This window comes from Bradyrhizobium sp. CB3481 (assembly GCF_029714305.1).
Classification (GTDB): Bacteria; Pseudomonadota; Alphaproteobacteria; order Rhizobiales; family Xanthobacteraceae; genus Bradyrhizobium.
Map to the genome: position 1 here is coordinate 7,940,213 of NZ_CP121647.1, position 95,415 is coordinate 8,035,627.

87 protein-coding genes, 1 tRNA gene and 2 pseudogenes (1 of these 90 running past the window's edge) are annotated in these 95,415 nt (G+C 63.5%); 34 read left to right on the top strand and 56 right to left on the bottom strand.

The window, feature by feature from the left end; genetic code table 11:
- The 11 genes from QA643_RS38215 to pcaF all read right to left on the bottom strand — a co-directional run.
- Nucleotides 1-329 carry the 5' end (the start) of an ABC transporter ATP-binding protein gene (locus QA643_RS38215; protein ID WP_283031036.1) on the bottom strand. The gene continues 415 nt to the left of window position 1, outside the view, so only the first 329 of its 744 coding nucleotides appear in the window; its start codon is at nucleotides 327-329; the stop codon falls past the left edge of the window.
- Nucleotides 326-1,324 carry a branched-chain amino acid ABC transporter permease gene (locus QA643_RS38220; RefSeq protein ID WP_283031038.1) on the bottom strand — a complete coding sequence of 333 codons (999 nt, stop codon included), beginning with the start codon at nucleotides 1,322-1,324 and terminating at the stop codon, nucleotides 326-328. Before QA643_RS38220 ends, QA643_RS38215 begins: the two co-directional genes overlap by 4 nt.
- Nucleotides 1,321-2,196, bottom strand: a complete 876-nt coding sequence (locus tag QA643_RS38225) for a branched-chain amino acid ABC transporter permease (RefSeq protein ID WP_283031039.1) — start codon at nucleotides 2,194-2,196, stop codon at nucleotides 1,321-1,323. Before QA643_RS38225 ends, QA643_RS38220 begins: the two co-directional genes overlap by 4 nt.
- A 101-nt stretch (nucleotides 2,197-2,297) precedes the next feature.
- Entirely contained in the window at nucleotides 2,298-3,434 is a 1,137-nt protein-coding gene (locus QA643_RS38230) for an ABC transporter substrate-binding protein (RefSeq protein WP_283031040.1), read from the bottom strand.
- A gap of 51 nt (nucleotides 3,435-3,485) precedes the next feature.
- The gene (locus tag QA643_RS38235) at nucleotides 3,486-4,376 is read right to left on the bottom strand and encodes a shikimate dehydrogenase (RefSeq protein ID WP_283031041.1); all 891 of its coding nucleotides are present in this window, start codon (nucleotides 4,374-4,376) and stop codon (nucleotides 3,486-3,488) included.
- Between the two features lie 128 nt (nucleotides 4,377-4,504).
- A complete protein-coding gene (locus QA643_RS38240; RefSeq protein ID WP_283031042.1) occupies nucleotides 4,505-5,467 on the bottom strand; it encodes a LysR family transcriptional regulator in 963 nt (320 codons plus the stop codon).
- Between the two features lie 21 nt (nucleotides 5,468-5,488).
- Nucleotides 5,489-6,307, bottom strand: coding sequence for a TIM barrel protein (locus QA643_RS38245; RefSeq protein ID WP_283031043.1), 819 nt, complete (start codon nucleotides 6,305-6,307; stop codon nucleotides 5,489-5,491).
- A gap of 24 nt (nucleotides 6,308-6,331) precedes the next feature.
- Nucleotides 6,332-7,225 carry a dioxygenase gene (locus QA643_RS38250; RefSeq protein ID WP_283031045.1) on the bottom strand — a complete coding sequence of 298 codons (894 nt, stop codon included), beginning with the start codon at nucleotides 7,223-7,225 and terminating at the stop codon, nucleotides 6,332-6,334.
- A gap of 22 nt (nucleotides 7,226-7,247) precedes the next feature.
- Nucleotides 7,248-7,847: a protocatechuate 3,4-dioxygenase subunit alpha gene (gene pcaG, locus QA643_RS38255; RefSeq protein WP_283031046.1), complete on the bottom strand. Its 600-nt coding sequence runs from the start codon at nucleotides 7,845-7,847 to the stop codon at nucleotides 7,248-7,250.
- The gene (gene pcaH / locus QA643_RS38260; protein WP_283031048.1) at nucleotides 7,848-8,549 is read right to left on the bottom strand and encodes a protocatechuate 3,4-dioxygenase subunit beta; all 702 of its coding nucleotides are present in this window, start codon (nucleotides 8,547-8,549) and stop codon (nucleotides 7,848-7,850) included.
- 135 nt (nucleotides 8,550-8,684) lie between these two features.
- Nucleotides 8,685-9,893, bottom strand: coding sequence for a 3-oxoadipyl-CoA thiolase (gene pcaF, locus QA643_RS38265; protein ID WP_283031055.1), 1,209 nt, complete (start codon nucleotides 9,891-9,893; stop codon nucleotides 8,685-8,687).
- Nucleotides 9,894-10,166: 273 nt separating this feature from the next.
- On the opposite strand from pcaF, the gene mutS reads away from it, so the two are divergent.
- Nucleotides 10,167-12,902, top strand: coding sequence for a DNA mismatch repair protein MutS (mutS, locus tag QA643_RS38270; RefSeq protein ID WP_283031057.1), 2,736 nt, complete (start codon nucleotides 10,167-10,169; stop codon nucleotides 12,900-12,902).
- 89 nt (nucleotides 12,903-12,991) lie between these two features.
- On the opposite strand, the gene QA643_RS38275 is transcribed toward mutS, so the two are convergent.
- Nucleotides 12,992-13,786 carry a hypothetical protein gene (locus QA643_RS38275; RefSeq protein ID WP_283031058.1) on the bottom strand — a complete coding sequence of 265 codons (795 nt, stop codon included), beginning with the start codon at nucleotides 13,784-13,786 and terminating at the stop codon, nucleotides 12,992-12,994.
- 197 nt (nucleotides 13,787-13,983) lie between these two features.
- Nucleotides 13,984-14,493 (bottom strand): OsmC family protein, encoded by a 510-nt coding sequence (locus QA643_RS38280; protein ID WP_283031059.1) that lies wholly within the window; start codon nucleotides 14,491-14,493, stop codon nucleotides 13,984-13,986.
- A 209-nt stretch (nucleotides 14,494-14,702) separates the two neighbouring features.
- Here QA643_RS38280 and QA643_RS38285 point away from each other — a divergent pair, with 209 nt between their 5' ends.
- A complete protein-coding gene (locus tag QA643_RS38285) occupies nucleotides 14,703-17,498 on the top strand; it encodes a [protein-PII] uridylyltransferase (protein ID WP_283031061.1) in 2,796 nt (931 codons plus the stop codon).
- Nucleotides 17,499-17,596: 98 nt separating this feature from the next.
- Here the strand turns inward: QA643_RS38285 and QA643_RS38290 are convergent, their stop codons facing one another.
- Nucleotides 17,597-17,911, bottom strand: a complete 315-nt coding sequence (locus QA643_RS38290; RefSeq protein WP_283031062.1) for a hypothetical protein — start codon at nucleotides 17,909-17,911, stop codon at nucleotides 17,597-17,599.
- Nucleotides 17,912-18,244: 333 nt separating this feature from the next.
- Nucleotides 18,245-18,601, bottom strand: coding sequence for a hypothetical protein (locus QA643_RS38295; RefSeq protein WP_283035112.1), 357 nt, complete (start codon nucleotides 18,599-18,601; stop codon nucleotides 18,245-18,247).
- Between QA643_RS38295 and QA643_RS38300 the strand changes: the two genes are divergently transcribed.
- The 4 genes from QA643_RS38300 (at nucleotide 18,564) to QA643_RS38315 (ending at nucleotide 21,670) form a co-directional block, all read left to right on the top strand.
- Entirely contained in the window at nucleotides 18,564-19,997 is a 1,434-nt protein-coding gene (locus tag QA643_RS38300; RefSeq protein ID WP_283035063.1) for a PAS domain S-box protein, read from the top strand. The two genes, QA643_RS38295 and QA643_RS38300, sit on opposite strands and share 38 nt — an antisense overlap.
- Nucleotides 19,994-20,662: a response regulator transcription factor gene (locus QA643_RS38305; protein ID WP_283031063.1), complete on the top strand. Its 669-nt coding sequence runs from the start codon at nucleotides 19,994-19,996 to the stop codon at nucleotides 20,660-20,662. The genes QA643_RS38300 and QA643_RS38305 overlap by 4 nt, the downstream gene beginning before the upstream one ends.
- Nucleotides 20,663-20,751: 89 nt before the next feature.
- Entirely contained in the window at nucleotides 20,752-21,132 is a 381-nt protein-coding gene (locus tag QA643_RS38310; protein WP_283031064.1) for a response regulator, read from the top strand.
- Nucleotides 21,133-21,472: 340 nt separating this feature from the next.
- A complete protein-coding gene (locus tag QA643_RS38315) occupies nucleotides 21,473-21,670 on the top strand; it encodes a hypothetical protein (RefSeq protein ID WP_283031066.1) in 198 nt (65 codons plus the stop codon).
- A 169-nt stretch (nucleotides 21,671-21,839) separates the two neighbouring features.
- Here QA643_RS38315 and QA643_RS38320 read toward each other — a convergent pair whose 3' ends face one another.
- Nucleotides 21,840-22,349, bottom strand: a complete 510-nt coding sequence (locus QA643_RS38320; protein WP_283031068.1) for a methylated-DNA--[protein]-cysteine S-methyltransferase — start codon at nucleotides 22,347-22,349, stop codon at nucleotides 21,840-21,842.
- Nucleotides 22,350-22,610: 261 nt separating this feature from the next.
- Between QA643_RS38320 and QA643_RS38325 the strand changes: the two genes are divergently transcribed.
- A complete protein-coding gene (locus QA643_RS38325; RefSeq protein ID WP_283031070.1) occupies nucleotides 22,611-23,834 on the top strand; it encodes an ABC transporter substrate-binding protein in 1,224 nt (407 codons plus the stop codon).
- A gap of 324 nt (nucleotides 23,835-24,158) precedes the next feature.
- A complete protein-coding gene (locus tag QA643_RS38330) occupies nucleotides 24,159-25,385 on the top strand; it encodes an ABC transporter substrate-binding protein (protein ID WP_283031072.1) in 1,227 nt (408 codons plus the stop codon).
- 175 nt (nucleotides 25,386-25,560) lie between these two features.
- Here the strand turns inward: QA643_RS38330 and QA643_RS38335 are convergent, their stop codons facing one another.
- Nucleotides 25,561-25,986 (bottom strand): DUF1330 domain-containing protein, encoded by a 426-nt coding sequence (locus QA643_RS38335; protein WP_283031074.1) that lies wholly within the window; start codon nucleotides 25,984-25,986, stop codon nucleotides 25,561-25,563.
- A gap of 147 nt (nucleotides 25,987-26,133) precedes the next feature.
- Between QA643_RS38335 and QA643_RS38340 the strand changes: the two genes are divergently transcribed.
- Nucleotides 26,134-28,350, top strand: a complete 2,217-nt coding sequence (locus QA643_RS38340) for a PBP1A family penicillin-binding protein (RefSeq protein WP_283031075.1) — start codon at nucleotides 26,134-26,136, stop codon at nucleotides 28,348-28,350.
- A 161-nt stretch (nucleotides 28,351-28,511) separates the two neighbouring features.
- Here QA643_RS38340 and QA643_RS38345 read toward each other — a convergent pair.
- The 4 genes and pseudogenes from QA643_RS38345 to QA643_RS38360 form a co-directional block, all read right to left on the bottom strand.
- Nucleotides 28,512-29,362, bottom strand: a pseudogene (locus tag QA643_RS38345) (SprT family zinc-dependent metalloprotease).
- 208 nt (nucleotides 29,363-29,570) lie between these two features.
- Nucleotides 29,571-30,920, bottom strand: coding sequence for a polyhydroxyalkanoate depolymerase (phaZ, locus tag QA643_RS38350; protein WP_283031077.1), 1,350 nt, complete (start codon nucleotides 30,918-30,920; stop codon nucleotides 29,571-29,573).
- Between the two features lie 124 nt (nucleotides 30,921-31,044).
- Nucleotides 31,045-31,860: an ABC transporter permease gene (locus QA643_RS38355; RefSeq protein WP_283031079.1), complete on the bottom strand. Its 816-nt coding sequence runs from the start codon at nucleotides 31,858-31,860 to the stop codon at nucleotides 31,045-31,047.
- Nucleotides 31,857-32,651, bottom strand: coding sequence for an ABC transporter ATP-binding protein (locus QA643_RS38360; RefSeq protein WP_283031081.1), 795 nt, complete (start codon nucleotides 32,649-32,651; stop codon nucleotides 31,857-31,859). The genes QA643_RS38355 and QA643_RS38360 overlap by 4 nt, the downstream gene beginning before the upstream one ends.
- 245 nt (nucleotides 32,652-32,896) lie before the next feature.
- Here QA643_RS38360 and QA643_RS38365 point away from each other — a divergent pair, with 245 nt between their 5' ends.
- Entirely contained in the window at nucleotides 32,897-34,231 is a 1,335-nt protein-coding gene (locus QA643_RS38365) for an ActS/PrrB/RegB family redox-sensitive histidine kinase (protein WP_283031083.1), read from the top strand.
- A 110-nt stretch (nucleotides 34,232-34,341) separates the two neighbouring features.
- Nucleotides 34,342-34,896: an ActR/PrrA/RegA family redox response regulator transcription factor gene (locus tag QA643_RS38370; RefSeq protein WP_283031085.1), complete on the top strand. Its 555-nt coding sequence runs from the start codon at nucleotides 34,342-34,344 to the stop codon at nucleotides 34,894-34,896.
- A gap of 108 nt (nucleotides 34,897-35,004) precedes the next feature.
- Here the strand turns inward: QA643_RS38370 and QA643_RS38375 are convergent, their stop codons facing one another.
- Nucleotides 35,005-35,487 carry an MmcB family DNA repair protein gene (locus QA643_RS38375; RefSeq protein WP_283031086.1) on the bottom strand — a complete coding sequence of 161 codons (483 nt, stop codon included), beginning with the start codon at nucleotides 35,485-35,487 and terminating at the stop codon, nucleotides 35,005-35,007.
- A gap of 154 nt (nucleotides 35,488-35,641) precedes the next feature.
- Between QA643_RS38375 and QA643_RS38380 the strand changes: the two genes are divergently transcribed.
- Nucleotides 35,642-36,763, top strand: a complete 1,122-nt coding sequence (locus tag QA643_RS38380; RefSeq protein ID WP_283031089.1) for a vWA domain-containing protein — start codon at nucleotides 35,642-35,644, stop codon at nucleotides 36,761-36,763.
- A 217-nt stretch (nucleotides 36,764-36,980) separates the two neighbouring features.
- Entirely contained in the window at nucleotides 36,981-38,681 is a 1,701-nt protein-coding gene (locus tag QA643_RS38385; protein ID WP_283031090.1) for an alpha-amylase family protein, read from the top strand.
- A 7-nt stretch (nucleotides 38,682-38,688) separates the two neighbouring features.
- Here the strand turns inward: QA643_RS38385 and QA643_RS38390 are convergent, their stop codons facing one another.
- On the bottom strand, nucleotides 38,689-39,504 hold the full coding sequence (locus QA643_RS38390) for an RMD1 family protein (protein WP_283031091.1): 816 nt from the start codon (nucleotides 39,502-39,504) through the stop codon (nucleotides 38,689-38,691).
- Between the two features lie 118 nt (nucleotides 39,505-39,622).
- On the opposite strand from QA643_RS38390, the gene QA643_RS38395 reads away from it, so the two are divergent.
- A complete protein-coding gene (locus tag QA643_RS38395; protein ID WP_283031092.1) occupies nucleotides 39,623-40,291 on the top strand; it encodes an MBL fold metallo-hydrolase in 669 nt (222 codons plus the stop codon).
- A gap of 177 nt (nucleotides 40,292-40,468) precedes the next feature.
- Here QA643_RS38395 and QA643_RS38400 read toward each other — a convergent pair whose 3' ends face one another.
- From QA643_RS38400 to QA643_RS38410, 3 genes are all read right to left on the bottom strand, one after another.
- Complete coding sequence (locus tag QA643_RS38400; RefSeq protein WP_283031094.1) at nucleotides 40,469-41,680, bottom strand: PHB depolymerase family esterase; 1,212 nt, start codon at nucleotides 41,678-41,680, stop codon at nucleotides 40,469-40,471.
- Nucleotides 41,681-41,808: 128 nt separating this feature from the next.
- Nucleotides 41,809-43,215, bottom strand: a complete 1,407-nt coding sequence (locus QA643_RS38405) for an MFS transporter (RefSeq protein WP_283031097.1) — start codon at nucleotides 43,213-43,215, stop codon at nucleotides 41,809-41,811.
- A gap of 39 nt (nucleotides 43,216-43,254) precedes the next feature.
- Nucleotides 43,255-43,413, bottom strand: a complete 159-nt coding sequence (locus tag QA643_RS38410; RefSeq protein WP_283031099.1) for a hypothetical protein — start codon at nucleotides 43,411-43,413, stop codon at nucleotides 43,255-43,257.
- 76 nt (nucleotides 43,414-43,489) lie between these two features.
- On the opposite strand from QA643_RS38410, the gene QA643_RS38415 reads away from it, so the two are divergent.
- Entirely contained in the window at nucleotides 43,490-44,731 is a 1,242-nt protein-coding gene (locus tag QA643_RS38415; RefSeq protein ID WP_283031101.1) for an LLM class flavin-dependent oxidoreductase, read from the top strand.
- 153 nt (nucleotides 44,732-44,884) lie between these two features.
- On the opposite strand, the gene QA643_RS38420 is transcribed toward QA643_RS38415, so the two are convergent.
- On the bottom strand, nucleotides 44,885-45,709 hold the full coding sequence (locus tag QA643_RS38420; protein WP_283031103.1) for a hypothetical protein: 825 nt from the start codon (nucleotides 45,707-45,709) through the stop codon (nucleotides 44,885-44,887).
- 230 nt (nucleotides 45,710-45,939) lie between these two features.
- Between QA643_RS38420 and QA643_RS38425 the strand changes: the two genes are divergently transcribed.
- On the top strand, nucleotides 45,940-47,316 hold the full coding sequence (locus QA643_RS38425) for a cytochrome P450 (RefSeq protein ID WP_283031105.1): 1,377 nt from the start codon (nucleotides 45,940-45,942) through the stop codon (nucleotides 47,314-47,316).
- A gap of 122 nt (nucleotides 47,317-47,438) precedes the next feature.
- Here QA643_RS38425 and QA643_RS38430 read toward each other — a convergent pair whose 3' ends face one another.
- Nucleotides 47,439-47,933 carry a cupin domain-containing protein gene (locus tag QA643_RS38430; RefSeq protein WP_283031107.1) on the bottom strand — a complete coding sequence of 165 codons (495 nt, stop codon included), beginning with the start codon at nucleotides 47,931-47,933 and terminating at the stop codon, nucleotides 47,439-47,441.
- A gap of 200 nt (nucleotides 47,934-48,133) precedes the next feature.
- Between QA643_RS38430 and QA643_RS38435 the strand changes: the two genes are divergently transcribed.
- The 3 genes from QA643_RS38435 to QA643_RS38445 all read left to right on the top strand — a co-directional run bounded on the left by QA643_RS38435 (nucleotide 48,134) and on the right by QA643_RS38445 (nucleotide 54,321).
- On the top strand, nucleotides 48,134-49,096 hold the full coding sequence (locus QA643_RS38435) for a sensor histidine kinase (protein WP_283031109.1): 963 nt from the start codon (nucleotides 48,134-48,136) through the stop codon (nucleotides 49,094-49,096).
- Between the two features lie 224 nt (nucleotides 49,097-49,320).
- Complete coding sequence (locus tag QA643_RS38440) at nucleotides 49,321-51,096, top strand: EAL domain-containing protein (protein WP_283031110.1); 1,776 nt, start codon at nucleotides 49,321-49,323, stop codon at nucleotides 51,094-51,096.
- 117 nt (nucleotides 51,097-51,213) lie between these two features.
- The gene (locus tag QA643_RS38445) at nucleotides 51,214-54,321 is read left to right on the top strand and encodes an EAL domain-containing protein (RefSeq protein WP_283031112.1); all 3,108 of its coding nucleotides are present in this window, start codon (nucleotides 51,214-51,216) and stop codon (nucleotides 54,319-54,321) included.
- On the opposite strand, the gene QA643_RS38450 is transcribed toward QA643_RS38445, so the two are convergent.
- Nucleotides 54,237-56,171, bottom strand: coding sequence for a patatin-like phospholipase family protein (locus QA643_RS38450; protein ID WP_283031114.1), 1,935 nt, complete (start codon nucleotides 56,169-56,171; stop codon nucleotides 54,237-54,239). The genes QA643_RS38445 and QA643_RS38450 overlap by 85 nt on opposite strands.
- 148 nt (nucleotides 56,172-56,319) lie before the next feature.
- A complete protein-coding gene (locus QA643_RS38455; RefSeq protein ID WP_283031116.1) occupies nucleotides 56,320-57,399 on the bottom strand; it encodes an LLM class flavin-dependent oxidoreductase in 1,080 nt (359 codons plus the stop codon).
- A 136-nt stretch (nucleotides 57,400-57,535) separates the two neighbouring features.
- On the opposite strand from QA643_RS38455, the gene QA643_RS38460 reads away from it, so the two are divergent.
- Entirely contained in the window at nucleotides 57,536-57,943 is a 408-nt protein-coding gene (locus tag QA643_RS38460; RefSeq protein WP_283031118.1) for a YccF domain-containing protein, read from the top strand.
- A 12-nt stretch (nucleotides 57,944-57,955) separates the two neighbouring features.
- Here the strand turns inward: QA643_RS38460 and QA643_RS38465 are convergent, their stop codons facing one another.
- Nucleotides 57,956-58,429: a universal stress protein gene (locus tag QA643_RS38465; protein ID WP_283031120.1), complete on the bottom strand. Its 474-nt coding sequence runs from the start codon at nucleotides 58,427-58,429 to the stop codon at nucleotides 57,956-57,958.
- Nucleotides 58,430-58,597: 168 nt separating this feature from the next.
- Here QA643_RS38465 and QA643_RS38470 point away from each other — a divergent pair.
- Nucleotides 58,598-58,674 (top strand) — tRNA-Arg (locus tag QA643_RS38470).
- A 466-nt stretch (nucleotides 58,675-59,140) separates the two neighbouring features.
- Here QA643_RS38470 and QA643_RS38475 read toward each other — a convergent pair.
- Complete coding sequence (locus QA643_RS38475; protein WP_283031122.1) at nucleotides 59,141-59,449, bottom strand: HigA family addiction module antitoxin; 309 nt, start codon at nucleotides 59,447-59,449, stop codon at nucleotides 59,141-59,143.
- A gap of 8 nt (nucleotides 59,450-59,457) precedes the next feature.
- Nucleotides 59,458-59,754: a type II toxin-antitoxin system RelE/ParE family toxin gene (locus QA643_RS38480; protein ID WP_283031124.1), complete on the bottom strand. Its 297-nt coding sequence runs from the start codon at nucleotides 59,752-59,754 to the stop codon at nucleotides 59,458-59,460.
- Nucleotides 59,755-59,893: 139 nt separating this feature from the next.
- On the opposite strand from QA643_RS38480, the gene fabA reads away from it, so the two are divergent.
- Nucleotides 59,894-60,424 (top strand): bifunctional 3-hydroxydecanoyl-ACP dehydratase/trans-2-decenoyl-ACP isomerase, encoded by a 531-nt coding sequence (gene fabA, locus QA643_RS38485; RefSeq protein ID WP_283031126.1) that lies wholly within the window; start codon nucleotides 59,894-59,896, stop codon nucleotides 60,422-60,424.
- Between the two features lie 140 nt (nucleotides 60,425-60,564).
- Here fabA and QA643_RS38490 read toward each other — a convergent pair whose 3' ends face one another.
- Nucleotides 60,565-60,771, bottom strand: coding sequence for a hypothetical protein (locus QA643_RS38490; RefSeq protein ID WP_283031128.1), 207 nt, complete (start codon nucleotides 60,769-60,771; stop codon nucleotides 60,565-60,567).
- Between the two features lie 518 nt (nucleotides 60,772-61,289).
- Nucleotides 61,290-61,790, bottom strand: a complete 501-nt coding sequence (locus QA643_RS38495; RefSeq protein WP_283031130.1) for a copper chaperone PCu(A)C — start codon at nucleotides 61,788-61,790, stop codon at nucleotides 61,290-61,292.
- A gap of 321 nt (nucleotides 61,791-62,111) precedes the next feature.
- Between QA643_RS38495 and QA643_RS38500 the strand changes: the two genes are divergently transcribed.
- Nucleotides 62,112-63,263, top strand: coding sequence for a transporter (locus tag QA643_RS38500; RefSeq protein ID WP_283031132.1), 1,152 nt, complete (start codon nucleotides 62,112-62,114; stop codon nucleotides 63,261-63,263).
- A gap of 136 nt (nucleotides 63,264-63,399) precedes the next feature.
- On the opposite strand, the gene QA643_RS38505 is transcribed toward QA643_RS38500, so the two are convergent.
- Nucleotides 63,400-65,097, bottom strand: coding sequence for a methyl-accepting chemotaxis protein (locus tag QA643_RS38505; protein ID WP_283031134.1), 1,698 nt, complete (start codon nucleotides 65,095-65,097; stop codon nucleotides 63,400-63,402).
- Between the two features lie 212 nt (nucleotides 65,098-65,309).
- Here QA643_RS38505 and QA643_RS38510 point away from each other — a divergent pair, with 212 nt between their 5' ends.
- Entirely contained in the window at nucleotides 65,310-65,630 is a 321-nt protein-coding gene (locus QA643_RS38510) for a hypothetical protein (protein ID WP_283031136.1), read from the top strand.
- 157 nt (nucleotides 65,631-65,787) lie between these two features.
- Here QA643_RS38510 and QA643_RS38515 read toward each other — a convergent pair whose 3' ends face one another.
- From QA643_RS38515 to QA643_RS38530, 4 genes are read right to left on the bottom strand one after another with little or no spacing between them, the layout of a single operon-like run.
- The gene (locus QA643_RS38515) at nucleotides 65,788-66,429 is read right to left on the bottom strand and encodes an arylsulfatase (RefSeq protein WP_283031138.1); all 642 of its coding nucleotides are present in this window, start codon (nucleotides 66,427-66,429) and stop codon (nucleotides 65,788-65,790) included.
- 57 nt (nucleotides 66,430-66,486) lie between these two features.
- Nucleotides 66,487-67,497: an amino acid ABC transporter substrate-binding protein gene (locus QA643_RS38520; RefSeq protein ID WP_283031140.1), complete on the bottom strand. Its 1,011-nt coding sequence runs from the start codon at nucleotides 67,495-67,497 to the stop codon at nucleotides 66,487-66,489.
- Nucleotides 67,498-67,509: 12 nt separating this feature from the next.
- On the bottom strand, nucleotides 67,510-68,859 hold the full coding sequence (locus tag QA643_RS38525) for an aspartate aminotransferase family protein (RefSeq protein WP_283031142.1): 1,350 nt from the start codon (nucleotides 68,857-68,859) through the stop codon (nucleotides 67,510-67,512).
- A 5-nt stretch (nucleotides 68,860-68,864) separates the two neighbouring features.
- Nucleotides 68,865-69,740, bottom strand: a complete 876-nt coding sequence (locus QA643_RS38530; RefSeq protein WP_283031144.1) for a MurR/RpiR family transcriptional regulator — start codon at nucleotides 69,738-69,740, stop codon at nucleotides 68,865-68,867.
- Nucleotides 69,741-69,838: 98 nt separating this feature from the next.
- On the opposite strand from QA643_RS38530, the gene QA643_RS38535 reads away from it, so the two are divergent.
- Entirely contained in the window at nucleotides 69,839-71,023 is a 1,185-nt protein-coding gene (locus tag QA643_RS38535) for an ABC transporter permease subunit (RefSeq protein WP_283031147.1), read from the top strand.
- Between the two features lie 4 nt (nucleotides 71,024-71,027).
- The gene (locus QA643_RS38540) at nucleotides 71,028-72,149 is read left to right on the top strand and encodes an amino acid ABC transporter permease (RefSeq protein WP_283031149.1); all 1,122 of its coding nucleotides are present in this window, start codon (nucleotides 71,028-71,030) and stop codon (nucleotides 72,147-72,149) included.
- Between the two features lie 47 nt (nucleotides 72,150-72,196).
- Here QA643_RS38540 and QA643_RS38545 read toward each other — a convergent pair whose 3' ends face one another.
- From QA643_RS38545 to QA643_RS38580, 8 genes are all read right to left on the bottom strand, one after another.
- Nucleotides 72,197-74,323 carry a methyl-accepting chemotaxis protein gene (locus QA643_RS38545; RefSeq protein ID WP_283031151.1) on the bottom strand — a complete coding sequence of 709 codons (2,127 nt, stop codon included), beginning with the start codon at nucleotides 74,321-74,323 and terminating at the stop codon, nucleotides 72,197-72,199.
- A 36-nt stretch (nucleotides 74,324-74,359) separates the two neighbouring features.
- Nucleotides 74,360-75,415, bottom strand: coding sequence for a TRAP transporter substrate-binding protein DctP (dctP, locus tag QA643_RS38550; RefSeq protein ID WP_283031153.1), 1,056 nt, complete (start codon nucleotides 75,413-75,415; stop codon nucleotides 74,360-74,362).
- 247 nt (nucleotides 75,416-75,662) lie between these two features.
- Nucleotides 75,663-76,025 (bottom strand): DUF1428 domain-containing protein, encoded by a 363-nt coding sequence (locus QA643_RS38555; RefSeq protein ID WP_283031155.1) that lies wholly within the window; start codon nucleotides 76,023-76,025, stop codon nucleotides 75,663-75,665.
- Nucleotides 76,026-76,174: 149 nt separating this feature from the next.
- The gene (locus tag QA643_RS38560) at nucleotides 76,175-76,909 is read right to left on the bottom strand and encodes a DUF899 domain-containing protein (RefSeq protein ID WP_283031157.1); all 735 of its coding nucleotides are present in this window, start codon (nucleotides 76,907-76,909) and stop codon (nucleotides 76,175-76,177) included.
- A 15-nt stretch (nucleotides 76,910-76,924) separates the two neighbouring features.
- Nucleotides 76,925-77,299 (bottom strand): SRPBCC domain-containing protein, encoded by a 375-nt coding sequence (locus QA643_RS38565; protein WP_283035064.1) that lies wholly within the window; start codon nucleotides 77,297-77,299, stop codon nucleotides 76,925-76,927.
- Complete coding sequence (locus QA643_RS38570) at nucleotides 77,266-77,736, bottom strand: metalloregulator ArsR/SmtB family transcription factor (RefSeq protein WP_283031159.1); 471 nt, start codon at nucleotides 77,734-77,736, stop codon at nucleotides 77,266-77,268. The genes QA643_RS38565 and QA643_RS38570 overlap by 34 nt, the downstream gene beginning before the upstream one ends.
- Before the next feature lie 123 nt (nucleotides 77,737-77,859).
- A complete protein-coding gene (locus QA643_RS38575) occupies nucleotides 77,860-78,102 on the bottom strand; it encodes a DUF3551 domain-containing protein (RefSeq protein WP_283035065.1) in 243 nt (80 codons plus the stop codon).
- Nucleotides 78,103-78,197: 95 nt separating this feature from the next.
- Complete coding sequence (locus QA643_RS38580) at nucleotides 78,198-79,175, bottom strand: tripartite tricarboxylate transporter substrate binding protein (protein WP_283031161.1); 978 nt, start codon at nucleotides 79,173-79,175, stop codon at nucleotides 78,198-78,200.
- A 152-nt stretch (nucleotides 79,176-79,327) separates the two neighbouring features.
- On the opposite strand from QA643_RS38580, the pseudogene QA643_RS38585 reads away from it, so the two are divergent.
- The 3 genes and pseudogenes from QA643_RS38585 (at nucleotide 79,328) to QA643_RS38595 (ending at nucleotide 83,334) form a co-directional block, all read left to right on the top strand.
- A pseudogene (locus QA643_RS38585) lies at nucleotides 79,328-79,746 on the top strand (VOC family protein).
- A gap of 201 nt (nucleotides 79,747-79,947) precedes the next feature.
- Nucleotides 79,948-81,528: an AMP-binding protein gene (locus QA643_RS38590; RefSeq protein WP_283031163.1), complete on the top strand. Its 1,581-nt coding sequence runs from the start codon at nucleotides 79,948-79,950 to the stop codon at nucleotides 81,526-81,528.
- A gap of 114 nt (nucleotides 81,529-81,642) precedes the next feature.
- Nucleotides 81,643-83,334: an amidohydrolase gene (locus QA643_RS38595; protein ID WP_283031165.1), complete on the top strand. Its 1,692-nt coding sequence runs from the start codon at nucleotides 81,643-81,645 to the stop codon at nucleotides 83,332-83,334.
- Between the two features lie 250 nt (nucleotides 83,335-83,584).
- Here the strand turns inward: QA643_RS38595 and QA643_RS38600 are convergent, their stop codons facing one another.
- The 4 genes from QA643_RS38600 to QA643_RS38615 form a co-directional block, all read right to left on the bottom strand.
- The gene (locus QA643_RS38600) at nucleotides 83,585-84,682 is read right to left on the bottom strand and encodes an HD domain-containing phosphohydrolase (RefSeq protein ID WP_283031167.1); all 1,098 of its coding nucleotides are present in this window, start codon (nucleotides 84,680-84,682) and stop codon (nucleotides 83,585-83,587) included.
- Between the two features lie 328 nt (nucleotides 84,683-85,010).
- Entirely contained in the window at nucleotides 85,011-87,293 is a 2,283-nt protein-coding gene (locus tag QA643_RS38605) for a molybdopterin cofactor-binding domain-containing protein (RefSeq protein ID WP_283031169.1), read from the bottom strand.
- Complete coding sequence (locus tag QA643_RS38610) at nucleotides 87,290-87,781, bottom strand: (2Fe-2S)-binding protein (RefSeq protein ID WP_283031171.1); 492 nt, start codon at nucleotides 87,779-87,781, stop codon at nucleotides 87,290-87,292. Before QA643_RS38610 ends, QA643_RS38605 begins: the two co-directional genes overlap by 4 nt.
- A 44-nt stretch (nucleotides 87,782-87,825) precedes the next feature.
- Entirely contained in the window at nucleotides 87,826-88,002 is a 177-nt protein-coding gene (locus tag QA643_RS38615) for a hypothetical protein (RefSeq protein WP_283031173.1), read from the bottom strand.
- Between the two features lie 105 nt (nucleotides 88,003-88,107).
- Between QA643_RS38615 and QA643_RS38620 the strand changes: the two genes are divergently transcribed.
- The 3 genes from QA643_RS38620 to QA643_RS38630 all read left to right on the top strand — a co-directional run bounded on the left by QA643_RS38620 (nucleotide 88,108) and on the right by QA643_RS38630 (nucleotide 89,976).
- Nucleotides 88,108-88,896: an alpha/beta fold hydrolase gene (locus tag QA643_RS38620; protein ID WP_283031174.1), complete on the top strand. Its 789-nt coding sequence runs from the start codon at nucleotides 88,108-88,110 to the stop codon at nucleotides 88,894-88,896.
- Nucleotides 88,893-89,237: a hypothetical protein gene (locus tag QA643_RS38625; protein WP_283031176.1), complete on the top strand. Its 345-nt coding sequence runs from the start codon at nucleotides 88,893-88,895 to the stop codon at nucleotides 89,235-89,237. Before QA643_RS38620 ends, QA643_RS38625 begins: the two co-directional genes overlap by 4 nt.
- A 64-nt stretch (nucleotides 89,238-89,301) precedes the next feature.
- A complete protein-coding gene (locus QA643_RS38630; protein ID WP_283031178.1) occupies nucleotides 89,302-89,976 on the top strand; it encodes a dienelactone hydrolase family protein in 675 nt (224 codons plus the stop codon).
- A gap of 117 nt (nucleotides 89,977-90,093) precedes the next feature.
- On the opposite strand, the gene QA643_RS38635 is transcribed toward QA643_RS38630, so the two are convergent.
- From QA643_RS38635 to QA643_RS38650, 4 genes are all read right to left on the bottom strand, one after another.
- Nucleotides 90,094-91,101: a tripartite tricarboxylate transporter substrate binding protein gene (locus QA643_RS38635; protein WP_283031180.1), complete on the bottom strand. Its 1,008-nt coding sequence runs from the start codon at nucleotides 91,099-91,101 to the stop codon at nucleotides 90,094-90,096.
- 334 nt (nucleotides 91,102-91,435) lie between these two features.
- A complete protein-coding gene (locus QA643_RS38640) occupies nucleotides 91,436-92,176 on the bottom strand; it encodes a polysaccharide biosynthesis/export family protein (protein ID WP_283035066.1) in 741 nt (246 codons plus the stop codon).
- Nucleotides 92,177-92,328: 152 nt separating this feature from the next.
- Nucleotides 92,329-92,985 carry a peptide-methionine (S)-S-oxide reductase MsrA gene (msrA, locus tag QA643_RS38645; protein WP_283031181.1) on the bottom strand — a complete coding sequence of 219 codons (657 nt, stop codon included), beginning with the start codon at nucleotides 92,983-92,985 and terminating at the stop codon, nucleotides 92,329-92,331.
- A gap of 124 nt (nucleotides 92,986-93,109) precedes the next feature.
- Nucleotides 93,110-93,427 carry a hypothetical protein gene (locus tag QA643_RS38650; RefSeq protein ID WP_283031182.1) on the bottom strand — a complete coding sequence of 106 codons (318 nt, stop codon included), beginning with the start codon at nucleotides 93,425-93,427 and terminating at the stop codon, nucleotides 93,110-93,112.
- A gap of 372 nt (nucleotides 93,428-93,799) precedes the next feature.
- Between QA643_RS38650 and rpsT the strand changes: the two genes are divergently transcribed.
- Together rpsT and QA643_RS38660 are read left to right on the top strand one after the other, a co-directional pair.
- Nucleotides 93,800-94,066: a 30S ribosomal protein S20 gene (rpsT, locus tag QA643_RS38655; RefSeq protein WP_283031183.1), complete on the top strand. Its 267-nt coding sequence runs from the start codon at nucleotides 93,800-93,802 to the stop codon at nucleotides 94,064-94,066.
- A 431-nt stretch (nucleotides 94,067-94,497) separates the two neighbouring features.
- Nucleotides 94,498-94,758 carry a hypothetical protein gene (locus QA643_RS38660; RefSeq protein WP_283031184.1) on the top strand — a complete coding sequence of 87 codons (261 nt, stop codon included), beginning with the start codon at nucleotides 94,498-94,500 and terminating at the stop codon, nucleotides 94,756-94,758.
- Nucleotides 94,759-95,415 lie beyond the last annotated feature (657 nt).

Here is a 95,415-nt window from a genome sequence, read left to right on the forward strand (position 1 = left end):
TTGCCCTGGTGCTCCTGCCCGGCGAGGATCAGGTTCTCCCGCACCGACAGTTTCGGAAACACCTGCAGGAGCTGGAAGGTGCGGCTGACGCCGAGCCGATTGAGCTCCGATGGCCGCAAGCCGGTGACGGGTTTGCCATCGACTTTTACCTCGCCGTCGGTCGGCGTGAGCTGGCCGAGGATGCAGTTGAACAGCGTGGACTTGCCGCAGCCGTTCGGACCGATCAGGCCGAGGATCTCGCCCTCCTGCACGTCGAAGCTGACGCCGTCGACAGCCTTGATGCCGCCAAAGCTCTTCTTGATGTTGCTGACTTCGAGAACCGCGGTCATGGCGCCGTCTCCAGGCGGGATTTTGCGACGGCCCGCAACGCGGACGCTGCCTTGGTGCGGCGCTCGGCCAGATAGCGGTCGAGGATTCCCAAAATGCCGGTCGGCGAATAGATCAGGAGCAGCATCACGGCGACCGCGTAGAGCATCAGGTAATAGCCCTGCGTGAAGCGCAGCCACTCCGGCAGCAGCACCGCGATGGCAGCCCCGAGGAACGGCCCGAAAAAGAATCCGGAGCCGCCGACGATCACCATCATCAGGAGATCGAGCGAGAGCGAGAGGTTGAAGGGGACGGGATCGATATACTGCGTCAGTGGGGCATAGAGCGTGCCGGCGACGCCGCCAAGCGCCGAGCCGATCGCAAACGCCATCAATGTATAGCGCCTTGTGTCGATGCCGAGCGACAGCGCCCGCACCGGGTTCTCACGCAGCGCCACGAAGGCGCGGCCCCAGGGCGAGCGGATCAGCCACCACATCGCCAGCGAGACGATAGCGAGCGAGCCGAGGCAGAAATAGTAGAACGGCAACGGCCGGTTGGTGGCGAAGCCCAGCACATTGGGCCGCGGAATGTTTGAGATGCCGTAGATGCCCTTGGTGAGCCAGTCCTCGTTGCGGAACACCAGGAAGGCCAGCGTCGAGAACGCCAGCGTCACGAAGGCGAGATAGTGATGCTGCACGCGCAGCGCCGGATAACCGAGGATCCAGCCGATCGCAAAGCACAGCACGACCGCAACACCAAGCGCTGCAATCAGCGGCATGCCCTGCGTGGTCATGATTGCTGCGGCATAGGCACCGATGCCGACGAAGGCGCCCTGCGCCAGCGAGACCTGGCCGGCATAGCCGAGCGTCAAATTGAGCCCCATCGCGGCGATCGTCATCACCGCCCACTGGCTCAGGATATAGAGGCCATAGCGGTTGAAGTTCATCGGCACGATGATCAGCGCCGCGATGACGGCGATGCCGAGCGCGATGCGCCAATATTTTGTTGCGCTGGTCATACCGTGCGCTCCTCGGGCCGGCCGAGCAGGCCCTGCGGACGGAACAGGATGATGACGATCAACAGCGCCAGCGGCACCGCGGCGCGATACTGCGTCGAGACATAGGCCGCAGCCAGATTGTCGACGACTCCGATCAGGAGCCCACCGGCGATCGCGCCGCGCACCTGGTTGAAGCCGCCGACGATCGCCGCAATGAACGCCGCCTGTCCCAGCACCTCGCCGGAGGAGAACTTTGCGAGATAGATCGGCGTGATCAGCAGCGAGGCCAGCGCCACCAGGAATGCGTTGATCAGGAAGGTCAGCAGGATCATGCGCTCGACCGGCACGCCGATGATGCGGGCGACGGTCGGGTTTTGCGCCGTCGCCTGCATCTGGTGGCCGATCGAAGTGCGGTTCAACAGCAGCGTCAGGCCGATCACGACCGCGATTGCGAGCGCGAGCACGCCGAGGCTCTGCAGCGAGATCACCCGGCCGAGCAGCGAGAGGTCACCGGCTGGCACGATGGAGGGGAACGGCGAGGCCTCGGCGCTGAAGAACTGCTTCACCGCTTCCTTCATGCCGATCGCCAGCGCCATGGTCGCGATCGCCAGCGGCAGCACACCGTGCCGCAACATCGGATCAACCAGCAGCAGCTTGAAGCCGAGCCCCAGCAGCAGCATCGACAGCAGGATGCCGAGGATGATCGCGAGCCAGAACGGTGCGCCCGCATGCATCGCCGCCAGCATCAGGAACGCCGGCAGCATGACGAATTCGCCCTGCGCGAAATTGATGGTTTGCGACGTCTGCCACAATAGCGTGAAGCCAACCGCGACGAGCGCGTAGATCGTCCCGGTCGCAAGGCCTGCCACGAGCAGATCGAGCAGATTGGACATGCTTCTCCCCTCACCCGTCAGATGCGGACGATATCGTTGCTGTTTCGAAATTCCCGATCGCGATGGTGACGCGCCCCCCCGCGCATCACCATCGCCGCAATTCAGTTCAGCTTCGGCAGCACCTGCTTGACGACCTGCTTGCCCTCGACGATCTCGACCAGAAAGCCCTGGCGGTCGATGTCGCCCTTCTCGTCGAAGGTCACATCCATCAGGATGCCGGGCTCGCTCGCGGCCTTGATGGTCAGGCCATGCAGATTGTCGGCGAACGCTTTGGAATCGACCTTGCCCATCTTCTCGGTGGTGGCCTTGATCATGTAGATCGCGAGATAGCCCTTCAGCCCGTTATGATCGGGAACGTAATTGTACTTCTTGACGAACTTTTCCCTGAAGGCCTTGACCAGATCGACCGGCGCATCGGTGGTCAGGCCGACATGGCCGCGCGCACCGTTAGCAGCGTCGCCGGCAAGCTCGACGACCTTCTGGCCGACCAGTGTCGTCTCGCCCATCAGCGGCACCGTGACCGCCTGGCGCTTCAGCTCCTTCAGGATGCGCGCGCTTTCTTCCTCGTTGAGATAGACGAAGACGGCATCGGGCGATGCGGCCTTGATCTTGGAGACGTCGGCGGCGAAGTCGGCCTGGCCGGCTTCCGTCGAAATATCGGCCGCGACCTTGATGTTGTACTTGGCGAATTCCTTGGTGATGACGTCGCGGCCACCCTTGCCGAAATCGTTGTTGACCCAGACGACCGCGACCGACTTCGCCTTCAATTCGTCGTTGATGTATTTCGCGACCTTCGGCATCGAGGATTGCTGGCCGAACGAGGTGCGGAACAGGAATTTGTTGCCGGCTTGAGTCAGTTCGGCCGCTTCGCCGCCCATGATCTGCGCGATGCCGGCTTCGGCGGCGAGCGGCGCGGTGACCTTCACCGATCCGGAATAGCCGGGCCCAAGCAGCACATAGGGCTCATTGTCGAGCGCCTTCTGCACCTGCGCGCGGGCTACGCCGGGGTTCGACTGCGAATCCGCATGGGTGACCTCCAGCTTGCGGCCAAGCAATCCGCCTTTGGCGTTGACCTCCTCAATCGCAAGGTCGATGCCGTTCTTCCAGTTGTTGCCGACGGTCGCACCGCCGCCGGACAGTTCGGCGACATCGGCAAGCTTGATCGGGCCGCCTTGCGCGAACGCCGCTCCCGCGGAAACGGTGGCAAGCAGTAGTCCAGCGAAAATTCGAGATCTCATTTCCATCCCCTCTCTTGAAATTGATGCGCGACCTTGTGACCGGCCGCGTTGTTAAGCGGCATTTACTTTAGCGTAGCGTTTGGCCATCACCGCGTCGAATGCATTTCCCATCTCGACCGCCGATGGCTTTAGCCCCGTAAACAGTTCGAAGGCGTCAGCCGCCTGATAGATCGCGAGCTCGCGCCCGGTCATGACCTCGGCGCCCTTGGCCTTGGCGGCATTGAGCAGCGGTGTCCAGAGCGGCGTGTAAACCGCGTCCGCTACCCACAGATCCCTATGCAGCAGCGCCTCCGGCACCGGCGTACCGCGGTTCGGCAACATGCCGACCGGCGAACCGTTGACGACGCCGGTAGCATCACGCACCGCTTCTTCGACACTGCCCACCGCCATGGCTTCGCCCTGGCGCGCAAGCTGCACGGCGAGCTGTTCGGCCTTAGCGCGATCGGTATCGAAAATCCTGATCTCGCGGACGCCGGTCGCCGCCAGCGCAAAGCCGATCGCCTTGCCGACGCCGCCGGCGCCGATCACCGCGACACGGTTCTGAGCGGGATCGCGCACCAGCTCGCCGATCGCCCGGGCGAACCCGGTCGTGTCGGTGTTGTGTCCGATCAGCCGGCCGTCCCTGACCACGACGGTGTTGACGGCCCCGATCGCCCGCGCCCCCGGCGACAATTCATCGAGCAGGGAAATCACCGCTTCCTTATACGGGAAGGTGACGTTGACGCCGGCAAAGCCGAGGCGGCGCACGCCGTCGAGCAGCAGGCGCAATTCGTCGCGGCTCGCGCCGGCGACCTCGATGAGCTGATAGTGGCAGTGCGCCCCGAGCGCCTCGGCGGCGCCTTCGTGCATCGCCGGTGACGCGGAATTCGCGATCGGCGCGCCGATCAGGCCGGTGAGAAAGCGGCGGTCGGCCGGAGCGGGAGGTCGGGCGGCAGGACTCATGATCTCGTCATCAGATGCAAATGCGTTATCGGCAGCAATTGGGGCGAAACAGACCCCGATCCGGCCCGACGATAGCGGTTTGCCGACCTAACACAATTACCCATTTATGCCGGATAGATAACATCATGTTATTTCTTGCGGGACTTCGAATCCGACTTGGAATCCGGCTTTGAATCGGGCTTGCGCGGCGCCGTCCTGCCCGGCCCCACCGCGCGCATTTCCGAGCGCAGGCATTCGATGAAATGCTCGATGTGAAGCGACAGCGGCGCACCCCGTTTCACTGCAATGTAGGTGTCGAACCGCGTCGGCTCGACGATCTTGAGCAGTTCGACGCCGGGGTAGCCGCCATGGGCGACGGTGAACTGGTCGATCACGGCAATGCCGAGGCCGGCCTTGACCAGCGCGCACACGGTGGTGCCGAAGCGCGCGCGGATAGTGATGTCGTAATCGAGTTTGTTGCGCGCAAAAATCTCCGCCATGATCCGCCCATAGGGATCGTTGGGATCGATCCCGATCAGGGGATAGCGGATGATTTCGGCGGCCGAGACCTGTTTGCATCCGGCAAGCTCGTGCCCGGCCGGCACGATGCAGAACAATTCGCCCGACGCCAGAGGCAAAAAGTCGAGCCCGGGATGCTCGAGCCGATAGCTCATCGCGACGCAATCGCCACGGCCGAGCAGGAGATAATCGACGGCCTCCTCGATCTTGAGGATGTTGATGTCGATCCGCAGCTCGGGATAGCGCCGCCGCACCCGCTCGATCGCGCGCGGCACCATCACCTGCGAGATGCTCGGCACCGAGCCGATGCGCAGCTCGGACAGATCGCCGCGGCCGATCTTGGAGATGATCTCGGAGAGATCATCCATCTTCTCGTAGACGCCGTTGATCTGCTCGAAGATGTTGCGGGCTTCGGCCGTCGGGAAATAGCGGCCGTTCTGACGCTGGAAGAAGCGGACACCGAGCGACTTTTCGGTATATTTCACCAGACGGCTGATGCCGGGCGCCGACACGTTGAGAAGCCGCGCCGCCCCGCCGATCGTGCCTGTCACCATCACGGCGCGGATCACCTCGACCTGGCGCAGCGTCATCATGTGAGATAGCTCCCGCGGTGGTCAGGCGCCATCGAGCGACCTCGCAATCACATTCCGCGCGGCATCGAGCGCGCGCTGCGCCCGCGCTTTCGCATCCATCGTCTTCGCAAGCTCGATGGTCGGGATTTCGAGACTGATCGTGATATCCGCCGGCATGGCGCGCGCCAGCGCGACGAGATCGATGCCACCCTCACCCGGAAACATCCGCTCGTGGCGGGCGGCATGGATCATGGCGTCCGTTGTGGCGGGCTGCTCGGCGGGGGCGTCGCACATCTGCCAATAATGCAGGCGGTGTGTGGGAACGTTCGCGAGTTCGTCGATCGAACTCCTCGATCGGTCGAAATGCAAGGCATCGACCAGCACGCCGGCATTTGGCTGGCCGACCTGCGCGACAACGCGGGCCGCGCTCGCAAGATCGGGCGCGTAGGTCCATGGCATGAATTCGAGATCGGCTGTGAGCCCATAGGGCGCCGCGGCCTCGCAGAACGATGCATAGCGATCCCTGAATCGGCTGAGGTCGGGATCGTAGTCGGCGACCAGAATATGCCTGGCGCCGAGCCGGGCGCCGGTCTCGAAAAAGGCAGAGAATGCAGCGATCTCGGTTTCCGGCCGCAGCGCGACGACTTCGAGGTCGGCGACTGTGATGCCGGTCGCGTCGAGCCGGGCGAGCGTCTCCCTCAGGCCGACTTCGTCTTCCATCAGCGGATGGGCGACGCCGCCCGGCATGGCCGGCAGCAAGCGCAGCCCGACCTGCTGATAGCCGCAGGCCGCGGCGACATCGATCATCGCCGGAGGCGCAAGTTCGAGAACGGTCAGCGCAGCGAGGGAAAATGAGGGCATCACTGTCTCGTCAGGCGCGACACCTTACTTGATCGGCGGCCGTGGCAATACGGCCTCGCCGGCTTCCATCCGGTAGACATGGTCGAGCGAATACCAGGGCTGGCTGATGTCTCCGACGGTCGGATGCGGCTCGTCATGACGCACGAAATTGCCGACCAGCGCCCTGGTCACGCCAAACTGCACGTCGCTGTCGATATGCGGATCGGCGGGATCGTAGACCTGCGAAATCAGGACCTTGAATCCCGGCTTGACGATCAACGCATGCAGATGGGCGGGCCGGTACGGATGCCGGCCCTGCGCCTGCAGCAGCTTGCCGACCACGCCGTCGGTCGGGATCGGATAGCCGACCATCATCACCGAGCGGAAGGCGAAGCGGCCATCGGCATCGGTCGTGAACTTGCCGCGCAGGTTCATGTCGGCCTGTTCGGGATCCTGGTTCTCGTAAAGGCCGACCGGCGAAGCGTGCCAGACATCGACCTCCGCCCCGGCAACCGGATTGCCGGCGGGGTCCACGACACGCCCGGTGACAAAGAGCGCTGCTCCCGGCGTTTCGGACCGGACGATCGAGCCGCCGTTTTCGGTGCGCGGAGAGTTCAGTCGCCAGAACGGCCCGAGCAAGGATTGCGCGGTTTCGGTGTTGCCCTGATCCCCGTTGTTCAGAAGGCAGACCAGCGCGGACACGCCGAGCGAGCCCGCCATCAGCACGACTTCATTGTGCGTGTCAGTCGATTGCCGGCCCATCTCGGCGAGAATGGCGGTGGCCTCGCGAAACTCCGCTTCGGTCAGCCTGACGTCGCGGACGAAACCGTGCAGGTGCTTGACCAGCGACACCATGATCTCGCGGAGCCGCGGATCGGACGTTCGCTCCATCACGGCCGTCGCTGCAACTGTAACATCCTGCTGACGACCAATGATCATTCCGCAACCCCGTCGGCCACGTCTACACGTCGAAGAACACGGTCTCTTTGTCGCCCTGCAGATGGATATCGAAGCGATAGGCGCCGTTCCCGGGCTGCCGTGTCGCGATCAGCGTGGTGCGGCGGTCGGCCGGCACCAGCGCCAGTACGGGATCGGTGGCGTTGGCGGCCTCGCCGTCGAAATAGATCCGGGAATAGAGGTGCAGCAGCATGCCGCGCGCAAAGACCGCGAGCACGATATGCGGCGCCTGCGGCTTGCCGTCGGGATCCGCGACCTGCCCCGGCTTGATGGTGTCGAAGGCGTAAGCGCCCTTCGCATCAGTGCCGATGCGGCCGAATCCCTTGAAGGTGGAATTCGGCGGCGCCCGCTTGTCCTGCGGATCGGAGAACCGTCCCTGCGCGTCCGCCTGCCAGATCTCCAGCATGCTATCGACAACGGGTACGCCGTCGCCGTCGAACACCGTTCCTTCGACGCGGATGCGTTCGCCCGACGTATCCGCCGTGACGAGATTATTGGTGAATGCGTCGTTCCACTCGTATCTGCCGCCCGGCGTCAGGCCGTAGGCGAAATAGGGACCGACGGTTTGCGACGGGGTGACTCCGTCCGGCTTGGCCTGCGACACTTACTTGTTCTCCATCGGCGTGGCGTTGCGCCCGCGCAGCACAATGTTGAAGCGATAGCACAGCGCCCAATCCGGCTTGGTGTTGTCAAGATCGAACGAGGAAATCATCCGGTTGCGCGCTTTCTCGTCGGTGACCGAATTGAAGATCGGATCGAACGGAAACAGCGGATCGCCAGGGAAATACATCTGCGTCACCAGACGCGAGACGAAGGAATGGCCGAACACCGAGAAGTGGATGTGAGCGGGACGCCAGGCGTTGTGGTGATTACCCCAGGGGTAAGCACCGGGCTTGATGGTGACGAAGCGATAATAGCCTTGCGCATCGGTCTGCGCGCGGCCGGCGCCGGTGAAGTTCGGATCGAGCGGCGCGGGATGCTGATCGACGACATGGACGTAGCGGCCGCAGGAATTGGCCTGCCACAGCTCGATCAGCGCGTTCGGCACGCCGCGGCCCTCTTCATCGAGCACATGGCCGTGCACGATGATGCGCTCGCCGATCGGCTCGCCTTTGCCGTGGATGGTGAGGTCGTGATCGCCTTCGCGCACCGTCTCGTGGCCGTAGACCGGCCCGGTCAATTCCGACAGCGTGTGCCGCATCGGGATCAAGGGCTTGGTCGGCGAACGCTTGACCGTGCTCTTGTAGGCGGGGGACAGCCGCGGCGGATGCGCCGCGAGGCTTTGCACTGGATAGACCAATGTCATGACGAACTCCTCCCTCGCACCACGCTATCAGCGCGAAATCGCTTTGCGGTTTCGTCGCTAAGCGGCGCCGCCAGATCATTATATGACATAACTAATTTGGGAAAGTGTTGTTTTTCACCCTCCCAAATAGCTGTTCTAATTGATCTTTTCGATCGCCACCGCAACGCCCTGGCCGACGCCGACGCACATGGTTGCCAAGGCAAGCTTCCCGCCCCGCTTCTCCATGCCGTGCACCGCCGTCAGCACCAGCCGCGCGCCGCTCATGCCGAGCGGATGGCCGAGCGCGATCGCGCCGCCATGCGGATTGACGAAGTCGGCATCGTCCTTGACACCCAATTGCCGCAGGCAGGCTATGCCCTGCGAGGCAAAGGCTTCATTGAGCTCGATCAAATCGAAGTCGGAGATCTTGATGCCGAGCCGCTCCATCAGCTTCTTGGTCGCCGGCACCGGGCCGATGCCCATGATGCGCGGCGGCACCGCCGCCGAGGCCAATCCAAGAATGCGCGCGCGCGGCGTCAGTCCGTGCTTCTTCACGGAGGCCTCCGAGGCGAGGATCATGGCCGCGGCGCCGTCGTTGACGCCGGATGCATTGCCGGCCGTCACCGTGCCGGGATTGCGCACGATCGGCTTCAGCTTGGCGAGGCCTTCCAGCGTGGTTTCGGGACGCGGATGCTCATCCTTGTCGACGGTGATCGGACCGGCCTTGCCGCCGGGCACCTGGATTGGCGTGATCTCCTCGGCGAAATAGCCCGCTGCGATCGCGGCGCCTGCGCGCTGCTGCGAGCGGATCGCCATCGCGTCCTGATCGGCGCGCGACACCTGAAATTCCTCGGCGACGTTCTCGCCGGTCTCCGGCATCGCATCGACGCCGTACTGCGCCTTCATCAGCGGGTTGATGAAGCGCCAGCCGATCGTGGTGTCGTAGATGTCGGCCGAGCGCGCGAAGGCTTCCGGAGCCTTGCCCATCACGAAGGGCGCGCGGGTCATCGATTCGACGCCGCCGGCAATCGCGAAATCGATCTCACCGGCGCGGATCGCCCGGCCCGCGGCGCCGACGGCGTCGAGGCCGGACGCGCAGAGGCGATTGAGGGTCTGGCCGGGAACCGATTCCGGCATGCCCGCGAGCAGCAGCGCCATGCGCGCAACGTTACGGTTGTCCTCGCCGGCCTGGTTCGCGCAGCCGAAAAACACCTCATCCACCTGCGACCAGTCGAGATTCGGATGCTTCGCCATCAGCGCCTTGATCGGGGTCGCAGCCAGATCGTCGGCGCGCACCTTGGCGAGCGAGCCGCCGAAACGGCCGATCGGGGTCCGGACGGCATCGCAAATGAATACATCACGCATAGAATCTCTCCCTGAATGCCGTGCTTTAGGCGTTGACCCGCTGGAACTGTTGGCGAGTTTTAGGAGCGTGCCCGCGGCAGGTCAATTGACACCCGTCGTCCCGGCCTTGAGCCGGGACCTATACGCCGCGTCCTCACGGCGGAACAACCGTTCAAACAATTGCTGCTCCAGAGTATGGATCCCGGCTCAAGGCCGGGACGACGGGGAAAACGTGGATTCCGGCTGCAAACCGATAGGACCCGGCCGGCGAAATTTTGTAGTTTGCCGCCCGCAATGACGATCCAGCAATCCATCCCTGCTCCCGCTCCGCCCGAGGCCACGCCGGCACCTGACGCGAACTTGCGCGTGACGCCGATGATGGAACAGTACCTCGAGATCAAGGCCGCCCATCCCGGCCTCCTGCTGTTCTACCGGATGGGCGATTTCTACGAGCTGTTCTTCGAGGACGCCGAGATTGCCTCGAAGGCGCTCGGCATCGTCTTGACCAAGCGTGGCAAGCATCAGGGAATGGACATCCCGATGTGCGGCGTGCCGGTGGAGCGCTCCGAGGATTATCTGCATCGCCTGATCAACGCCGGCCACCACGTCGCCGTCTGCGAGCAGACCGAGAATCCCGCCGCGGCACGCGCCCGCGGCAACAAGAGCGTGGTCGCCCGCGGCGTGGTGCGGCTGGTAACGCCGGGCACGCTGACCGAAGACACGCTGCTCGACGCCCGCACCAACAATTACCTGCTCGCGATCGCGCGCGCCCGCGCTTCTTCCGGCGGCGACCGTATCGGCCTCGCCTGGATCGATATCTCAACGTCCGAGTTCATGGTTACGGAATGCGCGACTGCGGAACTCGCGGCGACGCTCGCGCGGATCAATCCGAATGAGGCGATCGTCACCGATGCGCTCTATGGCGACGCCGATCTCGGACCGCTGCTGCGGGAGCTGCCCTCGGTGACGCCGCTGACGCGCGACGTCTTCGACAGCGCCACCGCCGAGCGGCGGCTGTGCGATTATTTCGCGGTTGCGACCATGGACGGCCTTTCCGCGATGTCGCGGCTGGAGGCGACCGCGGCAGCCGCGGCCGTCACCTATATCGACCGCACCCAGGTCGGCAAACGCCCACCGCTGTCGCCGCCATCGCGCGAAGCCGCCGGCACCACGATGGCGATCGACCCCGCCACCCGCGCCAACCTCGAACTGACCCGGACGCTCGCCGGGGAACGCCGCGGCTCGCTGCTCGATGCGATCGATTGCACAGTGACCGCTGCCGGCTCGCGGCTACTGGCGCAGCGTCTCGCCGCGCCGCTGACCGATAGTGCGGCCATCGCGCGAAGGCTGGATGCGATCGGTACATTTGTCGCCGACAGTGCTGCGCGCGACGATATCAGAACCACATTGCGCGCCGCCCCCGACATGTCGCGGGCGCTGGCGCGGCTATCCGTTGGACGCGGCGGCCCGCGCGATCTTGCAGCCTTGCGCGACGGCATTCTCGCCGCGGACCAGGCGCTAGCCCGGCTCGCGGCGTTGGAAGCGCCGCCGTCCGAGGTCATCGCCGTGATGGACGCGCTGCGGCGCCCCTCGCGCGATCTCGCCCGCGAATTCGAACGCGCGCTCGCCGAGCAACTGCCGCTGATCAAGCGCGACGGCGGCTTCATCCGCGAAGGCTATGAACCTGCGCTCGACGAGAGCCGCAACCTGCGCGACGCCTCCCGCCTCGTCGTCGCCGCGATGCAGGCGCGCTACGCCGAGGATACCGGCATCAAGGCGCTCAAGATCCGCCACAACAACGTGCTCGGCTATTTCGTCGAGGTCACGGCGCAGCATGGCGACAAGCTGATGGCGCCACCGCTGAATGCGACCTTCATCCACCGCCAGACCCTGGCGGGCCAGGTCCGCTTCACGACGGCCGAACTCGGCGAGACCGAAGCCAAGATCGCCAATGCCGGCGACCGCGCGCTCAATCTGGAGCTCGAAATCTTCGAGCGGCTCTGTTCGATGGCGCTGGCCGCCAGCGACGATCTGCGCACCGCGGCGCATGCCTTTGCGATGCTCGACGTCGCAACCGCGCTGGCGAAGCTTGCGGTCGACGACAATTATGTGCGGCCCGAAGTCGATAGTTCGCTCGGCTTCGCCGTCGAAGGCGGCCGCCATCCAGTGGTCGAACAGGCGCTCAAGCGCGACGGCCAGCCGTTCATCGCCAATGCCTGCGATCTCTCGCCGGGGCCAGCGCAGAAATCCGGCCAGATCTGGCTGATCACCGGCCCGAACATGGCCGGCAAATCGACCTTCCTGCGCCAGAATGCGCTGATCGCCCTGATGGCGCAGATCGGTTCCTACGTGCCGGCGTCGCGCGCGCGGATCGGCGTCGTCGACCGGCTGTTCTCACGCGTCGGCGCGGCGGATGATCTCGCGCGCGGACGATCGACCTTCATGGTCGAGATGGTGGAAACCGCCGTCATTTTGAATCAGGCCAGCGAGCGCTCGCTGGTGATCCTTGACGAGATCGGCCGCGGCACCGCGACCTTCGATGGCCTCTCGATCGCGTGGGCCGCAATCGAGCATCTGCACGAGGCCAACCGCTGCCGCGCGCTGTTTGCCACGCATTATCATGAGCTGACTGCGCTCTCCGCAAAACTGCCGCGGATGTTCAACGCCACCGTTCGGGTGAAGGAATGGCAAGGCGACGTCGTGTTCCTGCACGAGGTGCTGCCGGGCTCGGCCGACCGCTCTTACGGCATTCAGGTCGCCAAGCTCGCCGGCCTGCCGCCCGCCGTGATCGCGCGGGCCAAGTCGGTGCTGGCAAAACTCGAAGCGCAGGACCGCGGCCAGACGGCGCGGGCGCTCGCCGACGACCTTCCGCTGTTCGCCGTCCCCTCCCGGGCCGCTGCCGAGCCCAAGCCACCGAGCGAGGCGGAGCTGTTGATGGAGGCGGTGAAGGCTCTGCATCCCGACGAGATGTCGCCGCGCGAGGCGCTGGAGGCGCTGTATGCGCTGAAGGCGAAGCTGCCGAAGCAATAGGTCTGTCCACCGTCATTGCGAGCGGAGCGAAGCAATTCATTCCTCAACGCGGGGATAGATGGATTGCTTCGCTGCGCTCGCAATGACGGCTAGGGTACCGCCTTCCTCCTCCCCAGCCACCACAGGCTCAGATTCCACCCCACGCACGTCGCCAGCGCCAGGCTCAGCCCGATCGCCGAGCCGAACTGCAGCGCCGCGACGTGCAGTACCGCTATGGCGATGCCCAATCCGATCAGGCCCCAGGCGCTGTTGGCCAACACGGCCGCGGTCGGCTTGCCACCGATGCGGGGGTGCAGGATCAGCATCATCGAGGTGAACACGATCGGGAATAGCGCGATCATGCCACTGACCTTGGGGCCGACCCAGCTCGACGTCGTGACCACCGTCGCCACCAGTGTCGCGACCAGCGAGGCCCGCAGCGGGATGTCGTACCAGCGTCGCCGGATCGGCGGCATCTTGGCGTGGCGGTAGCGCGCCAGCAGCGGCACGCAGATCGCATAGGCGATGACATTGGCGATCAGCCCGCCGGCGAGCGACCATTGCACCGAACGGATGACCGTGGCGAGCCCGATCCATACGGCAACGGCGGCAAGGCAACTGAGCAGCGCGCCATGACGCTGCGCCAGCACGACGTAAGTGAGCCCAAGAAAGATCGTTGCAGCATTGATCGGCAGGCTCGCCAGCGCGCCTTCGGCGATGAAGGCAGCATCATGGTCGAGCGCGAGGAAGACGTAGGACGGCCCCGCCGAGATCGGCAGCGTCGCGATCAACGCGCCGATCACCGGGCCGGAGCGCTCGGTGACGATCGAAGCGGTCACCACGAACGCCGCGGTGATCGCCATGCGCAGGCCCAGCGTGAGGAGGAAGGTAAGTTCGGGGGACATCTTCTTCTCTTACCCTCCCCTGGAGGGGTCCGAGACGAGCAAAGCTCGCTCGTGGGTCGGCTCGCATGAGCGAAGCGATATGCGAGACGGGGTGGGGTGATCTCTCAACACCGGCACTGTCGGATGCGGAGGGACCTTCCCCCCGCCCCGCCGCGCGTTGCATGCGCGTCGACCCTTCCCCTCCAAGGGAGGGTGAATCACACCCGCTTCATCGACACTGTAACCTTCGGGCCGTTCTTGATGGTCTGAAAGACCACGCAATAGCGTTCGGTGAGTTTTAGCAGCAGGTCGAGCTTGTCCTGCGGTGCGTCGGTGCCGATCTCGAAGCGCAGGCGGATTTCCTCGAAGCCGACGGGGGCTTCCTTATCAACGCCGAGCGTGCCGCGGAAATCGAGGTCGCCCTCGGCGATGACGATACCGGTCTTGAGCGGGACCTCGACGGCGGTGGCGACTGATTTCAGCGTGACGCCGGCGCAGGCGACCAGCGCTTCGAGCAGCATGTCGCCGGAGCAGAGCTCAAGCCCGGAGCCGCCGGTAGCGGGATGAAGCCCCGCGACCGCCAGTGCACGGCCGGTCTCGACCTTGCACGCGATGCCCTCACTGTCGATCGAGCCTTTGGCTTTCAGAGTAATGACGGCGGCGGAGGGATCGGACTTGTAGCGTTCCTTGATCGGGGCCTGCATCGCGCGGAGTTCGGCGGCGTCCATTTTTGTCTCCCGGCTTTATTTTGCTTACCCGTATAGTTTGCGATCGATGCGATGTCATCCCTGCCTGCGATGCAGACATCGGCACCGAACCGCAACGTCAGCCTTTTCAACAGGATAGGGCTGGAATTCGACCGGGCCGCGCCCTAGCTTGGGGTTTGCATCGCAATCCTCCGTGACAGCCCTCGCGCCGTCCGATATCGGGATGGATCATGGATAGCATCGTGATTGAGGCCCCCGCGGGGGAGGATGACCGTTTCGATACCGCGCGGATCACCGCGGCGGTCGATGCGCTTGCCGAAAAGCATGCCGGCCGCGAGGACGTGTTCCGGTCGGCGCTGGCGCAACTGCTCAAGGCCGAGATGATCGCGGCGCGCGCGACGGCGCAGGCCATCCTGCTCAGGGATCGTCACGGCCGCCGCTGCGCCGAGCGGCTCTGCTTCATGCAGGACGAGATCATCCGCATCCTCTATTCGGCCGCCACGCGGCATCTCTATCGCTCGAACGTGCCCACCGGTGCCGAGCGCATGGCGGTGGTCGCCACCGGCGGCTATGGCCGCGGCCTGATGGCGCCGGAATCCGACATCGATTTGCTATTCATCCTGCCCTACAAGCAGACCGCCTGGGGCGAGCAGGTCGCCGAAGCCATTCTCTATTGCCTGTGGGACATGGGACTGAAAGTCGGCCACGCCACGCGCTCGGTCGACGAATGCATTCGCCAGGCGCGCGGCGACATGACGATCCGCACCGCGATTTTGGAGACGCGGTTTCTGACCGGCGACCGGCCGCTCTACGACGAACTCGTCGCGCGCTTTGACAAGGACGTGGTGCAGGGCACGGCCTCCGAATTCGTCACGGCGAAACTCGCCGAGCGCGAGGAGCGGCACCGCCGCGCCGGCCAGTCACGCTATCTGGTCGAGCCCAACGTCAAGGACGGCAAGGGCGGACTGCGCGACCTGCACACGCTGTTCTGGATCGCCAAATATGTCTACCGCGTGCGCGAGACCGGCGAACTGGTCGAGCGCGGGGTGTTCGACGCGCAGGAGTATCGCACCTTCCGCCGCTGCGCCGACTTCCTGTGGTCGGTGCGCTGCAACCTGCATTTCGTCTCGGGACGCGCCGAAGAGCGGCTGTCGTTCGACATGCAGCGCGAGATCGCTGTCAGACTCGGCTACACCTCGCATCCCGGCATGCAGGATGTCGAGCGCTTCATGAAGCACTACTTCCTGGTCGCCAAGGACGTCGGCGACCTCACCGCGATCCTGTGCGCCAAGCTGGAGGACGAGCAGGCCAAGCCTGCGCCAGTGCTGAGCCGGATGGTGGCGCGGCTGCGCCCGGGCGCCAAGCGGCGGCGGGTGCCCGACAGCGACGACTTCATCATCGACAACAACCGCATCAATCTCGCCGCGCCCGACGTCTTCAAGCACGATCCGGTGAACCTGATCCGGATCTTCCGCCTGGCGCAGAAGAACAACCTCGCCTTCCATCCCGACGCGATGCGCACGGTGACGCGCTCGCTGAAGCTGGTGAACACGCAGCTTCGCGAGAATCCGGAAGCCAACCGCCTGTTCATGGAAATCCTGACCTCCGACAACGCCGAGATCGTGCTGCGGCGGATGAACGAGACCGGCGTGCTCGGCCATTTCATCCGCGCCTTCGGCAAGATCGTGTCGATGATGCAGTTCAACATGTATCACCACTATACGGTGGATGAGCACCTGATCCGCTGCATCGGCTTCCTGCAGGACATCGAGCGCGGCGGCATCGACGAGTTCGCGGTGGCGAGCGACCTGTTTCGCAAGATGCAGCCCGAGCATCGCTCGGTGATTTATATCGCGACCCTGCTGCATGACGTCGCCAAGGGCCGCCCCGAGGATCACTCGATCGCCGGCGCGCGGGTGGCGCGGCGCTTGTGCCCGCGGCTCGGCTTCAGCGCTGGCGACACGGAGCTGGTGGCCTGGCTGATCGAAGAACATCTGACGATGTCCACGGTGGCGCAGTCGCGCGACCTCTCGGACCGTAAGACGATCGAGAATTTCGCTGCGGTAGTGCAATCGGTCGAGCAGATGAAGCTTCTGACCATCCTGACCACCGCCGACATCAGGGGCGTCGGTCCCGGCGTGTGGAACGGCTGGAAGGCGCAGCTCTTGCGCACGCTGTATTACGAGACCGAGCCGGTCTTGACCGGCGGCTTCTCGGAAGTGAACCGCGCGCAGCGCATCGCGGTAGCGCAATCGGAATTCCGCGCCGCCTTCAACGAGTGGCCGGAGCAAGAGCTCAGCGCCTATATCGGGCGGCACTATCCGGCCTACTGGCTCAAGGTCGATCTGCAACGCAAGATCCGCCAGGCGCGCTTCATCCGCGCCAGCGAGCAGGCCGGCCATAAGCTGGCGATCAATGTCGGCTTCGACGAGGCACGCGGCGTCACCGAACTGACGATTCTTGCGACCGATCACCCGTGGCTGTTGTCGATCATTGCCGGCGCCTGCGCCTCCGCCGGCGCCAACATCGTCGACGCGCAGATCTACACGACCACCGACGGCCTCGCGCTCGACACCATCGCGATCTCCAGGGAATACGACCGCGATGAGGACGAGGGACGGCGCGCCACCCGGATCGGCGAGATGATCGAGCACGTGCTCGAAGGCAAATTGCGGCTGCCCGAAGTGGTGGCGCGCAAGGCCGCCAACCGCGGCAAGCAACGCGCCTTCGTGGTCGAGCCTGAAGTGACCATCAACAACCAGTGGTCGGACCGCTACACCGTGATCGAGGTTTCAGGGCTCGACCGTCCGGGCCTTCTGTATCAGCTCACGACCGCAATCTCGAAGCTCAACCTCAACATCGCTTCGGCGCATGTCGCGACCTTCGGCGAACGCGCCCGCGACGTGTTCTACGTCACCGACCTGCTCGGTGCCCAGATCACCGCGCCGACCCGTCAGGCCGCCATCAAGAGCGCGCTGCTTCACCTGCTCTCCGCCGAGGACAATGTCGCCCAGCCGGCGGCCTAGCCAATGTCATGGCTGCGCACTCTGCCGTCATCCCCGCAGAGTGGGATCGTTATGCGGCGGCATATCGGTTCGGTCACTGCGGCCTCTGGAATACTCGGTCACCCGCCGTCGTGGGTGACGTGTGAGTTCCCGATCTCGCGCATATCTGTCCGAGCTTTGCTGAAATGCCTTGGATAGAGCTCAAGCGTTGTCAGACTCGCTGCGAGGATGGCTGCATAGTTTGCTTCGGCAATGAGGAGAGCCTTTCCGAACACATCGAGCAGGGCTTCCCAGGGATCTGCCAGCTCTGCACGGCCGGGCCGCCTGCCTCCATCGATGACGGTTAGCTGGAAGCTGCATTCACGTCTGCGAACCCTCGCTTGCGGCTCAATGTCACTGGCGCAACGGATCAGGTGCAGGCGGGCTTTCGACATCATCGGCCTCCGGAATATTACGGTGCGGCGATCGCGACTGCGGTTACTCCAATAGCGTAATTGTCTGGGACGGAACCGGCCATTGAACGGAGGTTGGTCCAGAGATTACGATCGGTTGGCACGATCATACCAAGGTCTAAGGACGCGCCCGGCCCTCCTCCCCGGGGCGGAGGCCTCCTGAGTCGCGGATCCAACATTGATTTTATCCTTCGGACGGCAAAAAAACTGCTAGCATCCAGCCTGTTAAGGGTGACGTCGTTGCTGCTGATGATGCCAGTCACCTAGCGACACGGCGCGACCCGGCTTGCCATTTACAGTGCTGCCGATGATGCGTTACCCGACCACGAGTTTGTCGCGCTCGGCCGAGCAATGGCTGCTTGGCGGCATGGCAATGGCATTGGCGGCGACGGCATGCATTTGGCTCGTTTTTGCGCCGGTGCCGACGGCACCCGCCTTTTTCGTTGCGTTCGCACTGCTTGTTGCCTCGCTTGTCGCCTCGTTGATCATGATGCGCCTGGTGGGCACCACCCACAGGCAGATCGAGACCGTTCTGCAGAGCCGCAGCAAGGCCGAAGCGCGCGCGATAGAGGCGCTGCGCAACAGCGAGGCGCAATGGAAGGAGATATTCGAGCACAATCCCGTCATGTACTTCATGGTCGATGCGTCCGGCACCGTGGTCTCTGTCAACACCTTCGGCGCCGCACAGCTTGGCTATTCCGTCGAAGAACTGCTCGGCCAATCCGTCCTGAAAGTGTTTCCGAATGCCGAGCACCAAGCGGCCCAGGACAACGTTGCCGTCTGCCTGAACAACATCGGCCGCACCCATAGCTGGGAAATCTGCAAGGTTCGCAAGGACGGTTCGACGCTATGGGTACGTGAAAATGCCAAGGCTGTGCGGCTATTGGACGGTCAACCAATCGTCCTGATCGCCTGCGAGGACATCACCGAGCGCAAACATGCTGAAAATGCATTGCGGCAGAGCGAAATGTATCTGGCCGAAGCCCAGCGATTGAGCCGCACCGGCAGCTTTGGCTGGTGTGCCAGCAGCGACGAAATCATCTGGTCGGAAGAAACGTTCAGAATCTTTGGATTCGACAAGGCGCCATCAATGAAGCGGGCCACCGTGATCCAACGCATCCATCCCGATGATCGCGCGCGCGTTCTACGGACCACCAAGCGTGCGTTGAGCGAGTGGAAGGATTTCGAGCACGGCTATCGGCTGCTGATGCCTGACGGCTCGGTCAAGCATGTCCACGTCAGGGCCCATGCGGTGAAGGATAGATCGAGCGGCATCGATTTCGTCGGAGCCGTTTCGGACGTTACGGCCCGCAAGCGAGCCGAAGCCGAACTGCACGAAGCGCAGATGAATCTCGCGCACGTGACGCGGGTGACGGCGCTCGGAGAACTGGCGGCGTCGATCGCCCATGAAGTGAGCCAGCCGCTCGCGGCCGTCGTGACCAACGCCGCGGCCTGCCAGCGTTGGCTCGACCGTGCGCCCCCCGATCTGACCGAAGCGCGCGCAACGTTGCAGGCGATCATCAAGGATGGCAACCGGGCGGGCGACGTGATCAAGCGCGTCCGCGCGCTCGCCAACAAGGGCTCCGAGCAGAAGGCGCCCCTCGATATCAACGAAATCGTCAACGAGGTCGTGAGCCTGGTGCAGCACGAACTGCTCAGGCATTGCGTCTTGTTGCGCCTGGAACCTGCGCCCGCCCTTCCCCTCGTCCTCGGCGACCGGATTCAATTGCAACAGGTCGTCATCAACCTCGTCATCAACGGCATTGAGGCCATGGCGACAGTCACGGACCGGCCACGGGAACTGATAATCCGGACCGGCCTTGACGACGCCGGACACATCGTCGCCTCGGTGGAAGACCGCGGTACCGGACTTGCTACTGCTGAGCATGCAGAACGGCTGTTTGACGCATTTTACAGCACGAAATCCGGCGGCATGGGAATGGGGCTGTCGATCTGCCGCTCGATCGTCGCGGCTCACGGAGGACGATTGTCCGCGTCGCAGAATGCCGGCCCTGGCGCGACATTCCAGTTCACCTTGCCATTGCATGTGGAGGGCAGTCCGCCGTGACCGTGCGCTCTGCACCGCCTCATTCCAACAGCGCGGAGGAAGCCATCGTCTTCGTCGTCGACGACGACGCATCGGTGCGCGAAGCCCTGAGTAGCCTGTTCCGATCGGTCGGCCTGCAGGTCGAGACGTTCGGCTCGGCTCATGAATTTCTGCAAAGCAAGCTTCCGAACGCCCCCGGTTGCCTGATCCTGGACATCCGGCTGCCGCGGCTGAGCGGCCTCGACTTCCAGGCCGAATTGGCGAGGGCCGACATTCGCATTCCGATCATCTTCATGACGGGCCACGGCGATATCCCGATGACGGTCAGGGCGATGAAGGCCGGGGCCGTCGATTTCCTGACCAAGCCGTTTCGGGATCAAGACATGCTGGACGCCGTGACAGCGGCAATCGAACGCGACCGCAACAGCCGTGACGAAGCAAAGGTTCTTTCGGACCTGCAAGCACTTTTCGCCACATTGACCCCGCGGGAGCGGCAGGTGATGAACCTGGTCACCGCCGGGCTCATGAACAAACAGATCGCAGCCGAGATCGGCCTTGCCGAGATCACCGTCAAGATCCATCGCGGGAATATCATGCGGAAGATGGGAGCGAAGTCGCTACCTGATCTGGTCAGGATGGCCGAGTTGCTCGGAAGCGGGCCCACATCCAGCCGGCCGCAAACCTAAGTATGATTTTCCGGCCGCCATTTGCGGCGCAATCTCCCGCTATGAGGTGACAAAGGACAACCTCGGGTCGTCCTCCAGGAAGGATATCCTTGTCCAACCCACAGGTCATATCGATTATCGACGACGATGGCTCGGTCCGCGCCGCCACGGCAAATCTCGTCAAGTCGATTGGCTATGTCGTCCATACCTTCGCCTCGGCCGAAGATTTCCTGCGATCGCCCTACCTCCGCGATACATCCTGCGTGATAACCGACATCAGAATGCCTGCTATGAGCGGCCTCGAGCTGCAAGCCCATTTGCTCGCCAAAGGCCATGGCCTCCCCTTCATATTTGTCACCGCTTTTTCAGCCGAAAGCGATCGCGACCGGGCGCTCAAAGCGGGCGCAACCTGCTTTCTGAGCAAGCCCTTCGACGGCGAGATCCTGGTCGAATGCCTGAAAACCGCGCTGGCGCAGCCGGCCGGGCACTGAGCGATCCAGCCCCGTTTTTGGCCGGATATACGCAAGGATGATTTCGCCAACCATCAAGACAAGTTGAGGAAAGGCGGTGGCGGCGCGAGACTGCGCGCCGTCGCCCCCTTGAGGGAACGACGGCGACGGCAAGCATCACATTTTAGTTGCAAGTGGCAATTCCCTAAGAGGAGGTCACCATGCATTTGGAACCGCGCTGCTCCCATTGCGGCAGCGAAGAGGCGAAGATCATCTCGTTGCGAAATCCTGCACGTGAACGGTATTGCGGACGCATCTGCCTGGCCAAGGGCCATGAGGATTTCATCCGCTGGATACGGCGTGCGAATGCGGAGGTCGCGTCATGAGCAATTGTTGCGGAAATCCGGAATGCAGGCGTCCGTTCGGGCTGGTCCGGCGCAGCTGGTATTTCGAGCAGTTTTGCTCGGCGGCGTGCCGCGAGATGTACAAGCGCCAGCTCGAGCGCAACCGGACCTACTGGAAATGGCTCTATAACATTCCGCAATCCGTCGCCGGCCGCAACTGCGTCTCCGGCAGCTGACGTGGAGAAGCCATCATGGCGACGGTGAACGCGATGCTGGTGGGAGCGATACTCGCGTGGGGTCCTGTCCTGATTGTCCTGATCTATATCCTGCGCGACCTGCGAAATACCTCCGGCAATCGGGATTGACCGCAGGGCGGCGCGCGCCACGTCATCCCGCTCGCCGCTACTAGATCACCACGCCCTCGTGCTTGAGCAGCCAGCGCTTGCGCTCGAGGCCGCCGCCATATTTCACCAGCGAGCCATTGGCGCCGATCAGGCGGTGACACGGCAGAACGACGCTGATCGGGTTGGAGCCGTTGGCGTGGCCGAGGGCGCGGACCGCGCGCGGCACGCCAAGCTGAGCCGCGAGCGCGCCGTAGCTCAGCGTGGTCCCGGCAGGAATGCCGGGCAATGCGGTCCAGACCTTCTGCTGGAACAGCGTGCCGGCGACGCGCCATCTGATCGATGCGAGACGGTCGAGGTCGCCCTTGAAATAGCCGGTCAAGGCAACGCGCAGATCGCGCGGCGCCCGCCCATCCTGCAAGTTCACCGCGCCGTAATGCAAGCGCAGCAGCTGCTTCATGCGCGGCTCATAATCCTCCCAATCGAGCGCACGCAGATGGCCGTCCGCATCGGTGACCAGCAGCGCGGTTCCGATAGGTGTCGGCAGGCGATCGAGGTCAAATCTTTCCGGCATCGGCATTCCCTGAATATCGGGGCATCTCTATTCTTTACCAGGGGCGAGCGAGCATCCACCCGAATTCCGCCCGCCGGTTGGGGACCGCATATCGTGAGGCCGCGTCGACGGCGCTCGCGCTGATCCTGCCCGTCCCTCGCCGCCTCTCGCTATCTTGCGTCGGCAAAACCGTTCCGCCACACTCCATACCAACGATGACCTCCGGCGATCCAATCGCCGGAACAGATCATCGGTCGAAACAAGGAGAAGGGAGCAGCGACAATGAGAGGCGGCATTCTTCGTCTGATCGCGGGCACGGCCGTTGCAGTCGCGCTGGCCTCGCCAGCCAGTGCGCAGAAGAAATATGATACCGGGGCGAGCGATACCGAGATCAAGATCGGCCAGACGGTTCCTTTCTCGGGCCCTGCCTCCGCCTATGCCGGCATCGGCAAGACCCAGGCCGCCTATTTCAAGATGATCAACGAACAGGGCGGCATCAACGGCCGTAAAATCAACTTGATCCAGTATGACGACGCCTATTCGCCGCCGAAGGCGGTCGAACAGGTACGCAAGCTCGTCGAGAGCGACGAGGTCCTGTTCACCTTCCAGATCATCGGCACGCCGTCGAACGCCGCCGTGCAGAAATATCTCAACGCCAAAAAGGTGCCGCAGCTCCTCGCCGCGACCGGCGCATCGAAATTCACCGACCCCAAGCATTTTCCGTGGACGATGGGTTTCAATCCCAACTACCAGTCCGAGGGGCGCATTTACGGGCAATACATTCTGAAGAACCATCCGCATGCCAGGATCGGCATTCTCTATCAGAACGACGACCTCGGCCGCGACTACATCACCGGCCTGAAAGAAGGTCTCGGCTCCAAGGCCGCGTCGATGATCGTCGCCGAAGCCTCCTATGAATTGACCGACCCGACCATCGACTCCCAGATCGTCAAGCTGAAGGCGGCCGGCGCCGACCTGCTCTACGACGCCTCGACGCCGAAATTCGCTGCGCAGGCGATCAAGAAGGCCGCCGATCTCGGCTGGAAGCCGGTCCATATCCTCGACATCAACGCGAGCCCGATCTCGGCGACGCTCAAGCCCGCAGGCCTCGACATCTCCAGGGACATCATCTCGACCGCCTATGGCAAGGATCCGGGCGACCCGCAATGGAAGGACGATCCCGGCATGAAGGCCTATTTCGCCTTCATGGACAAATATTATCCGGAAGGCGACAAGCTCAACACCGTCAACACCTACGGCTATTCGACCGCGGAGCTGCTGGTGAAGATCCTGCAGCAATGCGGCGACGATCTCACCCGCGAAAACATCATGAAGCAGGCCGCCAACCTGAAGAATGTCACCGGCAGCCTTTCGCTGCCCGGCATGGTCACCAATACCTCGCCGACCGACTACCGCATCAACAAGCAGATGCAGATGATGCGGTTCAACGGCGAGCGCTGGGAGCTGTTCGGCCCGATCATCGAGGACAGCGGACCGGGGGGCTAAGGCAGGATGAGATCAGGCCCGGCGTGATGCTCCGCTGACCGCCCAAACAAAATATCGAAAACAACCCCATGCACAGTAGCTGGCAACAGCCGGCGTCTGCTCTTCCGTGCGGCCAACCCGGAACGAGGTGCATCATTGTTCGGCGATTGGCCGCACTGGATTCTTTTTGGGCAGCTGGAACCCACTACCAGCATGGCCTGCGCGGCCCGCCTTGCAATGCAATATGGCTTCCGCCACTATTGCGGCAGCGATGGCGTCCGGGGCCCATAAAGCCCCGGGAAAAGATCATCAGCTCAATCATAAACACATGAGGAATGCAGGATTATGAGGAAGGGTATTTTCCATCTGGCCACCGCTACGGCGCTCGCGCTTGCGCTGTCGGTCTCGACGGCCTCCGCGCAGAAGAAATACGACCCCGGCGCGAGCGACACCGAGATCAAGATCGGCCAGACCAATCCATTCTCCGGACCGGCCTCTGCCTATGCCACCATCGGCAAGACCCAGGCCGCCTATATGAAGATGATCAACGATCAGGGCGGCGTGAACGGCCGCAAGATCAACCTGATCCAGTATGACGACGCCTACTCGCCGCCGAAGGCGGTCGAGCAGACGCGCAAGCTGGTGGAGAGCGACGAGGTGCTGCTCACCTTCCAGCTGCTCGGCACGCCCTCGAACGCGGCGGTGCAGAAATATCTCAACTCGAAGAAGGTGCCGCAGCTGTTCGCAGCGACCGGGGCGTCGAAGTTCACCGATCCGAAGAACTTTCCCTGGACCATGGGCTTCAACCCGAACTACTTCGTCGAAGGCCGCATCTACGGCCAGTACATTCTCAAGGAACACCCGAACGCCAAGATCGGCGTGCTCTATCAGAACGACGACCTCGGCAAGGACTATCTGAACGGCATCAAGGCCGGCCTCGGCGACAAGGCGGCGAAGATGATCGTGGCGGAAGCCTCCTACGAAGTCTCCGACCCGACGGTCGATTCGCAAATCCTCAAGATCAAGGACGCCGGCGCGGACCTGTTCTTCTCGGCGACGACGCCCAAGCAGGCGGCGCAGGCGATCAAGAAGATCCACGAGCTGAACTGGAAGCCGGTACACATCCTCGACATCAACGCCACCTCGGTCGGCGCCGTCATGAAACCGGCGGGGCTTGAAGCCTCCAAGGGCGTGATCAGCGTCAACTACGGCAAGGATCCGCTGGACCCGACCTGGAAGGACGATCCAGGCATGAAGAAATATTTCGAGTTCATGGCCAAGTACTATCCGGATGGCGACAAGGATTCGAGCTTCAACTCCTATGCCTATTCGACCTCGCAATTGATGATTTACGTGCTCCAGAAGTGCGGCGACAATCTCACGCGCGAGAACGTCATGAAGGTGGCCACCAGCCTCAAGGATGTTCAGCTCGACCTGTCGCTGCCGGGCATCCTCGTCAATACCTCGCCGACCGACTACCGCGTCAACAAGCAGCTGCAGATGATGCGCTTCAACGGCGAGCGCTGGGAACTGTTCGGGCCGATCCTCGAAGATGCAGGCCCGGCGGGTTAGGCTCGGCGAGCCACAGGGAACGATCGGCGGAAGAAGCGATCGGCGGCCCTTCGGGGCCGCCGATTTTTTTTGGTGATATCCGGTAGGATGGGTAGAGCGCAGCGAAACCCATCGTCTCTCCGCGCAATGGATTGATGGGTTTCGCTTTCGCTCTACCCATCCTACCGAATCCGATTTACTTCGGAATCTCCCCGAACGTCTTGCCGACCGGCAGCACGGCGTGGCGGATCAGGCGAGAGTCCTCGACGGCAGCCTGGCGGTGCTTGACCGCCTCGCGATAGACGGGGTCGCGGATCATCTCGGCGAAGGCGGCGACGCTTGGATATTCGGCGATGAAGCAATGATCCCAACGCTCCTCCGGCGGCCCGATCAGCATCAGTTCGAACCGGCCGTGCCAGACGATGCGGCCGCCGAGTCGCTCGAATACCGGGCCGCTTTCGCGCCCGTAAGCCGCATAGGCTTCCGCGCCGGTCGCCTTGCGGCCGTCGGGATAGGCCGCCTGTTCGCGCAGCCGGACCAGGTTGAGCATATGGATCGGACCGGGGCGATCATTGGCCCGGAACTGCGCGAATACTTCCTTGGTCGGATCGATATGGCCCATCACAAGATTCCCTTCGAAAACACTGCAGCTTGCATCGATGCTAGCACGCCCCGCCGCACCTCCTAATCCCGCATTAACCTTTCGGTAACCGACCCTTAAACAGCCGCCATTAGCGTGCGAGGGGGGCGGGTATGAGCGGCGTTTGGCATGGCGTGGGGACGGAAAAAGAGCGGCGCACGCAAGGAGCCGCTGTTCGGGCTTCCGGCTGCGCTTGCCGAGCTGCGTCTGACCCAAGCCGATCGTATTCCTGACGCCACGGACGAAGAGCAGCCGAAAAAGCCAGTGGCCAAACGCAAGATCGAAGACGAGGACGACGAGCCGCCGCCGCGCGAGCGCAAGCCGCGTGCGGCCAAGAGCGGCGCCAAGCGGCGCGGCAAATCGCGCGGCCGCATCCGGATCGGCCGTCTGGTCTATTGGGGCGCGGTGCTCGGCATCTGGGCTGTGATTGCGGTGGTCGGGATCGTGGTCTGGGTCGGCGCGCATCTGCCGCCGATCCAGTCGCTGGAAATTCCAAAACGCCCGCCGACCATCCAGATTGTCGGGCTCGACAGCAGCCTCCTGGCATCGCGCGGCGAAGCGCCGGGCACCAATGTCGCGCTGAAGGATCTGCCGCCCTATCTGCCGAAGGCCTTCATCGCCATCGAGGATCGCCGCTTCTATTCGCATTACGGCATCGACCCCGTGGGCATCGCGCGCGCGGCGGTTGCCAACGTCCTGCGCCGCGGCGTCTCGCAGGGCGGCTCGACCCTGACGCAGCAGCTCGCGAAAAACCTGTTCCTGACCCAGGAGCGGACGATGGCGCGCAAGCTGCAGGAAGTCGAGCTCGCGCTGTGGCTGGAGCGCAAGCATTCCAAGAACGAAATTCTCGAGCTTTATCTCAATCGCGTCTATTTCGGCTCCGGCGCCTATGGCGTCGAGGCGGCCTCGCAGCGCTATTTCGGCAAGTCGGCGAAGAACGTCACGGTCGCGGAAGCGGCGATGCTGGCCGGCCTCGTCAAATCGCCGTCACGGCTGGCGCCGAACCGCAACCCGGAAGGCGCAGAAGCACGCGCGCAAATCGTGCTCGCGGCGATGGCGGAAGCCAAGTTCATCACCGACGCCCAGGCCAAGGCCTCGATCGGCCACGCTTCCTACAAGGTGAAGCCGGTCGGCGCCGGCACCGTCAATTACGTCGCCGACTGGATCGGCGAGGTGCTCGACGACCTTGTCGGCCAGATCGACCAGAGCATCGTGGTCGAGACCACGATCGATCCGAAGCTGCAAAGCGTGGCGGAAGCCGCCATCATCGACGAGCTGGCGGCTAAGAGCGTGAAGTTCAACGTCACGCAGGGCGCCCTGGTGGCGATGACGCCCGACGGCGCGGTGCGCGCCATGGTCGGCGGCCGGAATTATGCCGAGAGCCAATTCAACCGCGCGGTCACGGCCAAGCGCCAGCCGGGCTCGGCATTCAAGCCGTTCATCTTCCTGACCGCGATCGAAGGCGGCCTGACGCCGGACACGATCCGCCAGGACGCGCCGCTCGACCTCAAGGGCTGGCGTCCGGAGAACTACACCCATGAATATTTCGGCGCAGTGACGCTGACGCAGGCGCTGGCGATGTCGCTCAACACGGTCGCGGTGCGGCTCGGCCTCGAAGTCGGGCCGAAGAACGTAGTGCGGACCGCGCACCGGCTCGGCATCGCCTCGAAGCTCGATGCCAATCCCTCGATCGCGCTCGGCACCTCGGAAGTCTCGGTCCTCGAGCTGGTCGGCGCCTATGCGCCGTTCGCCAATGGCGGGCTCGGTGTCTCCCCGCATGTCGTGACCAGGATCCGCACCAATGAGGGCAAGCTGCTGTATGCGCGCCAGCCCGATCAGCTCGGCCCGGTGATCGAGCCGCGCCATGTCGCGATGATGAACACGATGATGCAGGAAACGCTGCTATCGGGCACCGCGCGCAAGGCGGAGATTCCGGGCTGGATGGCCGCCGGCAAGACCGGCACCAGCCAGGATTTCCGCGATGCCTGGTTCGTCGGCTATACCGCGAACCTCGTCACCGGCGTCTGGCTCGGCAATGACGACAATTCGCCGACCAAAAAGGCGACCGGCGGCGGCCTGCCGGTGGAAGTCTGGACCCGCTTCATGCGCACCGCGCATCAAGGCGTGCCGGTGGCCGCCCTGCCGAACGCACAACGCGGCGGCTTCATGCCGAACCTGTTCCAGACCTCGCAGGTCAGCGCGCCTGCGCCCTCGGCGCCGGTCCCGGCCGGCGCGTACCGGCCACCGCCGGCGCGTAACTCCGTGCCGCCGCCGCCGAATCCAAACGCCCGGCCCGAGGCCGCGGCGGGATTGGATGGCTGGCTGATGGATCGGTTGTTTAGATAGGCGCAATCTCGCGACCACCTCAGACCGTCGTACCCCTCAGGCCGTCATACCCCGCGAAAGCGGGGTATCCAGTACGCCGCGGCTTCTCGGTTGATCACCACTGTCTCTGGAATACTAGGTCGCCCGGTCAAGCCGGGCGATGACAGTGTGCGTGGCGAGCGCTAATCCTCGACCCCATAACGATGCAGATCGTTGCCGTAGGTATCGAGCCAGCGCTTGGCGCGTTCGACATGGTCGCAGATGCGGCCGACCACGCGCCAGAACCGCGGCGAGTGGTTCATCTCGACGAGATGCGCCACTTCGTGGGCGGCGAGGTAATCCAGCACATAGGGCGGCGCCAGGATCAGACGCCAGGAATAGGACAATGAGCCCGCCGAGGTGCACGAGCCCCAGCGGCTCGACTGGTCGCGGATCGAGACCCGCCGGACCCGCACGCCAAGTTCCGCGGCATAGGCGAGCGACGCCTTGTGCAGATCCTTGCGCGCCTCGCGCTTGAGAAAGTCGTGAACGCGGCGATCCATGTGCTCATAGTCGCCGGCGACGCAGAGAATCCTTTCGCCGCTGTCGCGGGTTTCGGTCCAAACTGTGCCGCGCTCGCCGGCGCGATGCACCAGGCGGTGCGGCACGCCGCGCAGCGGCACGATGGTGCCGGGTTGAAAGGGGGCGGCCTTCGGCAGACGGCCAAGGCGCGCGGCGATCCAGCCGCCATGGAGTTGCGCAAACTCCCTGGCTTCCACGATCGTGCCGCGCGGCGGCATCGTCAGGATGGCTTCGCGATCAGTCGGATGGATGCGAAGGGTGTAGCGGCGCGCGCGGCGGTGCCGGCGCATCCTGATCGCAAAGACTTGCGAGCCGTGCTTGACCAAAATGGTCGCGGGTTCGGCGGGCCGCCGATAAAGGAGGGCGCGAGTAGCCATGTCTTGGAGTCCGGGGAGTAGGAGTTCGCCCGGATTCTGCCATATCCGCCGCCAGGGAAATCGCATCTAAATTGCCCGACGCAAAAACAAATCATTTGCCCAATATACAGGGGCTAGCGGCGCAAAGCCCCCTATAGGCTGGGGCTGGAACCCGAAATTTTAGATGGAACTTGGCCTCAAATCGGTCCTTTAGCGAACCTCAAGGAGTGAGTCTGAACTCACCCCTTGATTCGACCGAAAATTGGAATGTTTGAATCTTATCAGCAGCTTATCGACGGCCTGGAACCGACGCACCAATCGCGCCTATTCAGCGGCGCGAACCAATGTCGGCTTGGTATTGGCCGCTGTCACCGTTGTATTGGCCGCCGACATCATGAAATCGGCGATGCGCGGCACGATCTCGGAACGGAATCGCGATCCATTGAACACACCGTAGTGCCCGACGCCCTTCTGCACGTAATGCACGCGGCGATGATCGGGAATATGCGGGCACAAAGCGTGCGTCGCTTCGGTCTGACCGAGCCCGGAAATGTCGTCCTTCTCGCCTTCCACCGTCATCAGCGCCACGCGATGGATCTTTGAGGGATCGACCGGCTTTCCGCGATGGGTCATCTCACCCTTGGGCAGCGCGTGCTTGACGAACACGACGTCGACGGTCTGCAGGTAATACTCGGCGGTCAAATCCATCACCGCGAGGTACTCGTCGTAGAATTCGCGGTGCTTGTCGACCATGTCGCCGTCGCCCTTCACCAGATTATTGAACAGCGCCTTGTGCGCGTCGGTGTGGCGGTCGAGATTCATGGTGATGAAGCCGGACAACTGCAAAAAGCCCGGATAAACGTCGCGCATCACGCCGGGATGCGGGAACGGTACCTTGGTGATGACGTGGTTGCGGAACCATTCGATGCCGCGCTCTTCGGCGAGGTTGTTCACGGCGGTCGGGTTGCGGCGGGTATCGATCGGGCCGCCCATCAGCGTCATCGACAGCGGCACGAAGGGATCGCGCGTGGCTTCCATCACCGAGACCGCAGCCACCACCGGCACCGAGGGCTGGCACACCGCGATGACATGCATGTTGCCGCCGAGCACGTGCAGCATCTCGATGATGTAGTCGATGTAGTCGTCGAGATCGAAGCGGCCCTCGGCAAGCGGGACCATGCGTGCATCCGCCCAATCGGTGATGTAGACCTCATGCGTCGGCAGGAAGGCCTCGACCGTGCCACGGAGCAGCGTCGCGTAGTGGCCGGACATCGGCGCCACGATCAGCACGCGCGGATGGGGGCTGCGCAGCGGCCGCGTCAGCTTGCGATCGAAATGCAAGAGGCGGCAGAACGGCTTTTCCCAGATCGGGCGGACCTCGACCGGGGTCTGGATGCCGTTGACCTCGGTGAAGTCGAGCCCCCATTCGGGCTTGCCGTAGCGGCGCGTGGTCCGTTCGAACAATTCGCAGGCCGCGGCGATCGACTTGCCGAACTGCGTGTGAGACCACGGATTGAGGGGATTTTGAAACAGGATCTTGGTGGCATCGGTCACGGCGCGTGCCGGATTGAGCGACGCGTGGCCCAATTCGTACATCCAGTACATCGGCGTCGTAAGCGCCGGACTGCCTTCGGCCACCAGCGGCGGTGCGCCGCCAAACTCACCAATCGGCATTTACCATGATCCCTGTTTTGCGACGCAGCATACTGCCGAATGCGTAATTAAGCGTCAATGCGCCGAGCGGTAGTTCTACGGGGCTGAAAGGCAAAAACTCGCGGGAATCCACGGGAATAGTGACTTATTCGCCACCCCCGAGCAGCGATCCAACCCGTTTGGCGCTGCGCAAGAGGGCAAGAAAGATCGTAAACGAGGCAGCGAACAGCACCGCGTTGATGGCGAGCGACCAGATCATCAGGTCGCTCCGGAAGACGTGATCGATCAAAAGCGCGCGCATGCCCTCGAACACGTAGGTCGGCGGCAGGATCCAGGCGACGCCCTGCAGCCAGGCCGGCAGCACCGCGACCGGGTAATAGACGCAGGCGAGCGGCATCAGGCCGAACATTAGCGTCCAGACGATGCTCTCGGCCCCGAGCCCGTTGCGCAGCACCAGGCCCGAGACAAAAATCCCGAGCGACCAGCTGGTGAAGATCAGGTTGCAGAAGAACGCGATCAGCGGCAGGCCGATCGCAAAGAAATTGAAATCGAAGAAGAACAGCGCCAGCAGCGTCATCGGGATGACGCCGATGGCGAGCCGGATCAGGCTCATGATCATCAGCGAGATCAGAAACTCGATCGGCTTTAACGGGCTCATCATCAGGTTGCCGAGGTTGCGCGCCCACATCTCCTCCAGGAACGAGATGGAAAAACCGAGCTGGCCGCGGAACAGGATGTCCCACAGGATCACCGCGCCGATCAGCGTGCCGCCGGCGCGGGCAAAGAAACTGTCGTTCTGCGCAATGTAGTTCTGCAGGAAGCCCCAGGTGATGATCTGCAACGCCGGCCAGTAGATCAGCTCCAGCAGCCGCGGCCAGGACGACATCAGTAGATACCAGTAGCGCAGCACCATCGCCTGGATACGATGGGCGGAAATGGCGTGATGGGCGATTTCGCTCATGGCGTCCCCTCCGCGACCCGGCCACGCGCAACATCGAGGAAGACGTCTTCCAGCGTGGTGCGGTTGTAGCGCGCCATGATCTGGTCGGGACTGTCGTCATCTTCGATGCGGCCGCGCTTCATGATGATGACGCGGTCGCACAGCCGCTCCACTTCCAGCATGTTGTGCGACGCCAGGAGAACGGTGGCGTCGTGAGTCTTGCGATAGGTCTTAAGGTGCTGGCGTACCCAGTCGGCCGTATCAGGGTCGAGCGAGGCCGTCGGCTCGTCGAGCAGGAGCAGCTCAGGCTCGTTGATCAGCGCCTTCGCCAGCGCGACGCGCGTCTTCTGCCCCGCCGAGAGTTTTCCGTTGGCGCGATCGAGAAAGTCGTTGAGGTCCAGATCGGAGGCGAGCTGCGCGATGCGCTCCTGCAAATCCTTTACCGCATAAAGCTTGCCGAAGATGGTGAGGTTCTGCCGCACCGTCAGCCGCATCGGCATGTCGACATAGGGGCTTTCGAAATTCATCCTCCCGAGCACGTCGGCGCTCTGTTCGGGCATGGCATGGCCCAGCACCCGGACCCGGCCCGAGGTCGGCAGCACCAGCCCCATGATCATCGCGATTGTCGTGGTCTTGCCGGCGCCATTGCCGCCGAGCAGCCCGGTGACGCTGCCGCGCGCGATTTTGAACGAGATGTCGTCGACCGCGCGCGTGGTCTTGTAGAGTTTTATCAAATGCGCGACGTCGATCGCGGCGGGGCTTTCCGGCCCGGCCGCGGGCGATGGTGGTGGCACTGTCCCGCTTTCAACCATGCTGACCCGTTCATTGGGCCATTAGGACTGACAGCGCAAGGCGGCAGCGGGGCCTGCATGGTTCGAGACGCGCGGCGTTGCCGCGCTCCTCTCCATGAGGGGGAAGACTGCCATCGCTGCATGAAAAGGCTTCGACCCTCATGGTGAGGAGCCGCGAAAGCGGCCTCTCGAACCATGCAGGCCCCTCTCCATGCCGCGCGGATCGCTCATTTGTGATCGCCCACCCGCACGGCTAAACTGCAGATATGTCCGACGATGCCGCCTCCGACTTCCGTCATCCGCACCGCTTTGTTCGTCTCGATACGATCCTGCGGCTGCGCTGGCTGGCGGCGCTGGGACAGCTCACCGCGATCTTTGTCGTCGCGCGCGGACTGGAATTCGACGTCCCCATCATCCCCTGCGTCGCCATTGTCGGCGTCGCCGCGCTGCTCAATCTCGCGCTGCAGGTGGCGTTCAACCCGATGCAGCGGCTGGAGCCGGTCTATGCCGCCGCGCTGCTCGCGCTCAACATCGTCGAACTGGCCGCGCTATTGTTCCTGACCGGCGGCTTGCAGAACCCGTTTTCATTCCTGTTCCTCGCCCCGGTCCTGATCTCGGCAGCAGTGCTGCCGATCCGCCTGACGATCGGGCTCGGCCTGCTGGCAATGGCCTGCGCCTCGGCGCTGGTGTTCTTCCATTTGCCGCTGCCGTGGGACAGCGAAGACCCGCTGGTGCTGCCGCCGATCTATCTGCTCGGTGTCTGGCTCTCGATTCTGCTCGCGATCGGCGTCACCAGCCTCTACGCGTTCCAGGCGACGGAAGAAGCGCGCAAGCTTTCCGATGCGCTCGCCGCGACCGAACTGGTGCTGACGCGTGAGCAGCATCTGACCCAGCTCGACGGGCTGGCGGCGGCTGCCGCGCATGAACTCGGGACGCCGCTGTCGACGATCTTCCTGATTTCGCGGGAGCTGGAAAGGACCGCCAACGGCAATGACCAATTGGCCTCTGACCTCAAGACGCTGCGCGAGCAGGCGCAGCGCTGCCGCGACATTCTGGCCAAGCTCACCCAACTCTCCGCCTCCGGCGCGCCGTTCGACCTGATGCCGCTGTCGACCCTGATCGAGGAGGCGGTGGCGCCGCATCGCGATTTCGGTGTCGCCATCAAGGTGCGGCTAGCTGTCGCAGCCACAAAGGAGCCGGCGGTCGCGCGGAACCCGGCCATCCTCTACGGCGTCGGCAACATCCTGGAGAATGCCGTCGATTTCGCGCGCATGACGGTCGAGGTTAACGCTTGGTGGAACGCGGAGACGGTCGAAATCGTGATTTCCGACGACGGCCCGGGCATCGCGCCCGACATGCTGAAACGCATCGGCGAGCCTTATTTATCGCGGCGGCGCGGCACGGATGAGCCGCAAAGCGGCCGCGCCGGGCTTGGTCTCGGCGTTTTCATCGCCCGCACGCTGCTGGAACGCACCGGCGCCAAGGTTTCGTTCTCAAACCGGACATTTCCCGATCACGGCGCCGTGGTCCAGATCGTCTGGCCGCGCGCCCGGTTTGAGGCCGAGCAGCCAACGGAATCTCCTGCAGGATCAGCCGATTAGAATTTGAGAAAACTGGAACCGCGCGACCTTTCGGCCTCTTGGCACTGCAAAAACGGCGCGCCATATGCTCTATATAGTGCTGTGCATCCGCAACCCGGGGATACCCTGCCTTGAACGCCATCGCCGAACTGAACGATCTCACCGACCGCTCACTTCTGATCGTCGAGGACGACAAGCCGTTTCTGGAGCGCCTGTCGCGCGCCATGGAAACCCGCGGCTTCGCGGTAACGTCCTGCGACACCGTGACCGACGGCCTGGCGCAGATCAACAAGGCCGCACCGGCGTTTGCCGTGGTGGACTTAAGGCTGGGTGACGGCAACGGCCTCGACGTGGTGTCGGCGCTGAAGCGCAAGCGCCCCGACGCGCGCACCATCGTGCTCACCGGCTACGGCAACATCGCGACCGCCGTGACGGCGGTGAAGATGGGTGCGGTGGACTATCTCTCCAAACCGGCCGACGCCGACGACGTCGTCGCCGCGCTACTCGCCAGTGGCACCGAGAAATCCGAGCTGCCGTCCAATCCGATGTCGGCGGATCGCGTGCGCTGGGAGCACATCCAGCGCATCTATGAAATGTGCAACCGCAACGTTTCGGAAACCGCGCGCCGGCTCAACATGCACCGCCGTACCTTGCAGCGGATTCTGGCCAAGCGCGCGCCGCGCTGATTCCACAAACGCGGAATCGTAGGATGGGTAGAGCGCAGCGAAACCCATCAACGCGGGCGTTCGTGGCGATGGGTTTCGCTGCGCTCTACCCATCCTACTGCACCATTTCTAAAACTCATGCCCCTGCGGATCGACCAAACGGTTGATGCGCTGCGCGGCCGCCATCGCAAAGCGCACCGTCATCGATTTGCGGGTCGCGGCCGGCAGGCGATGCTCGGGCGCTTCGCAATGCAGATGCGCGCCATAAGCGTCGGCGATGATCAACCCGGTACCATCAGGAAAAATCTCGCACGGCAGATCCTGCGTGAAGGCGAAGAACAGCCGGTCGCAATGCATCCGGTAGTCCTGCCATTTCTGGTCGGCGCGCAGATCTTCCACCGATGACTTGATCTCGACGATCCAGATCTCGCCGCGCTCGTTCAGCGCTACCAGATCGGCGCGCCGGCCCGACGGCAACGGCAGCTCACTGATGCAGGAGAAGCCGAGCGAGCGTAGCAGCCGCGCGGTGCCGCGCGCGATCGCAAGCGCCGTCTCCGACTGCCGGCGGTCGGGCGGCGGCACAAGGCTGATTTGGCGAGCAGGCGATTCCATCCCTCGAACCATAACCGATTTCGCACCGTCCAACAGGCGGACCAGCGCACCAACAGCCGCAATTTCGACCCCGGCCCGCCTTGTTTTCGGCCACAGGCCCACCGCCAAGCCGGTGGAACTTGGGCCTCGAGGGACGAAACATCTGGAGGAATCCATGAAGTCACGCACCACGCTCCGCTCGCTCGCATTCGCTCTCGCCGCCCTGCCCCTCGCCGCCGGCCTGTCGCCGGCTAGCGCCAAGCCCGCCGTCGAAGTCGCCTTCGTGCTGGATACCACGGGCTCGATGGGCGGGCTGATCGAAGGCGCCAAGCGCAAGATCTGGTCGATCGCCACCGCGATCGTTGATTCCAACCCCGACGCCGACATCCGCATGGGCCTCGTCGCCTATCGCGATATCGGCGACGACTATGTGACCAAAAAGATCGACCTCACCACAGACATCCAGGATCTCTACGCCCAGCTGCTAGAGCTGAAAGCCCGCGGCGGCGGCGACTGGCCGGAAAGCGTCAACGAGGCGCTCGATGTCGCCGTCAACAAGATGCAATGGAGCGGCGGCGCCGATGTCCGGCGGATCGTGTTCCTGGTCGGCGACGCGCCGCCGCACATGGATTACGCGCAGGACACCAAATATCCGGTGACGCTGTCGGTGGCCAAGCAGAAAGACATCATCGTCAACGCAGTGCTGGCCGGCAACGCCCAGGACACCGCGCGGATCTGGCGCGACATCGCCCAGCACGGCAATGGCCGCTTCATTCCGATCCCGCAGGACGGCGGCGAGGTGGTGCTGATCGAAACGCCGTTCGACGAGGAGATCATCATCCTGCAGCGGGAGATCAACGGCACGGTGATTCCCTACGGGCCCAAACATCTGCAGAACCGCACCGAAGGCAAGACCAAGCAATTGTCCGAGGTCGCGGCGGCCGCGCCGGCGCAAGCTTCCGAGATGGCGAGCTACCTCAACAAGCGTTCCAAGGCGACGTCGGAAGCTGTCACCGGTGACGGCGATCTCGTCGCCGACGTCAGCGCCGGCAAGCGCAGCTTCTCCACGATCAAGGAGGAAGACTTGCCCGACAATCTGCGCTCGTTGAAGCCCGAGCAGCGCGTCGAGGAAATCAACAAGCAGATGACCCAGCGCAAGGCGCTAAACGAAAAGCTGTCGGCGCTGGTCGCCAAGCGCGACAAATACGTCGCCGAGCAGCGCGCCAAGGCGCCGCCGAAAACCTCCTCCTTCGACCGCGTCGTCGAGGATACGCTGAAGGCGCAGATCAAGCGGTAGTCTCGCGACACGCCCCCGCGAAGGCGGGGGCCCATAACCACCGATCTGTATTGTTGCACCAAGCTGAGGCTCCAGCTTCGCGCAACAACACGCGCCCGGGATTATGGGTCCCGGCGTTCGCCGGGACGACAGTGAATGCGGAACCTGACCCGACCTCGCCGCTTATCCCGTGGCCGCTGAGGCAAGCGCGAGGCGGACTGGTGAGGACGGCGTCCGCATGATCGATGACCTCTGGTACAAGAACGGCGTGATCTATTGTCTTTCGGTCGGCACCTATATGGACGCCAATGGCGATGGTGTCGGCGACTTCAAGGGCCTGCAGCGCCGGCTCGATTACCTGCACGGGCTCGGCATCACGGCGATCTGGCTGATGCCGTTTCAGCCCTCGCCCGGACGCGACGACGGCTACGACATCTCGGACTATTACGGCGTCGATCCGCGCTACGGCACGCTCGGCGATTTCGTCGAATTTACCCATGGCTGCAAGCAGCGCGGCATCCGCGTCATCATCGACCTCGTGGTCAACCACACCTCCGATCAGCATGAATGGTTTCGCGAGGCGCGGCGCTCCAAGGATTCACCCTATCGCGATTGGTATGTGTGGTCGGACAAGAAGCCGGCCAACGCCGATACCGGCATGGTGTTTCCCGGCGTGCAGAAATCGACCTGGACCCGCGACAAGGAAGCTGGCGCTTGGTTCTTCCACCGCTTCTATGATTTCCAGCCCGACCTCAACACCTCGAATCCGTTGGTGCAGGCCGAGATCCTCAAGATCATGGGGTTCTGGATTCAGCTCGGCGTCTGCGGCTTCCGCATGGACGCCGTACCGTTCGTGATCTCGACCAAGGGCGCCAAGGTGCGCAAGGCCGTCGAGCAGTACGACATGCTGCGCGCTTTCAGAGAATTCCTGCAATGGCGGCAGGGCGACGCCATTATCCTCGCCGAAGCCAATGTGCTGCCGAAGACCGACATGGAATATTTCGGCCGCGACGGCGACCGCATGCACATGATGTTCAATTTCCACGTCAACCAGCATCTGTTCTACGCGCTGGCATCCGCGGACTCGCGCCCGCTGGCGAAAGCGCTGGAGGCGACCAAGCCGCGCCCCGCCACCGCGCAATGGGGCCTGTTCCTGCGCAACCATGATGAACTCGATCTCGGCCGGCTGACCAAGGCGCAGCGCGACACCGTGTTCAAGACATTCGGTCCCGACAAGGACATGCAGCTCTATGATCGCGGCATCCGCCGCCGCCTTGCGCCGATGCTGGGCGGCGACCAGCGGCGGCTGCAATTGGCCTACAGCCTGATGTGCACGCTGCCGGGGACGCCCGTGATCCGTTACGGCGACGAACTCGGCATGGGCGACAATCTCCATCTGCCCGAGCGCAATTGCGCGCGCACGCCGATGCAATGGTCGACCGAGCCGCATGCCGGCTTTACCGAGGGTGACCGGCCCTGCGTGCCTGTCATCGACAAGGGGGCCTATGGCTATGAGCACGTCAACGCCGCCAAACAGCGCCGCGATCCCAACTCCATGCTGAACTGGACCGAACGCATCGTCCGCATGCGCAAGGAAGTGCCGGAGGTCGGCTGGGGCGATTTCAAGATCATCCCCACGCGCGATCCCGCGGTGCTGCTGATCCGCTATGACTGGCGCAACAATTCGGTGCTGTTCGCGCATAACCTCGACGACAAGCCCCGCGAGGTCACGTTCTCGGTCGGCCTGCCCGGGGAAACCGGCAAGCTGCTGGTCAATCTGCTGTCCGAGGATCACAGCCGCGCCGACAAGCGGGGCCGGCATACGCTGTTGCTCGAAGGCTACGGCTATCACTGGTATCGCGTCGGCGGCCTCGATTATTTGCTCAAGCGCAGCGATATCGACACCAAGACACCGCGCAAGGCCGATCACCGCGCATGAGCGCCAATCAGGGGTGCCTGCCCATGGCGAGCTGGTAGACCGTGATGATCACCTCGAACAGGATCAGCAGCACGATGATCAGTTCGAGCCGCAGCGAGCGCCGCGTATCGATGATATCGGTCAAGACCTGCGCGCTCTCGGCGATCACGGCCAGCTTGCTGTTCAGCGCCTCCGCGCGCTCCTTGAGCTCGTACTCGTCCGAGAGGCGGGCATAGAGGCGCTCCAAATGCGGCTTGTCCCAGAGCACGTCGGGCTTCTCTTCCACCTCGACCGGCCCCGACACCCGGTGCCGCACTAAGAGCGCGTTGCCGATATTTTTCAGGATCGAGCGGCGGCTGCCGTGCATGCGCCCGCTGCGCGCCAACTCCCGCGCGAACGGCTCGGTCGTGTCGAACACGCTGGCGACCTCGCGCTCGTGGCGGGCCAAAACGACGCTTTTCGCCAACGCCTCGCCGATCAGGACCAACCGCTCGGGCGAGAGGCTTTGCAGGCAGATCGGGCCGCCCGGGGGAATCTGCTCCTCCTTCTCGGGCGCCAGTTCAATGGTGGCGGTTTCCTCGTCGCGCCGGGCAAACTTGCCGACCATCCGCTGTTCCAGGCTGCCAAGAAATTCTTCCTCTTCCAGCGCATTCAGCCCGATCAGGACCGCCACGCCGTAGCGGAAAAGTATCGCGACGCCATTGGCAGTGACGCGAAACGCCAGCGGTATCGTGGCAAGGACATCGCCGCGCTCAAGCCCCGATGTGTTCAGGCGGTCGCTGACGAAGAAGGCGCGCGCGGTGGTGCGGGACCCGACCGGCGACGATGCTGATGCCTGGTTCATGGAACACCCAACTGCTGAAGCCGGCGCAACCTATCACGCGGCCGTGTAGGTCGCATGTCGGCTAGATATCGCCTGCAACCCGAGTTGACCCCCTGCGCGGGATGAATATGTTGCCCGTATGGATAACAAAACCGATACCCAGACCAGGGCCGGCGCGATGATCGTGCCGGTGACGCTGTTCGAGCAGAACTGCACCATTATCTGGCACGAGCCTTCCAAGAAGGCCGTGGTGATCGACCCCGGCGGGGACGTTCCGAAGATTCTGGAAGCGATCAAGCAGACCGGCGTCAGCGTCGAGAAGATCTGGCTGACCCACGGCCATATCGATCATGTCGGCGGCGCCGCCGAATTGCGCGACGCGCTGCGGGTCAAGATCGAGGGGCCGCACATCGCCGACAAGTTTCTGCTCGACAACGTCGTCTCGAGCGGCGAGCGCTTCGGCATGACCGGCATGCGCAATTTCGGGCCCGACCGCTGGCTCGACGAGGGCGATCAGGTTTCCATTGGCGAGCTGACCTTCGACATCCTGCATTGCCCCGGCCACTCCCCGGGCAGCGTCGTGTTCTTCAGCAAGGAATTGCGCTTCGCCCATGTCGGCGACGTGCTGTTCAACGGCTCGGTCGGGCGCACCGACCTGCCCGGCGGCAGCCACGCCACGCTGATCAATTCGATCAAGGAAAAGCTGCTGCCGCTCGGCGACGATGTTGGCTTCATCTGCGGCCATGGCGCCGGCTCCAGCCTCGGCCAGGAACGCCTGACCAATCCCTTCCTGACCGGCGAAATGTGAGCCAACGGACTGCGTCATAAGTCCCTCATGGTGAGGAGCGCGAAGCGCGTCTCGAACCATGAGGCCCGATCTGTGGCCTTCATCCTTCGAGACGCCCGCTACTCGCGGGCTCCTCAGGATGAGGGTTTGAGACTCAATGACGCAGCAGCACTAATCGTCTGACGCCGCACCACCCGGCTACTTCATCAATCCCGCAGCCGTCAGCGCGCGGGTAATGACGGCGCCGACATCGATGCCGCGGCGTTTTGGAGCACGTGGCGCCGGCGTCGGTTGACGAACCGGCTTGTGGGCCCTCGACCAAAGCCCAGCAGCCAGATCCGACGACTGCAGGGATTCGGTGGCGGCCGATGGAACGATCTTCGGCGCTTCTGCCGGCTTGGTCGCCTCCTTGGCCGGGCTGACGCGATCGGTCAGGCCAAAAAAATTCGCGATGTGATAGGACGAGGAAATCCCGGCCTCGATCAGGAACGCGCCTTCCGCGCCGTAGCGCTCATCGTTGCCGGCGAGTCCGAGCGGCGTGCCGTGGGCCATGTCGGTGATGGTGTAGGACTCGACGACGGTTTCGCCATCGGCGTTCCACCAGACGTCGCGCGGATGACCGTCGACGTGTCCGCTCGACATCGGCGCCGACGGCAGGCCGTGGACGTCGAGCCATTGCTTGACGATCTCATCGGCGTTGGCGGGGTTGACGGTGCGGTCGGCGCTGCCGTGCCACACAGACACTTTCGGCCATGGCCCCCTGTGCTTCGAGGCCTTGCGCACGAGATCGCCAAGCTTAGCCGCAGGGCGCGAGGTCGACTGCATCATGCCGCCGAGCGCTTCGCGGACATTGCTGGCGATGCCGTATGGCAGGCCCGCGATGATAGCGCCGCCGGCGAATACTTCCGGATAGGTCGCGAGCATCACCGAGGTCATCGCGCCGCCGGCGGAAAGCCCGGTGATGTAGATGCGCCGCGGATCGATCTTGTGATCGGCCGCCATGCGCGCGACCATCTGGCGGATCGACGCGGCTTCGCCGCGGCCGCGGGCGATGTCGCCGGGATTGAACCAGTTGAAACAGGTGCGGGCATTGTTGGCCGCCTGCTGCTCGGGCATCACGAGCGCAAAGCCGTAACGTTTGGCGAGTGTCGACCAGCCGGTCCCGAAATCGTAGCCGGCCGCGGTCTGGCCGCAGCCGTGCAGCACGACGACGAGCGCGGAGGCGCGCGGCAACGCGTCGGGCACATGGGCGAACATCTTCAGCGCGCCGGGATTGGTGCCGAATCCGGTGATTTCGATGAGCGGGCTCGTTGCGCCAGGCGAAGCGCTGCGGCCATAGCTTCCCAAGCCATTGAAGCCATTCAGCTTCGGAAAATGGCGCAGGAATTCGACATTCTTGGCGAGCGACAACGACTTCTCCTGGGGGCGATTCTTCTTAAGACAATGCTACCCAGAACAGATAGTTGCTGCACTGCAAACTAAAAAGACCGTGTGCTGTCCTTCCCCACAATCAAATTTTGGCAGATGACGTCAATTTGTCACGCCGTGAACTGGCGCATCCATGTCAGAAATACGGCGCAGGCGCTGATCGATAGCATGAACAGCGCTGAAGCGGCCAGCAAGGCGAGGCGCGCCGATCCAGCAGATTCCACGGCGAAGAACACCGCGCCGATCGCGGCCACGCCCGCCGCGTTGGCGATTTGCGCCGTGGTGCCGTACATGCCGGAGCCCGCGCCGGCGCTTGCCGGCTTTACCGTCGAGAGCACGGCGCTGGAGAGCGGCGCCATCACGAGCCCCTGGCCATAGCCGAAGAGCGTCAGCACCAGCGAAAGCGATATTGCAGACGGCGTATCGATCCATTCGACGGCGGCCACCAGCGCAGCAAGGCCCGCAATCTGAACCGCGCAGCCCTCGATCAATACCAGCGTGCCGCGATGTTTGGCGCGGATGCCACTATGCCGGGAAGCGATGACGAAGCTCAGCGCCAGCGGCACGAACACAAGGCCGGCCTGCAGTGGCGGGATATGCAGTCCCTTCTGCATATACATCGTCATGACGAGATAGAAGGATAGGTTGGCGAAGAAGAAAAAGAACACCGCCGCAAGCCCGCGCATGAATGCCCGATCTGACAGCAGCGAAAGATCGATGAGCGGCATGCCGCCGCGCCGGGCAACCGCGCGCTCCAGGCGCAGGAAGCCGGCGATGATGGCGATACCGATCGCCATGACCAGCCAGACCGACGGCGACCAGTGCAAATCTTGCCCAAATAGCAGCGGCCCGATCAGGCAGAGCAGGCCGAGAAACAGCACGATGGCGCCGGGAATATCCAGCCGCGTACCGGCGCGCCGAGGCGCCATCGGCATGATCTTCGAGGCCGCCGCGATAATGATCGCGCCAAACGGCACGTTGACGAAGAACACCGCGCGCCAGCCGAGCCCGGCGAGGTCGAGCGTCACCAGGAGGCCGCCGAGCAGGAAGCCGGCCGCGCCGGCAAGCCCGAGCACGATGCCGTAAATGGCGAAGGCGCGCGCCCGCGCGCCGTCTGCGAACAGCAAATGAATGGTGGCCAGCACCTGCGGCACCATCAACGCCGCAGTCGCGCCCTGGGCCAGCCTTGCGGCGATCAGTTCGGGGCCGGATTGCGCCAGCGCACACCACAGCGAGGTCACGGTGAAGCCGGCAACGCCTGATATGAACACGTTGCGCGTGCCGTAGATGTCGCCGAGCCGCCCGCCGGTGACGACGAGGGTCGCATAGGCAATCAGGTAGATCGCGATCACGGCTTCGATCTGCGCCGCGCTCGCCTTGAGCTCAGTCGCAATGGTCGGGATCGCGACGTTGACGATGAAGGCATCGACCCCGAACATGAACTGCGCCGCGACGACGGTCGCCAGCACGAACCAGCGGCGCGACGTGTCGACGGGATGCGAGACGATCTGATGCATGAGATAAGAGCCTTGCGCGAAAATCCGGCCTGGATGATCTCAGCATTCGGTCATTTCTGCGATTACCCCGGAGGTAATCGAACCACCTTGCATCGATGGGCGCACCTTCATGGAGCGCTCAAAGGACGAAAATTCCGGACGACGGTAAGTCAGCCCATGCTGCGTGACAACCATGCGCTGGTGGCGGAGTTCGAGCATTGCCTTGCCCTCTCCCACCCCGTACCTTGGCCGCCGAACAATTCCAAAACAACAATAAATCCGGAGAGAACCGCCCATGGCACTCCTGAAGTTCGGAGCCTTTCTCGCCCCGCATCATCCGATCGGCGAGCATCCGCTGCTCCAGTTCCGCCGCGACCTCGATTTTGTCGAGCAGATCGATACGCTCGGCTATGACGAGTTCTGGTGCGGCGAGCACCATTCCTCGGGCTGGGAGATGATCGCCTCGCCGGAAATGTTCCTCGCCGCCGCCGGCGAGCGCACCAAGCGCATCAAGCTCGGGACCGGCGTGATCTCGCTGCCCTATCACCATCCCTACAATGTCGCGCAGCGCATGGTGCAGCTCGACTGGATGACCGGCGGCCGCGCCATTTTCGGCTCGGGCCCGGGCGCGCTCGCCTCCGACGCGCATACGCTCGGCATCGACCCGATGACGCAGCGCGACCGCCAGGACGAGGCGATCGCGATCATCCGCCGCCTGTTCAAGGGCGAGCGCGTCACCGCCAAGAGCGACTGGTTCACCATGCAGGACGCCGCGCTGCAGCTCCTCCCGCTGCAGGAAGACATGCCATTCGTGGTGGCCTCGCAGATCTCGCCCTCCGGCATGACCCTCGCCGGCAAATACGGCATCGGCATCATCTCGCTCGGCTCGATGTCGACGCAGGGGCTGATGGCGCTGCCGACGCAATGGGGCTTTGCCGAGGACGCGGCCAAGAAGGCCGGCACAACCGTGAGCCGCGACGACTGGCGCGTGCTGCTATCCTGGCACATCGCCGAGACGCGCGAACAGGCGCAGCGCGAGGCCGGTCCCGGCCTGATGCGCTGGCACAACGAATATAACGTCCGCACGCTGCAGCGGCCCGGCCTCGAGCCGTTCACCTCGGCGGAGGATGCGGTGGAGAAGACCGCGGGCGGTGAGAACGCGGCGTCCACCATCGGCACGCCGGACGATCTCGTCAAAACCATCAAGAACCTGATCAACGTTTCCGGCGGCGTCGGCGCCATCATCGGCTTCGTGCATGACTGGGCCAATCCGGAGAACACGCGCCGGAGCTGGGACATGGTCGCGCGCTACGTGATTCCGGAGATCAACGGCTACGTCACCAAGCTGCGCGAGTCGCAGAAATTCCTCATCGAGAACCGCGCCGTGTTCGAGCGGGCGGGTCAGGCCGTGATGGCCAAGATCATGGAGAACGAAAAGGCCGCCGCGGCGCTCGCCCATACCGGCCCGGGCCGCGTCGCGATCCCGACCATCAACGCGCCGGATTTGCAGAAGGAAGCCGCCAAGCGCAAGGCGTAAGGGCTTTCGAGATCGCGATATCTCTCCCCGTCATTGCGAGGAGCGAAAGCGACGAAGCAATCCATGCCTCGGCTTGTGGGGCTATGGATTGCTTCGCTGCGCTCGCAATGACGGGGTAGGCAGTTCTGCCCCAGTGATGCACCAACAGCGCGTCTACTTCCCGTAATATTCCTGCACGGTGTCCCAGGCGATATTCTGCAAAAACTTCACCGTCTGCGCATCGAGCCCCGCCAGATAGGCATTGCCGACCGGCGAGCGTCCGGTCAGCGCGGCAAACACCACGCAGGACCCCAGATAAGTGCCGGCAGCGCTCGGGTGGCGCTTGTCGGCCGCGTAGAGATTGATCTCGGGCTGCTTGTCGAGCGCTTTCGCAAAGGCAAGACCAGCCGGAATCACCAGCGCATTGTTTTCATTGCCGGCGATCGTATAGGCCTCGGCGAGCTGCGCTGTCATTTCCGGCTTATTGGCGTAGGCCCAGGACATGAAGAACACCGGCTTGGTGCCCTTGGCGCGCACGATGTCGCTGCTCTTCTTGGCGAATTCGGTGAACACCGACTTCAGGTTCGGATGGATCGGGCACTGGCTGCAATCCATCATGATGGCGACGTCGAACAATTTGTCGAGCTTGTTGAACACCACATTGTTGTTCTCGTCGAAGGAGTAGGAGCCGATCGCCTTGGGCCGGAAATAGCTTTCGACATCATGCCAATCGATGCCGGAGCCGCTGATCGTGACCGAGGTGGCGCGGTAGGCCTGCTTGTTGGCGGCGTCGGCGGCCCGCTGCATTGCCAGCACGTGGCTGTGCATGCTGTTGTTGTAATAGAAGAAGCTGTTGCCGATGAAGATTTCGGTCTTGGGAAAGTCCGGCCCGAGGCTCGTCACGAGCGGCTTGGTCTGCGCCTTTGCCACGCTTGCAACGGCCGCAATTCCGACCAGTGCGACAACGGCAATCGCAAGAACACGAAGCAATTTTGTCATAAGCTCCCCCTAATATGCTTGATTTTGGGACACGATAGCACGCCTTCGGGCGGTATGTTGCGGAATTGAACCGGCCGCAGCGCACGCCGCCACGCGTTCGTGCTATAGGCTGACGGGAAACAAAATCTTACTTGCGGTGCAAGCGACGGCCGCGGCGCAATATCCGGGCCACGACAAAGCCACCGTACAATTGATAATATCGGCGAAATTACAAAACCGGAGCAATCGCCATGTCGATGCAGAGTGTTGCGTCCCCCGCCAACATACCGGTGCCACCGAACCCTAGGGCGTTGCGGCACATTCCCGGCAACGAGGGCTGGCCGTTCATCGGCAACACGCTGGCGGTGCTGGCCGACCCCAAGGGACAGATCGAGAAGTCGGCCGCCAAATACGGCCTGGTCTATCGCACCCATCTGTTCGGCGAGACCAGCGTGACGATGCTCGGGCCCGAGGCCAACGAGCTCGTGTTGTTCGACCAGGGGCGGCTGTTCTCCTCGACCCATGGCTGGGGGCCGATCCTCGGCCTGTTGTTTCCGCGCGGGCTGATGTTGCTGGATTTCGAGGAGCACCGCCTGCACCGCCGCGCTTTGTCGGTCGCGTTCAAGTCGGGACCGATGAAGTCCTACCTCGTCGGCCTCGACCGCGGCATTGCCGCGCGGGTCAAGCAGTGGAAGGCGCAACCGGGTGAGATGCTGGTGTATCCGGCGATGAAGCAGCTCACGCTCGACCTGGCGGCGACGTCGTTCCTCGGCACCGACATCGGGCCCGAGGTCGACGACATCACCCGCGCCTTCGTTGACATGGTGGCCGCCGCCGTGGCGCCGATCCGGCGGCCGCTGCCGTTCACGCAGATGGGCCGCGGCGTTGCCGGCCGCAAGCGGATCGTCGCCTATTTCGCCGAGCAGATTCCGATCCGCCGCGCGCGCGGCGGCGGCGATGACCTGTTCTCGCAGCTCTGCCAGGCGACGCATGAAGACGGCGCACTGCTGTCGACCCAGGACATCATCGACCACATGAGTTTTCTGATGATGGCGGCGCATGACACGCTGACGTCGTCGCTGACCTCCTTTGTCGGCGAGCTGGCCGCTCATCCCGAATGGCAGCAGCAGTTGCGCGAGGAAGTCAAAGGCCTCGGCATCGAGGCCAACGATCCCTCCAGCGTCGATAATCTCGAAAAAATGCCGCTGTCGGAAATGGCGTTCAAGGAAGCGCTGCGGCTGAAGCCGCCGGTACCCTCGATGCCGCGCCGCGCGGTGCGGGACTTTTCGTTCAGGGGATACCACGTTCCCGCCGGCACGCTGGTCGGCGTCAACCCGCTGTTCACCCACCATATGCCCGAGATCTGGCCCGACCCTGACAAGTTCGATCCACTGCGCTTCACCGACGAGGCGCAGCGCAACCGCCATCGCTTCGCCTGGGTGCCGTATGGCGGCGGCGCGCATATGTGCCTCGGCCTGCACTTCGCCTACATGCAGGCGAAATGCTTTGCGCGGCATTTCCTGCAGAACCTCAGTGTCTCGCTGGAGCCGGGCTACAAATCGGATTGGCAGATGTGGCCGATCCCGAAGCCGCGGGATGGGCTCAAGGTGACGATCAAGCAGGTATGATGCGCGGAAGGTGAGCAAAACGCAGATGCGTAGGATGGGTAGAGCGCAGCGAAACCCATCGCCACGAACACCGGCATTGATGGGTTTCGCTGCGCTCTACCCATCCTACGGTTCTTACGCTTCTACTTCACCAGCGTCGTGAGCTGGGCACCCTCATCCGCCACGAACACGGCGATCAACTCCGCCGGCTCGGTGACGCTGGCATTGGCCGAGACCAGATGCGTCGAGCCGGGCGGCTCGAAGAACGACTGGCCGACGCCGAACGTCTCGACCGGCCCGCCGGCCAATTGCGAACGAATTTCGCCCTTGGTGATATAGGCGGTGACGGAGCCGGCATGGCGGTGCGGCGGCGTAAATCCGCCGGGGCCGTAGAAGACGCGGACGATGCTGACGCGCTTGCCCGCCACGTTCGGCAATGCATGCGACGAGATCGGCTCAACCACATCCTGCGAGCCGGTGACGCTGTTGGCGCACAAAGGCTCGATGATCGTCGAGACGGCATCGATGGTCGACGGCAGGGCCTTGCCGATCAGGAAGGCGCAGGCGAGGCCGGCAATGACGGCGAGGTGGAACGGGCGGTCTTCTGATGCCGGCGACAGCCGGAACGTTGCGGACATTTGCGTCTCCCCCTTGCGTTATCTGCTTGTCGTTACGAGGAGCAATATTCCCGCCCCTCGCCGGCATGGCAAGCGAGCTTGTTCCATCACAGCCCTCCGGCGCGGGCCGGGCGATGGCCCTTCGAAGGCTCAGAAATCCCCTATTTTCGCTATGATCGGCCTTATTGTGGATTCGCTGATCACGTGGAGTGACAAGCCCGATGAAGAAATTGATCGACGAATTCAGACGCGGCTGGCAGGGAATTGCCCAGCCCTCGCTGCTGTTCAGCACGGTGTTCGTGGCCGGCTGCCTCGCCGCGTCGACGCTCGCCCGCTGGGGCGTTGCCCAGATTCGGCCCGATGTCTTCTTCACGCCGTATTTCCCCGCCGTGTTCCTCGCTGCCGCGGTCGGCGGCGCCCGGGCTGGTATAGCGACCGCGATCGCGGGCGGCGTGCTCGGCGTCACCGTCAGCTTCAGCGACACCAACGTCGATACCGCGCGATTCGCGCTGCTCCTGATGTTCTGGGCGGTGTGCGGCTTCGCCATCTGGGGCGTCGAGCACTACCGGAGGATCGTCACGCAGCAGCGGGAGGACTCCAAGCGCCTGATCAAGGAAGAGGAATACCGCAAGCTTCTCGTTGAGGAATTGCAGCACCGGCTCAAGAACAAGACCTCGACGATCCACGCCGTGCTGCACCAGGTGCTGCAGGACCAGCCGCAGGTCTGGGGCAGGATCGACCACCGCCTCCGGGCATTGTCGGCGACCGACGATCTGATCGCGCGGCTCGATGGCAGCGGCTGCGACATCAAGGACATGCTGCGTGCCGAACTCGGCCCCTATGGCCATGTCCGGTTCAACCTGAACGGCGACTCGCTGTTCCTGCCGGCCAAGCTGGCGGTCAGCCTGGCGCTGATCTTTCACGAGCTGGCGACCAACGCCGGCAAGTATGGCGCGTTTTCCTCGGCGCGCGGGCTGTTGCAGGTGTCGTGGACGACGTCGGAGGGACGCCTCAACGTCACCTGGGACGAGACCGAAGGTCCCGTGATCGAAAAGGTTGGCCCGAGCGGCTTCGGCACAAAACTGCTGCAATCGGCGCTCCGCGCGTTCGACGGCAAGACCGAAATCAGCTTCCTGAAGTCAGGCGTACATTGCACGATGCAATGCCGGATTCCTGCGGCCTGAGGCGAGCTGGCGCTGTCGTCCGTTCCGTACGCAGACGCGACACCAGCGCTCCGCAATACATGAACGGAAGCTCACCTTGCAGCCGCTGTCTCTCGCATCACGTTGAGATTCTGTTAATGACGATCCCGCCAATAAGATCGTAAAACTCCGACTTTTACGGTTGTTGCGGTTTTTCGGAGTTCCACTTAACCAATGCTACAAGGGACTTTGCGAAGCTCGGGAGCATGCATAGTCCCTACAAGAAAAACTTTCAGGCCGCGGCGACGCAGGCCAGCAATGAAAGCATATTTGATTCCGAATTGAGCCTCCTGCGGGATGTCTTCAAGCTGCTTCCGGCCGGCGTGACCGTTCAGGACGAGAGCGGCGAGTTCGTGCTGATGAACGACGCCGGGGCAACCCTGTTGCAGCGGGCGACGACGGCGGGAACGTCTTCGCAATTGAGCGACCGCCGCGAAACCTGTCTCGAACTGCTTCGTGCCGGCCGCCCGGCCGTGCTTGAAGAGGCCATGGCCGGCGGTCCGACCAAGCAGGTATTTCTGACTTCGCACCGGCCCATCAGGGTCGCCGGGCGCAATCTCCTGATCTCGAGCTCGACCGATATCAGCGAGCAGAAGGCGTTCGAGGACCACCTGTTCCGCTCCGCCTATTACGACGAACTGACCGGCCTTCCGACGCGGCGCGTGATCGAGCATCGCGTCGACAGCCTGCTGAAATACGACAACGGCCAAGGCCGCTTCGCGCTGGCCTTTCTCGACGTCGACAATTTCAAGCACATCAACGACTATTACGGGCACACCGTCGGCGACGCGCTGCTGGCGGAGATCGCCAAGCGGCTGGGACTGGACTTGCGCGAATCCGACATCCTGTCGCGCATCAGCGGCGACGAATTCGTGCTGCTGCTCAACCCGGTCGAGAGCGTCGCCGAGGTCGAGGAGTTCATCCACTTCATCCTGCAGCGGCTGAAAGCGCCGTTCTTCATCGATCAGTCCGAAATATTCGCCTCGACCTCCATCGGCGTGAGCCTCTATCCCGAGCATGGTCGCAGCTATGAGGTGCTGCGCCAGAACGCGGACATCGCGATGTACCGCGTCAAGAACGACAGCAAGGGCGACGCGGCATTCTTCGATTCCAGCATGGAGCGCGAGGCGCTGGCGCGCATGAAGATCGAGCAGTCGTTGCGGCTGGCGATCCTGGAAAAGCGCTTTTGCTGCGCCTTCCAGCCCAAAGTCGATATCCGGACCCAGGCGGTCATCGGCGTCGAGGCGCTGGTTCGCCTGCGCGACGACGAAGGGGTGATTCAGGCCCCTAGCACCTTCATCAATCTCGCCACCGAGCTCGGCCTGATCGACGAGCTGACGCACCTCGTGCTGGCGGAGATCGTCAAGTCGATCGACCTGATTAATGAGACCTTCGGCACCGAGACCACGATCAGCATCAACGTTGCCGCCAAGCAGGCCGGCAACCCCGACTTCATGCGGCCGTTCGCCGAGGCGCTCGAGGCCACCGGCTTTCCGCAGCGCTTCATGATCGAGGTGACGGAAGACGCGTTCGTCACCAAGACCCACATCCAGGACGAGATCCTGCCGATTTTCCGCAGGCTCGGCGTCAAGATCTCGATCGACGATTTCGGCATCGGCTACTCGTCGCTGTCGGCGCTCGCCGACATCACCGCCGACGAGATCAAGATCGACCGCTCCTTCATCACCGACATCCATAAGCGCCCGCGCAGCCAGGGCATCCTGCGCGCGATCGAGTCTCTGAGCGAAGCGCTCGGCATGACCGTGATCGCCGAGGGGCTCGAAAGCTTCGAGGAGCTCGCCTATCTGCAGGCCGCGACCAAGATCCGCTATGCCCAGGGCTACTACTTCTCGAAGCCGATCTTCCTGGAAGACCTCCGGCTGGCGTCTCCCCGCGCCAGCGAGGCACGCGGCAGCATCACCAGCCGTCCGGCGCCGGAGACGCGCGCCGCCTACGCGCGCGGCGGCAGCTACCGCCGCTAGAAAACAAGCCGCCCCGCCGTGCGGCGCCAAGACGCGCGGTTAAGCTTTAGGTAACCGGTTTTCCTAACGGCTTATGACATCTGCACATCGTATGCATGTTCCCCAGGGAAAGGGAGAATGCGCGGTCTGTTTCACCACCTGCTCGGCCTCACGGCCCGAGCCGCAGCCACCGGGCGGCACCTCGCCGCAACGATCCGGGGCCCTGTGCTGTGGCTGACGCTGTGCGGCGGCCTCTTGGTCGCGGCGATCTTTGTCGGCACCATCATGACGGTCGGCGAATTCCGCGAGCGTGCGCTCGTCAACAGCGAGCGCGAGCTGGAGAACACCGTTCTGCTGCTCGCCCGTCACTTCGACCAGCAGTTCGAGGATTCCGATACCCTCGCCGACGACGTGATCTCCCGGCTGCAGATTTCCGGCATCGCCTCGGAGAGGGCATTCCGCGACCGCGTCGCAAGCACCGAAGCGCACGAGATCCTGAGGGCCAAGGCCGGCGTGCTGTCCTATCTCGGCGATATCTCGATCTTCGATTCCAACGGCGACATGATCAACTGGTCGCGGCCGCTGCCGGCACGAAAACTCAACATATCCGAGCGGGCGTATTTCAAGAGCTTCAAGTTCGATCCGCAATCGCCCTCCGTCTTGGCCGAGTCGGTTCGCAGCTACATAACCGGCAATCTCAACTCCGTGATCGCGCACCGGCTGCGCGGCGAAGACGGCACCTTCCTCGGCGTGATGACGCGGCGGATCAACCCGGCCAACTACGAAAAATTCTTCGCTTCCGTAACGCTCGGAACGGGCGCTGCGATCTCGATGTTTCATGCCGACGGCACCCTGCTCGCGCGGCACCCGCGTGTCGACGAATTGATCGGAAAGAATTTCTCGACGGCGCCGCTGCTGCAGCGTGTCCGCGAAAGCGGCACCCGGCAGACGTTGCGGGTGCAGAGCCCGATCGACCAGGCCGACAGGTTGGGATCCGCGGCCCCGCTTGCGCATTATTCGGGCGTCGTGGTCGCAACCAACACGGCGACCGCCGCGCTGGCCGACTGGCGCGAGCAAACCCGTCTCCTCGTCATCGCCGCGATGCTGTCGGTAGCAGTGATCGCCCTGACGCTGTTCCTGATCATCCGGCAGATCACAAGGCAGAACCGCGAAGCGCAACAGCGGCTGGAGACCGAGCGGGGCCGGCTCGATACCGCCCTGAACAACATGATCCAGGGCCTGGCGACGTTTGACGCCTCGGCCCGTCTCGTGACCTTCAACCAGCGCTACATCGACATGCACAATCTGTCGGCCGAATTGGTCAAGCCCGGCTGTCATCTTCGCGATCTGATGCAGCATCGCAGGGATCGCGGCTCGTTCGATGGCGACATCGACGAGTTCTGCCGTTCAGTCGTGCAGAACATCGCGCGTGGTGAGGCAGGCCACAGCATCACCCAATGCGCCGATGGGCGCACTTTCTTGACGGTGAGAAAGCCGCTGGCGGATGGCGGCTGGATCGCCACCATGGAAGACATCACTGAGCGGCGCAATCTTGAGCAGGAGCGCGACCGCAACTACGCCTTCCTGAGCCAGATCATCGATCACATCCCCTCGCAGATTACCGTGAAGGATGTGCACGACCGCCGCTATCTGCTGGTCAACCGCGTGGCGGAGGCCCAGTTCGGTATTTCGCGCGACCTGATCGTCGGCAAGACCGCCGCCGAGATCTTTCCGCCGGCCGCCGCCGAGATCATTGCAGCGGATGAGGAGAAGACGCTGCAATCCCCCGACGGCCTATTCAAGGACGAACATGTCTGGGAAACGCAGGGGATGGGCCCGCGTTACCTCACCTCCAGGCGGCTCGGCATCCGCAATTCGGCCGGACAGGCGCGCTACATCATCAACGTCGTCGACGATGTCACCGAGCGCCGGCTCGCCAACGAAAAGATCGCGCATCTGGCGCATTATGACGCGCTGACCGACCTGCCGAACCGGGTGCTGTTCCGCGAACAGATCGAGCGCGCACTGCACAAAGCCAGGGAGGGCGAGCAATTCGCCCTGCTCTATATCGACATCGACGAATTCAAGGGCATCAACGATTCGCTCGGACACCATGTCGGCGACGAGCTGTTGAAGGCCGTCGCGGCCTGCCTCAAGGACTGCACCAAGCCAGACGATCTGATCGCCCGCCTCGGCGGCGATGAATTCGCGGTGATCCAGACCGCGATCAACGGCCGCCGCGACGTCGAGGAATTCGTCGCCCGCATCTACGAGGCGATCCGCCGCCCCTACCAGTGCCTCGGCCATCAGCTCTCGACCGATGCCAGCATCGGCATCGCGCTCGCACCGGAGGACGGGACCGAGCTCGACCAGCTGATCAAGCATGCTGACCTGGCGATGTACGCCGCCAAGGCCGAGGGGCGCCGCACCCATCGTTTCTTCGAGCCCGCCATGGACGCCCGCGCGCAGGCGCGGCTGACCATGGAGCAGGATCTGCGGCAGGCGCTATCCGACGGCCGCTTCGAACTCCATTACCAGCCGCTGCTCGACCTCGGGAGCGGCGAAGTGACCGGCTGCGAGGCGCTGCTGCGCTGGCGCCATCCCGTGCGCGGCATGATCTCGCCCGCCGAATTCATCCCGGTCGCGGAGGATACCGGCCTGATCAACGAGATCGGCGACTGGGTGATGCAAACCGCCTGCGCCGAAGCGGCAAGGTGGCCGTCCCGGGTCCGGATCGCCGTCAACGTTTCTCCGATCCAGTTGAAGTCGCCGACACTGGCGCTGCGGATCACCGGGGCGCTCGCCGCCTCCGGCCTGGCGCCCGACCGGCTCGAGATCGAAATCACCGAGGCGGTGCTGATCCATGACGATGAAAGCGCGCTGGCGATCCTGCACCAGCTCCGCGCCATCGGCGTGCGCATCGCGCTCGACGATTTCGGCACCGGCTTCTCCTCGCTGAGCTACCTCAAGCGTTTCCCGTTCGACAAGATCAAGATCGACCGCTGCTTCATCAGCGATATCGATGACGACGGTTCGGCGGCGATCGTGCAGGCGGTGGTGAACATCGCATCCGCCCGCAACATGACGACGACCGCCGAAGGCGTCGAGACCGAGCAGCAGCGCGAGATGCTGCGCCAGCTCGGCTGTACGCAGATGCAGGGCTACCTGTTCAGCGCACCGAAGCCGGCCGCCGAGGCAAGGCGGCTGTTGGGCGCGCGATTGGAAGCCGCGACCGCGGTGGCCTGACGCCGCTCCAGCGCGCCGGCGTCGAGGAGGGCTGCGATCGCCGAACTGCCGCCCGCCTCCAGTGCCGCAATCGCCTCCTTGGCCCAAGCGTAGGACGCCTCGAAGATTTCCGTGTGGCGGTCGAAATCCGTCACCTCGATATCCGGCGGAAGCGGCGGCCGCATCACCGTATCGAACGGTCCGGTCGGCAACGTGTCGTAGCGCTGGTGCGCGACGAGACTGCGCCACAGAACATTCACCGCGCTCGGCGCCGCCGGCAGCAGTTTCTTGCGGAACGGCGTCAGCATCGCGGCGATCAGCTCCAACCTTCCCGGCAGCGACGCATAGTCGACATCGAACATCTCCGCCGCCGGCTCGCCGAAATGCACGACCAGATTGGGGCCGCTCTTGAGCTGGTGCATCGAGGCCAGCGGCACGTTGTCGATCAGACAGCCGTCGACCAGCATCGCGCCATCAGGCGTATAGAACGGCGGCAATAGCCCGGGGATCGCGCTCGAGGCGCGCACCGCCTGCCAGAGCGGCCCGGTGCGAATCAGCTCGAGACTGTGGGTCGATAGATTAGTAGCGACGGCCGCAAAGGGCCGCCAGCAATCCTCGATCCGGCAGTCAGGGCCGTATTGGTGCGCCAGCGCGCGGTCGAACGCCTTGTGGTCCAGCAGGGAGTAACGCGGCCAGGTCGGCCGCCGAAAACTCCGGCTCTTGACGAAGATCTCGTGGGTGCCGCGCTCCAGGTGCTCGGCCTCGAGATTCTTTGCAAACCCGGCCACCATGGCGGAACCGACACTGGTGCCGACAAAAATGTCGAACATCACGCCGCGCTCGCGAAACGCCTTGTAGATTCCGACATGCGCGGTGCCAAAACTGCCACCGCCGGCGGCGACGAAGCCGACCGCGCGGCCGCACAGGAAGCGGATCAGGCTGTCGATATCGACTTGGTCCTCCAGCGCGATGTGGTGGTGCATGAAAGACGGCAGCCGGGCGAGCCAGGCGGCCGTCCCCGAAACCGCACCGCTGCGCTTGTCGTGAATACGGACCAGTCGTCTAGCCGAAATCGGATGAACCTCGCAGGCAAACGCCTCGATTTCAGTGAGCGCAGCCGCGGGGGCGTCGCCGCGGCAGGCGAACACGACCATGTCGGCCTGCCGGATCGCCTTGCGCGCCCAAGGCGAGGATTCATGGCCGCCGAGATAGACCACCAGCGGCGCAGCGTGTTCGAGCTTGTTGAGCCATTCGGTGACCTCATGCGCATCGAGCGCGCGGGAGGGAAACATCGCCTGCAGGCGTTCAATATCGACGATCTCGGCCTGGGTCGCAGCCAGTCCCTCGCGCATCCGCCGATCGAACGCGCCAGGCAGCGGCTCGATCCCGCCGCCGATCAGCGCCACGGTTCGTGCCTTCGGCGAAGTGCGAAACGGGGCGATGCGCGCGGTCTCCCTGGCAAATCGCTGCGCCAGCGCGGCGAGCAGCGCCTCGACGATCGCGGGCGCCTCGGTGACCAGCTTTTGATAGGCCGGGCGGGTCAGCGCCAGCACGCTGGTGTCGCGGATGGCGATCACATCGGCGGTGCGCGGCACGTTGGCGAAGAAGCCAATCTCGCCGACCAGTTCGCCCGCGCGAAGCTCGGCGATCGGTTCGTGATAGCCGGTCTTGCGCACTGCGAGCGCGCCATGCAGCACCAGGAAAAGCGAATCCGACGGCCCACCCTGGGCGACCAGCATCTGGCCGCGCACCAGATCCTGGCGGACCATGGCACCCAGCGCCCTCAGCCGCTGTTCCGAGCTAAGCGTCCGGAACAGCGCGAAGTCGTCCAGCGCAGAGCTCCAGGCCAGGACCGAGCTCGACCCACTCATTTGGCGGTACCCAGTTGAAACGGCCTGACTTTAGCGCCGGGCACAGACCATCGCGAGTGATATAAAGGCTTGCAGACTAGCGCAGTGCAGCAGTAGGCCGGCGCCGATACCCGGGCAAATGCACTGCAGCATGAGCATTGCCTCTGCCCTACGCCGCCCACCGGCCGCGATTATTCTCGGCCAGGATGGGCCGGATCAGCCGGCCGAAGCGCTCGGCCTCCTCGTCGTGCAGATAGCCGGACAGGCAGAAGGAATGGCAACCGGCATCGATGAATTGCTGCAGCGTGTCGGCGCACTGGACGGGATTGCCGACCACTGCAATGCCGGCGCCGGGACGGACCTTCGTGATACCGGTCCACAGGTGAGGCAGCAGCAGATCGCCATGCTCGCGCGCGAGCTGCTGCACGCGCATGTTCGCCTCCGAGCGGTTATAGAGCGTCTTCATCTCCTGCTTCTGCCGCTCGGTGGCATGCCGCACCAACTGGTCGGCAGCCTCCCAGGCATCCGCCTCGTTCTCGCGGCAGATCACCTGCAGCCGCATGCCGAAGCCGATGTCGTTTTCGCGGTCATGCGCCCGCGCCATCTGCCTGATTTCGGCAATGTTGGCGGCGATCTTTTCCGGCAGATCGCCCCAGAATAGATGCACATCGGAATGTTTCGCCGACAATTCCCACGCCTGACGCGAGCCACCGCCGAGATAGAATTTTGGGAACGGCTGCTGGTGCGGCCGCGGACGGATATGCGCGCCCGACAATTTGTGAAATTTTCCCTCGAAGTTTACCGGCCCACGCGTCGTCCATAGCGCCTTGAGGATCGAGACTTCCTCTTCCATCAGCTCATAGCGCGCTTCCTTCGGGTAGCGCACACCCTCGCCCTCGACCTCGCTTTCGTTCTGGCCGGCGATCAAATTGATGCAGATCCGCCCGCCCGACATCTGGTCGAAGGTCGAGATCATTTTTGCCAGTAACACCGGGTTGATGTAGCCGGGCCGCGCCGCGATCAGCGGCTTGATGGCCGAGGAGCGCGCCGCCATGAACGCGCCCGTGATCCACGCCTCCCAGCACACCGAGCCGACCGGGATCAGCAAATATTCGAAGCCGGCCTTTTCCGCCGCCTGCACGACGCGGTCGCATAGTTCGGGCGAGCCCGGAATCTGCGCTTCCATCAGGCCATAGGCCGTGGTGTCGCCATGCGTGGGCAGATACCAGCCGAATTCGAGCGGACGCATGACGTTTCTCCTTATCGACGCTTGTTGCCTGGTCGTTAGGCCCGAGTTTAACGGCTATGAAGCGCGCGGCAATCGGGTTCCCGCGCAGGGCGATTTTCGATTCCAATCGCGCGTGCCGCAAGATAGAGTCCCTGCCATGTCTCCGGTGTCGCTGCTGCTCAACATCATCTGGATCGTTCTCGGCGGCGCGTGGATGGCGTTCGGCTGGCTGGTCGCCGCGATCATCATGGCGATCACGATCATCGGCATTCCCTGGGCGCGGGCTGCGTTCAACATCGCGGCCTATACCTTGTTCCCGTTCGGCTTTACGGCGGTCTCGCGCGACGCCTATACGGGCCAAGAGGATATCGGCACCGGGCCGCTCGGGGTGATCGGCAATATCATATGGCTGGTGCTGGCGGGGTGGTGGCTGGCGCTCGGCCATGTGGTCACGGCCGTCTTGCTGGCCGTGACCATCATCGGCATTCCCTTTGCCTGGGCGCACTTGAAGCTTGCCGGCATCGCGCTGTGGCCGATCGGCAAGATCATCGTCCCCGCGAGCTGAACTCGCGTCGGGCTATTCCGCCGCCGCCGGCGCCGGCTTCAAACGCTCGAACTCGGCGTCGCTGATCTCGGTCTGCGCGACCAGCACGCTGCAGCGCAGGCGCTTGACGAGGTAGCTGCCGATCGAGCCGAACCAGCGCGCCAGCGTCCCCTGCGGGCGATGGCCGACCACGACGAGATGCGCGCCGATTTCCTCGGCTACCTCGGCGATTTTCTGGCCGGCGTCGCCGACCTCGAGCCGCGCGGTCGGCGTAAAGCCGAGCGCCTTCAGCCGCGCGATGCCCTCGTTCAGGATGGCCTTGTAATCTTCGGTCTGCAGCTCGATCGGGATCGTGAGCCCGGCCTCCGGGGTCATGATCGAGGAAACCTCGACAACGGCGAGCAAAAATACCTCGGATCGGCAGAGTTGTGCGAGCTTTGCGCCCTCCCGCAATGCGCGCCGCCCCTCGACCGAACCGTCATAGGCGAGAAGAACCTTCTTATACATCGGACGTCCCCATCCTTGGTTCAACACACCAAGACTAGCACCAAACGGCGGGAACGGATCGGAATTTTGCAGCCGAAACGCGGCCTTCGTCATGCCACCTTCGTCTCCCCACCCCTGCCCAGGGGCCGGTTGCCCCTGCCCGGCCAATCGGCTAAATGAAGGCCCGAAGCACCCGTAGCTCAGCTGGATAGAGCGTTGCCCTCCGAAGGCAAAGGTCACACGTTCGAATCGTGTCGGGTGCGCCATTTCGGTACAAAACTGGGCACGCCAAAACCCGCCGTTTTTGCGCTTGAAGCGGCGACGAGCGTTCGCAGGAGCGCGCTCTTCGATCCCATGGTGCGCAATTCTCTCTGATCGACCTCGATGCGTTGGGAGAGCGCCCGAAGGCGCCCCATTCCAGAAGCCTCGCCGCGCGTTCTCCTTCATGGCTCTAAGGGTGTGCGTCGCGTTATCCTTGGACTGTTACTCGTCGAACAGCGCCATGATCTGCCGGTCATGTTGCTCATGGGATCGTCGCCGAGCTCGCGGACTTGCCAATTGGCGCGCATCGCGCGCTGCCGCATCATAGCGCCACGGCGAAGCAATAGTGCCCATCTTCATCGGCCGTGGTCCGCCATTTACGCCAGAGCACGACGTCGCCCGCAGGCGCCTCTTCCCGCGTCGTCGCTATCGGTTATAACGTAGCTGGACGCGATGTGCAGGGCATCGGCATCACGCAGCCGCTCCAATGGGGCGGGCGCGCTTGATACGTTCGCGCTCGCGCGGCGAGTGCATCGCCTCCCAGATGTCGCTTCGCCGCTGCACGTTGAGCCAGAAGTCGGGACTGTTGCCGAACACGCGGGCAAGAATGAGTGCGGTAGGAGCTGTTATAGCCCGGCGATCGTTGCACAATTCGTTGACGTGCTTGCGCTGCACACCCATGGCCTTTGCCAGCGCGCTCTGCGTAAGGCTCATTGGCTCCATGAATTCCTGAGCCAGGATTTCTCCGACTGTTGCCGGCTTGCGTTTCGTCATCAACATGGGACACCTCAGCGATAGCTATGATCATCGAGATAGACGCCCGATGCTTCGCCGCGCCGGCCATCCCATCGAAAGATGAGCCGCCATTGGCTGTTGACGCGGATCGAGTGAAATCCTTCCAGTTTACCACGCAGCTTCTCGAAATGGTTGCTTGGCGGCACGCGCAAGTCCTGATCGGTCGTTGCATCGTCGAGCATCTGTAGCTTGCGAAAAAGGCGACTCTCCAAATCCGGCGGGACGTTTCGCGAGTGAACGTCATCCACGAAGAACGCGCGCAGCCAATCATCCCGGAAATTGGAAATCATTCACGCGTCCTAACGTGAGGCACTGTACCGCTCTATGGGACACTGGTCAACACCTATCGGCTGCGGCCTTGTTAAAGTCGCGTTAACGAACCACATGCCGCTTGGCACTATCCAATGACATCGCCAAGGTGAGCCCGCCGTGACGAACCCCCACGACTTCCACAAGCCGCAATCGACCTACAGTAAAGAGGACCTGCTCAAATCGAGCGAGGGCGGTTATTTCGGCCCGGGCAATGCCCAGTTGCCGGCACCGCCGATGCTGATGATGGACCGTATCGTCGAGATCAGCACGGATGGCGGCGAATTTGGCAAGGGCCACGTCGTCGGTGAGCTCGATATCAGGCCGGACCTCTGGTTTTTCGGCTGCTACTTTGCCGGCGACCCCATCATGCCGGGCTCCCTCGGCCTCGACGCCATGTGGCAGGTCATTGGCTATTGGCTCGGCTGGTCGGGCTCACCGGGGAAGGGACGCGCGGTCGGCGTCGGCGAGGTCGAATTGCGCGGTGGCGTCACGCCGGATACGGCGCGCGTGCGGTACGAGGTCAGCATGCGCCAGGTGAGGCGGGGCAAACTGGCGGTTGCCATCGCGAACGGCCGTGTCTTTGCCGATAACGTTTGCGTTTTTCTCGCAAAGGATCTGAGGGTCGGGCTGATCGCGTCCGCGAGCTGACGGCGGAGCGGAAGCTGGCGTTCAAGGCGCGCTTAATAACTGCGATTGTGCCGCTGGAGCCGGGACGGCGAAAGTAAACGGATTACCTGCGCCGCCGCAATTTTCGTTAACTCAACGCGCATCCGTTTCCGAGGCGCCCGTCAGTTCACCGCGTAGCTGGCGGCAGGCGCGGTGCCGCAGAAGGCCTCAAAATAGGCTTCCAGCTCGGCGACGGCGCGGTGTTCCCATTCGCTGGCTTGCGCCAGCAGGGAACAGCTGTGCGTCGGACGGTAAGCCGCGGTCTGCCGGCACAGCGACGCGATGGTGCGGTAGCGGCGGACGTTTTCCATGATGGCCAGGCCGTTCATTGTTCGGATCTCCCCATGTCTTTCCCGGACACGAACTTGCGGCAGAACGATTTTCGATTGGTTAGCGCGGCGGGGAGAGCGCGCGCGTGGTTTCCCAACTATTGATGGCGGACCGGCGCGCGTCCGGAAACGTTACTCACCCGCGCGAACAGCTTGCGGCGAAGTGCGGTCGCTTGAGCAGATAACCCCTGGCGAACGATCGTCGGCCAATGCGCTATTCCCCTGATGCCCCGCTGCCGGGACGAGCAGCGTGCAGGCACAGTAAGCCAGCCCGATTCCAAGTAGCGACGCAGAGAAGACCGCGGCGACGGATTGCAAGGTCGCGGACCGTGCTCGCGGAGATGAGCGCGGCCTGTCGGTGGTGACGAGCGATATGTGGCTTGAGATGGACACGACCGATTGTCCCCAATGAAGAATGACGACTTCGAAGATCGGCCGCCGCTGGCAGCGGCGGCGCGGTGTCTGAATCCCATTACGGTCAGCTCTCCGCCTCGTCTCCGGCGAGCCGCATGACCGCGTTAATGGTGCTTGTGCGAGATACCATTGACGCCGCTGACGGCGGCTCCGGCGTTTTCCTCGACGTTGTAGATGATGTCGACCGATCCGGCCTTTTCGAACACCAACGTGCCCTTGATCTTCTGGCCGACCTGCAGTGGCTCCTTGAGGCCGAGCAGCACGATGCGAAGCGCGCCGGGCTTCAGCTCCACGGTCTTGCCCGGCTTGATCTCGATGCCGTTGGCGAGCGGGCGCGTCTTCGCCATACCGTCGACGTCGACGATCTCATGCACTTCGATCTGGCTCGCGACCGGCGAGGAGCCGCCGATCAGGCGATCCGCCGCCTTGCCCTTGTTGGTGATGGTGAGATAGCCGCCCGCGATGTTGGCTTCCTTCGGGGTCGGGCGCGACCAGGGATGGCCGATGTCGAGCGCGCCGACCTTGTACTCGTGCGCCGCGGCGCTGGTCGCGGCGAATGCAGCCGCAGCAACAGATGCAACGAAGATTCTAAATATGATTGTCATGCCGTCCACTCCGATACTCATACTCACGCTGGACAGACAGCCATGTAGAGAAACAATCGGACGCGATTACGACCACCGCCGGACGTGATTGCGGTCACCGCGTCGGCGCGAAAAAGCCGGCTGTACAACCCGGCCGCGACGCCGTGCCAGCTTTGTCATTCGTCCACCACGCGATGGCCACAGAGATGTCGCGCCCGCGATCATGGCTTCGTTTTTCCGCTTCGCTTCCGTCGCGAGCAGGCCGCGCTTCTCGCACGATCCAGTCAATCTGGCGCCCGATTGCGATGGCTAATCGCCAGGCAGTAAGTACAGGGGGCGTATGTGCGTGCGTATTTTGAGCGGCCCACGGCCGGCATCTTTTTTTCATCGATGATGCTTTTCCTCGCTGCTCCTGCCGAAGCGCATCATCCCGGCGGCGGCGGCAACACCGGCAGCGGCGGCGCCATCAACACCATCTCCGCCGATACGCTGGCCGAAGGCATGTTCGCCGCATCGATCCGCTACGAATTCATCCGGCTCGGCCAGCTCAGCGACGCCGACCTGCTCGCCGCCGCGAACCGCGGCACGCATGCGCATTCGCTCCGCTCGATCGACGCCATGTCGCTCTCGGTCGCCTACGGCATCACCAACGACCTGACCCTTGCCGTTCGCGCTTCCGGCGTCCGCCGCTCCGATATCCGCGAGCCCGGCGAGGACATGCTGAGCGGCGGCCATATGGGCATGATGAATTCGAACGAGATGAGCAGCCTGATGAGCGCCGATGGCGTCAACCGGCGCGGCAATTCCGCCGGCTTCGGCGACGTGACCATGCTCGGCCAGTATCGCTTCCACAACAACGCGCAGACCGGAACGTCCGCCGCCGTGCTGTTCGGCTTCAAGGCGCCGACCGGCAGCACCAGCCAGCGCGACAATTTCGGCCAGCTCTTCGAGGCCGAATTTCAGCCGGGCTCGGGCTCATGGGACGGCCTGATCGGCGCCGCCTTCACCAAGCGCACCGGACGCTGGGCGTTCGACGTCAGCGGCCTCTACTACCTGGTCAGCAACGGCACGCAGAACACCAATCTCGGCGACCGCTTCCTGTTCGGCACCGCGGTGTCGTACCGCCTGGTCGGCCCGGTCGGCTCGGCGAAAGAGGTGGAGCTGCACGATTACTGCATGCAGCCGCGCAACCAGCTCCAGGAGCACTGCCTCTACCACGCCAATCACGACCACAGCGACATGAAGAAGACGCCCTATACGCTCGACCTCGTTCTCGAGCTCAACGGCGAATGGCACGACAAGCAGCGCATCGCCGGCATTGCCGACCCCAATTCCGGCGGCACCACGGTCTATCTATCGCCCGGCCTCCGCGTCGGCGTCGACCGCTTCTCCGGCTTCGTGTCGTTCGGCGTGCCCGTTATCAATCAGCACAACGGCGTTCAATCCAAGCCGGATTACCGGATCCTGACGGGGATTGGGGCGCGGCTGAATTAACCGTCGCGTTTACTGAACCTCGCCTCTCGGTCATGGCCGGGCTCGTCCCGGCCATCCACGCTTTCTTAGGACGGAGACCAAAGACGTGGATGCCCGGGACAAGCCCGGGCATGACGATGTAGCTAGCGCCTAACCCTTAGGCCGCGCGGATGTTGCCGAGGAATTTGCCGGTTTCGGTTTCGAGCTGCTCGGACTGCGAGGTGAGCTGGGCCGCGGCGTTCAGCACGAGGGTCGCGGACGCGTCGACCTGGCTCGAGGCCTCGCGGACGCCCGCGATGTTTTGCATCACTTCCTGCGCGCCCTGCGCCGCTTGCTGAACGCTGCGGGCAATCTCGCGCGTCGCAGCGCCCTGCTCTTCGACCGCCGCGGCAATCGAGCCGGTGATTTCGTTCATCTGCCCGATCGTGGTACCGATCTCGCGGATGGCGTTGACGGTCGAGCCGGTCGCATCGCGGATTTCCTGGATCTGGCTGGTGATCTCGTCGGTCGCTTTCGCGGTCTGCGACGACAGCGCCTTGACCTCGTTGGCGACGACGGCAAAGCCGCGGCCGGCCTCGCCGGCCCGGGCGGCCTCGATGGTCGCGTTGAGCGCCAGCAAGTTGGTCTGTCCCGCAATGGTCTGGATCAGCGCCATCACCTCGCCGATCTTCTGCGAGGCCTCGACCAGGCGACCGACCATGGCTTCGGTCCTGTCGGCCTGCCCGACCGCGTTCTGGGCGATGGACGACGACTGCGTGACCTGACGCGCGATCTCCTGTATCGAGGACGACAGTTCCTCCGCCGAGGCGGCGACGGTCTGGACGTTCGCGGCCGTCGTCTCGGCGGCGGCCGCGACCCTCGCGCTCTGATCGGTGGTGCCGACCGCGACCTTGGACATCGAGGAGGCGGAATTCTGCAGCTCGTCGGCGGCGGTGGCGGTGCCGCGGATCACGCCGCCGATGCTGCGCTCGAAATCGTCGGCGATGCGGGACAGAACAGCCTGCCGCTCCTCGGTGGAACGCGCCTTCATCGCTTCCTGTTCGGTGCGGAGCTGCGTGCTCTCGACCAGATGGTCCCTGAAAACCTGCAGGCTGCGCGCGATCCGGCCGATTTCGTTGCTCTGATCGACGAACGGAATTTCGGCCGCAAGGTTGCCCTTGGCCAGCTCATCCATCGCCGCACAGGTCCTGCTCAGCGGAACGACCACGCCGCGGCCAAGCCAGAACGCGACCAGCGCCGCGAGGGTCAGGCCGGCGAGGCCGGCGATCCCAGCCCACATCATCCGGTTGAATACCACGGCATCGATATCGTCGACATAGGCGCCTGCCTGCAGCGCGAGCATCTTGTCGCCCGCGCCAAACGCGCCGACATAGGAGACCTTGCGCTTTTCCTCGCCGCCCGCCGAGCGTGGCGCCAGATATTCGACAAAGCCGCCGCCGGCCCGGGCCGTCCGCACGATGTCCTGGATCAACAGCTTGCCGCTCTTGTCCTTGAACTCCCAGCGGTTGACGTTGATGTATTTCGGATTGGCATGGACATAGGTGACGCCGGCGTCAGTGCTTCCGGTGCCGTAGACGCCGATATAATCGGAATATTCGCCCCAGCGCATGGCGCTGATCGAGGCAAAAGCCATCTGGCGCGCCTGGTCCGCGCTGATCTTGCCGGCCTTGGCCTCGCCTTCATGGTGGGCGAGGATCTTGATCGAAGCTTCAACCAGGTTGCGAACCGTGGTCCGCCGCTCTTCCAGCACCGCATCGCGTAACACCAGGATCTGCAGCGCGGAGACCGCAACGAGCACGATCGTCAGCGCGGCAATGATCATCGCAAAGCGCTGGTAAACGGTGAGGTTACGCATTGCCGGGTTCTCTTCCTATGGGTTGAGAATGCGTACCAACACAACGTTAATCGACTGTTAGCGGGTTGCAGCGATGCCTGCAGCATCCGATCGCGAGAATCGGCGCTTGAAATGACGGCGCCGCGGCGACACAATGGCTCTTTCCTTCAAACCGACACGCCCATGGTCCCCGCACCGAACGGAATCGCATGGTGCGGCAAGAGTGGACCAGAATGGCTGAAGCCGATCTCGACGTTGTCATCCGGCAAATCGCAAAAGCACAGAACAAGAGCCTGATCGCCGCCGTGAAGAAGCGGCGCGACCAGATCATGGCCCGCGCGGCCAAGGCAAAAGACAAGGAGACGCGGGACCGCTTCCGGCTGATCGCCAGGAGCACGATGGAGCTCGGCACCGCCGCGGCGCGGCGGCTGCATAATTCGGCGGAAATCGCCGCCGACAGCTACGCCCGCGCGATCCGCAACGCCGCCGAGGAAGCCGCGGCGGCAGCGGCGAAGAAGCCCGCGAAAAAGGCGGCTAAGACGAAAGAAGCATAAGAACTTTGGTTATTGCGCGCACTCTCACGATCGTCATGGCCGGGCTTGTCCCGGCCATCCACGCTCTTTGATCCGGAAGAAGACGTGGATGCCCGGGACAAGCCCGGGCATGACGAGTTTGTGGAACGATCAGGACACACCAAGCCGCTAAAACGATTCAGGCGCCCGTAACACCCAGCATCTTCTTCAGCTTCTGCACCGCGCTGTCGGGCGTGGTGAGGACCGGCCGGCCGGTCGCCTCGGCGACATCAGCGGCGGCCGGCGCCAGGCTGTACTGGGCGAGCGCGATCAGGTCGCAGTCGCGCAGGTCCTTTGCGGCTTCGACCACCAGGTGGTCGTGGGTCGCACGGTCGCCACGATCGAGCGCGGCCATCGCGCCTTCCACCAGCTTCGGCACCAGCTCGACCTGCGCTGGGAACTCCGGCGGCATCGAAACCAGCGTCGGCGGAAACGTCGAGAGCAGGCCGATCTTCTTAGCCGCCGCGACCGCCTGCTCGATCATCGCCTCGTTCGGCTTGAGCACCGGCATCGGGGCATGCGCACGCGCCACCGCCTCGATGCAGGGGCCGAACGCCGAGCAGGTGAACAGGATCGCATCCGCCCCGGTGCCGGCGGCGTAGCGCCCGAGCCGCAGGAAACGCTCGGTCATGGCCTCGGTGAGCCCGCCGTCGCGCGCCAGATCGGCGGAAAGACTATCATCGAGCAGGTTCATCAGGCGCGCCTCCGGCCAAAGCCTCGCGAAGGAGGCTTCGATCGGCACAATCGAATGTTTCAGGGCGTGGACCAGGGTGATGCGCATGTCGACCAATCTCACCGCGGCGCGGCTTGTGTTAACCGCTCGCGCCGCAGGGTCGTTCTATTTGAACGGCAGGGCGTACATCAACCCGCCCTTGCTCCAGGTCGCGTTCAGGCCGCGATCGAGCTTCAGCGGGCTCGCCTTGCCGACATTGCGCTCGAAGATCTCGCCGTAATTGCCGCCCGCCTTAATCGCCTGCAGCATCCACTTGTTGTCGAGGCCGAGCCGCGACCCGAGATCGCCCGCCGTGCCGACCAGGCGCTGGATGGCCGGGACGCTCGATTTCGCCATCTCATCGGCATTGCCGGCAGTCACGCCGAGTTCTTCCGCCTCGATCAGGCCGTAGTGCAGCCAGGCAATGATGTCGGTCCACGCCTCGTCACCATTGCGGGTGAAGGGCCCAAGCGGCTCTTTGCTGATGGTCTGCGGCAGCACGACATAGTCGGCGGCGTTCGAGGCCGCCGTGGTGACGGCGCCCGCCAGCGCGGATGCATCCTGGGTCATGGCATCGCAGCGGCCGCCGAAAAAGGTCTGGTACATCGTGTCGGTGCGATCGAACACAAGGGGTTTCCACTCGATGCCGTTGGCGCGGCCGTAATCGCCGAGCGTAACTTCGTGGGTCGTGCCCTGCGCGACGCAGACGGTCGCACCGTTGAGGTCCTTGAGGTTCTTCACGCCGGCATCCGCGCGCACCACAAAACCCTGGCCGTCGTAGAAATTGACGGGCCCCTGCCGCAGCCCGAGCGTCACGCCGCGCAGATAGGTCTGGGTCGAGTTGCGGTAGAGCACGTCGATTTCGCCGGATTGCAGCGCGGTGAAGCGGTTTTGCGCCGTGAGCGCGACGTATCGCACCTTCTTGGGGTCGCCGAGCACGCCGGCCGCCAGCGCGCGGCAATAGTCGACGTCTAGCCCTTTGTAATTGCCTTGCGAGTCCGGCGTCGAGAAGCCGGCAAAGCCGATGCTAACGCCGCAGACCAGCATGCCGCGCTGCTTGACCGTATCCAGCGTCCCGGCCTGTGCCGTGAGGCACGACGCGGCGAGCAAGCCTGTAGCGATGACGATTCTCTTCATACTGCCCTCCTGCTAATGACCTACACTCTTCAAGGCGCCGTCGACCGCCTGGCCCAGCCGATCGACGATCATGTCGATGTCGTCCGGCGTCGCGATATAGGGCGGCGCGAGCAGCACGTGGTCGCCGCTGCGGCCATCGGCGGTTCCGCCCGCGGGATAGCAGCCAAGGCCACCTTCGAAGGCGATTGCCTTGACGCGCTGATGCAGTTTGAGCGCAGGATCGAACGGCGCACGGGTGGCACGATCGGCTACAAGCTCGATCGCCCAAAACAGGCCGCGGCCCCTGATGTCGCCGACATGCCGGTGATTGCCGAAACGCTCGGTCAGCCGCCGTTCTAGCTGAGCGCCGAGAGCCCTGACACGGTCCAGCAACTGCTCCTCCTCGATCACGCGCTGCACTTCGAGCGCCGCCGCGCAAGCCATCGGATGCGCCAGATAGGTATGGCCGTGCTGGAACGCGCCCGAGCCGTCGCGGATAGCATCGATGACGCGCCCGCTCGCCAGCATGGCGCCGATCGGCTGATAACCGCCGCCGAGGCCCTTGGCGACCGTCTGGATATCGGGCGCAATGCCTTCCTGCTCCCAGGCGTGGACCGTGCCGGTGCGGCCCATGCCGCACATCACCTCGTCGAGCATGACGAGCGCGCCGTATCGATCGCAGATCTCACTGATAGCGCGGAAATATCCTTCCGGCGCCGGCACGCAGCCGGCGGTCGCGCCGACGACCGGCTCGGCGATGAACGCCGCGACGTTCTCCGGACCGAGGCGCTGGAATTCCGCATCGAGCTCCGCCGCCAGACGACCGACGAAATCGGTCTCGGATTCGCCGTCGCGCTTTTCGTGATAGGCAAACGCCGGCGTGACGTGGCTGAACGCGGTTGACAGCAGCGGCGCATAGGGCTCGCGGCGCCAGGCATTGCCGCCGGCCGCCAACGCGCCCAGCGTATTGCCATGATAGCTCTGGCGCCGCGCGATGAAGTGCCGGCGCTGCGGCTGGCCGATCTCGATGAAATATTGCCGCGCCAGCTTGATGCCGGCCTCGACGGCCTCCGAACCACCGCTGACGAGATAGGCATAAGCCAGCCCGCCGGGCTCATGGCCGACGAGCTTGTCGGCCAGCGCTTCGGCCGGCTCGGACGAGAAGAAGCCCGTATGGGCATAGGCGAGCCTGGACGCCTGCCGCGCCATCGCCTCGAGCACGCGCGGGTGCTGGTGGCCAAGACAGGAGACGGCGGCGCCGCCGGACCCGTCCAAAATCCGCCGGCCGTCCTCGGCAATCAGCCAGACGCCTTCGCCGCCGATTGCCTTGGGCGGAGTTTGACGCAGGCTTCGATGCAGCACCCGGCTCTGACTGGCGCGCATAATAGTCAACCTTTCTCGGCAACGTATTGCGACATCGCGGCGAGCCGGCCTTCGGTCTCCTCGAGCCGGCGCTTGGCCTTGGCACCGCCGAGCACGAAGCTGACCGCCGCCAGCGACTGCGCGATCGCAATGGCGCCGGTCAAGCTCGGAAAGAACCCGGGCGATGCGGCCGCTTCGAACAGCAGCAGGTGATCGGCGCCCTCTGCCATCGGCGCGGTAACGGCATCGGCAATCGCGATCAGCGTGGCGCCGGAATCATGCGCGGCGCGCGCCGACAGCACGCTCGCCCTGGAATAGGGCGTAAAGCCGATGACCACGACCGCGTCGCCGCTTCCGAAGGCGCCGAGGTCGAGATCCTCCGGACCGGCACCCCCGACCAGTTGCACCTCGTCGGGCCGGAACAGGCGAAGCTGATAGTTGAGCAATTCGGCGACGCTGCGACAGCTTCGAAAGCCCGCGATCCAGATTCGCCGCGCTTCATGCAGGGCCTTGGCTGCATCGGCCACCGAGCCGGTGGAAATGCGCGAAAGGCCCGCCGCCTCGGCCTCCAGCTTGTCGGCGACCAGCGATATCTCGGCGTGGGGTCCTTTGCGGCCGCCGCGGGTGCGGGCCGAGAACGGCTGCGCCTGCGCCGGCCGGCGCGCCTCGGTCAGCGCGGCGCGTAACTCATCCCAGCCGGAATAACCGAGCGCCTTGGCCAGACGTGTGAAGGCAGCGGGATCGGCACCGGCCTCGGCGGCAAGATCACGCATTGAGCGCGTGGTGGCGTCGTAATCATTGGCGGCGACGAAACGCCCGACCTGCTGCAGCCGCGCCGGCAGTGACGGCAATGCACTGCACAACTGGGTGAGCGGCGAGGATTTCGGTTGCGGCTGGGCCATGAAACAAATGTTGCATATATTCCGATTTGATGCAACATATGAAACGCGCCCCGCCAGGACGCATGGCCGAAGATCGCTGCTGGAAGGATCCTTGTGCTGTGACGACATCGACGCCCGAACTCCGCCGCAGGCAATTGCGCTTCTCGCTGAGCCGCCAACAGATCATCGGCCTGATCTGGCAGGTCGTGGTAGTCGGGATAGCGGTCGGGATCGTCGCCTTCCTGTGGTCGAACGCCCTGCATAATCTGTCGGCGCGCCGGATTTCGACCGGCTTTGCCTTTCTCGGCCGCGAAGCCGGGATGCCGATCGCGGACACCTGGCTCGCCTATAGCCCGAAGGACCCTTACGTCCGCGCCTTCATTGTCGGCATCGTCAACACGCTGCGCGTCGCCGTGACCGGCATCGTGCTGGCAACGGTGCTCGGCACACTGATCGGCATTGCGCGGCTGTCGTCGAACTGGCTGCTGTCGCGGCTTGCCGCCGTCTACGTCGAATTGCTCCGCGACATTCCACTCTTGCTGCAACTCCTGTTCTGGTACGTGCTGATGCAGGGCCTGCCGGCGGCCCGCGCCGCGTGGAAACCGATCGAGGGCGTCTTTCTTTCCAACAGGGGGTTGGTGCTGCCCTCTATTCCGCTCGCGGAGGCGAATTTGTGGGTGATCGCCGCAGCATTGGCCGGACTGGTTGCGCTCTTCATCGTGCGGCGGCAACTGACCGCGCGACACGAGGCCGACGGCAAGGTACGTCATCTCTGGCCTTATACGCTGGCGCTTGTCGTCGGACTACCGGTGCTGGTGTCGCTCAGCCTCGGCGCATCCTGGACCATCACGATGCCGGAATTGCGCGGCTTCAATTTCGTCGGCGGGCTGACGCTGGCGCCGGAATATTTCGCGCTGCTGATCGCGCTCGTTACCTACACCTCGGCCTTCATCGCCGAGATCGTGCGCAGCGGCATCCAGGCTGTGCCGAGGGGACAATGGGATGCGGCAAACGCGCTGGGGCTGCGCCGCAGCTTCGTGCTGCAGCGTATCGTGCTGCCGCAGGCGCTGCGCGTGATCATTCCACCGATGACCAGCCAGTACCTGAACCTGACCAAGAACTCTTCGCTCGCGGTTGCGGTCGGCTACCAGGACGTTGTCTCGATCGCCAACACGACGCTGAACCAGACCGGCCAGGCGATCGAAGCCATTGCGCTGATCATGATGGTGTTCCTGACGATCAGCCTCAGCATCAGCCTGCTCATGAACTGGTACAATGCGCGTATCGCGCTGGTGGAGCGCTGATCCCATGACCTCGATATCGGAGGCTCCACAAAACCCGCTACCATTCAACAGCGCGCGAACCCGCAAGGTCCCGGGTGGCTATGTCACCCGCTGGCTGCGCGCCAACCTGTTCGCCTCGGTCACCTCCTCGCTCATTACCGTGATTCTCGTCGTGCTGCTCGGCAAGGCGCTGCTGAGCGTCGTGCAATGGGGTTACTGGAATGCGATCTGGTCGCTGCCCGGCGACCAGACCGCGGCCTGCCGATCGATCCGCGGGATCGGTGCTTGCTGGGCCGTGATCCCCGAAAAATACCGTTTCATCCTGTTCGGCACCTATCCATTCAATGAGCAATGGCGGCCGGCACTGGTCTGCCTGACGTTCATCGCGCTGTTCTTCGTGTCGAGCCGGCGCAGCTGGTGGCGCAAGGAGCTGGTGCTGCTCTGGGCGGCTGCGCTGGCGCTGATCGGCGTCCTGATGTGGGGCGGCATTTTCGGATTGAGCTACGTGCCGCAGGACCGCTGGGGCGGACTTCCGGTGACGCTGATCCTCGCGACATTCGGGCTCGCCTTCGGCTTTCCGCTCGGGATCGTCGTGGCGCTGGGCCGCCGTTCGAAATTGCCGGCGATCCGCTCGCTCTGCGTGCTCTATGTCGAGCTGATCCGCGGCGTGCCGCTGATCAGCCTCCTGTTCATGGCGAGCGTGATGTTTCCGCTGTTCATGCCCGATGGTGTCAACATCGACAAGCTCTTGCGGGCGCAGATTGCCTTTGTGCTGTTCGCCGGCGCCTATCTTGCCGAAGTGATCCGCGGCGGGCTGCAGGCGGTGCCGCGCGGCCAGCACGACGCCGCCGACGCGCTCGGGCTCTCCTACTGGAAGAAGAACGGCCTGATCATCCTGCCGCAGGCGATCCGCCACGTGATCCCGCCGCTGGTGAACACCTTCATCGCCTTCTTCAAGGATACCAGCCTGGTGCTGATCATCGGCATCTTCGACCTGCTGACGACGGCGAAGACCTCGATCATCGATCCGGCCTGGCAGCCGTTCAGTGTCGAAGTCTACCTGTTCGTGGCGCTGATCTATTTCCTGTTCTGCTTTGCGATGTCCCGCTACAGCCGCAGCCTGGAGGCGCAGTCGCGCCACAGCTGACAGCGAGGGGGCCGCCGCGGAACGGCGGACCAGCCGAACGCGACGACCTATGCCGCCTTGATGCGGGCCAGGAAGCGGCCGACCTCGTTGCTGAGCGCTTCGGACTCTGCCGCAAGGCCATCGGAAGATTCCAGAACGTCGGAGGCGGTCTCGCCGGTCTGGTTGGCCGCGTTCGAGACGCCGACGATGTTGTTGGAGACGTTCTGCGTGCCGGCAGCAGCCTGCTGGATGTTACGCGCGATCTCCGCCGTCGCCGCGCCCTGCTGTTCGACCGCGGAAGCAACGGTGGTGGCAATCTCCGACATCTTGTCGATGATCTGGCCGATGCCCTTGATGGTATCCACCGCTTCCTGGGTCGAGTCCTGAATGGCCGCGACCTGCGCGGTGATGCCTTCGGTGGCGCGCGCGGTCTGCGTGGCAAGGTTCTTGACCTCGGAGGCGACGACAGCAAAGCCCCTGCCGGCCTCCCCTGCGCGCGCCGCTTCGATGGTCGCGTTCAGCGCCAAGAGGTTGGTCTGCGCGGCAATGGTATTGATCAAGCCGACTACCTCGCCGATGCGGTTCGCTGCGCTGGCAAGCTCGGTGACCGTGACTTCGCTCTTCGCCACCTGCTCGACGGCCTGGGCCGCGATCCGTGCGGATTCGCCGACCTGCCGGGAAATCTCCCCGATCGAGCTCGATAGTTCCTCGGTCGCCGACGCCACCGTCTGGACGTTCGTCGCGGCCTGTTCCGAGGCGGATGCGACCGCGCCGGTCTGTTCCTTGGCCTGCGCCGCGACCAGCGACATCTTCTCCGCTGAACCCTTCATGCGAGAGGCGGCGTTCGACACCGCGGCCAGCGCGCTGGTTGCGCCGTCGTTGAACTCGCGCGTCAACTGGTCGATCAGCGCGGCCTGCCGTTGCTTCGCCTCCTGCTCGGCAGCCTTTTCCGCCGCGGCCGCGTTGGCCTGGACGATGCCTTCGCGGAATACCGACAGCGCTTCCGCCATCTGGCCGATCTCGTCGCCACCGCGCTTCGTATCGACCTCGGCCGAGAGGTCGCCATCGGCAAGACGCGTCATGGTCTTCTCCAGGCCGACCAGCCGCGCCACCAGATTGCGGCCGATATAGAACCAGACGAATAGCGCGGCGCCGGCGACGCTGATCGCCGCGATCATCAGCATGACGGAAGTACCAAAGCCGATCGCCTCATCGGACCGGTCGGTGGCCTCCTTGGTCTTGTTGGTGACAGCCTTGACCTGGGCGGCGACTTCCTTGGCAAGCTCGCCGGTCAGGCCGCGCGTCTCGTCCAGCAGTTTCTGGCCGAGCTGGCTCGCGGCAAGCTCCTTGCGGCGCGTCTCGAAGATCGTTTCGCCCGAGCCGAGCTTCAGCCAGGCCTCGCCCGCCTTCGGCAGGCCTTCGGTCGGCTGCAGGGTGTTGACGATATCGAGCTTCTCCTCGACCTTGGCCGACATCGCCTTGAAATTCTTCTCCAGTGTCGCAACGCTTTCGGCGTTCGGCGCGACCGCCGCGCGGTCCAAGAGACTCGACGCCAGATTGACGAAGCCGACCAGGTCGGCAAAGCCCTGCGACACCGGCACCTGGGTCGAAACCAGCTTGAGCAGCGTCATCATGGTCTGGTTGGCGTCGCCGCCGAGCGTCATCGAGACCATGGTGATGTCGGCTTGGGCCTTTTCACCGGCCGGAAGCAGAACGTCGTTGAGCTTAGTCTGCGTGTTCTGGGCGGCCTTCACGATCTCTTCGCCGCGGGCGCTGAGCTTGAGGCGATCGTCGACGGCGCCATCGAGCGCAGCCAGCTTGGTATTCATGGCCGCGATCAGCGTCTTCAGCCGGTCGATCGCCTCGCGATCGGATTGCGTGCGGGCGACGTCGTCGAGCCGCTTGGCGATGCCGTCCTGACGTGCCTTTAGCGCGGCCATTTCCTGCTGCCGCTGCGCCTGCGATTTTGCCGCCAGCAGCGTCGGCGCGGAACCGGCGAGCGCCTGGGTGTCCGTCTGCAATCCCAGCGTTTCGACAATCTCGGGAATGTTGCGGCCGGCAACGCCGTGGAAAAGATCGCGAACCTGCGAGAACATCAGCCAGGCGGCGCCGCCCGCGATGACGGTGGTCCCCGATACCGCAGCGAAAGCGAAGAAAAGCTTGGCCCGGATGCCGAGTTTGCGAGTTGATGTCACGGTCTGTTTCCTCAATTCTTGAGCGCAGCTTGTTCTTTACCTGGCGGCAAGCTTGTACTGCTGGACCAATTCCCTGGCGCGGGCATAAAGCCGCTCGCCGTCAATGCCGAGCTTGGCCATGTTGACCTTCCATTCGGCGACCGCCGGCGCGGTGACCCGCTGCAGATCGGCGCGCTGGTCGTCCGTAAAGGCGAGCGCTGCAAAACGCGGATCGCTCTGCAGCTTCTTCTTGGTAACGGCTTCCTGCGCCTCGCGGATGCGTGCGCTGCCCATGGCGAGGTCGGAAGAATGCTTTTCGATGATCTTCTTCAGATCCGATGGCATCGATTCCCACGTGGCGCGGTTCATGACGATCATCAGCGCCGGCGCCGCCAGCCGCGCATCGATCACGACCTTGAGCTGGTCGACGAGAAACTTGCCGCCCGCGCCCTTGGTCGTGGTCGTGGAGTCCCAGCCATAGGCGATCGCATCGACATAACCGCTGGCGATCGTGTCGCCGATCATATTGAGGGGAATGCCGAGCGGCACCGCACCGAGCTTGGCGAGCGCGACACCCACCGTCGTGCTGGGCGTGCGCATCCGCAGGCCGCGGAAATCTTTTACCGACTGGATCTTCTTGCCGGTCGTGAAGATCGGATAGGGCGGCAACACATAAAGGCCGAGCACCTTGACCGAGGCGTAGTCCTTGTCGAGCAGGCCTTCCTTGTAGAGCGACATCATCGCCGAGGTGCCCGAGATCGAGTTATCGAACATGAAGGGCAGTTCCATCACTGATGATTGCGGGAAGCGGCCCGGATGGTATCCCTGCACGGTCGCCGCCATCTCGATGGCGCCCTTCTCGACCATGGTGAACAGCTCGGCCGGCTTGCCGTAACCGCCGATCGGCTTCAGCGCCACTTCGATGCGTCCGCCGGACTCCTCTTCGACCGCCTTGGCAAACGGCAGCAGGACCTGATCGTAGGCCGGCGTGTTTTCGGTGTTGATCGAGCCGAAACGCAGAACCACATCCGCAGCAGATGCAGGCGTCACGAAGAAGGTAGCGAGACCAAGCAGGGCTGTGGCCGCGGATGGAATCCTGGTGCGGGAGAACATTCTGTTTCCTTGATCACCGTCAGCTGTCGAGTTCGGCTCGCAGCAACTGTCGGTCGCATGGCGGGTCCTTGACAGCATCGACCATAGCTTTCGCGAATTAATCGCGGGTAAAGCTTGCAACGGGGCTAAGGCTCCGTAGGAACACGGATTCTCTTCCGCAAAAAAGAATGACGGCCGTCATTCTTCGCGAAGCCTCGTATGAATTGGTCGACCCGTCAGCGGTTGGTAGGCCCGGCGTCTCGGCGCGCTACACCTTCACCAGGCTTTCGAAGCCGCCATAGATCATCCGCTTGCCGTCGAACGGCGGCGAAGTGTCTTTCCCGAACATGTCCTTGAGCCGTGGGTCCGCCATCACCTTGGCGTTGATCTTGTCGCGCTGGGCGCGCGACTTATAGGTAATCCAGGCGAACACGACGACTTCGCCCGGCTTCAGCTTGACGCTGCGCGGGAACGAGGTGAACTTGCCGACCTTGACGTCGTCAGCGACCCATTCGCGATAATCCAGCGCGCCGTATTCGCGCCAGATCTTGCCGCACTTCTTCGAAATGCGGATATAGGCTTCGAGATTCTTCTTGGGCACGGGAACGATGAAGCCGTCGACGTAAGGCATTACGAGTTTCCTCTTCACGTTGAAGACGTCATTGCGAGCGCAGCGAAGCAATCCACCTATCCGTCGTGCCGTGACATGGATTGCTTCGCGGAGCCTGTCATCGGGTGCGCGGGCGCGCGACCCGTTGGCTCGCAATGACGGCGTACCTTTCAGCTACGGCAACAAGATGCCTGAACTGGCGACGGCTGGTACTGGTCACGTAGCCGCACCCAGTCCATCGGATAGGGCAGGCCTTCCTCATGACGCCCGAGCGGGGTGAGGTCGAGATAATGATAGGCGGCATTCATCATGTCGAGGCCGCGCGCATAGCAGGAATAGGTATGGAAGATACTCCCGGCCTCGTCGCGATAGAACACGCTGATGCCGGGCGCCTCTTCGCTTCCGAACGGCGTGGTCCCGAAATTGTAGTTGCCGCCCGCCTCGATCTGCTCCGGCGTGAACGAGACGCCGAAATCGTAGTTGAAATCGTTGCCGCCGGACGACAGCCAGTTGAAGGTCCAGCCCATCCGCTGCTTGAATGCAACGAGCTTTTCCAGCGGCGCACGCGAGATCGCGACCATCGTCGTATCGCGGGCGGCGAGGTGCGGGATCATGCGCTCGAAGCCGTCAGCCCAGAATGAGCAGCTCTTGCACGCTTCATCCCAATCGGGCGCGAACATCAGGTGCTGGACGACGAGCTGGCTGCGGCCCTTGAAGAGGTCGTCGAGCGACACTTTCCCTTCGGGGCCGTCGAACAGATAGTCCTTGTCGACCTTGACCCATGGCAGCGCGCGGCGCTCCTCGGCCAGACGCTCGCGCGCGTGGGTGTACTCCTTCTCATGCGCAAGGTGAGCCTTGCGCGCGGCGATCCATTCCTCGCGGGAGACGGCGGGGTGCGATGGCATGATCGGCTCCTGTGTTCAGGCCAGATAGCTTTCGAGCTTGCCGAGGAATTCCGTCCAGCCGCGCTGATGATTGTCGCGCGCCTTCTCGTCGACGAACTGGGCGTGGTTGAAGACGAGCAGCGAGCCGCCGCCATCCGGCCTGATCGAAATGGTTACCAGCGATTCCCGCTCCGGCGTGGAATGCCATGCCCAGCTGAAGACCAGCTTCTGGTTCGGCACCACCTCGCGATAGACGCCGCCGACCTCATTATAATTGCCATTGGCGCGGAAGCTGATGCGATAGCGGCCGCCGACGCGCAGGTCGATATCGGCCTTGACCGAGCCCTCCTCGACCGAGACAGGCCCGAACCATTGCACTAGCCTTTGCGGGTCGGCCCACGCGGCGTAGATTTTTTCGGGCGCGGCGCTGAACCGGCGCGTGAGCGTGAGGCTGGGCCGCGCGGCGAGTTCGGCGTCGCTGACGGTGTCGTGCTTGGCAAGGCTTGACTGGGTGGCCATGGGTCTTCCTCCACAAAAGCAGCAAGGCGGTCGAGAGCATCGGACCAGAAGCGCCGGTAGCGATTGAGCCACTCCATCGCCTCCTCCATCGGCTGCGCGGTCAGCCGGCACGCGACCGTGCGGCCGGTCTTTTCGCGCGCGATCAACCCTGCATCCGACAGCACATCGAGATGCTTCATGATCGCGGGCAGCGACATCGAAAACGGTTGCGCCAATTCGCTCACCGACAGGCTCTCACGACTGCCGAGCCGCGCCAGCAGCGCGCGCCTGGTCGGATCGGAAAGCGCGGCAAAGGTGCGATCGAGGGCGGCTTCTTGATACTTAACCATAAGGTTTAGTATAAAGGCAAAAAGAACGCCGTCAAGCCGGCGTTCGCATCACGTGTCCGCGAGTTCGGCTAGGTCGAGCCCGCGACGTCAATCAGGTCGTCCGGGAAGAATTCGCGGCTCCGATCAATAGTCCCGGTAAATCCGCATCCGCTGCTGCTGGCCGAAAGCGGCGCGCGGATTGATATTGCAATACAGCCCTCGTCCGGACGCCGCCGCCAGGCACTGGTTATAGGAGGCGTAGGAGCAGTCGCCGGGAATGCCGATGCCGCGGCCCTGGAGGCAATAGGGGTAGTCATAGGCCGCCGCCGGAGAACTGCCGACGGAGGTAGCAATTGTCGCCGCTGATAGCGCCAACAGTGCCAACATTGCATTGCGCATCTTGGATCTCCTTCACGTCACGCGGGAGCCGCGGCGTCTTTGCAATAAAACACCGCGGCTCTACCGTTGTTCCGTGATCTAGATCACTGCACTTTTTCGACCTTGGCTTCCTCGATGACCTTCTTCCACTTGTCGGTCTCGGCCGCGATCATCGCGCCGAACGCCTCCGGCGTGCCGATCAGGGGCTCGCCGCCAAGATCGGATAGCCTGGCCTTGATCGCGGGCTCGGCCAGGATCTCGTTGATCTCCTTGTTCAGCTTGGCGATGATTTCCTTCGGGGTGTTCTTCGGGGCGCCCATGCCGAACAGCGCGGTTGCCTCATAGCCCGGAACGGTATCAGCAAGCACCGGCACATCGGGCAACAGCGGCGACTTCGTCGTGCTGGTCACGGCCAGCGCCCGCACCGCGCCGCCGCGGACATGCTGGATGATCGAAGGCATGTTGTCGAAGATCACCTGGACCTGGCCGCCGAGCAGATCGGTGATCGCCGGCGCCGCGCCGCGATAGGGCACATGCTGCATCTTGGCGCCCGACATCGCCATGAACATCTCGCCCGACAGATGCACCGACGTGCCGTTGCCCGACGAGGCCAGATTCACCTTGCCGGGATTGGCCTTCACATAAGCGATGAACTCGGCCACCGTCTTGGCCGGCACGTCCTTATTGACGGTCATCACGTTCGGCACGCGATTGAAGGCGGCGACCGGCGCGATGTCCCGCACGACGTTGAACTTGAGGTTGGCGTAGAGCGTGGCGTTGATGTAGTTCGCCGGATTGACCAGCAGCACGGTGTAGCCGTCCGGTTCCGCGTTGATAACGGATTCGGTCGCGATGTTGTTGCCGGCGCCGGGCTTGTTCTCGATCACGAATTGCTGGCCGAGCCGCTCGGAAAGGCGCTGGCCGATCAAGCGCGCAATGATGTCGGTCGCGCCACCCGGGGGATATCCGACCACCCATTTCACCGGCCGGGTCGGATAATCCGCCGCCGAAACGCTGCCGATCGAAGCGGCCGTGGAAAGGCCGATCACGGCCAGACAAATCGCGGTGCGACGTGAAATCATAAAATTTCTCCTTGGAGGCCGGGATTCAGAGCCCGGTCCGTTTCTATTGAGGCGCCGTTCTATTGAACCGAACGCGGGCCGCGTTGTAACAAACAAAGTCTGGTGCGGCCAGTGCGACACAGGCGCCGCCGACCGCGACGAAAGGATAAGGGATGTCTCTCAGGGTTAACGCACTCGACCACCTCGTGATCAATGTGTCCGACGTGGCGCATTCCACTGAGTGGTACCGCAAGATCCTCGGCATGGAGGTCAAGGTGTTCGATCCGGGCCTGGCAAGACGCCGCGCACCTCGCTGGTGTTCGGCAACCAGAAGATCAATGTGCGGCCGCGCGATGCCGACAAGGTCGAGTGGTTCACCGCCGACCACGAGACCGCCGGCAGCGACGATCTGTGCTTCCTGACCTCGAGCACGCCGGATGAGGTCGTGGCGCATCTGAAGGCCAATGGCGTCGCGATCGAGGAAGGCCCGGTGGCAAAGCAAGGCGCCCGCGGCACGCTGCGCTCGGTCTATTGCCGCGATCCGGATGGAAGTTTGATCGAGATTTCGTCTTATGAGGATGGTGGGAAGTAGCACCGCTCTCTCCCCGTCATTGCGAGGAGCGTAGCGACGAAGCAATCCATACTGTCCCCGCGGGAGGTATGGATTCGCTCCGCTCGCAATGACGGGGAGAGAGCCTCGTAAACTCCCGATTTGCCCATTGCGCCATCCGATGGCAGAACTACTCCCAAGCAAGAACCAGAAGCCGCCATAGAGCGGCACGGGAGGAATTCCATGTCCATTTCACAGGCCCCCGGCATTGTCGGACCGTTCGCAGGCCTCGACGTGCCGTGGCTGCTGCGCATGCGCGCCGAGAGCCGCCGCAACCATCCGTTCCTGATCTGGGCGCCGTTTGAGGGGCCGGCGCGGAGCTGGTCCTACGGCGAATTTCACGAGCGGGTCGGCGCACTTTCGGCAGGCCTTGCCAAGCGCGGGGTGAAGCCCGGCGAATATATACTGATCCATCTCGACAATTGCATCGAGGCCATGCTCGCCTGGTTTGCCTGCGTCGAGCTCGGCGCCATCGCGGTCACCACCAACACCCGCTCGGCCGCGGCCGAGATGGAGTATTTCGCCGGTCATTGCGGCGCGGTCGCCGCCATCACCCAGCCGGCCTATGCCGAGCTGATCTCGGCCAACTGCCGAAACCTGCGCTGGATCGCCGTCATTTCGCACGATGCCGGAGCTGCGCCTGCGCAACGCAGGCCGCGCGGCGACAGCTTTGAGTCATTATTCGCCGACGGCGCCGACCGGCCGCGCCGTGCCATCGATCCGTTCGCGCCATGCAGCGTGCAGTACACCTCCGGCACCACGTCGCGCCCGAAGGCGGTGCTGTGGACCCACGCCAACGCGCTGTGGGGCGCCAAGATCAACGCCGCTCATGAAGACCTGCATGCCGCCGACGTGCACCAGACTTACCTGCCGCTGTTTCACACCAATGCGCTGGCCTATTCGATGCTGGCGACATTGTGGGTCGGCGCGTCCTGCGTGATCCAGCCGCGCTTTTCCGCCAGCCGCTTCTGGGGCGTCGCGCTCGCGCACAACTGCACCTGGACCTCGACGATTCCGTTCTGCATGAAGGCGCTGCTAGAGCACGAGATTCCGAAGAACCACAAATTCCGCCTGTGGGGCACCGCGGTATCCGAACCGCCGGCGTTCGCTGCCTTCGGCGTCAAGATGATCGGCTGGTGGGGCATGACCGAGACGATCACCCATGGCATCGTCGGCGAGGTCGACCAGCCGAATGCGCCGATGTCGGTCGGCCGCGCCGCGCCCGAGTATCAGATCCGCATCGTCGAGGACGATGGCACGCCGACGCCGGTCGGCGGCACCGGCAACCTGCTGATCAAGGGCATTCCCGGCCTATCGCTGTTTGCCGAGTACCTGCACAATGAAAAGGCCACGCGCGAAAGTTTCGACGAGCACGGCTATTTCATCACCGGCGATCGCGTCACGCTGCTCGACAACGGATTCATAAAGTTCGGCGACCGCAACAAGGACATGCTGAAGGTCGGCGGCGAGAATGTCGCGGCATCTGAGATCGAGCAGGTGATTGCGGTGGTGCCCGGCGTGCGCGAGGCCGCCGTGGTCGCGAAGAAGCACCCGATGCTGGACGAGGTGCCTGTCGTGTTCATCATTCCGCGGGCCGGCGTCAAGGATGCGCCGCCCGATCTGCATGATGCCGTGATGGCCGCCTGCCGCAGCGGCCTCGCCGACTTCAAGGTGCCGCGCGAAATTCGCTTCGTCGACGACATGCCGCGCTCGACGCTGGAGAAGGTGGCGAAGGCGGAGCTGAGGAAGATGCTGGAGGGATGAGACGTCGTTCCGGGGCGGTGCGAAGCACCGAACCCGGAACCTCGAGATTCCGGGTTCGCTTCGCGCCCCGGAATGACGAGCGTGATGGACAGATTGCAGATGGGGAGCAGCGATATGCGGAAGCTACTTTCACCGACAACCCAATTCGTTCGAAGCCTCGCGACTGTTCTATTGGTCGCCTGGCCTGCAGCCGTCTTCGCCCAAACGGCCGATACCATCCTATTCAACGGCAAGATCCTGACCGTCGACAGGGAGTTTTCGCAGCAGGAGGCGCTCGCGATCGGGGACGGCAAGGTACTCGCCACCGGTACCTCGGCCGCGATGAAGACGCTGGCGGGCGATAAGGCAAAACTGGTCGATCTCGGCGGCCGCACCGTGATCCCTGGATTGACCGATGGCCACATCCACGGCATTCGCGCGGCGCTGACATTTGGCACCGAGGTGAATTGGATCGGCACGCCATCGCTGAAGGAAGCGCTTGAAAAAATTCGCCAGGCAGCCAGCGAGCAGAAGCCGGGCTCATGGATCATCGTCGCCGGCGGCTGGACCGAGGAGCAGTTTGCGGAAAAGCGCCGGCCGACGCCGGAGGAAGTCACGGCGGCGGCGCCAGATCATCCAGTCTATATCCAGCATCTCTATGACTGGCTGCTGCTGACGCCAAAAGCGATGGAGGCGCTGAGCATCCGGGACGATGCGGATGTCACCCCGGGCGGCAAGCTCGCACGCGATGGCAACGGCAAGCCGACCGGCATCATCGATGCCGGCGGCAGTGCGCTCGGCAAGATCTTCGACAAGCTGCCTAAGCCGACGCTGGAGCAGCAGGTGGAGGGTTCGAAAAAGTTCTTCCGCGAAATGAACAGCCTCGGCATCACCGGCATCGTCGATGGCGGCGGCGTCAGCATGTATCCGGCGAACTATCAGGCCGTTTTCAGGCTCTGGCAGGACAGACAGCTCACGGTGCGGGTCGCCTATCATTTGTGCGCACCCAAACCCGGCAGCGAGCTGGCCGACCTGCAGAACCTGACGCAATTGCTTCCGCCAGGCTTTGGCGATGCGATGCTGCACTTCAACGGCCCCGGCGAAATCCTGATCTGGGCGGATTGGACCGACGGCGACATCACGCCGGACGGCAAGGCGAAGCTTGCCGAATTGCTGCGCTGGGCGGCCTCGAAACGCTATACCATCCAACTGCACTGGAATCCGGACCGCACCGTCCACGACCTGCTCGACGTCGTCGAGGACATCAACAAGGAGTTTCCGGTGCGCGACCTGCGCTGGGCCGTGCTGCATCTCTACAACGCCTCCGAAGCCAGCCTGAAGCGGATGCAGGCGTTGGGCCTGGTCTGGGGAGTGCAGGACGGGCTCTATTTCGGCGGCGAGCGGTTGCAGAAGGAGGTCGGCATCGAAGCGGCCAAGCTGATGCCGAGGATCGCGACCGCCATGAAGCTGGGGCTGACGGTCGGCGCCGGCACCGACGCGCACCGGGTATCCTCCTACAATCCGTTCGTGTCGCTGCAATGGTATCTGGACGGCACCACGATCGGCGGCACGAAAACCCGCGGCGAGGAAGAAGCGCCGAGCCGGCGCCAGGCGCTGGAAATGTACACCCGCAATTCGGCGTTCATGGCCAATGATGACGACAAGCGCGGCACGCTCGAGGCCGGCAAGTTCGCCGATCTCGCGGTATTGTCAGCGGACTATCTCTCGGTGCCCGTGAATGAGATCGGCAAGATCACGTCGGTGCTGACGATGGTCGGCGGCAAGGTGGTGTATGCGGCGGCGCCGTTTGCCGAGGAGCAACGCTAGTCTAGTGCGCGGTGCGTAGGGTGGGCAAAGCTCAGCGTGCCCACCATCCATCGTCAGCGGCGCAAGAAATGGTGGGCACGTCGCTGACGCGCCTTTGCCCACCCTACGCATCTGCCGTCATTGCGAGCGAAGCGAAGCAATCCATCGTGCGGCACAACGGATGGATGGATTGCTTCGTCGCGGAGCCTGTCATCGGGCGCGCATTCGCGCGACCCGTTGGCTCCTCGCAATGACGCGGAGATTGTGGCGATCAATAATACCCGAACGCCACCGGGCGGAAGGCGTGCAGGAGATGCTGGTCCAGCTTGTCGCCCATTTCTTCCATCATGCCGAAGGCACGGGCGTGGGTGAACTGCAGGCGGTAGGCGCGCTTCTCGACCAGGGCGGCATAGATGTCCACGATCGTGGTCAGCCGCACGATGTCGCTGATCTGCTTGCCGCTCAGGCCGTTGGGATAGCCGGTGCCGTCGAGGAACTCGTGGTGATGCAGCACCACATCGAGCATTTCCGGCGGGAAGCCGCCTTGCGCGGCCAGCGCGTCATAGCCGCGGCGCGGATGCTGGCGCATCTCTTCCATTTCTTCCAGCGTCAGCGGGCCCGGCTTGTCCAGGATCGCCACTGGAATGAAGGCCTTGCCGACGTCGTGCAGCAGCGCGGCGCGGGCCAGGCGGCGCTGGTCGTCCTCGCGCATGCCGAGATGCTGCGCATAGGCCACCGCAAAGCCGGTGACGAACAGGCAATGGCGATAGCTGCCGGTATGGTGGCAGCCGACCGTGGTCAGCCACTCCCGCAAGGAGGAATGCTTGATCGCCTTGAGGATCTTGCTCTCGGCCTCGACGATGTCCGTGAATTTCAGGGGAACGCCGGCCGGCAGCTTTTCGAAGATCTTGACCATGACTGCATGCGCCGCCTCGACGCCGCGGTTGAGCGCCTTGCCGCGATCGGTCTCGTCAAAGCCGTCGCTATCAGGAAAAGCGGCGCGAATGCGCTGCAGAATGCCCTGCGCGTCGAACGGCCGCGCGATCGTGTCGGTGGCGCCGAGCGCCCAGGCCTGCATCGATCCGTGATGAAGCGCGTCCGCCAGTACGAACAGCCGCGGCATCTCGCGATAGGCCTCGGCGCGCAGCTTGTTGCGCACGAGTTGCACGCTCTCGGCGGAGCGCAGGTTGATGTCGACCACGATGCCGGCGAGATCGCGCTCCGGCGCGTCGGGAATGTCAGATGTTGCGATGGTGTCGACCTGGCCGACGGAGCGCAGAATGTCGGCGAGTTCGCTGCTGTGATCGCTCCGGTCCGAAGCCAGCAGCAGCCGGCGCCTGGCCGAAATCTTGTTGGTTGCCGTTGTCATAAAACCCCAGACCCCTAGCGGTGATGACGTGCCGTCAAAGCTAGCGGATAAGGGGTTCCTCGGGGCTTAAGAGGCATCGTGAATCTAGGCTACCGAAGACGCTAAAATTTTAGCGATCTTGTTCGTGATGCGCTGCACTCACGACATCCCACAGCTGTCATCATCCGCGAAGGCGGATGATCCAGTACTCCGCGGCGATTGAGAAGATGGCACGGTCTCGGCGTACTGGATGCCCCGCCTACGCGGGGCATGACGGCAAGTGCCTCAAAACAAATCCGCCGGGGCCATGTCCCCGGCGGATCATTATTGGACCAAGGACGCGTTTATCTTACGCCTTCATATTCGCCTTCACCGCTTCCGCGGTGATCGGCAACGAGCGGATGCGTGCGCCGCAGGCGTTGAAGATGGCGTTGCCGATCGCGGGCGCGATGACGGTGACCGCCGGCTCGCCGACGCCGGTCGGCTTGTCGCCGTTGGCGATGACGTTGACGGCGACTTCCGGCGTCTGGCTCATCCGCAAGGGCGTGTAGGCATCGAAATTGGTCTGTTCGATACCGCCGCCCTTCAGCGTCGCCTTCTCGTACATGGCGAGCGAAAGGCCCCATAGCGCCGCGCCCTCGACCTGGGCACGGATGTTGTCGGGATGCACCTGCATGCCGACGTCGGTGGCCACGGTGAGTTTCTTGACCTTGACTTCGCCGGATGGCGACACCGCGACATGAGCAACGCAGGCGGTCCAGCTTGCGGTGGCGCGCTCCTGCGACGAGACGCAGGCAACCCCCATGCCCTCGCCCTTCGGCAGCTTGGTGGTGCCGTAGCCGGCCATGCCAATCGCCGCCAGCAGCGTGTTGCGCAGACGCTGCGCGCCGCCATCGTTCTTGCCCTTGCCGTCGAGCAGGGCGATGCGGAACTGGGCAGGATCCTGGCCGGTCGCATGCGCGAGCTCGTCGATCATGCTTTCGACCGCCCAGAACGTCCAGCCCGGCGCCACCGAGCGCAACTGACCTGACGGCGTGGCGTTGTGCGCCATCTCGTTCTTGATGGCGCGGACATTGTGATTGGGCACGGAATAGAAAAAGTCCGCCCCGTTCACCGTGAAGGAATCGAGCGAGCCCTTCTTGTCGACCGATGGCGACAGCATGTCGGGAATTCCCCAGCGCGCCGTCGGCCAGGCCGAGACCACGTCGTGATTGAGCGCGATCAGCTTGCCGTCGCCATCCAGGCCCGCTTTGACCTTCTGGAAGGTCAGCGGACGCGAATAGTCCATGGTCATGTCGTTTTCGCGCGAGTAGATCACCTTGACCGGCTTGCCGACGGCCTTCGCCGCCTGCACTGCCGGCACCATCATGTCGGCATCGAGCCGCCGGCCGAAGCCGCCGCCGAGCCACATCTGGTGCATCACGACGAATTTCGGATCGATCCCGGCGGCGCCCGCTGCGATCGCCCCGGAGCGCGTCGCGAACTGGTTGCCGGAATAGATGTGCAGGATCTCGCCCTTGAACTCCGCGGTCGCGTTCATCGGCTCGAGCGGCGCGTGGATGTTGATGCTGGTGGTGTATTCGGCCTCCAGCACCTTGGCCGCGGTCCCGAAGGCCGCCGCCGTATCGCCGTCCTTGACGAAGAACTGCCCGGAATCCTCGAGCGCCTGCAGCCGCTTGGCCTCGTCGAGCAATGACTGGCTCGACAGCTTGGCGTTCGGGCCGTTGTCATAGGTGATCTTCAGCGCGTCGGCCGCCTTGCGAGCGTTGGCATAGGTGTTGGCCACCGCCACCACCCAGCCGGTCGTGCTGCCAGTCTGGTCGTCGAGCGTCACCGCCTTGATGAACCCCGGCACCTTCTTGGCGGCGGAATCGTCGACCGATTTCACCGTGACGCCATAGCGCACCGGCGGGGTGACGATCTTGCCGTAGACCATGCCCGGCAACATGACGTCGATGCCGTATTTGGCGGTGCCGTTGACCTTCGGCGGAATGTCGAGCTGCGGCACCGAGACCCCGACCATGGTGTACTGGTCGGGCGTCTTCAGCTTGATCGCCTTGAGCTCATCCGGCGTGAAGGTCTTGGTGACCTTGCCGCTCTTGACGATTTCCGCAAACGTCATCGACTTCTTCGACTTCGGATGCGAGACGGTGGAGTTGCGCACCACAAGTTCGGCGGCCGGTACGCCCATGATGCCAGCGGCCGCTTCCGTCAATGCCATTCGCCCCGCGGCGCCCGCGCGGCTCATCGCATCGAAGTTCATCATTGTGCTCCAGCTTCCGCCGGTGATCTGCGCCCCCAACACGGGGTCGTTGAACTTCGGATCGTTCGAAGCAAGCTGGACCCGCATGTCCTTCCAGCTCGCGCCAAGCTCTTCGGAAACGATCTGAGCCATGGTGGATGCGATGTGCTGGCCCATGTCGGCCTTGCCGCAGGTGACGGTAACGAGACCGTCGGGCGCGATCGAATACCAGACCGAAGGTTCGAAGTTGGAAGGCGCGGCGAGCGCAGAATCGACGCCGGGCACCGCGGCATAGCCGAGCACGAGGCCGGTGGCTGCGGAGCCGACCAGGAATGAGCGGCGGCTGAGATCGGTGGGCGCGCGATCAGTGACGTTCACGTGCTTGTTCATGTGGCCCTCCGCTCGGTCGAGGCGTTGGAGGCGGTACGCATTTCGGACGCGGCGCGCATGATCGCCTTCTGAATGCGCGAATAGGTCATGCAACGGCACAGATTGCCGTCCATATGCGCGACCACTTCATCCTTGGTCGGATTGGAATTCTTGGAAAGCAGCGCGGCTGCCTGCATGATCTGGCCGGACTGGCAGTAGCCGCATTGCGGCACCTGCTCGGCGATCCAGGCCTTCTGCAGGGGATGATCGCCCTTGGCGGAAAGCCCCTCGATGGTGGTTATCTTTTTCCCGACGGCGTCGCTGACCATGGTCTGGCAGGAACGGACGGCTTCGCCATTGACGTGAACCGTGCAGGCGCCGCAGAGACCTGCGCCGCAGCCGAACTTCGTACCGGTCATCTGCAATTGCTCGCGGATGACCCAGAGCAGCGGCGTATCGCCAGCCGCCTCGACGGACATATTCCGTCCGTTGATATTCAGATTTGGCATCGCGTTTCCCCTTCCGGTATTGGAAGCCGCTTACGGCGGCATTCTCACTTTTGGTATTGGCCGGCACCCACCGGGTCGATGCCGGTCGCCGCGAGAATGATACCGAACTTTCCCGGAGGCAATCCAATTTGGAATCGTTCGAAGAGAATAAAATCGAGGAGCGCCGCTTGTGCGCTGCGGCACGGCTTCGTCGAAGGCTTGTCATCGAGCGCGCGAGCCACGCGGCCCGTGCCTTCCGTTTACGCATTCCTCTCCCCTGATGGATCGCGCTAGGATGCGGGCGGCGATAACGGCAAGTTTCGCGCGTCTGATTTGGGAAAACCATAATGCCGACAATCGATCGCGACGGGATCAAGATCTATTACGAGGTTCACGGCGCCGGCCCACCGCTGCTATTGACCCACGGCTATTCGTCGACCAGTGGGATGTGGCAGGGCCAGATCGAGGCCCTGTCGAAGCACTACAAGCTCGTGCTGTGGGACATGCGCGGCCACGGTCAGTCCGGTTACCCCGAGGATACCGCCGCCTATAGCGAAGCGCTGACGGTGGCCGATATGGCGGCGCTGCTCGATGCGGTCGGCGCCGAGACGGCGATCGTCGGTGGGCTCTCGCTTGGCGGCTACATGTCACTGGCGTTCTATCGCGTCCATCCGGAGCGCGTGCGCGCGCTCCTGATTATCGACACCGGCCCCGGCTTCAAGAAGGAGGACGCCCGCGAGGTCTGGAACAAGCGCGCGCATGATACAGCCGACCGCTTCGAGCGCGAGGGGCTGGACGTCTTGAAGTCGGGCAGCCGAGAGCGCTCGACCGTCACCCATCGCAATGCATCGGGGCTGGCGCGCGCCGCGCGCGGCATGCTGACCCAGCGCGATGCCCGCGTGATTGAATCCCTGCCCGACATCAAAGTGCCGTCGCTGATCGTGGTCGGCGCCGACGACACCCCGTTCCTCGCCGCCTCCGACTACATGGCGACCAAGATTCCCGGCGCGCAGAAGGTGGTGATCCCCTCCGCCGGCCATGCCGTCAATATCGACCAGCCGCAGGCCTTCATCGACGCCGTATTGCCGTTCCTGGCCGGCCTCGACACCAAGACAACGCAGAAAGCCGCGTCATGAGAACAGCCGCCATCGCTCTCATCGTGGTCGCAGGCGCTTGCACGCAAGCTGCCGCGCAAAAACTGCCGCCGATCGGCGGCCCCTATCCGCCGCCGTTCACCGAGACGCTCTCGAACAACACGCCATTGGCGTTCGGCATGGGCGCGGAGGAGGCAGCGCGAGCGCTCGGCGTGCCACTGAATTATGTCAGGGGACGCCCGGGCGACGAAATCTTCCTCGCCTTCCGCAACGTCGGCGGCAGCGGGCTGTTCTACAAGAAGGACCGGCTCTATCTGCAATTCCGCAAGGGGCGGCTGGCGGGCTGGAAAGGCGACTGGGGTGAAAACTGGATGTGGCAATAGCCCACCTCCGGAACCATTCCTTCGCAAAGCTACTTCGTGCAACTCAAACGCAAATGGATGATCCGTGGGACAAGATATCAAACTGACGGCTTCGGACGGTTTTAATTTCGGTGGCTATCGCGCCGATCCCGCTGATACGCCGAAGGGCGCCATTGTGGTGATCCAGGAGATCTTTGGCGTCAATCACCACATCCGCTCGGTGTGCGATAGGCTCGCCGGCGAAGGCTATGTGGCGATTGCGCCGTCGATCTTCGACCGCACCCAGCCGAACTTCCAATGCGGCTACTCGCCTGATGAGATCGCCAATGCGCGCAAGTTCATCGCCAATCCCGATTGGCCCGCGATGTTGCGCGATACCCAGGCTGCGATCGATGCCGTGAAGGGCGTCGGCCCGGTCGGCATCATCGGCTTCTGCCTTGGCGGCAGCATCGCCTATGCGGCGGCAACGAAGCTGTCGGGGCTATCGGCCGCCGTCGGCTATTACGGCGGCGCCGTCGTGCGCTTTGCCGACGACAAGCCGCAGGTGCCGACGCAACTGCATTTCGGTGAGAAGGATGCGGGGATTCCACTGACGGATGTCGAGACCATCAGGGACAAGCGGCCGGAAGTCGAGGTCCACATCTATCCCGGCGCGCAGCACGGTTTTCACTGCGACGAGCGCGCCAGCTACGACAAGGCCAGCGCCGATATCGCCTGGCCGCGCAGCCTGGCGTTTTTTGCGAAGCATTTGAGAAAGTAGAGGCGTCGATCTCTTTAACGTCGTTCCGGGGCGCGTCGAAGACGCGAACCCGGAACCTCGAGATTCCGGGTTCGATGCCGTCGCATCGCCCCGGAATGACAGAGTGCAACTAACGCCTCACTCGCCCCTGACGCCGGTGGCCTTCACGACGTCAGCCCATTTCTGGGAATCGCGGCGCAGGGCCTGCTCGAACGCTTCCGCCGAGCCACCGACCGGCACCAGGCTGAGCGCCTCTATTCCGGCGATGCCCTCGGGGGACGCGATGATACGGGCGAGTTCGTCCGAAAGCTTCGTCACGATCTCCTTGGGGGTGCCCGCAGGCACGAAAAAGCCGAGCCAGCCTTCGACCTCAAAACCGGGATAACCGAGCTCGCCCATCGTCGGCACGTCGGGCAGTGCTTTCCTGCGCTTCTCGCCGCCAACCGCCAGCGCCCGGAGCTTGCCGGCCTTGATTTGCGCGCTCGCCGTGGTCAGGTCCTGGAACGCCGAAGTCACCGTGTTGGCGAGCAGGTCGTTGGTCAGCGGAGCCGAGCCACGATAGGGCACGTGGGTCATGTCGATATCGGCAACCTTCTTGAGAAGCTCGCCATAGAGATGCGACGTCGTCGCATTACCGAAGGTGCCGTAAGGCTTGCCCGGGTTCGCCTTGGCGTAGTCGATCAGCTCCTTCACGGATTTCATCGGCTGCTGCTCGGGGACGACCAGAACGATGGTCGACAATGCAGCCTGGGTAACCGGCGTGAGATCCTTGAAGACATCGTAGGGCAACTTGCCGACGAGGCTCGGCGCCTGGATGATCTGCGTGATCGCGAGCAGCACGGTGTAGCCGTCGGGCTGCGCCTTCGCCACGTAGTCGTTGCCGACCACACCGCCGCCGCCCGACTTGTTTTCGACGACGACCGTCGTCTTCCACGCCTCCTGCAGCTTGTTGGCAAGCAACCGCGCCAGCACGTCGGTGGCGCCACCTGCGGGATAGGGCACGACGAAAGTGATACGCCGGCTCGGATAGGCGTCCGCCGCCGATGCCGGATGCGACGCGCCGCACAACGCCGTCACGGCAATGGAAGCAAGCAACGCCACTGCGGTCGCCGCGCGCGCCACGCTGACCGGCCAATGATAGTTCATGGTCACACTCCGGATTGCAGGCACTCTGCCGACAAACCGGCGCGCCTCGATTTCACGAGGCGGTTTCTACATCGCTGCAGCGCAAGATGGAATATGCTTTCGAATGTATTCGGCGCATAGCGCCAATTCATCGCACGCGGCCATCCGGACGCGTGAAACGCTGTCATTTCACTACTGCTGGTTAGATCCGCTCACGGAACATCAAGCAGCAATGGGCCGCGGTTCCGATGCAAAACAGATGATGAATTTTCCTGGTCAAATGCGCGGCATTTGCCTGACGCAATTGCTCAGGAAAACGGCCGGGCGTAACGACGACACTTTGGTGACGACGCACCTAGAACCAACGCTCGCCGACGAGCACCGTGTCGCCAGGGCTGATCGGGCTGGCGGGCGACACGACGAAGCGTGACGTTCCCGAGCCGTCGGTGTGGGTGACTGTGACGCTATCGCGGCGGGCGCGTGGCGAGAAGCCACCAGCGATCGCCACCGCGCTCTCGGCCGTCATGTTCGGCACGTAGGGATATTGTCCGGGCGCGGCGACCTCGCCGAGAATGAAGAACGGCCGATACGCTTCGATCTCCACCGCGACCGACGGCTCCCTGATGAAGCCGGCGCGCAGCTTCGCCGAAATCTCCGCCGCCAGTCCGGCCGTGGTGCGGCCACGCGCCATGACCGATCCGATCAGCGGCATGGTGATCGAACCGCCGGCGCTGACCGCATAGGTATTGGTGAGACCTTCCTGGCCGTAGACGACGACACGCAGCTTGTCGCCGGCATCGAGATGATAGGTCGCGTCATGTCGCACAGGCGCGGGTTCGACATAGGCGGCCGGTGCAGCAACGACGACGGGGATTGGTGCCGGGCGCGGCGCCGCGAAGGCGGCACGAAGCGCGCCGACCGCACCACCGCCGGACCCGGCAGCGACTGCCTGCGGCGGCGGGCTGCCAGGCTGGCCATAGGCCATTGAATCGAGATCGCCTTGCGGCGCGACCGCCACCGGGCCGGTCGTGCGCATGCAGCCGGACAAAGCGAGTGCCGTGATGATTGCAATGATCGCTATTCGAAACGCGCGCACAACCCGCACCCCAGGCCATCCTCAAAACGAGGTAGCTCTAGTCTTGCACCGGGTATGGTTAACAAAGCGTTTTTTGCGATCGGGAGGGCAGAGCAAGGCAGACGCCCTCGCCCCACACTTTGTGGGACGAGGACACGATTGAGACAAGTCAATCAGGCGGTCACGCCGACGCCGATCGGGCACGACACGCCGGTGCCGCCCAGACCGCAATAGCCCGCCGGATTCTTGGCGAGATATTGCTGATGGTAGTCCTCGGCGAAATAGAATTCGCCTGACGGCGCGATCTCGGTGGTGATGGCGCCGAGCCCCTTGGCGGCGAGCGCCTTCTGATACATCGCCTTCGACTCCTCAGCAGCTTTGCGCTGCTCCTCGCCAAAGGTGTAGATCGCCGAGCGATACTGGGTGCCGACATCGTTGCCCTGGCGCATGCCCTGCGTCGGGTTGTGATTTTCCCAGAACGTCTTCAGGAGCTGGCCGTAGGAGATCTTCTTCGGATCGAACACGACCAGCACCACTTCGGTGTGACCGGTGCGGCCCGAACAAACCTCTTCATAGGTCGGATTGGGCGTATGCCCGCCGGCATAGCCGACGGCGGTCGCATGGATGCCGTCGCCGAGCTCCCAGAACTTGCGCTCCGCGCCCCAGAAGCAGCCGAGGCCGAACACCGCCTGCTCAAGCCCTGCCGGATAGGGCGGCTGCAGCTTGCGGCCGTTCACGAAATGCGTGGTGGCGGTCGGGATTGGCGTGGCGCGGCCCGGCAGCGCTTCGGCTGCGCTTGGCAACGCGGTGGATTTGCGCATGAACAACATGGAGTACCTCCAGGCGGGATAGCGGCGACGCGACAACGGCGCCGGCCGGCTCGACTTCTATATATGTCTTTACGCGCGATGCCGCAGCCCTGTTACGGCGACGCCCAATTGTCGGGGATGCCGATCAGTCTCGCGAATAGCCGATCAGCGGCTTGCGGGGACGGAACAGGATCATCAGGAGAAGGCCGACCACGCCCAGCACGGCAAAGACCGGCTGGTCCAGCAGCACCCTGATGACGTTGTTCCAGAACCAGGGGGCGATGCCGGTCACCCAGATCTTGAAGGCCTCCTGGCTGGACTGATGGACGTCGTTCCAGAACTGGCCGAACCGGGTGAACCGCAGGGTCTGGTCGGCGACGAAACGGGCTCCGTCGTAGACCATAAAGATGAATCCGCCGGCCAGAAGCAGGAGGCCAATAAGCCGGAAAAAACCGCGGATCATGCGTCACCCTATATATCTGTCGCCCCAGCGGCCGTCAGGCCATACCGGGAGCCCCCCGGAAATTCAACCTCATCAGCACCTTACGTGCCATTCCGGCCCCCTTCCCGGCCGGCCGGGGAGGGCGGAAGGCGTTGACGGTGCAGAACCGGCCCTCTATAAGACCCCCAATGGCGGCGGGCGCAATCCCGCCGCCGCTGTTCTTTGAGCAGCGCCGCTCGCGGGAGCATTTTGGCTTCCGTCCATGGCATCCTCAAGAACGGCTTACGTCAGAACACCCTGGAAAACACAACAAGCGTCGATCACGCAATTTGAACGGCCGGCGCGCTCAAGGGCCGACCACCCGAGCGACGACAGCCGAAGGATAGTTGAGATATGGCCAATACCTCTTCCGCCAAAAAGGCGACCCGCAAGATTGCCCGCCGTACCATCGTCAACAAATCGCGCCGCACCCAGATGCGTGGCGCGGTTCGCACCGTCGAGGAAGCGATCAAGAGCGGCGACCGCAATGCGGCGCTCGAAGCGATGAAGCGCGCGGAACCGGAACTGATGCAGGCCGCGCAGCGCAACATCATTCACAAGAACAATGCGAGCCGGAAGGTGTCGCGCCTCACGCACGCGATCGCCAAGCTCGCCAAGTGAGCTGAGACGAAGTGAGCTGAGAGAAAGAGACCTTCGTCAAAGCCCGGCTCGCCGGGCTTTTTCTTTTTGGGCCCATTCTTTCTTTTTCGGACATTTCATTTACGCATGCGCGAGTGAAATTGACTTCGTCACGAGCGCGCATCGCTGTTGGATTCCGGACACACACTGAACCGAACGCGCCGCATCGACTGTGACAATTCAATTGTCTCATTGCTGCACGCCGCCTTCCGTGTCACATTTCTCTCACCCGTAATTCTACGTGGTGCAACTTGCTGCACCCGCTTTGTCGTGCGCAATTGCGAGAAGTGCGATCACACGCGGCCGTTTAATCCGCCTTCAACGTCATCATCGCCGTACGGGTTACCCTGCAAAAGCAATCGCGAAAAACTTCGTCTCGCTAATCACTTATCCACATAGCGAGGAGAAGCGTTTTGAAAAACGGTGCGGGTAACCACGATTGTAACGATTTCTTAAAAAATTTTGCGAGTGCAGCGAAAACTGTCACGCAAGTTCGCGCTCAAGGATTCTGTGCGCGGATTCAAAAACTTGGTGTGGAGCGCCGCAATTGCAGCATTGCAACACAGCTCAAGACTCCCGAAAGCGCGACGAATCACGGATTGCGAGAAATCGCGCATGGTGTATTTGTTACTTCGTTCGCGACGCCCACGGCTCTCCTGACCAGCGCGGTATGAGACCCAAGAGCGGACGTGCAAATCGGCGGCGGTGTGCGCGTTAGCGACGCTTTCCAAAGCGAAGCTGAGTTGGTGACTCATAGCAATATGAGAATAGTAGTTTTGTGTCTGATTTTCCCGGCGTTGCGCTCGTATCGAGCGCGCTCCGGATAGGGGGAATGAGATGCTTGCTGGCGATGCTGCGATGGGGAACGCGGAGCTTTCGAACGTGTTGAAGACGACAGACTGAGATACGCGGCGGCGCAGCGCTGAGCAAAGCGGATGTTCGGTAGCGGCAGACTGGCTTTGAAACACTGGTGATCTGATTGCTCGTCGCGCGTTCTCGCGGCGAGAGGGGGAGGTACTATGCTTTACGGAATCAACGCGACTTTCGGCACACTCATTTCAACCGCGACCGTTTCAGAATCCCTGAGCAATCTTTTCAGCCGTCCTCCCACGCGAACTCCGGGCAGACCGTCGAGTCCGCACTGACCTCACGGTAGCTTCTTTCACTCCATCCGGCGCTGAACTGTGCAACGGCGATTCCGCCGAACGCCTGATCTTTGTCTGGTGGCTGAAAATGCTCCGTCTCGAGGTCTCGTCTGGCAGGAAACCTACAAGGGACCCGCCGGCCGATTTCGCAAGAAACCATTACTCATTCAGAAAAGTTCTCAGGCA

Coding starts and splice junctions, on each gene's coding strand:
- QA643_RS38600 (WP_283031167.1), bottom strand. CDS start 84,682: ATGACAACGGCAACCAACAAGATTTCGGCCAGGCGCCGGCTGCTGCTG.
- dctP (WP_283031153.1), bottom strand. CDS start 75,415: ATGTTCTCCCGCACCAGGATTCCATCCGCGGCCACAGCCCTGCTTGGT.
- phaZ (WP_283031077.1), bottom strand. CDS start 30,920: ATGCCGATTGGTGAGTTTGGCGGCGCACCGCCGCTGGTGGCCGAAGGC.
- QA643_RS38275 (WP_283031058.1), bottom strand. CDS start 13,786: ATGTCCCCCGAACTTACCTTCCTCCTCACGCTGGGCCTGCGCATGGCG.
- QA643_RS38340 (WP_283031075.1), top strand. CDS start 26,134: ATGGCGTGGGGACGGAAAAAGAGCGGCGCACGCAAGGAGCCGCTGTTC.
- QA643_RS38460 (WP_283031118.1), top strand. CDS start 57,536: ATGTCTCCGGTGTCGCTGCTGCTCAACATCATCTGGATCGTTCTCGGC.
- QA643_RS38530 (WP_283031144.1), bottom strand. CDS start 69,740: ATGGCCCAGCCGCAACCGAAATCCTCGCCGCTCACCCAGTTGTGCAGT.
- QA643_RS38375 (WP_283031086.1), bottom strand. CDS start 35,487: ATGGAATCGCCTGCTCGCCAAATCAGCCTTGTGCCGCCGCCCGACCGC.
- QA643_RS38360 (WP_283031081.1), bottom strand. CDS start 32,651: ATGGTTGAAAGCGGGACAGTGCCACCACCATCGCCCGCGGCCGGGCCG.
- QA643_RS38225 (WP_283031039.1), bottom strand. CDS start 2,196: ATGTCCAATCTGCTCGATCTGCTCGTGGCAGGCCTTGCGACCGGGACG.
- pcaH (WP_283031048.1), bottom strand. CDS start 8,549: ATGACATTGGTCTATCCAGTGCAAAGCCTCGCGGCGCATCCGCCGCGG.
- QA643_RS38440 (WP_283031110.1), top strand. CDS start 49,321: ATGCATAGTCCCTACAAGAAAAACTTTCAGGCCGCGGCGACGCAGGCC.
- mutS (WP_283031057.1), top strand. CDS start 10,167: ATGACGATCCAGCAATCCATCCCTGCTCCCGCTCCGCCCGAGGCCACG.
- QA643_RS38320 (WP_283031068.1), bottom strand. CDS start 22,349: ATGCCGGAAAGATTTGACCTCGATCGCCTGCCGACACCTATCGGAACC.
- QA643_RS38610 (WP_283031171.1), bottom strand. CDS start 87,781: ATGCCAAATCTGAATATCAACGGACGGAATATGTCCGTCGAGGCGGCT.
- QA643_RS38540 (WP_283031149.1), top strand. CDS start 71,028: ATGACCTCGATATCGGAGGCTCCACAAAACCCGCTACCATTCAACAGC.
- QA643_RS38465 (WP_283031120.1), bottom strand. CDS start 58,429: ATGTATAAGAAGGTTCTTCTCGCCTATGACGGTTCGGTCGAGGGGCGG.
- QA643_RS38380 (WP_283031089.1), top strand. CDS start 35,642: ATGAAGTCACGCACCACGCTCCGCTCGCTCGCATTCGCTCTCGCCGCC.
- QA643_RS38220 (WP_283031038.1), bottom strand. CDS start 1,324: ATGACCAGCGCAACAAAATATTGGCGCATCGCGCTCGGCATCGCCGTC.
- QA643_RS38390 (WP_283031091.1), bottom strand. CDS start 39,504: ATGAACCAGGCATCAGCATCGTCGCCGGTCGGGTCCCGCACCACCGCG.
- QA643_RS38415 (WP_283031101.1), top strand. CDS start 43,490: ATGGCACTCCTGAAGTTCGGAGCCTTTCTCGCCCCGCATCATCCGATC.
- QA643_RS38330 (WP_283031072.1), top strand. CDS start 24,159: ATGAGGAAGGGTATTTTCCATCTGGCCACCGCTACGGCGCTCGCGCTT.
- QA643_RS38495 (WP_283031130.1), bottom strand. CDS start 61,790: ATGACAATCATATTTAGAATCTTCGTTGCATCTGTTGCTGCGGCTGCA.
- QA643_RS38505 (WP_283031134.1), bottom strand. CDS start 65,097: ATGCGTAACCTCACCGTTTACCAGCGCTTTGCGATGATCATTGCCGCG.
- QA643_RS38405 (WP_283031097.1), bottom strand. CDS start 43,215: ATGCATCAGATCGTCTCGCATCCCGTCGACACGTCGCGCCGCTGGTTC.
- QA643_RS38385 (WP_283031090.1), top strand. CDS start 36,981: ATGATCGATGACCTCTGGTACAAGAACGGCGTGATCTATTGTCTTTCG.
- QA643_RS38480 (WP_283031124.1), bottom strand. CDS start 59,754: ATGATTTCCAATTTCCGGGATGATTGGCTGCGCGCGTTCTTCGTGGAT.
- QA643_RS38520 (WP_283031140.1), bottom strand. CDS start 67,497: ATGAAGAGAATCGTCATCGCTACAGGCTTGCTCGCCGCGTCGTGCCTC.
- QA643_RS38435 (WP_283031109.1), top strand. CDS start 48,134: ATGAAGAAATTGATCGACGAATTCAGACGCGGCTGGCAGGGAATTGCC.
- QA643_RS38605 (WP_283031169.1), bottom strand. CDS start 87,293: ATGAACAAGCACGTGAACGTCACTGATCGCGCGCCCACCGATCTCAGC.
- QA643_RS38335 (WP_283031074.1), bottom strand. CDS start 25,986: ATGGGCCATATCGATCCGACCAAGGAAGTATTCGCGCAGTTCCGGGCC.
- QA643_RS38595 (WP_283031165.1), top strand. CDS start 81,643: ATGCGGAAGCTACTTTCACCGACAACCCAATTCGTTCGAAGCCTCGCG.
- QA643_RS38510 (WP_283031136.1), top strand. CDS start 65,310: ATGGCTGAAGCCGATCTCGACGTTGTCATCCGGCAAATCGCAAAAGCA.
- QA643_RS38430 (WP_283031107.1), bottom strand. CDS start 47,933: ATGTCCGCAACGTTCCGGCTGTCGCCGGCATCAGAAGACCGCCCGTTC.
- QA643_RS38290 (WP_283031062.1), bottom strand. CDS start 17,911: ATGTCGAAAGCCCGCCTGCACCTGATCCGTTGCGCCAGTGACATTGAG.
- QA643_RS38525 (WP_283031142.1), bottom strand. CDS start 68,859: ATGCGCGCCAGTCAGAGCCGGGTGCTGCATCGAAGCCTGCGTCAAACT.
- QA643_RS38365 (WP_283031083.1), top strand. CDS start 32,897: ATGTCCGACGATGCCGCCTCCGACTTCCGTCATCCGCACCGCTTTGTT.
- QA643_RS38455 (WP_283031116.1), bottom strand. CDS start 57,399: ATGCGTCCGCTCGAATTCGGCTGGTATCTGCCCACGCATGGCGACACC.
- QA643_RS38625 (WP_283031176.1), top strand. CDS start 88,893: ATGAGAACAGCCGCCATCGCTCTCATCGTGGTCGCAGGCGCTTGCACG.
- QA643_RS38650 (WP_283031182.1), bottom strand. CDS start 93,427: ATGATCCGCGGTTTTTTCCGGCTTATTGGCCTCCTGCTTCTGGCCGGC.
- QA643_RS38315 (WP_283031066.1), top strand. CDS start 21,473: ATGAGCAATTGTTGCGGAAATCCGGAATGCAGGCGTCCGTTCGGGCTG.
- QA643_RS38410 (WP_283031099.1), bottom strand. CDS start 43,413: ATGCTCGAACTCCGCCACCAGCGCATGGTTGTCACGCAGCATGGGCTG.
- QA643_RS38325 (WP_283031070.1), top strand. CDS start 22,611: ATGAGAGGCGGCATTCTTCGTCTGATCGCGGGCACGGCCGTTGCAGTC.
- QA643_RS38420 (WP_283031103.1), bottom strand. CDS start 45,709: ATGACAAAATTGCTTCGTGTTCTTGCGATTGCCGTTGTCGCACTGGTC.
- QA643_RS38245 (WP_283031043.1), bottom strand. CDS start 6,307: ATGCCCTCATTTTCCCTCGCTGCGCTGACCGTTCTCGAACTTGCGCCT.
- QA643_RS38575 (WP_283035065.1), bottom strand. CDS start 78,102: ATGTTGGCACTGTTGGCGCTATCAGCGGCGACAATTGCTACCTCCGTC.
- QA643_RS38355 (WP_283031079.1), bottom strand. CDS start 31,860: ATGAGCGAAATCGCCCATCACGCCATTTCCGCCCATCGTATCCAGGCG.
- QA643_RS38515 (WP_283031138.1), bottom strand. CDS start 66,429: ATGCGCATCACCCTGGTCCACGCCCTGAAACATTCGATTGTGCCGATC.
- QA643_RS38280 (WP_283031059.1), bottom strand. CDS start 14,493: ATGGACGCCGCCGAACTCCGCGCGATGCAGGCCCCGATCAAGGAACGC.
- rpsT (WP_283031183.1), top strand. CDS start 93,800: ATGGCCAATACCTCTTCCGCCAAAAAGGCGACCCGCAAGATTGCCCGC.
- msrA (WP_283031181.1), bottom strand. CDS start 92,985: ATGTTGTTCATGCGCAAATCCACCGCGTTGCCAAGCGCAGCCGAAGCG.
- QA643_RS38580 (WP_283031161.1), bottom strand. CDS start 79,175: ATGATTTCACGTCGCACCGCGATTTGTCTGGCCGTGATCGGCCTTTCC.
- QA643_RS38590 (WP_283031163.1), top strand. CDS start 79,948: ATGTCCATTTCACAGGCCCCCGGCATTGTCGGACCGTTCGCAGGCCTC.
- QA643_RS38425 (WP_283031105.1), top strand. CDS start 45,940: ATGTCGATGCAGAGTGTTGCGTCCCCCGCCAACATACCGGTGCCACCG.
- QA643_RS38235 (WP_283031041.1), bottom strand. CDS start 4,376: ATGAGTCCTGCCGCCCGACCTCCCGCTCCGGCCGACCGCCGCTTTCTC.
- QA643_RS38620 (WP_283031174.1), top strand. CDS start 88,108: ATGCCGACAATCGATCGCGACGGGATCAAGATCTATTACGAGGTTCAC.
- QA643_RS38230 (WP_283031040.1), bottom strand. CDS start 3,434: ATGAGATCTCGAATTTTCGCTGGACTACTGCTTGCCACCGTTTCCGCG.
- QA643_RS38250 (WP_283031045.1), bottom strand. CDS start 7,225: ATGATCATTGGTCGTCAGCAGGATGTTACAGTTGCAGCGACGGCCGTG.
- QA643_RS38555 (WP_283031155.1), bottom strand. CDS start 76,025: ATGCCTTACGTCGACGGCTTCATCGTTCCCGTGCCCAAGAAGAATCTC.
- QA643_RS38490 (WP_283031128.1), bottom strand. CDS start 60,771: ATGAACGGCCTGGCCATCATGGAAAACGTCCGCCGCTACCGCACCATC.
- QA643_RS38560 (WP_283031157.1), bottom strand. CDS start 76,909: ATGCCATCGCACCCCGCCGTCTCCCGCGAGGAATGGATCGCCGCGCGC.
- QA643_RS38240 (WP_283031042.1), bottom strand. CDS start 5,467: ATGATGACGCTGCGCCAGGTCGAGGTGATCCGCGCCGTGATGGTGACA.
- pcaF (WP_283031055.1), bottom strand. CDS start 9,893: ATGCGTGATGTATTCATTTGCGATGCCGTCCGGACCCCGATCGGCCGT.
- QA643_RS38450 (WP_283031114.1), bottom strand. CDS start 56,171: ATGAGTGGGTCGAGCTCGGTCCTGGCCTGGAGCTCTGCGCTGGACGAC.
- QA643_RS38285 (WP_283031061.1), top strand. CDS start 14,703: ATGGATAGCATCGTGATTGAGGCCCCCGCGGGGGAGGATGACCGTTTC.
- QA643_RS38395 (WP_283031092.1), top strand. CDS start 39,623: ATGGATAACAAAACCGATACCCAGACCAGGGCCGGCGCGATGATCGTG.
- QA643_RS38445 (WP_283031112.1), top strand. CDS start 51,214: ATGCGCGGTCTGTTTCACCACCTGCTCGGCCTCACGGCCCGAGCCGCA.
- QA643_RS38635 (WP_283031180.1), bottom strand. CDS start 91,101: ATGAACTATCATTGGCCGGTCAGCGTGGCGCGCGCGGCGACCGCAGTG.
- QA643_RS38300 (WP_283035063.1), top strand. CDS start 18,564: ATGGTCGATGCGTCCGGCACCGTGGTCTCTGTCAACACCTTCGGCGCC.
- QA643_RS38475 (WP_283031122.1), bottom strand. CDS start 59,449: ATGTTGATGACGAAACGCAAGCCGGCAACAGTCGGAGAAATCCTGGCT.
- QA643_RS38570 (WP_283031159.1), bottom strand. CDS start 77,736: ATGGTTAAGTATCAAGAAGCCGCCCTCGATCGCACCTTTGCCGCGCTT.